98 protein-coding genes and 3 pseudogenes (1 of these 101 cut by a window edge) are annotated in these 115,045 nt (G+C 60.7%); 47 read left to right on the forward strand and 54 right to left on the reverse strand.

Annotated features, from left to right (window positions below; genetic code table 11):
* The first annotated feature begins 152 nt into the window (after positions 1-152).
* Positions 153-1,160: an SIR2 family protein gene (locus CQW31_RS16870; RefSeq protein ID WP_099814967.1), complete on the forward strand. Its 1,008-nt coding sequence runs from the start codon at positions 153-155 to the stop codon at positions 1,158-1,160.
* Between the two features lie 360 nt (positions 1,161-1,520).
* On the opposite strand, the gene rclC is transcribed toward CQW31_RS16870, so the two are convergent.
* Positions 1,521-2,120 carry a reactive chlorine resistance membrane protein RclC gene (gene rclC, locus CQW31_RS16875; RefSeq protein ID WP_099814968.1) on the reverse strand — a complete coding sequence of 200 codons (600 nt, stop codon included), beginning with the start codon at positions 2,118-2,120 and terminating at the stop codon, positions 1,521-1,523.
* A 231-nt stretch (positions 2,121-2,351) separates the two neighbouring features.
* Between rclC and CQW31_RS32175 the strand changes: the two genes are divergently transcribed.
* Positions 2,352-2,639, forward strand: coding sequence for a cupin domain-containing protein (locus tag CQW31_RS32175; protein ID WP_099814969.1), 288 nt, complete (start codon positions 2,352-2,354; stop codon positions 2,637-2,639).
* 219 nt (positions 2,640-2,858) lie between these two features.
* On the opposite strand, the gene CQW31_RS16885 is transcribed toward CQW31_RS32175, so the two are convergent.
* The 3 genes from CQW31_RS16885 to CQW31_RS30925 form a co-directional block, all read right to left on the reverse strand.
* Complete coding sequence (locus CQW31_RS16885; RefSeq protein ID WP_143524227.1) at positions 2,859-4,262, reverse strand: hypothetical protein; 1,404 nt, start codon at positions 4,260-4,262, stop codon at positions 2,859-2,861.
* A gap of 165 nt (positions 4,263-4,427) precedes the next feature.
* Positions 4,428-10,670 (reverse strand): DEAD/DEAH box helicase, encoded by a 6,243-nt coding sequence (locus tag CQW31_RS16890; RefSeq protein ID WP_099814971.1) that lies wholly within the window; start codon positions 10,668-10,670, stop codon positions 4,428-4,430.
* Between the two features lie 14 nt (positions 10,671-10,684).
* Positions 10,685-14,053 (reverse strand): STY4851/ECs_5259 family protein, encoded by a 3,369-nt coding sequence (locus CQW31_RS30925; RefSeq protein WP_143524228.1) that lies wholly within the window; start codon positions 14,051-14,053, stop codon positions 10,685-10,687.
* Between the two features lie 322 nt (positions 14,054-14,375).
* Between CQW31_RS30925 and CQW31_RS16900 the strand changes: the two are divergent.
* The 4 genes and pseudogenes from CQW31_RS16900 to CQW31_RS16920 form a co-directional block, all read left to right on the forward strand.
* Positions 14,376-14,516 (forward strand): annotated as a pseudogene (locus tag CQW31_RS16900) (IS3 family transposase); the annotation flags it as partial.
* A gap of 812 nt (positions 14,517-15,328) precedes the next feature.
* On the forward strand, positions 15,329-16,354 hold the full coding sequence (locus tag CQW31_RS16910) for a YafY family protein (protein WP_099814974.1): 1,026 nt from the start codon (positions 15,329-15,331) through the stop codon (positions 16,352-16,354).
* Positions 16,355-16,408: 54 nt separating this feature from the next.
* On the forward strand, positions 16,409-17,824 hold the full coding sequence (locus CQW31_RS16915; RefSeq protein ID WP_099814975.1) for a hypothetical protein: 1,416 nt from the start codon (positions 16,409-16,411) through the stop codon (positions 17,822-17,824).
* Between the two features lie 11 nt (positions 17,825-17,835).
* Positions 17,836-21,039, forward strand: a complete 3,204-nt coding sequence (locus CQW31_RS16920; protein ID WP_099814976.1) for a hypothetical protein — start codon at positions 17,836-17,838, stop codon at positions 21,037-21,039.
* Between the two features lie 1,092 nt (positions 21,040-22,131).
* Here CQW31_RS16920 and CQW31_RS32180 read toward each other — a convergent pair.
* Positions 22,132-22,248 (reverse strand): annotated as a pseudogene (locus CQW31_RS32180) (proline/glycine betaine ABC transporter permease); the annotation flags it as partial.
* A 185-nt stretch (positions 22,249-22,433) separates the two neighbouring features.
* Between CQW31_RS32180 and CQW31_RS16940 the strand changes: the two are divergent.
* Positions 22,434-24,014, forward strand: a complete 1,581-nt coding sequence (locus CQW31_RS16940; protein ID WP_099814977.1) for a glycosyltransferase family 39 protein — start codon at positions 22,434-22,436, stop codon at positions 24,012-24,014.
* A gap of 41 nt (positions 24,015-24,055) precedes the next feature.
* Here the strand turns inward: CQW31_RS16940 and CQW31_RS16945 are convergent, their stop codons facing one another.
* The gene (locus CQW31_RS16945; RefSeq protein ID WP_099814978.1) at positions 24,056-24,478 is read right to left on the reverse strand and encodes a DoxX family protein; all 423 of its coding nucleotides are present in this window, start codon (positions 24,476-24,478) and stop codon (positions 24,056-24,058) included.
* A gap of 328 nt (positions 24,479-24,806) precedes the next feature.
* Between CQW31_RS16945 and CQW31_RS16950 the strand changes: the two genes are divergently transcribed.
* Positions 24,807-26,105 carry an MFS transporter gene (locus CQW31_RS16950; RefSeq protein WP_099814979.1) on the forward strand — a complete coding sequence of 433 codons (1,299 nt, stop codon included), beginning with the start codon at positions 24,807-24,809 and terminating at the stop codon, positions 26,103-26,105.
* Positions 26,102-26,872 carry a substrate-binding domain-containing protein gene (locus tag CQW31_RS16955; protein ID WP_082433507.1) on the forward strand — a complete coding sequence of 257 codons (771 nt, stop codon included), beginning with the start codon at positions 26,102-26,104 and terminating at the stop codon, positions 26,870-26,872. Before CQW31_RS16950 ends, CQW31_RS16955 begins: the two co-directional genes overlap by 4 nt.
* Here CQW31_RS16955 and CQW31_RS16960 read toward each other — a convergent pair.
* Entirely contained in the window at positions 26,858-27,766 is a 909-nt protein-coding gene (locus tag CQW31_RS16960) for a LysR family transcriptional regulator (RefSeq protein ID WP_054884849.1), read from the reverse strand. The two genes, CQW31_RS16955 and CQW31_RS16960, sit on opposite strands and share 15 nt — an antisense overlap.
* 73 nt (positions 27,767-27,839) lie before the next feature.
* Positions 27,840-29,240, reverse strand: coding sequence for a dihydrolipoyl dehydrogenase (gene lpdA / locus CQW31_RS16965; RefSeq protein WP_054884794.1), 1,401 nt, complete (start codon positions 29,238-29,240; stop codon positions 27,840-27,842).
* Positions 29,241-29,447: 207 nt separating this feature from the next.
* Between lpdA and cfaB the strand changes: the two genes are divergently transcribed.
* Positions 29,448-30,632 (forward strand): C17 cyclopropane fatty acid synthase CfaB, encoded by a 1,185-nt coding sequence (gene cfaB, locus CQW31_RS16970; RefSeq protein ID WP_054884793.1) that lies wholly within the window; start codon positions 29,448-29,450, stop codon positions 30,630-30,632.
* Positions 30,633-30,681: 49 nt separating this feature from the next.
* Here cfaB and cls read toward each other — a convergent pair whose 3' ends face one another.
* Positions 30,682-32,121 (reverse strand): cardiolipin synthase, encoded by a 1,440-nt coding sequence (cls, locus tag CQW31_RS16975; RefSeq protein ID WP_054884792.1) that lies wholly within the window; start codon positions 32,119-32,121, stop codon positions 30,682-30,684.
* Positions 32,122-32,251: 130 nt separating this feature from the next.
* Here cls and CQW31_RS16980 point away from each other — a divergent pair, with 130 nt between their 5' ends.
* Positions 32,252-32,779, forward strand: coding sequence for a DUF3617 domain-containing protein (locus CQW31_RS16980; RefSeq protein ID WP_099814980.1), 528 nt, complete (start codon positions 32,252-32,254; stop codon positions 32,777-32,779).
* Positions 32,780-32,782: 3 nt separating this feature from the next.
* Here CQW31_RS16980 and folE2 read toward each other — a convergent pair whose 3' ends face one another.
* The gene (folE2, locus tag CQW31_RS16985; RefSeq protein ID WP_099814981.1) at positions 32,783-33,670 is read right to left on the reverse strand and encodes a GTP cyclohydrolase FolE2; all 888 of its coding nucleotides are present in this window, start codon (positions 33,668-33,670) and stop codon (positions 32,783-32,785) included.
* A 20-nt stretch (positions 33,671-33,690) separates the two neighbouring features.
* Positions 33,691-34,071, reverse strand: coding sequence for a hypothetical protein (locus CQW31_RS16990; RefSeq protein ID WP_054884789.1), 381 nt, complete (start codon positions 34,069-34,071; stop codon positions 33,691-33,693).
* Positions 34,072-34,184: 113 nt separating this feature from the next.
* On the opposite strand from CQW31_RS16990, the gene zigA reads away from it, so the two are divergent.
* From zigA to CQW31_RS17005, 3 genes are read left to right on the forward strand one after another with little or no spacing between them, the layout of a single operon-like run.
* The gene (zigA, locus tag CQW31_RS16995; protein WP_099814982.1) at positions 34,185-35,393 is read left to right on the forward strand and encodes a zinc metallochaperone GTPase ZigA; all 1,209 of its coding nucleotides are present in this window, start codon (positions 34,185-34,187) and stop codon (positions 35,391-35,393) included.
* A complete protein-coding gene (locus CQW31_RS17000) occupies positions 35,390-36,013 on the forward strand; it encodes a DUF1826 domain-containing protein (protein WP_099814983.1) in 624 nt (207 codons plus the stop codon). The genes zigA and CQW31_RS17000 overlap by 4 nt, the downstream gene beginning before the upstream one ends.
* 39 nt (positions 36,014-36,052) lie before the next feature.
* Positions 36,053-37,021: a GTP-binding protein gene (locus CQW31_RS17005; protein ID WP_099814984.1), complete on the forward strand. Its 969-nt coding sequence runs from the start codon at positions 36,053-36,055 to the stop codon at positions 37,019-37,021.
* A 3-nt stretch (positions 37,022-37,024) separates the two neighbouring features.
* Here CQW31_RS17005 and CQW31_RS17010 read toward each other — a convergent pair whose 3' ends face one another.
* On the reverse strand, positions 37,025-37,417 hold the full coding sequence (locus CQW31_RS17010) for a DUF3301 domain-containing protein (protein ID WP_054884785.1): 393 nt from the start codon (positions 37,415-37,417) through the stop codon (positions 37,025-37,027).
* 120 nt (positions 37,418-37,537) lie between these two features.
* On the opposite strand from CQW31_RS17010, the gene pdxY reads away from it, so the two are divergent.
* Positions 37,538-38,410: a pyridoxal kinase PdxY gene (gene pdxY / locus CQW31_RS17015; protein ID WP_099814985.1), complete on the forward strand. Its 873-nt coding sequence runs from the start codon at positions 37,538-37,540 to the stop codon at positions 38,408-38,410.
* On the opposite strand, the gene CQW31_RS17020 is transcribed toward pdxY, so the two are convergent.
* Positions 38,407-38,892 (reverse strand): acyl-CoA thioesterase, encoded by a 486-nt coding sequence (locus tag CQW31_RS17020; RefSeq protein WP_016394349.1) that lies wholly within the window; start codon positions 38,890-38,892, stop codon positions 38,407-38,409. The two genes, pdxY and CQW31_RS17020, sit on opposite strands and share 4 nt — an antisense overlap.
* Positions 38,893-39,226: 334 nt before the next feature.
* On the opposite strand from CQW31_RS17020, the gene CQW31_RS17030 reads away from it, so the two are divergent.
* A complete protein-coding gene (locus CQW31_RS17030; RefSeq protein ID WP_054884783.1) occupies positions 39,227-40,987 on the forward strand; it encodes a cation:proton antiporter in 1,761 nt (586 codons plus the stop codon).
* 117 nt (positions 40,988-41,104) lie between these two features.
* Here CQW31_RS17030 and CQW31_RS17035 read toward each other — a convergent pair whose 3' ends face one another.
* From CQW31_RS17035 to uvrD, 3 genes are all read right to left on the reverse strand, one after another.
* Positions 41,105-41,512: an SMI1/KNR4 family protein gene (locus tag CQW31_RS17035; protein WP_099814987.1), complete on the reverse strand. Its 408-nt coding sequence runs from the start codon at positions 41,510-41,512 to the stop codon at positions 41,105-41,107.
* Between the two features lie 114 nt (positions 41,513-41,626).
* Positions 41,627-42,484 carry a Tim44 domain-containing protein gene (locus tag CQW31_RS17040; protein WP_099814988.1) on the reverse strand — a complete coding sequence of 286 codons (858 nt, stop codon included), beginning with the start codon at positions 42,482-42,484 and terminating at the stop codon, positions 41,627-41,629.
* 111 nt (positions 42,485-42,595) lie between these two features.
* Positions 42,596-44,782 (reverse strand): DNA helicase II, encoded by a 2,187-nt coding sequence (uvrD, locus tag CQW31_RS17045; RefSeq protein ID WP_054884781.1) that lies wholly within the window; start codon positions 44,780-44,782, stop codon positions 42,596-42,598.
* A gap of 232 nt (positions 44,783-45,014) precedes the next feature.
* Here uvrD and CQW31_RS17050 point away from each other — a divergent pair, with 232 nt between their 5' ends.
* On the forward strand, positions 45,015-47,375 hold the full coding sequence (locus CQW31_RS17050; protein WP_099814989.1) for a bifunctional diguanylate cyclase/phosphodiesterase: 2,361 nt from the start codon (positions 45,015-45,017) through the stop codon (positions 47,373-47,375).
* Between the two features lie 50 nt (positions 47,376-47,425).
* Here CQW31_RS17050 and CQW31_RS17055 read toward each other — a convergent pair whose 3' ends face one another.
* Positions 47,426-47,737, reverse strand: coding sequence for a hypothetical protein (locus CQW31_RS17055; protein ID WP_099814990.1), 312 nt, complete (start codon positions 47,735-47,737; stop codon positions 47,426-47,428).
* A gap of 89 nt (positions 47,738-47,826) precedes the next feature.
* Positions 47,827-49,269, reverse strand: coding sequence for a glucose-6-phosphate dehydrogenase (gene zwf, locus CQW31_RS17060; RefSeq protein WP_099814991.1), 1,443 nt, complete (start codon positions 49,267-49,269; stop codon positions 47,827-47,829).
* A gap of 103 nt (positions 49,270-49,372) precedes the next feature.
* Here zwf and hexR point away from each other — a divergent pair, with 103 nt between their 5' ends.
* Entirely contained in the window at positions 49,373-50,239 is an 867-nt protein-coding gene (gene hexR, locus CQW31_RS17065; protein WP_027917078.1) for a transcriptional regulator HexR, read from the forward strand.
* A 116-nt stretch (positions 50,240-50,355) separates the two neighbouring features.
* Positions 50,356-50,574 carry a PA3496 family putative envelope integrity protein gene (locus CQW31_RS17070; protein ID WP_099814992.1) on the forward strand — a complete coding sequence of 73 codons (219 nt, stop codon included), beginning with the start codon at positions 50,356-50,358 and terminating at the stop codon, positions 50,572-50,574.
* On the opposite strand, the gene CQW31_RS17075 is transcribed toward CQW31_RS17070, so the two are convergent.
* Positions 50,516-51,463, reverse strand: a complete 948-nt coding sequence (locus tag CQW31_RS17075) for a LysR family transcriptional regulator (protein ID WP_178075575.1) — start codon at positions 51,461-51,463, stop codon at positions 50,516-50,518. The two genes, CQW31_RS17070 and CQW31_RS17075, sit on opposite strands and share 59 nt — an antisense overlap.
* A 204-nt stretch (positions 51,464-51,667) precedes the next feature.
* On the opposite strand from CQW31_RS17075, the gene CQW31_RS17080 reads away from it, so the two are divergent.
* Both CQW31_RS17080 and oadA read left to right on the forward strand, forming a co-directional pair.
* A complete protein-coding gene (locus tag CQW31_RS17080) occupies positions 51,668-53,083 on the forward strand; it encodes an acetyl-CoA carboxylase biotin carboxylase subunit (protein ID WP_054884776.1) in 1,416 nt (471 codons plus the stop codon).
* Positions 53,084-53,095: 12 nt separating this feature from the next.
* Entirely contained in the window at positions 53,096-54,904 is a 1,809-nt protein-coding gene (oadA, locus tag CQW31_RS17085) for a sodium-extruding oxaloacetate decarboxylase subunit alpha (protein WP_054884775.1), read from the forward strand.
* Positions 54,905-55,004: 100 nt separating this feature from the next.
* Here the strand turns inward: oadA and CQW31_RS17090 are convergent, their stop codons facing one another.
* The 3 genes from CQW31_RS17090 to CQW31_RS17100 are packed head-to-tail and all read right to left on the reverse strand — an operon-like array spanning position 55,005 to position 56,770.
* Positions 55,005-55,676, reverse strand: coding sequence for a GNAT family N-acetyltransferase (locus CQW31_RS17090; RefSeq protein WP_054884774.1), 672 nt, complete (start codon positions 55,674-55,676; stop codon positions 55,005-55,007).
* Positions 55,677-55,681: 5 nt separating this feature from the next.
* Positions 55,682-56,128: a GNAT family N-acetyltransferase gene (locus CQW31_RS17095; RefSeq protein WP_099814994.1), complete on the reverse strand. Its 447-nt coding sequence runs from the start codon at positions 56,126-56,128 to the stop codon at positions 55,682-55,684.
* Between the two features lie 12 nt (positions 56,129-56,140).
* A complete protein-coding gene (locus CQW31_RS17100) occupies positions 56,141-56,770 on the reverse strand; it encodes an FMN-binding negative transcriptional regulator (RefSeq protein WP_099814995.1) in 630 nt (209 codons plus the stop codon).
* 90 nt (positions 56,771-56,860) lie between these two features.
* On the opposite strand from CQW31_RS17100, the gene CQW31_RS17105 reads away from it, so the two are divergent.
* Positions 56,861-58,390, forward strand: a complete 1,530-nt coding sequence (locus CQW31_RS17105) for a PLP-dependent aminotransferase family protein (protein WP_099814996.1) — start codon at positions 56,861-56,863, stop codon at positions 58,388-58,390.
* A gap of 30 nt (positions 58,391-58,420) precedes the next feature.
* Here CQW31_RS17105 and CQW31_RS17110 read toward each other — a convergent pair whose 3' ends face one another.
* The 4 genes from CQW31_RS17110 to aspA form a co-directional block, all read right to left on the reverse strand.
* Positions 58,421-59,524 carry a polyamine ABC transporter substrate-binding protein gene (locus CQW31_RS17110; RefSeq protein ID WP_099814997.1) on the reverse strand — a complete coding sequence of 368 codons (1,104 nt, stop codon included), beginning with the start codon at positions 59,522-59,524 and terminating at the stop codon, positions 58,421-58,423.
* 2 nt (positions 59,525-59,526) lie between these two features.
* Positions 59,527-60,567 carry a histone deacetylase family protein gene (locus CQW31_RS17115; RefSeq protein ID WP_054884769.1) on the reverse strand — a complete coding sequence of 347 codons (1,041 nt, stop codon included), beginning with the start codon at positions 60,565-60,567 and terminating at the stop codon, positions 59,527-59,529.
* Between the two features lie 115 nt (positions 60,568-60,682).
* A complete protein-coding gene (locus CQW31_RS17120) occupies positions 60,683-61,675 on the reverse strand; it encodes an AraC family transcriptional regulator (protein WP_099814998.1) in 993 nt (330 codons plus the stop codon).
* A gap of 265 nt (positions 61,676-61,940) precedes the next feature.
* Positions 61,941-63,365: an aspartate ammonia-lyase gene (aspA, locus tag CQW31_RS17125; protein WP_027917067.1), complete on the reverse strand. Its 1,425-nt coding sequence runs from the start codon at positions 63,363-63,365 to the stop codon at positions 61,941-61,943.
* Between the two features lie 182 nt (positions 63,366-63,547).
* On the opposite strand from aspA, the gene CQW31_RS17130 reads away from it, so the two are divergent.
* From CQW31_RS17130 to CQW31_RS17150, 5 genes are all read left to right on the forward strand, one after another.
* The gene (locus CQW31_RS17130; protein WP_054884767.1) at positions 63,548-64,465 is read left to right on the forward strand and encodes a LysR substrate-binding domain-containing protein; all 918 of its coding nucleotides are present in this window, start codon (positions 63,548-63,550) and stop codon (positions 64,463-64,465) included.
* 229 nt (positions 64,466-64,694) lie between these two features.
* On the forward strand, positions 64,695-65,186 hold the full coding sequence (purE, locus tag CQW31_RS17135; protein WP_003253304.1) for a 5-(carboxyamino)imidazole ribonucleotide mutase: 492 nt from the start codon (positions 64,695-64,697) through the stop codon (positions 65,184-65,186).
* Positions 65,187-65,196: 10 nt separating this feature from the next.
* On the forward strand, positions 65,197-66,279 hold the full coding sequence (locus CQW31_RS17140; RefSeq protein WP_054884766.1) for a 5-(carboxyamino)imidazole ribonucleotide synthase: 1,083 nt from the start codon (positions 65,197-65,199) through the stop codon (positions 66,277-66,279).
* A gap of 97 nt (positions 66,280-66,376) precedes the next feature.
* A complete protein-coding gene (locus CQW31_RS17145) occupies positions 66,377-66,622 on the forward strand; it encodes a GlsB/YeaQ/YmgE family stress response membrane protein (protein ID WP_060507722.1) in 246 nt (81 codons plus the stop codon).
* 49 nt (positions 66,623-66,671) lie between these two features.
* Positions 66,672-67,205 (forward strand): DUF3299 domain-containing protein, encoded by a 534-nt coding sequence (locus CQW31_RS17150; protein WP_054884764.1) that lies wholly within the window; start codon positions 66,672-66,674, stop codon positions 67,203-67,205.
* 66 nt (positions 67,206-67,271) lie between these two features.
* On the opposite strand, the gene CQW31_RS17155 is transcribed toward CQW31_RS17150, so the two are convergent.
* Together CQW31_RS17155 and CQW31_RS17160 are read right to left on the reverse strand one after the other, a co-directional pair.
* Positions 67,272-68,168, reverse strand: a complete 897-nt coding sequence (locus CQW31_RS17155) for a D-hexose-6-phosphate mutarotase (RefSeq protein ID WP_099815000.1) — start codon at positions 68,166-68,168, stop codon at positions 67,272-67,274.
* A 71-nt stretch (positions 68,169-68,239) separates the two neighbouring features.
* Entirely contained in the window at positions 68,240-68,638 is a 399-nt protein-coding gene (locus CQW31_RS17160; RefSeq protein WP_027917060.1) for an acyl-CoA thioesterase, read from the reverse strand.
* Positions 68,639-68,996: 358 nt separating this feature from the next.
* Between CQW31_RS17160 and CQW31_RS17165 the strand changes: the two genes are divergently transcribed.
* From CQW31_RS17165 to CQW31_RS17200, 8 genes are all read left to right on the forward strand, one after another.
* Complete coding sequence (locus CQW31_RS17165) at positions 68,997-70,286, forward strand: MFS transporter (RefSeq protein ID WP_054884762.1); 1,290 nt, start codon at positions 68,997-68,999, stop codon at positions 70,284-70,286.
* Between the two features lie 256 nt (positions 70,287-70,542).
* The gene (locus CQW31_RS17170; protein WP_054884761.1) at positions 70,543-71,541 is read left to right on the forward strand and encodes a phosphate ABC transporter substrate-binding protein PstS; all 999 of its coding nucleotides are present in this window, start codon (positions 70,543-70,545) and stop codon (positions 71,539-71,541) included.
* Between the two features lie 140 nt (positions 71,542-71,681).
* Positions 71,682-73,970 carry an ABC transporter permease subunit gene (locus CQW31_RS17175; protein ID WP_099815001.1) on the forward strand — a complete coding sequence of 763 codons (2,289 nt, stop codon included), beginning with the start codon at positions 71,682-71,684 and terminating at the stop codon, positions 73,968-73,970.
* A gap of 17 nt (positions 73,971-73,987) precedes the next feature.
* Positions 73,988-75,658 (forward strand): phosphate ABC transporter permease PstA, encoded by a 1,671-nt coding sequence (gene pstA / locus CQW31_RS17180; RefSeq protein WP_054884759.1) that lies wholly within the window; start codon positions 73,988-73,990, stop codon positions 75,656-75,658.
* A gap of 72 nt (positions 75,659-75,730) precedes the next feature.
* The gene (pstB, locus tag CQW31_RS17185; RefSeq protein ID WP_054884758.1) at positions 75,731-76,564 is read left to right on the forward strand and encodes a phosphate ABC transporter ATP-binding protein PstB; all 834 of its coding nucleotides are present in this window, start codon (positions 75,731-75,733) and stop codon (positions 76,562-76,564) included.
* A gap of 154 nt (positions 76,565-76,718) precedes the next feature.
* A complete protein-coding gene (gene phoU / locus CQW31_RS17190; protein ID WP_054884757.1) occupies positions 76,719-77,489 on the forward strand; it encodes a phosphate signaling complex protein PhoU in 771 nt (256 codons plus the stop codon).
* Between the two features lie 164 nt (positions 77,490-77,653).
* The gene (locus CQW31_RS17195) at positions 77,654-78,559 is read left to right on the forward strand and encodes a response regulator (protein ID WP_054884756.1); all 906 of its coding nucleotides are present in this window, start codon (positions 77,654-77,656) and stop codon (positions 78,557-78,559) included.
* Positions 78,560-78,710: 151 nt separating this feature from the next.
* Positions 78,711-79,613 (forward strand): peptidoglycan DD-metalloendopeptidase family protein, encoded by a 903-nt coding sequence (locus tag CQW31_RS17200; protein WP_099815002.1) that lies wholly within the window; start codon positions 78,711-78,713, stop codon positions 79,611-79,613.
* A gap of 2 nt (positions 79,614-79,615) precedes the next feature.
* Here the strand turns inward: CQW31_RS17200 and CQW31_RS17205 are convergent, their stop codons facing one another.
* The 3 genes from CQW31_RS17205 to phoB form a co-directional block, all read right to left on the reverse strand.
* Entirely contained in the window at positions 79,616-80,956 is a 1,341-nt protein-coding gene (locus CQW31_RS17205) for a hemolysin family protein (protein ID WP_054884754.1), read from the reverse strand.
* Between the two features lie 126 nt (positions 80,957-81,082).
* The gene (gene phoR, locus CQW31_RS17210; protein WP_054884753.1) at positions 81,083-82,390 is read right to left on the reverse strand and encodes a phosphate regulon sensor histidine kinase PhoR; all 1,308 of its coding nucleotides are present in this window, start codon (positions 82,388-82,390) and stop codon (positions 81,083-81,085) included.
* Between the two features lie 48 nt (positions 82,391-82,438).
* Entirely contained in the window at positions 82,439-83,128 is a 690-nt protein-coding gene (phoB, locus tag CQW31_RS17215; protein ID WP_003253341.1) for a phosphate regulon transcriptional regulator PhoB, read from the reverse strand.
* Between the two features lie 175 nt (positions 83,129-83,303).
* Here phoB and CQW31_RS17220 point away from each other — a divergent pair, with 175 nt between their 5' ends.
* Positions 83,304-83,672, forward strand: a complete 369-nt coding sequence (locus tag CQW31_RS17220) for a hypothetical protein (protein ID WP_099815003.1) — start codon at positions 83,304-83,306, stop codon at positions 83,670-83,672.
* Between the two features lie 99 nt (positions 83,673-83,771).
* Here the strand turns inward: CQW31_RS17220 and ubiA are convergent, their stop codons facing one another.
* Positions 83,772-84,662 carry a 4-hydroxybenzoate octaprenyltransferase gene (gene ubiA, locus CQW31_RS17225; RefSeq protein WP_054884751.1) on the reverse strand — a complete coding sequence of 297 codons (891 nt, stop codon included), beginning with the start codon at positions 84,660-84,662 and terminating at the stop codon, positions 83,772-83,774.
* Positions 84,662-85,219 carry a chorismate lyase gene (locus CQW31_RS17230; protein WP_054884750.1) on the reverse strand — a complete coding sequence of 186 codons (558 nt, stop codon included), beginning with the start codon at positions 85,217-85,219 and terminating at the stop codon, positions 84,662-84,664. The genes ubiA and CQW31_RS17230 overlap by 1 nt, the downstream gene beginning before the upstream one ends.
* A 113-nt stretch (positions 85,220-85,332) precedes the next feature.
* Here CQW31_RS17230 and CQW31_RS17235 point away from each other — a divergent pair, with 113 nt between their 5' ends.
* The 4 genes from CQW31_RS17235 (at position 85,333) to CQW31_RS17250 (ending at position 87,667) form a co-directional block, all read left to right on the forward strand.
* Positions 85,333-85,500, forward strand: coding sequence for a rubredoxin (locus CQW31_RS17235; protein ID WP_099815018.1), 168 nt, complete (start codon positions 85,333-85,335; stop codon positions 85,498-85,500).
* 15 nt (positions 85,501-85,515) lie between these two features.
* Positions 85,516-86,664 (forward strand): NAD(P)/FAD-dependent oxidoreductase, encoded by a 1,149-nt coding sequence (locus tag CQW31_RS17240; protein WP_099815004.1) that lies wholly within the window; start codon positions 85,516-85,518, stop codon positions 86,662-86,664.
* Positions 86,665-86,850: 186 nt separating this feature from the next.
* The gene (locus tag CQW31_RS17245) at positions 86,851-87,147 is read left to right on the forward strand and encodes an HU family DNA-binding protein (RefSeq protein WP_054884748.1); all 297 of its coding nucleotides are present in this window, start codon (positions 86,851-86,853) and stop codon (positions 87,145-87,147) included.
* Between the two features lie 145 nt (positions 87,148-87,292).
* Positions 87,293-87,667, forward strand: coding sequence for a helicase (locus CQW31_RS17250; protein ID WP_027917039.1), 375 nt, complete (start codon positions 87,293-87,295; stop codon positions 87,665-87,667).
* A 118-nt stretch (positions 87,668-87,785) separates the two neighbouring features.
* Here the strand turns inward: CQW31_RS17250 and CQW31_RS17255 are convergent, their stop codons facing one another.
* The 6 genes from CQW31_RS17255 to exbB all read right to left on the reverse strand — a co-directional run bounded on the left by CQW31_RS17255 (position 87,786) and on the right by exbB (position 94,493).
* Positions 87,786-89,189, reverse strand: coding sequence for an aminoacyl-tRNA deacylase and HDOD domain-containing protein (locus CQW31_RS17255; RefSeq protein ID WP_054884747.1), 1,404 nt, complete (start codon positions 89,187-89,189; stop codon positions 87,786-87,788).
* A gap of 78 nt (positions 89,190-89,267) precedes the next feature.
* Complete coding sequence (gene recG, locus CQW31_RS17260; protein ID WP_054884746.1) at positions 89,268-91,346, reverse strand: ATP-dependent DNA helicase RecG; 2,079 nt, start codon at positions 91,344-91,346, stop codon at positions 89,268-89,270.
* A 3-nt stretch (positions 91,347-91,349) separates the two neighbouring features.
* A complete protein-coding gene (locus CQW31_RS17265; protein ID WP_054884745.1) occupies positions 91,350-92,276 on the reverse strand; it encodes a hydrogen peroxide-inducible genes activator in 927 nt (308 codons plus the stop codon).
* Between the two features lie 94 nt (positions 92,277-92,370).
* Complete coding sequence (locus CQW31_RS17270) at positions 92,371-93,105, reverse strand: energy transducer TonB (protein WP_054884744.1); 735 nt, start codon at positions 93,103-93,105, stop codon at positions 92,371-92,373.
* Positions 93,102-93,530 (reverse strand): TonB system transport protein ExbD, encoded by a 429-nt coding sequence (gene exbD / locus CQW31_RS17275; RefSeq protein WP_054884743.1) that lies wholly within the window; start codon positions 93,528-93,530, stop codon positions 93,102-93,104. Before exbD ends, CQW31_RS17270 begins: the two co-directional genes overlap by 4 nt.
* Positions 93,531-93,533: 3 nt before the next feature.
* Positions 93,534-94,493 carry a tonB-system energizer ExbB gene (gene exbB / locus CQW31_RS17280; RefSeq protein WP_054884742.1) on the reverse strand — a complete coding sequence of 320 codons (960 nt, stop codon included), beginning with the start codon at positions 94,491-94,493 and terminating at the stop codon, positions 93,534-93,536.
* 191 nt (positions 94,494-94,684) lie between these two features.
* On the opposite strand from exbB, the gene CQW31_RS17285 reads away from it, so the two are divergent.
* Positions 94,685-95,542, forward strand: a complete 858-nt coding sequence (locus CQW31_RS17285) for an SDR family oxidoreductase (RefSeq protein WP_099815005.1) — start codon at positions 94,685-94,687, stop codon at positions 95,540-95,542.
* A 152-nt stretch (positions 95,543-95,694) separates the two neighbouring features.
* On the opposite strand, the gene CQW31_RS17290 is transcribed toward CQW31_RS17285, so the two are convergent.
* The 5 genes from CQW31_RS17290 to CQW31_RS17310 all read right to left on the reverse strand — a co-directional run bounded on the left by CQW31_RS17290 (position 95,695) and on the right by CQW31_RS17310 (position 100,445).
* Positions 95,695-96,420, reverse strand: coding sequence for a hypothetical protein (locus CQW31_RS17290; RefSeq protein ID WP_099815019.1), 726 nt, complete (start codon positions 96,418-96,420; stop codon positions 95,695-95,697).
* A 56-nt stretch (positions 96,421-96,476) separates the two neighbouring features.
* Entirely contained in the window at positions 96,477-96,857 is a 381-nt protein-coding gene (locus CQW31_RS17295; RefSeq protein ID WP_009684531.1) for a RidA family protein, read from the reverse strand.
* Positions 96,858-96,880: 23 nt separating this feature from the next.
* On the reverse strand, positions 96,881-98,989 hold the full coding sequence (gene spoT, locus CQW31_RS17300; protein ID WP_054884740.1) for a bifunctional GTP diphosphokinase/guanosine-3',5'-bis pyrophosphate 3'-pyrophosphohydrolase: 2,109 nt from the start codon (positions 98,987-98,989) through the stop codon (positions 96,881-96,883).
* A gap of 59 nt (positions 98,990-99,048) precedes the next feature.
* Positions 99,049-99,312, reverse strand: a complete 264-nt coding sequence (gene rpoZ / locus CQW31_RS17305; protein WP_016394025.1) for a DNA-directed RNA polymerase subunit omega — start codon at positions 99,310-99,312, stop codon at positions 99,049-99,051.
* Positions 99,313-99,572: 260 nt separating this feature from the next.
* Positions 99,573-100,445, reverse strand: a complete 873-nt coding sequence (locus CQW31_RS17310) for a LysR family transcriptional regulator (protein ID WP_054884739.1) — start codon at positions 100,443-100,445, stop codon at positions 99,573-99,575.
* Positions 100,446-100,650: 205 nt separating this feature from the next.
* On the opposite strand from CQW31_RS17310, the gene CQW31_RS17315 reads away from it, so the two are divergent.
* The 3 genes from CQW31_RS17315 to CQW31_RS17325 all read left to right on the forward strand — a co-directional run bounded on the left by CQW31_RS17315 (position 100,651) and on the right by CQW31_RS17325 (position 104,450).
* Entirely contained in the window at positions 100,651-102,033 is a 1,383-nt protein-coding gene (locus CQW31_RS17315; RefSeq protein ID WP_054884738.1) for a glutamine synthetase family protein, read from the forward strand.
* 4 nt (positions 102,034-102,037) lie between these two features.
* The gene (locus CQW31_RS17320; RefSeq protein WP_054884737.1) at positions 102,038-102,793 is read left to right on the forward strand and encodes a gamma-glutamyl-gamma-aminobutyrate hydrolase family protein; all 756 of its coding nucleotides are present in this window, start codon (positions 102,038-102,040) and stop codon (positions 102,791-102,793) included.
* A 118-nt stretch (positions 102,794-102,911) separates the two neighbouring features.
* The gene (locus CQW31_RS17325) at positions 102,912-104,450 is read left to right on the forward strand and encodes an APC family permease (RefSeq protein WP_054884736.1); all 1,539 of its coding nucleotides are present in this window, start codon (positions 102,912-102,914) and stop codon (positions 104,448-104,450) included.
* Positions 104,451-104,586: 136 nt separating this feature from the next.
* Here the strand turns inward: CQW31_RS17325 and gmk are convergent, their stop codons facing one another.
* Both gmk and CQW31_RS17335 read right to left on the reverse strand, forming a co-directional pair.
* Positions 104,587-105,207, reverse strand: a complete 621-nt coding sequence (gmk, locus tag CQW31_RS17330; protein ID WP_054884735.1) for a guanylate kinase — start codon at positions 105,205-105,207, stop codon at positions 104,587-104,589.
* A gap of 14 nt (positions 105,208-105,221) precedes the next feature.
* The gene (locus CQW31_RS17335; RefSeq protein ID WP_054884734.1) at positions 105,222-106,085 is read right to left on the reverse strand and encodes a YicC/YloC family endoribonuclease; all 864 of its coding nucleotides are present in this window, start codon (positions 106,083-106,085) and stop codon (positions 105,222-105,224) included.
* Positions 106,086-106,290: 205 nt separating this feature from the next.
* Here CQW31_RS17335 and rph point away from each other — a divergent pair, with 205 nt between their 5' ends.
* Together rph and CQW31_RS17345 are read left to right on the forward strand one after the other, a co-directional pair.
* Positions 106,291-107,013 carry a ribonuclease PH gene (rph, locus tag CQW31_RS17340; RefSeq protein WP_082433665.1) on the forward strand — a complete coding sequence of 241 codons (723 nt, stop codon included), beginning with the start codon at positions 106,291-106,293 and terminating at the stop codon, positions 107,011-107,013.
* A 23-nt stretch (positions 107,014-107,036) separates the two neighbouring features.
* Positions 107,037-107,405 carry a DUF4870 domain-containing protein gene (locus tag CQW31_RS17345; protein ID WP_054886771.1) on the forward strand — a complete coding sequence of 123 codons (369 nt, stop codon included), beginning with the start codon at positions 107,037-107,039 and terminating at the stop codon, positions 107,403-107,405.
* Positions 107,406-107,432: 27 nt separating this feature from the next.
* On the opposite strand, the gene CQW31_RS17350 is transcribed toward CQW31_RS17345, so the two are convergent.
* Entirely contained in the window at positions 107,433-108,212 is a 780-nt protein-coding gene (locus CQW31_RS17350; RefSeq protein WP_008091582.1) for an exodeoxyribonuclease III, read from the reverse strand.
* An 80-nt stretch (positions 108,213-108,292) separates the two neighbouring features.
* Between CQW31_RS17350 and pyrE the strand changes: the two genes are divergently transcribed.
* Complete coding sequence (gene pyrE / locus CQW31_RS17355) at positions 108,293-108,934, forward strand: orotate phosphoribosyltransferase (RefSeq protein ID WP_054886770.1); 642 nt, start codon at positions 108,293-108,295, stop codon at positions 108,932-108,934.
* Positions 108,935-109,019: 85 nt separating this feature from the next.
* Here the strand turns inward: pyrE and CQW31_RS17360 are convergent, their stop codons facing one another.
* From CQW31_RS17360 to coaBC, 7 genes and pseudogenes are all read right to left on the reverse strand, one after another.
* On the reverse strand, positions 109,020-109,679 hold the full coding sequence (locus CQW31_RS17360) for a DUF799 domain-containing protein (protein WP_054886769.1): 660 nt from the start codon (positions 109,677-109,679) through the stop codon (positions 109,020-109,022).
* Positions 109,676-110,044, reverse strand: coding sequence for a DUF4810 domain-containing protein (locus tag CQW31_RS17365; protein WP_099815006.1), 369 nt, complete (start codon positions 110,042-110,044; stop codon positions 109,676-109,678). The genes CQW31_RS17360 and CQW31_RS17365 overlap by 4 nt, the downstream gene beginning before the upstream one ends.
* Before the next feature lie 27 nt (positions 110,045-110,071).
* Entirely contained in the window at positions 110,072-110,752 is a 681-nt protein-coding gene (locus tag CQW31_RS17370) for a CsgG/HfaB family protein (RefSeq protein WP_099815007.1), read from the reverse strand.
* Positions 110,753-110,971: 219 nt separating this feature from the next.
* Positions 110,972-111,877, reverse strand: a complete 906-nt coding sequence (argB, locus tag CQW31_RS17375) for an acetylglutamate kinase (protein WP_054886766.1) — start codon at positions 111,875-111,877, stop codon at positions 110,972-110,974.
* A 30-nt stretch (positions 111,878-111,907) separates the two neighbouring features.
* Positions 111,908-113,275 (reverse strand): annotated as a pseudogene (locus tag CQW31_RS17380) (phosphomannomutase/phosphoglucomutase); the annotation flags it as partial.
* A gap of 144 nt (positions 113,276-113,419) precedes the next feature.
* A complete protein-coding gene (dut, locus tag CQW31_RS17385) occupies positions 113,420-113,875 on the reverse strand; it encodes a dUTP diphosphatase (protein WP_054886764.1) in 456 nt (151 codons plus the stop codon).
* Between the two features lie 5 nt (positions 113,876-113,880).
* On the reverse strand, positions 113,881-115,045 hold the 3' portion of the coding sequence (gene coaBC, locus CQW31_RS17390) for a bifunctional phosphopantothenoylcysteine decarboxylase/phosphopantothenate--cysteine ligase CoaBC (RefSeq protein ID WP_054886763.1). The gene runs 47 nt beyond the window's last position; 1,165 of the gene's 1,212 nt are visible here — the last part of the coding sequence; the start codon falls outside the window, past its right edge; its stop codon occupies positions 113,881-113,883.

Genomic DNA, 115,045 nt, shown 5'->3' on the forward strand with positions numbered 1-115,045 from the left:
TCTTTGCGGGTCTGCTTGCGCTTGCCGGCGTACTCGGCATCGGCGAAGGTCATCTGCTTCATCAGAAAACTCGGTGGGTGGCGTTCGGCTATTTTGCCAAAATCAGAAAGTCTTTTTCAGACTGTCCCTAAATCACCAAGAGCGAGTACTCCATGCATAGCCTGCTGCTAGGGAATGGCGTCAACCGGGCTGCACTCCAGAAGGATTGGACGCAGCTCCTACGCGAGCTTGCCGCCCAATTTGAGGCGGACGAGTTAATCCACCACCTAGGGTCCAAGCCTCTTTCGATGTTCATCGAAGAGCTCTGTGCTCGATCGACGGGTGTCTTCCGACATACTGAACACGCGGTCAAAGTGGCCTTCGCTAAGCTGCTTGAGCAAATCAAACCCAGTGAGGCGCATCAACGGATCTGTGACCCATTCAAGGTCATCCTCACCACCAATTACGACTTTACGATCGAGGAGACCTTCGCAGGGCCGCTCTACAACCCGGCCTTCCTTTATCCAGAATCCCGTTACAGCCTATTCCGCCGCTATCAGGCAGGCACCAAGGACGTCTGGCATGTTCATGGTGACTCAGCTAGACCCAGTTCCATGGTGTTGGGGTATGACCAGTACGCAGGTAGCCTGCAGAAAATCCGCAATTACGTAACTGAAGGCGTGAAGATCAAGGCGCTTGACTATCGGCTCTCATCCGCGGTCAAAAATGGCGTTATTGAGTTCGAGCGCAATCGAAGTATTTACTCATGGGTTGACCATTTCCTCAGGGACCACCTGCATATCGTTGGGTTAGGCATGGATTTCGCTGAGATTGATCTTTGGTGGTTGCTGCTCCACAAGCGCAGACGTACCAACCAGACAGGCAGGGTTTTCTATTACCAAGCAGGGCTAACCCCCAGCGAAGATACGGCTGTTACCTCACTCATGAAATCACTCAACGTGGAAGTAATTCATGTGATCGCGGACAGCTATACCGAGTGCTATCTGCGCATCGCTGATGAAATTGAAGGCCGGATCAAGGCATACCCCGAACTATTATCCCTGCCTGAAAAATGCCTTGACCAGGATAGCTACCAAACGATCAGCCTATCGAACTCGAAGGTAAAACAGCGAGGCTTCAGGTTTCCGGTTATTTCCGACGACCCGCCCAAAAGCTTCTAACACGCGAGATTCACCTTCGTTCCAGGCCAAACCTGCCGAGGCTAAAACCCGAGAAAGCCTGATGTCCTTGCCTATAACCTGAACGAATGATGATTATCTTCTGCGTCGCAGGGCTACCTGAGGCGATCAGGACATAAACCCCGCCGCTTAGTCACCCGCAATCAGCTATATGGGCCGTTGACGCGGCCCATGTAGCATTACAAACGCTTTATTCGATGTGTTTACTGCGTTTTCACACGGCTTGGGTCGAAACCAGGCGGTTACCACTGACTGCGATCGACTCATTGATACCCTTTGTCTTCGACCGCGCGCGGCTCTGGCTCGGGGGCGGGGTTCTGAGAATTACGCTGTTGGGGCTACCTAACCGCTCACTCTCTCATTCTTCGGATTGACTAGGCTGGTGCTGTTCACTATCTGCTTAGCAGAGTCAGCAATCATTAACACGCTTCCTGCCAACATCAGTACATCCTTCAAGACCAAGCGCCCAGCTCCAGAAAGGTATGGAAAGCCAAATTCAGCATCTCCGAGATTCGCCACCCAGGCTTCAGGTGTTGTAATGAGGAATGAAAGTGTCACGACTGGCGTAAGGAAAGCGAGCACAGCTGCCGCGAGACCCAACTTCGGTGAGATGAGGTAAGCCAGTACCAACAGCCCTATGCTGATCTCAACAATGCCCAGTCCATTGGAGAAGGCATAGGTGTGGTTTGCCACTTGCCAAGCACGCTGTGCCAGATCGAGCTGGCCTTCGTGGGTGAAGTGTTCTCGATAAGCCTCTGGGTGTGCGTATAGGAACGAAAAGAACGGGCTGTTTGCTACAAATGGAGTGATGCTGTCCGCTTCGTAGGGCACGAATTTCAATGCGCCAATCCACAGGAAAACAATGGCCACGCCGAAGCGTACGAGATGGATTCCAAGCTTATCCAGGCGGCTTACAGTGACCAGCAGTTGATAGGGACTCATGGTGATCCCTTGTGGTTTCAAGATGAGTCCATCCTAAGAAAATGCCGTTTCGTGCTTTTGCCGGATACGCTCCGCCTTTTTGCCAATCGTCTCAAATCATCGCCTCTTGCGACTGCGCTTTCTCTTGGGTTGATTTAAATTGGCGCCCGGATAGCCTTCTGAAGAGATGACCATGACGACGTTAGACAAACTCATCACGCTTGCCGACGTGCGCGGCAGCATGGATCTGCGTTGCCATTTCGCGGACGTTGGGCGATCGACCATCAGCCGGATGAGCTTGGGACTGCGCGCTACCATATCGTCCTTGCAGGCCGATGCCACTTACGTTTGCCTGACACCAGCCTCATTGAGCTCAACGTTGGCGACATCCTGTTGCTCCCACACGGCACCGACCACTTGCTGCAAAGCGATCCTAGTGTCGATCAGAAAAATCGCCCTCAAGTAGTTCGGGATGGGCTTTTAAGGGTGAACACCCACCGCGGAAACCGCTCTGTCAGCTATTTTCTTGACTGCTGCTAGTCGGGTTGGTCAGGTGTTGCACTCAGTATTTGCCGCCGCCATGATATTTCATGATGATCTCCTATTCTTCAGATAACGCGGCCGAGCGAGGCGTAGGCGTCTCGCGTATGCCTCAAGACTCCTCGCGCTCGCCCCTCGACTTCAACTGGACCTGCCTTTCTCTCACTTCGGTGGTATACAACTCAGGCGGAGCTTCATCGAACGACAGCTATTAGCTTGCTACTTGAAGAAACGATACTCCTCTTGAAAACCGCGTCTTGTTTCTTCAGTTACAACCACTAGCTTCCCGCCTGCTCCTTTTATTTGAGAAAGCACTGACGGGTGCGGATGTCCATACGGGTTGAGTTTTCCGTGGGAGATTACGGCGTACAGGTCCGACTGATGGTTCAGCTTAGGATTGTAGAATCGGGGGCCGTTCCTAGGAGCTGCTCCATGATGTGGGACAACAACCGTCTGGGTTCGTGGAAGCTCGTGTTTGAAATGCAGTTCGAAGTCGTCCCAGACCGATGCTTCACCTAATGGAGCGTCACCAGTACCTATCCAGCCGGGCAGAGCTATGTCATCTTCGTAGTACCAGTCCCAGTTCTCATAAGAGGGACGTTCGTGTAACCGGTAGTATCGGATTTTCTCGTCGTCAGTCTCAAAGTTTGGGCCTGAGTACATCCCAAGCGACAGGAAGTTACTAAGGCGCTTTCCCTCAGCCTCCTTTAGCCAACCTGGACTGAATTTGTCCAAAGCGCTTCTGTAGGCCGAAACTGCTAGGTCTCGATTAGAGCTTGGCGCTGCGGATTTCCTTCCACCATGCCCTTTCTTGGAACGGCCCCTTCGCGGCTTCACATTCAGCCAGTCAACGATGTCCTTGGCACCTCTTACCTTGTCATTCAATGCTGCTACCGGAAACCCGATGCGGGCGAGTTCACTTTGAATCAGGTCTCCGAGTTTGACGTTGAGACCTCTATTCCAAAATCTAATCTTCCAGTCAAGGCTGTGAGATGTGGCGGTGTTGCCTGCGAGTAGGTCCTTGTCATCTGGGATCACACGCTCCATTGTCCCGCCAGGGCCCTCAACACGAATGGTTGCACGCCCAGAAGGGGCATTTTCGGAAGTGCGGCTGTTCGGCTCGAGAAATTCAGGTTTGAAGGGGCGTTCAGGAATGTCCGGGCGCTCTTGGCGCGACCCTTTTTCTACCATCGTAATGGGAGTGCCCCAGAGACTGTTCCCACCTACCGCGATGCTGTGCAGATCGGTAACGGTGTGATCGTCGATGGACGCTGCTTGACTGGCAAGAATAACAGCCAACTCTACAGGCCCGAGGTACGGTAAGACGATTCTATCCACTTCGAATTGATCTATGAGTTCGCTGGCTCCGTTCATATGGTCCCAATCGAAATGGGACAAGATCATAAGATCAATCACGGGCTTTGCACTTCCAGACCGAAAATCTACCCAGATGCGTTTTAGGTTGTGCTCAAGCTCGACTGTTTTTCGCCCGCTCTTCAGAGCACCGCAGTCGTAGACGTAGTCGAAACGCGAACCTTCAGTCGGAGAATTGAAAAAAACAGAGGCAGAATGAAAGGAGCCTTGACCGACTCCGTGTTGAATACGCGAGTGATATACCGTCATTGAACTAAAAATCCATTTGTCGACAAACTTCGAATGTATTTAAACAGCACAAGCTGCTTAATAATGATTTGTGCCAGACTTCAAAGCGTGAGATGTCTGAGGCAAGCGCCCAGATTCTGGACACCTGCCGCGAAAGTTACTGCTTAAGGAATCCCTCGCGCAATGTCACACCCTGACAAACACCTGGGTGTTCCAGCTCTCTGTCACCGTAACGTTGGCGTCTAGTCGGTTCAATGCTTCCCCCTGCCTTACCGTCTCCTCTGAGAATCCAAAAACATTTCGATATCGTTGGCCTTGTTGCCGATCCATTCGCCAGTAGGAGAAGCCCATATCGAGGCGGACTCTAATTTGGCGGCCAGAATTAAATGTTAAGCGCAACATACGCCCGTGGTCGATGGCCAGATCGCTTCGCACCTCAGAGGAAAAACCCACGTACTCCAACGCTGCCTGCATCGCTTCATCGCGCTGCTCATGGCTGGGCCAGTCGTGCCATAGAAGTGTGGGTGCTAGGAACGTGGACTGATACTGCTGGCCTTTAACAATTACCCGCGGGCTTGAAGTAGCCTCAGTGACAGCATGGCGCAGCGCATCGACAACCTCAACGAACAGTGCCACGGTAAATGGGTTGCGGATGTACCGATCGGAGTATTCGATGCATTCCAGTACGTCCTGTTGTGAGAAGGCCGCACGCAGGGCCGGTGAGCGGTCAGTGAGCAGCGACCAGAATTGCTTGCCAAACCCAATCAGCTTGCCGTCCAGATCTGTTGGTGCGATGTCGACTTCAGCATCGCCGGACACAGGCCGAATTTCTGTTGCCGCAAAGTTGTGTGGTTTAGTTGCTGAGTGATCTGGGTTACCTCGGACGATCAGGTAGCCATCGACGTTTCGAGCCCACGAGTCTACTGGAATGCCTAGGGATTCAGCCTTACTCGCCCAGGCAACCATTGAGTCTGGTAGCTCAAGGGATACCAAGCTGAAATGAGTGTTTCCACTCATCATATAGGACCTTGGGACTTCACCATAAGACGCGCCGCTGTCAACAAGGGCGGCCAGGCGGTAACGATTGCCTTCACCGAGCAGCTCTAACGTCCCCGCGGTTGCAATGAGGCGTACTGACAGTTTGCCGGCGCACCAGGAGGCTACCCGGTCGAGCAAGGTAGACGCCAGCGCCAAGTCCCATTGCTCCGGAGTACCCTGCAAGTAAAGATTGACCGTACCTGAGCCGTGCTTCGCGAGGTGCATTGCAACTGCTTCAAGCAGACTTGTGGTCTCCGCGACGCTGCCTGGCCCAAAGGCTTTTTCATCATCAGGAAGCGAGAGGCCATTGCGCCACGCAGCGTTTATCCATTCCAGTGCCCTGAGTCGGTCAAGTTTGTCGGCATCAAAGCGAGTATCAAACCCAACCAGGCAATTCTCACATGCGCTTTGGCAATGCGGACAATTTAGGGTTTTCTCTACGTCGTGCCAAATCTCGGATGTATTGATTTCCAAGGCTGCCTGGGTCGCATACCCACCGCTGCGCTGATCAAAGACTTGTACGAGCTGCACAGCTTGCCCCTCCCATTCCACTTGGCGGGTGCTGAACCCGAGCTCTTCAGGGAGAACTCCTGTGGCTTTGGCAATTGCCTCGCGCAGGGCGACTGAAATGGTGAAGGCCGCTACCTTGTCCCTCAGCCATGCGCCGGTCGTAGGATTGCGCAAAAGCAATTCGATTGCGTCTGTCTCGCCGTCATGGCCAAGTCTGACATTTGGCTGAATTTTCCACCTGTTAGTGTGCCCCGGGCATGGCTCGGGCTTATCGTCATACTTTCCTCCGCGGAGCCTCCGATGCGCCCTCGAGGCCGAGCGGAAAATTCCAGGCAAGGTCGACTCGCCCTCGGGCACGTCAGGATCGGGAGTCGAGAGCATCGGCTCCGCTAGGCCACACTCGAGGCACAAGGCGAAGCCAGTATCAAATGCTCCGGCCGTATGGTGGAACATGTGGGCTTTATCGCTCGCGCGGAAAAACCCGTTTGCCGGGTTTGCCAGAGGCACCCAAGGCTCATTGACGCTCAGTCGGGCAGGCTGAATTGGGACATACGTAGGATGGTCAACATCTGTGTGGGGCAGATCACCGAATACTACGGCAAAGCCATTGGGTACGAGATATCGCCAAACTTCGCTTTTTTTGAGGTCGCTGCCGCAACATTCACAATTGCTCGGCTCAAGCATGAACGTGCTTCCGGTTGCTCCACAGGCGTTGCAGCGCCAGGCCCATTTGAACATCTGAGCCTCCTTTACATCGTCCTGGGTAGCAGGCAGCTTCCAGTTCAAGGTTAAACCCTGAGAGCGATACACCAGTCCGTCCAGCACTATCTCGGCGCCGGGGGCATACTCCCGCAATCCTGTGATCCGATCCCGTGAAGGAAGGTCCCGGCTTTGACCCCATTTATCCTCTCGCTGGCTTACCCCTTTGCCCTTCGCTCTCGGTGCCTTGTAGATAGGGTTGAACGTTACGATATCCGTGGGGAAACCATAGCCTGGCAGGAATCGCCGTGTGGCGAGCTCTTTCAACAGGTAGGCGCCCGTCAACAAATCCAGCTGAGCCATCAGGGCACGCAAGGCGGCACTTTTCGCCTCATTTTCCCCCTCAAAGTACGCCTTCTCCTGCATAGCGTACTCATATTCTTTCAGCCATGACTCAGTGATATTGGCCATACCATCTGCTGTCCGGCGGCTAAGCACCTCAGGCGTAGTCAGGGCAAGCACCGTACTGTCCACGAGGGCTTTCAACTGGCGAGATACCGGTTCTAGAGTTGGCGCGTCATGCCGGCACCAGTAGCTGAACCTTTCGGCCAGCGAGGCGCTATGCCCTGACTCTTGATCGTTACAGGTGAAAAATGAGCCGACAGTCATACTGCGTAGCTCTTCGTAACCCAGCACCTCCTTGAGCCAGTAAGCCAACAGGAATGCGTTCAGGTGACGGGTGATTAGATCGGGGCTGCGCAGGGACACCTTTGGAACGACCATATCCGTCACGAACGGCCAATCAGGTTTGGCAAATATATGCTGGTCGTGAGGAGTGCGGCGGCATACGGTGAGCGCGATGGCACGACCTTCACCACGACGGCCTGCCCGCCCCGCACGCTGGAGATAGTTAGCAGGTTGGGGGGGCACGTTGTTGTTTGCGACGGCAGAGATCCCACTTATGTCGATGCCCATTTCCATGGTGGTTGAGCAGCTAAGTAAGTTGATCTGACCTTCGCTGAACTGTTTTTCGTAGTCCCGAAGTGTCAGGTCTTTCTGCTGCGCGGAGTGCTCTGCTGCACGGAAATAGGGTGCGCTCTCTATGATTCGGTCATGGAGATCTGACCATAGGCCTTCGTCTAGCAATGCTTTCACTGTGGAGTCAGTGACCAGCCACTCCCGTGCTTCGGCGATGCGCTCAACATCGGTCTTTGCTCCAGCGTTAGAGTGCGGATACTTCGGAATTTGAAACTGAGGCAGAGGCACTGCAGAGTTTTGTGAGCCGGCCGCACCATACGGGCTGAGGTTCGCGAAAACCGTGTCCAGGAATTTGCGGGTGACAGGACATTGCCACACTGTACTGCTGAGCCGGAAGTGGAGCTTGTTGAGATCAAGTTGAACACCTCGCGCCTCGCCGGTGAGCAGCTTCGTGGTGTCCGTGAGAGCTTTCCATGCCTCCTGAAGGAAGTAATCCAACTTATCCGCGCTGGTATCGGGAGAGAGCCCGAAAGCGTCGCAGAGCAGATTAATCGGGCGAGATTGACGCTTGCGTCCGACTTTGACGCTTGGCCAGATGCGATACAGCCGCTTCGAGCCCGCATCCAACGCTTCGGTCTGGGGCGAAAGGAGAGACTTGGCCATGAAGCGCGTCCCGATGAAACGTTGCCATTCGGGAAGAATGCGGACATAGGTATTTTCCCGGACGAAGAAGTCCAGCAGCACCTTAAGGTATGCACGCCAATCGGTATCAGTTCCCGGCCAGCCAGTCGGAGCGGTGACCGCGCCCAGTTGTGGGTACACAATTTCTACCAAACCCATCGACTCAAGGTTGTTTCGCGCCTTGGGTCGACGCATGAACTCCCTGGCCAGAAAGATGCCTGCCAAATCAGTCGCACCCACATCGGCAGCAAATAACTCGTCAGCCAACTTGGTGTAGTAGGTCAATATCCCTCCGCCAACGTCTTGGGACATAGCGAGCATCCGGCACAGCTGATCCCAGGAAAGCACAGCGCCTGACTGCAGCTTGGCTTTAATATCCCGCAGCTTTTGCAACTGTCGTTTGTCTCGAACACTTAAGAGGTCTCTCTCCTCGTCGGCAATCAATTCCGCCAACTCAGCTTCCTCGTCAGGCGGGAGTTGGCCACCCGTATCCTCGTTGAGCAAATGGTGATAGATCAAACTTCTTACTCGTAGCCGCTCGGAGTCCTGTTGCAGCTTGGCTGCGATACGTGCGGTACCTTGACGACTATCGGTGAATGAAATCATTTTCCGCCCGCTGAAGGGCTTAGTGAACGCACCGTTTTTGTCGGCGGGACAGAACTCGAGCAGTGCGGGTATCACAGTACTGAGTAGAAGGGGGGTACCGATGACAGCGCTTCGAAACAGGACGTTCTGGGGCGCTTCATCTTTGCAGCACGGGCATTGATCTGAGCCGGCGAGCACCAGAATTTCGAGAAGGGCTGCGTCGCCTTCTGGCTGATGATCGCAGAGACGGTGCTCTTCTCTGTCCAGCCATCGATCTTCCGTGTCGAGCTGCGCCTTCCGGTTGACGATGAGCCAGCGCTGGCCACCGCCACTGGGAATCGGTACTTGGTCTTCTTCCTCGTCGTCCGTTTCTCGATCAAGATCCAGAGCAAATTCGTCGACAGCATCGCGGGACACACTTGAAACGTTCCCGTTCTTTGTCTGTCGCCCTAGCAGAAACGCCTCATTGCATGAAGTGCAACTCACTAGGCTAACCACCGGCGCGCCGCAAGAGCACTCTGTGCGGTCACTGGTGTGCACCATTCCATATGGCCACTCAGGGTCAGCCAAGGGAGTGTTCGCCTTAGCTGGGCATGCTCTATCAACGCAGACTTTCAGTCCCTGCAGCACATCGTGGAACAAATGAAGGCGAAGAGGTAGGAAGAAAGGATCATCAATACCGTCTGGCATTTGGGTGCCCGACAATACGCTAAGCCAGGCAAGAAGGCTTTCAGACGGCACCGTCCCCGAGAATGTCGTGCTCAATGAGCTCAACTTATTCACTTGCGTACCGGACTCGGTGATGAACGCGGACCGAAGGGCACGTGCCAATGGGTGGTTAGCCAGTGCTTCGTAGCGCTTGGGACTAGCAACTTGGCCAGCGTCAATCGCGGCAATGTCATTGAAGCTCAGATCTTGCTCACTGGAAGCAAGGGGCAGGATGGGAACCTCGCGATGGCCTTGCACAACCTCGATTTGGCTGATGTCGACACCCGCCATATGAGCGAGAAACAATTTGAGTGAGTCGATTGTCTTTTGGTCGCTACCAAAGGTTGCCGAGGTAGCAACGAAGCGCACATCTTTCGGCTCGACCTTGAACGCGTACATCACTCGGCGTAACAGCAGCGCCATTTCCGCAGCTTGGGAACCAACGTACGTGTGTGCCTCGTCCAGGATGATCCAGCGAAGTTTGCCGGCCGACTGCTCCAGAATCGGAGCGTCGTCTTTGCGCACCAACATGTACTCGAGCATGGTTGCGTTGGTGACCAGCAAGGGCGGAGCACTTTCTCGCAAACTCTTGCGGTCAGGAACATGCCCTCGAGATGTCTGCGACGAACCTTTCTTAACCGTTGTATTCAATGCCCCGGTATACAGGCAGTAACGAACCTTTCCATCAAACCCGTCGGTCCATGCATCAAGCCGATTTTGCTGGCTGCTGATGAGGGCGTTGAGGGGATAAATCATCAACGCTTGGACGCCCTGTAGCGTGCCGTTGCGCGCCGCGTCCCGGGCCAGGCTATCCAGTACGGGTACCATAAAACATTCGGTTTTGCCCGACCCGGTGCCGCTTGTGACAACGAGCGACTTTGGTTTCTCGCCCCCGAGGATCTGCCAAGCTTCGAGTTGGTGGCTGTAGACCTTTCGATCACGAGGGAACGGGTCTACATTCGTCGAACTCAGCGGCGTAACCATGTTGCGAACGAGACCTGGGTGGAGCAGGCTGCCCTCTAGAGTACCGAGCGACTCTTCGCTTTTTCGCCAACTGAATGTGGGCTCAAACACCGGGTCGGCGAGGATCGCGCCTTTCTGCCCTGGTTCTCCCATCAGCTGCTGGGTGAGGTGGTCACGAAGGGCTGGGTGCTTTAGCGCCAGCAGGCTTTGAATGGCGCGGGCACTGCGATTACGCAGTTCACCAATCAGGGATTCGAAGTAGGTCATGTGGTTCCTTCCAATTAATTAAGCACTGCGCTATCAGTACTGAAAGCCAGAATTTGGCCGAGACGATACGCGGTGTCGAACCATTCGCGATCAAAGTCACGGTAGAGGCGAAGGGCGTGAAGGCGCTCCGTGTTGGCCAGCCATTGGTATGACCGATCTTGGGCAACCTCAAAGCCAAGCCAAATAGGGAAGCCGATGACTGACCACTTATAGTCTCGGCGGTCCAGTGTGAAGGGGTCAAAAAATTCCCGAACGGCAGATGTATTTAGAAAAGCGGCGATTTCATGCTTAAGCAAACTGGGCCACTCGTCATCATCACGGCGGAGCAGCGTATGGAATGAGCTGCCTTTAGGCTCGTTGAGAATGTGTTGCTGCTGGACCAGCAATGATTTAGGCGAAGTGATCAGCGTTTTAGCTGACCGATCATCTGCAACCACCACCAGATGGCGTGCAAGATCAATTGCCAGCAGAAGCCCTGGCTGTGCGATCTCCATCGAGGATCTGCACTCCAAGAGGGTACGTGCAACTCCCTTGGTTCTTCCTTCGGCAAGCCAGAATGACTGAAGTGTACGCACGCAAGCGACCCAATCGGCCGGGGAGCCCAGCAGCCATTCGTAGGGAAGCTCCTCGGAGACCCTCCCCGCGAGTTTTCCGGCGAAGCCCTCGCAGTGAAGCAACGCCATGATCATAGCCCGTGGTTTCGTAGAGAAGACGCGCCAAACGTCCAATCCGGACAGGGGCAGATGCCCCAGGTTTTCAACGATTGCCTCGAGTAGGAACCAATCGTCGTCTTCGGGGTGGGCAACTAGGTGATCGGCCGCCGCCGAGAGTGCGGCATAGCGCTCCTCGGTTGTTGCCAGTGACAATGCCAATCTAAGCCCTGAAAGCTTTGGTTGGGGCTGGCCGTAAGGCTGACTAATAGCCCAAATGAAGGGGCGAAACGCCGATCTAGAATTGTTATCAGGGAAAATCAGCCATGGCCCCGGCTCACGGCTGCCCGGATTAAACCACCAGCGGCTCAAGTACGAGTCTTCCGAGCGAGCTTGTTTGAGCCGTTCAGGAGCGACGTCTGGATGTGAGATGGGGACTGTAAAAATGCCAAGCGCTTCAATCCCGCCCTCCGGTATCCGCTCGGCGTGTGGAAAGCAAACCGCACCCGTTTCGAGATCGCGCTGAAGCTTCGCTGTGTAACGCCCCACTTGAATGGAGGCCACCGATGTATTGAGCTCCTGGCATTCAATGGTCACTGTCGCATCGAGCGCCTCAGTGCATGCGAGCATTTCCTGGATCGGCCGAATGTAGTCAAAAAGCCTGATTTCCTCGGACGCACCGTACTTTAAAGTCCGAGTCAGAAGCGGACGGCCTTTCGCGCCATCTCGAAGAAAAAGGCACACATGCCAGTGTCGACGATGCTTCCCGGGTAGTAGCCGAAGGCGGCTACCAAGTAGGTCGTTAACATCAATCCGCTGATGAGGCTGCATCCGTCGACCTTCAGGATCAAGAAAGACTGCTCCAGTCGCTGGAAAGGGAACTATCAGATGCTGCGTTTGATTGCCCGGCCAGGCGAGGGTGAGAGTCACTTCCGCTGGCACGGAGTGATCATGTGCCCGTAAATTGAGCTTCCAATCGCGTCCTTCTTGCTCAGCTACCAGATTGCAGGAATCACTTTCACAACCCACGCCCAGAGCTGGCCAAGATCGGAGCCACAGAACACCACCCTGGCTATCGCTATCCCCACTTACCTCGACCGAAGCATCGGCGGGAAGGCAAACCACTTTCAGCCGAGTCTGTATCGTGTCGGCATACTTCCATAGAAGGGTCCCCATCCCCACAGGAGGTGAGCGAAATGAAACGACGGATGGGTTACCGCTCGTCTTCCACAAAAACTCGCCTTGTGCAATGGAAGGGCCTGTCCCACTTGAAGCTACGCGGCGTAGCGACGGCATACCTCTGTACGTTGGTACCGGCTCGGATCGTTCCGCTATGAGGTGCCCACTCCAACAAAGCATCCCATCATCGTCGCGCTCCTGGGCGCATCGGATGCGGTAAACGCCATCTGCAAGTGATGCACGCGTAACCCCTGAGTGGACTCGGTAAAGGTGGCGCTCTGGCACCGGGGATGACAATTCATCAAAGTCTGAGTCTTCGTTGAAGACCGTAGCTCGCGTTGGGAGACATAAAAGTACGCTAGCGTCACGCGTGCTACAGCTTCCCATGGCCACCAGCGGAGCGCTTGGTGCTGCATCTTTGAAGACCCATGGCATGTCGGGTTCAAGCGTGTCACTGCCTGGCAGCGGGGTGTCAAACAGGGTCTTACCCAGACGAATCAGCCTGAGGCGAGCAGAAACAGTTGAGTTGGCCAGTGAAGTGAGCAGCGGGCGGGCAACAAGCCTTACGGCACCATCGCGGCAAACACCGTCAGCGAGGTGGAACTCCCGGCCGCCAACCTCAACAGTGAGTTCAAACGATGGCGGCAGCAGATCTGTTGACGAGCAATTGAACAAATCAGCAAATGCCTGGGGCGTGGTTCGAGGCACGATATCGATTGCAGCATCCAGGCGGCAACGGCCCTCGGCTCCAAATCGTAGGGAGCGCCGCATCTGTACAGGGATACGAGATCCACTCCGGCTTGCGTCAACTGCTGCCTCGATCAGCCCAGTGAGTAGGCTTCGGGCCGAGTCGTCATCGAGACGAAGCGGAAAGTGGTCCATCCATTGCGGGTAGCGTGAATCGAGAACCTCAACCGGGTTTTGAGCCTCATGTAAACAATAACTGTGGTGCAAGCCTTGGACTGCTTGAACCACTTCCGCTAGCAGACGGTAAATCGTCGGCTGGCGATAGCTTGATGGAAGAAGCTCACAATGGTGCTGGATCTCCGCCCGTACAACTTCGTCGGTAAGGCGACAAGTGATGGTTTGACGGAGAACTGCCTTTAACAAGCGAACCAGGTTGCCCTGGGACGACTCGATCAACCGCAACGGCAGGCCGCCCTGAATCGCAACCAAGCCTAAATAACGCTTACCACGCCCTAGCTCAGCCGAAAGGCACCACGCTTTTCTGCCGGTGGTTACATATTGCTGGCAGGCTGCGTACCCAGGGAATGGCAGCGACAGGTTTGCGAATAACGGATTCCAGGCCCAGACGCCTCCCTCGTAGGAGCGTTTCCACCACTCGGCAGCGTAGAGCAGCCATGCCATGGTAAACGTGGTGCTATCTAATCCACGGGGACTGCGCTCGTAATTTTTTAGCAGCTCGGAGAGAGCTGCGTACTCTTGGTCTGAGGTGCGATAGGCGTACAGCGGTCTGCCATCAGGTGCCTGGAGACTGCGATCAGACAGAAAATGCTGGGTCCAGATGCCCAAGTGCGGTTTTGCTACATCCATGACTGAAACCATCTTCACCTTCTCGTGGGCACTACCAGGCTATGAGATACAAGGGCATACGAGGTGCGCCCCAATAGTCGTGCCATCCGCTCAGTTTGGTACTGGCAACTTAGAATCATGCCATGGCAACTACAATCGGTGAATCCTCGTGGTAGATGAAGCGACTGGCGGCTGGGGCGGGTGGCCATTGTGGAAGGCTTGGCCGGTGATGTAGTGCCCGCCCCTAGAGTTAAGGTGTTTTATGCTGAAACAGTTGCCCTTGATGGATGGTGATAGTTGTGACGATGCGTGCTTTCGCGGCATCCACCGCCAAGTCGCAACTAGAGTTTGCCAAACCCTCAAGGTGCACCCCAGCGGCTACTACGCCTGGCTGGCCGAGTCTCAATCTACCCTAGCAAAAGAAGACCAACGTCTGCTTGGCTTGATCAAACACGTTTGGCTAGAAAGCGGCGGTGTATACGGCTAAACGCCGACACAGCAGTGCTATGCAGCCGTCTCCAATAGAATATGAGAAACGCTATTTCCTGAGCTTGGAGAGTGTCTAGGAAACTAGGGGCGATTCAGTGATTCACAGCGCCCTAAGAAGGTCTCAAAAATCATTAGGCCAAGTCACAACCGGCCCCTTTGATTCTCCTCCCTTTGATTGCACTCTGCGCCACCTACTTCCCTTCTAAAGAGCTCGGATTACCGGCGACATGGCCTGTCGCCCCCGCAAAGCAATCTTGCAGCACCGAAGATTGCCGGAAGTCATCATGCTCATATCGCGCCCTTTCACCCTTGTTTGTCCTGAGTGTTCGTGGAAAGCGACCATTTTGCCTGGGTGTGACTCACGGCCAACCGTTCCGCCTCCCACGCACTGTCCGACCTGCCAAGCGCTGTCGCTCGGATGCCGCGAGGCAACTCAAAAAGAGGTGTTCAAGGCGCGCCTTGAAGAGTTTCTCGCACTCGAAGACGAGAGAGGGCGCGACACATATTGTCGCGCCATTGAAGACAATGGCTGCAAATAAAGGAGCCACTCATGAAAAACCTGCTTGCAGTGATCGGACTATGTGTCGTTCTGCAAAAAGGCTACGCGTTCTATCGCGAATACAGCGATCTGAAACGCGATGCCCATAACCGTCGCGCACCCAGTTGACCAGGCGAAGGCCCTGCCGAAGCTTTAGTGGCAGGGCCAACACCAGGGATGGCACAGAGCCATCAAGTTTCGTAATATCAATGTTAATTTGGCGCCAGAATGGTGACCACTCGTTGATTCCGGCCTACAGGATAGTTGCCATGTCACAAGCGAAGGACACGCTGCTCCGGCTGTTCGCGTTGTTGCGTTTGATCCCCACCGAGCCGCAGCGTATCGCCACACCAACGCTGCTGGAAAAGCTCCGGGACAAGGGCTTTGCAGTGACGTTGCGTTCTGTTCAGCGAGACCTGAACCGGTTGTCCATTCCCTTCTCTCTGCAGTGCGACGAGAGTGAAATTCCCTTCCGCTGGAGTTTCACCCGCGACGCGCCGCTGAGGCTGGAAGACATGGACACCCCGACAGCGTTGGCGCTCTATCTCTCCGAACGGCATTTGACCACATTGCTCCCGCAAACTGTGCTGGACCAACTCGGCCCCCAGTTCAGGCGCGCCCGAAACTTTCTGGGCGATCTGGGTAACAACGGTCTAGCGGATTGGGCGAAGCGAGTCCGTACGGTACCCAACGGCAAAACCTTGATGCCTGCCAGCATTACTCCCCAAGTCTGGAGCGAGGTTTCAACCGGCTTGCTGGAGCGCCGAAAACTGGAAGTGGCGTACCAGAGCCGCAGCAAAAGCGAACTCAAGCAGTTCCGACTGCACCCCGCTGGGCTTGTGTCACGACATGCCATCAGCTACTTGGTCGCATCGGTGGACGGCTACGACGACCTTCGTCAGTTCGCTCTGCATCGCATCCGCGACGTGCGGGTATTGGATGAAGCTGCAGAACTGCACGCCACATTCGACGTCGACGCTTACATCGATACCGGGATTTTCAACCATCGACAAGCCGATGCCCAAGTCGAGCTCATAGCCGATGTTCACCCGCAGATTGCCGCTTTGCTCAGCGAGACACCTCTGAGTAATGTGCAGCGTCTCAGCGATCTCCCCGACCACACCTGGAAACGCTTGCACGCCCAAGTGGCACTGGACCGGGATACCTTGTGGTGGATCTTCGGGCTCAACGACAACATCAGGGTCCATGCGCCTCAGGTCTGGGTCGATGAAATTCACCAGAAGCTGAATAACCTGCGCACCCTTTATGCCGATGTCGGTTCAACCGGCATTTGATGACCACCAGCGGCACGATCAACCCCCACATTTTGATGAGGCCAAGGAAGCTCCATGGGCAACGAACGTACAAGGGCATTGAGCAATTCGGTCAGCCTCTGCCCGATCTGGCCTGCACAGGCATCGGAGAAGATTGGTCACATGCTGAACGAGATCAATCACGCGAACGCCATTATCGACAAGATTGCCGGAACCGCGCAAAACAGCGCGATCAAGGGCGGTTTCGCGGCCGAGACCTGGCATGCCGAATCGTTCAACCTGGACGCCATCCTCAAAGACAAGGACGTCCGGGCCTTTACCGATAACTTCAGCAACACCCCGCTTGCCAAAAACCATACGACTCACGACATCGTCGTGATGAAGGGTGATGAGCAATTGCTCGGTGCCCAACTGAAGTACTTCAAGAATGGCGATGCCACTCAAAAGGCTTTCAGGTCTACCAAAGATGGCGTTCATCGGTATCAGGACAGCGATGCGCTCATCGGCCCGGCGGACCAGATCGAGCAGATCAAGGACGCTGCCAAACGTGATATGCAGCGCAACCAACACACGCGTCCGGAAGTGGCTAATGCTGCTGAAAAAGTACGTGACAAGACCACGGCCAATCTTGACGTAGAGGGCGTCCAATCGACGCCGCTGAGCAAGCGGGAAGCCGAACAGGTGGGCAGTGGCAGCAAAACCGGTAAAGAGCTGCATGAAAATATGCAGAACGGTTACCTGAACAAAGCCACCGTACAGCAAAGCTTGCGCGCAGCAGGCTCGGCAGCGGTGATTACTACCGTCATCGCGGGCAGCATCAATACGTTCCAGTCGATTAAACGCGTGCGTGACGGCGAGATCACCGTAGAACAAGCCACTATTCAGATTTTGCAGAACACTGCAATCGCCGCGGGTGACAGCGCCCTGAAAGCGGGTATCGCCACGGCGACGGTCAGCATCACAGCCCGCAACCTGCCGACGTTGTTCGCAGGCACGGCCTTCAAGCGCGCGTTTGCCAACAACGGCGTAGCGGCGGCGGCGGTCTGCGCAGTGGATGTGGTGCAGAACGTGGTGCTGTTCGCGGCGGGCAAGATCACTGGCGAAGAACTCGAAACCCGAACCGGCCACAACTTGCTGCAAACCGGCGCCGCTGTGGTCGGCAGTTCGGTGGGCGCTGCGGTCGGTGCCCTTGGTGGGCCGATCGGTGCGTTGGTCGGCGGCATCATCGGCGGCTTGATCACCACGATGGCCATGAGCATCGCGGTCGATAACCACATTGAGAAAAGCTTCCGTCTGACACTGGAAGCCACCGAACACGTGACGAGCAACGCGATGATCATGCACGAATCGCTGGAATACCTACAGATGTCGCAATCGTTCTATGCCGAATTCCACAAAGGGCTGTATCTAGCCGAGCGCCACTTTGCCGGCCAGGTGAAGACTATGGCAGCCCAAAGCACGCAGCTGAAAAACCTGATTGATAGTCTTTAAGGCACATTTCAATGAACGAAACGGTCGAAGCAGCACCCAAGGAAATCTTCAATCAGCGGCTGGATGCTTCAGAGCAAGAAGCGGTAGAAGCGCTCGTCGCTCAGCACCGGAACAATGCCGCACTGACCCAGCAGCTGGCTGTGGATGCATCACGGCTGATCACGTGCAGCGAGGAGCGCTTGAAACAACAAGCCGACAGCGGATTCTTCAAGCGCTTTGCGGGTGCATTTAGCGGCAAGAATCGTCAGAACCAATTGCTGAATCAGCTTGATGCACTGCACATGCAGAAGTTCGCTTGGCACTACCTCAAGCAACTGCAGCAGCAGAATCTAATCAATGCCCAGAGCATCGCGGTAATCCGCAACAATCTGGGCACAATGAACGAATATATCATCGAAACCCGCGAATTCCTGTTTCAGGCGGTCGACAAGATCAACCGGCGGTTGATCCGGGTTGAGAACAACACCAGCTTTCACCAATGGTCGTTGAACATTGAAGCGAACAAGCGTCGCTTCAAATCAATGCCCAAGGCGTTGCTGGTGCTGAACCTCGCCTATGATTTCATGCGCAGTCACCCCGGTGTAATGCTGACCACACAGGACATCAACCACCTGATCGTCACCCTGGAAAAGCTGGACGTTGACTGCGATGAAGAAGTTGAACTATTGAGCTTCATCATCGACCTGATCGACCAGATCGAAGCCACCAGCATCGAGCGCTATCGCGCTATCATTGAGCTTTCGTTCGAGGGCCACACGGCCGATTCCTACTTCATTCAGAAGAACATTTCGGGACTGGCATTCAACTCACTGTATTACCTTTCCGACGAGTACGATCGCATCATCGACATGGTCTCGGACGGTGAGGTGTGTGACAGCGACGAAAAACGCGAGCGTATCATTTCCAGATTCTTCGGTAAGGCGTTTTCCGGTCTTTATACCCAATACAAGATGCGTGACTTGATCGAGGAAATCATCGGCGGCAGTCTGTTGACCCTGGATATCTACAAGGATCAGCACGGTCTGAAGGCCTTGCCCGAGGACTCCGTCGAAGACGCTCACGGGGAAGCGGTTGCACTGGTGTCGTCCTTACCGGATATCCGCGCTCACACCTTCTTCGACACCAAGGCCGATCATGAAGCCCGACACAGCTACCTGTTGCTGTTTGCGCTCTGCGTCGAGAACTCGCAGTCCTTGAACAGACAGGGCCGAGAGTTTCTCGAGTTGCTGGCGCACAAAGCCGGGTGCCCGCAAGTGCCGGTTGAGATTGCAGCCCTGGCGGACAATCCTCGCAAAGTGCAGGACTACTCGCCGGTCCTGCAAAATTTGCTCAAGGGGGATGACAACACTTATACCTGGCTTATCGATGCGTTCTACTTATTGACGCTTTGCCAGAAAGCGATCGAAGGCCCTCAGGTACTGCGGATCCTGAACGCGCTCAAGCCCACCCAGTTCAAAGAGCAATTCCCCCGCATGCTGGCGATGCTCACCGAGCAGGATGAGCAGAATGTACTCGCTGCCGCCGAGAAGCTGCAGGCACAGACGCACGGCTGGAAGAATATCGTGCGCTATCGTGAGTTGCGCTTCGACACAGCGTTTTCCGAGATGAAAAAGCAGTTGAACAGCATCAGCTACGACGCCGTTCATCTTTCGCTCGAGCTCAGCAAGGCGACCAGGAAAGCGTCGGAATATTCGTACTTCATGGACGGTTGGGATGACTCGTTCCTGAGCAAGGTCAGCACAAAAGTGGGCGGCACGGCCTATACCATTGGTCGCAGCTCTTGCCTCTCTACACTGAACGAGATGCGCAAGAAAATCAGTGAGTTCATCTCTGCACAATCGAGTACGTTGAACCAGGGAAATCGTGTGCTGTCTCGCTGGGGCTTGGCCTCGATTACGTTCAAGGACGAGTGCGGCTACGCCGATTTCGAGTTGGACAACTCCGCAACCAACGAAGACTGGTACGATCAGTTCAATCACTTCGACCAGCAATTGGGCAACACGCTTACGTCTTTCTCCGAAGCCTGTGAGGATGTTGCCAAACAGCTTGGGCTCTTTATGGAGGGGCGATTCGACGAGTCAGTGGTCGAAAGCAAAGCAAAACAGCACGCCGAATGGCTCGCACAAAAACAGCAAGAAAAACTGGCCAAACAGTCGGTCACCCTCGACAAGGACGGCTGTGATCATCTGTTCAGCATCGAATGGAGCCAAGTAGAACACCCGCCCTGCGACCCTGAGAAGATTCAGTCTATCAAGACCGATGGCGCCACCTGGCTAATCGTCGATAACGCCAACCGGGTTTATCGCAGCCTCGACCGTGAGCATTGGCACACTGTGCGCCTCAGCGCCGGCGAAGACTCGCCTTACATCAGCAAACTGGATTATGTGGGCGGCATGTGGATCGCTGTTGCGGGCTACAGCGATGGCTTCTATTACTCCCGGGATGCGCAGAACTGGAAACAGAGTCATTTCCCTGATGTGCCGGGCTACGAATTTACCCGCACCGATGAAATTGTTTACTTCAACGGTCTCTGGCTATGGCGCTTCAAGGAGCGCAAAGAGTACGCCTACGTTGAAAAAGGCCTGATCTTCGATTCAACCAAGACCAACAACTTCGACAAGATAGCCGTCTTCTACACGGCGAACCTCGACAATCAGTGGCAACGCTGGGAGGACACGCCGAGCTTCTCGGACGGTGTCGTGGTGGAGAGCCTCCAGCCATTACCAGGTGGGAATACCCTGCTAGCGTTCTGCAAGTACGACTGGTTCTATACCACGTCGAAGAAGAAGAACAATGCAGCTTCTTTCGTCAGCTACTACGTTGCCGGGAAGGGCTGGAGAAACTGCACTTGGGCCAGTGAGGACGACCATTACGATGTTCCGCTCATCACGCGTGTTGGCCAGAAGTTTATGTGCTTCTACTCGGACTGCGTCATGACGTCCGACAAAAATGGCTACGAGTGGAAGCTTCAGTCCAAGGACATTCGCATCAGTGACTGCGCGCATTTGCGGGATATGAGCATCTTCTCGACGAGGTGGGGCCGAGAAACGCTCTATGTAAGCCAATCAGGGGAAACCTTTGCTGAGCTGATTCTCGAAGAAGGCACCTGGAAACACATCGCTGCCAACCAGCAAGGCACCTTGAGCGTCTACTCGCCGAACAAGCATGAAACCTTCCTGCGAAGCGGTAATTACATTTGTCACCCGAAAGCGTAACCCAGTGCCTGAGGGGTTGAGCGTTGGTCGCTGGCTACCTGCAAAAGCAACCTCTGCAGGTAGCCACAGTTTTGCTGCTGCTTCCAATGCGGCCATAAGGAAGACAATCTCCCGCAATCCAAAACCTGAGTGCATGCGCAAGCCCCGGCTAAGCCGGGGGCGATTTTTCGTCTGGATTCGTCAACATGGAATCAACACCTGTAAATACGTAGTCAGGATAGTCATAAGTCAATCCCGGCTTTGACCCTCGCCCCTGGCCGGAGAATCGGCCCATGTTCACCATGTTGCTATTCCCAGGTGACACCCCGATTGATAGTTCAACCCACGTCTGGTTGATGACCATCGGTAACGTTGCCTACTTCATCCCTCGTCGATGACTCTACGACCGGCGGCCGACCAGCCGCCGGTCTTCTTGAGCGTGCTTGAAAGCCGCGTCGTTTCTGGCTGAGACAGTTTTAATTCTCTAACGCATCCGTCCGGATCGGCATTTTAGGTGGTCGCGACAGTTTTGCGATTTCTCTTAACGAGGCTGCAGGCTGCGAAAACTGTGATGCGTCCGCGACAGTTTTAATTCTCTAAATCCACGATTTGTTTTCAAACAATAAAGGTTGTCACAAAACAACAAAGGGTGTCACAACTTAAGAAAGATTGTCACAAGCTCCTGCCCCAACCGTACATCGGGGTAGGAGCAGGTCAGGGGAATTAGGATCATGATTCCACTGTGGACCTGTGACGCTGTCTTGGCTGAGCCCGCTCCTGACGCCTACGCTACATCCCTCTCGTGTCGTCATCGTGAGCGGGGTCGCCCTACGATGAGCGATTCAAAATGACGTCTGTTCCCACTGCGCCTGGTAGGCCTCCTCGTTCCAAGCTGATGACTCAGCAGAGGATCGATAGAAGAATCAAATCTGGTCGTGGTAGCGGCGTGAGGGAGTCCTATGAGCCTTGGCTTAAGATTTGGGATATCAAATCTTAGGGTAAGCGTCCGGCGAACTCACCTTCCGAACTCCAGCTTTAAGGGCGATGGTGTCTATCTTAGAACATGCAAAAAAGTTGTGGCGGGCCAGAACGGCCCGCCGTGTTCTCCCGGGCTTACTGAAGTTGTGGCCCAGCCCGACGGCTGAGCAGGCCTCGTGAGAGCCGGTCGAGTAATAGCGCCACGGCGACGATAGCCAAGCCCGCACGTAGGCCTAGCCCCATTTCCATGCGCGGCGGCAAGCGCTGCCGAAGGTCCTCGATAAGCAGCAGGCAGGTAATCGTGTACTACATTTTGACAGTGGTACTCAGGTTTTGACGATTTCCATGAGGAATGCCTGGCGCTGATCGATTGACCCAGTGATTGCAATACGTCGGGTAAAAAGCGCTCACAACGGCTGCGCTGGGCTGGAGGAACCATGAGGTTTCACGAACGCAACGTCAGCGCGCAAGCCTCAGTTCCCGGCACTATGATCAAGTTCGGGACACTCGCCCTATGGGCCGAGAGACTCTGGCCGGTGCCCATCCTGTTACTCGCCATGCTGGCTCGAGTATATGGCTCAACGGCCTCCGCGATATGGTGCGATGAGGGCTCTAGTTTGTTAATGAGCCAGTACTCACCCTCGCTCATCTGGACCCACAGCGCCCATGACGTACACCCACCCCTTTACTTTCTCCTTCTACATGCCTGGATAGGCGCATTCGGGGACAGTGTCTTCTCGGTCCGGTTCATCAGCGTGCTGACCGGTGTCGGTACTGTAGCCCTGAGCATGTGGCTGGTTTGCCTGGTTGCCACACGTCGCGCAGCAGTAATGGCCGGTGTCATGTTGGCCTTGCTGCCCATTGCCGTGCGTTATAGCCAGGAAGCGCGCATGTACGCCCTGATGGGTTTCTTGCTGCTGGGAGCAACCATTGCACTTGTATATTGGATAAAAAATCCTGAGCGACACCGCTACCTTTTCGTCTATGTACTGTTAATGGCGGCAAGTTTCTATACGCATTATTTCACGGGCCTTTGCGTACTGTCCCACTGGGCTTATCTATTGCTTGTACGAGGTGAAAAACACCGCCTGGTCGATCGGCCAGCATGGTGGATAGCCAACGGCATGATCGTCCTGCTATATACCCCGTGGATCCCCAGCTTGATAGACCTGCTGCAGCACCTTGACCAACTCAAGGCGGGTGGTGATATTGGCTGGATACTGCCCGTTACACTGTATTCCCTGCCATCGACAATCTGGCAGTTTATGGTTCTCTCCGATGGCCTGAACCTGGCATGGCCAGTCTACCTTGGTCTGCCACTGGCGTTGGCGCTGGTAACGGGCGCTGTCTGTCTGCATGATCGAAGCCGCCATAAATTCCTTGTGCTCATGGCGATATATACGTTTCTACCGTTGATCGTCGTGTTTTCAATCTCATGGATAACGCCTCTTCTGGTCGAGCGCTATCTGATGTTTTCGGCCCTGGGCTTACCGATCGTGCTGGCAGTCGCCATTGAGCGAATGAAGCGTCATTATCGCTACACCGCCCTCATCACACTGGCGGCCTTATTGGCCGTAGAGGTGGTTGGCCTGAGCAGTTATTACCAAAAGGATGATGATCAGTTCGACAAGCTGGTCAACTTCGTAAATGAAAATTATCGTACTGATGACCGTATCGTCGTCAGCGATCTTTTCTGGTATTTCAGCTACGTCTACTACAATAAGACCGGTTCGGTTCCACTGCTCTATACGCCACCCTTGGCCGACGGCGCGTCGGGTCGGCCAGGTAACTATGGATTTGGCACGCTGGTGAACAATGATGCCGATAAAATCTACCTCGACAGCCTTGAAAAACTACCCGTCAGCCAAAGCAGAGTCTGGTTGATAAGTAACAGCGAACCGCCTGATGATTTCGCTTCCATACCGAACAATTGGAACAAGGTCAGTATGCTGAAAGTCGGCGATACCCAAGTGCGCCTTTACACTGTTAACGCGCCCTACCATGCTAAAGCGAACTAGTTTTTGGCCTGGCTACCCCAGCTCTGAACTTCAGTTAGCCTTCAGGCCGTTTTCAACACCGTCTTGCCTGCCCGCCGCGCCAGCAGCGCATCCACGCTCAGCGCACCGCCGCCAAACGCTGCAATCTGCAACAGGCCACCTGCGATCGAGAGGTTTTTGAAGAAGTTGATGAACTGCCCTTGGTCCGCCAGGTTGTTATGGAAAGCGAAGGCTGCCATTACGGTGAACAGCGCCATGACCACCGCGACGATGCGGGTTTGAAAGCCGATGATCAGCAATGCTGCAAGACCGAGTTCAACACCCAGTGCTGCCAGGTAGCTCAGTACCGGGAAGGGCAGGCCGCTTGATTCGATATACGCAATGGTGCCTTCCGGCGAGGTCAGCTTGCTGAAGCCGCTCAGCAGGAATAGCACGGCCAGCAACACGCGACCTACGACTGCAGTTGTACCTGTGAAATTGATCATTTAATAGCTCCTGATGCTTGAGTTCGAATGGCTCACCGCGCTGTGCTCGGTGGCGTTGTCTGCGGTATGGGGCCATTCTGGAGCTAAGAGCTGATCAAGACAATTGGGTCTGAAAGTGAATTATTGTTCCACAAGACAGGACAATTAAAACGCTCAAGAAATGCTGAACCGAGTTCACTGTCTGCTTCAAACAAGCGCAGTGCTCGCCTGATTGATCGCCCCTGTGCATCAATTAATGAAAAATGAACGATTATCTCCAGCGCCGCTTTCGACGATGATTCTCGAAATAAGCACTTACAATTATTAAGAAACGCTGGAGATCCACACCATGAGTCTGCCATCACACTCGGTGCCCGAGGGCAAGTCCAAGGCCGGTATGGTCTTCCGGGTCACGTCCGGAAACTTCCTCGAACAGTTCGACTTCTTCCTGTTCGGCTTCTATGCCACGCATATCGCGGCGGCCTTCTTTCCCGCGTCCAACGAATTCGCCTCGTTGATGATGACCTTCGCCGTGTTTGGCGCAGGCTTCCTCATGCGCCCACTGGGTGCGGTGATCCTCGGGGCCTACATCGATGACGTAGGCCGGCGCAAAGGGCTGATCGTAACCCTGGCGATCATGGCCAGTGGGACCTTGCTGATCGTGCTGGTGCCCGGATATGAGAGCATCGGACTTCTGGCCCCGGCGCTGGTACTCATCGGGCGCTTGTTGCAAGGATTCTCGGCCGGCGCGGAGCTCGGCGGCGTATCTGTGTATTTGGCCGAAATGGCCACGCCTGGGCACAAGGGCTTCTACGCCAGCTGGCAGTCCGCCAGCCAGCAGGTGGCGGTCGTCGTCGCTGCGGCGCTCGGCTTTGCCCTCAACCAGTGGCTGACGCCTGACCAGCTCAGCCAGTGGGGTTGGCGGGTACCGTTTGCTGTTGGCTGCATGATCATCCCGGTGATCTTCCTGCTGCGTCGCAGCCTGCAGGAAACCGAGGAGTTCGCCGCCCGCGAACATCGCCCAACCATGAAACAGGTACTGGCGACGCTGGCTGCCAATTCCGGCATCGTGCTGTACGGCATGCTGATGGTGGCCATGACCACCACTGCCTTCTACATGATCACGGTATACGCGCCGACCTTCGGCAAGACTGTGCTGCAACTGAGTACCGGTGATGCGCTGCTGGTGACCCTGCTGACTGCGGTGTCGAACTTCATCTGGTTGCCCATCGGCGGTGCGCTCAGCGATCGCTTGGGGCGCAAGCCGCTGCTGTTGGTCATGTCGCTGATGACCCTGATCACCGCTTACCCGGCCCTGACCTATCTGGCCCAGGCGCCGACCTTCGGCCACATGCTTGAAGTGCTGCTGTGGTTCTCGTTCCTGTACGGCATGTACAACGGTGCGATGATCCCGGCGCTGACCGAAATCATGCCGGTGGAAGTCCGTGTAGCAGGTTTTTCGCTGGCTTACAGCCTGGCGACTGCCCTGTTCGGCGGGTTCACCCCGGCAATCTCGACGTGGGTGATCCATGTCACCAATGACAAGGCGGCACCCGCCTACTGGATGATGTTTGCCGCGCTCTGTGCATTCGTCGCTACCTGGATGCTGTACCGTCGCTTTGCCAACCGCACACCGGTGGCTGTATGAGGAACTCGATGAAAGCGTTACTGACCGCTGCTCTCCTGGCTGGCTGCAGCCTTGCCCAGGCTGCTGAACTGACCGTTATGACCTCGGGCGGCTTCACCGCCGCCTACAAGCAACTGGGGCCCAAGTATGCCGCGCAGAGCGGCGATACACTGGTCACCGTGCTCGGGCCCTCGATGGGCAAGGCACCCGAGGCGATCCCCAATCGCCTCGCTCGCGGCGAGCACGCTGACGTGGTGATCATGGTCGGCTATGCGCTGGACGAGCTCATCCGTCAGGGTAAGGTCGACCCGGCTTCGCGCGTCGAGCTTGCCGACTCGCGCATCGGTATGGTGGTCAAGCAGGGCCAGCCCAAGCCGCAGATCGGTACCCCCGATCAGCTGAAGCAGACGCTGCTGGCGGCAAAATCGGTGGCCTATTCGGATAGCGCCAGTGGCGTCTATATCAAGACGGAGCTGTACAAGAAGCTGGGTATCGAGGACCGCCTGGTCGGCAAGAGCACCATGGTCGAGCGCATACCGGTGGCCTCGCAGGTGGCTCAGGGCACCTATGAGCTTGGTTTCCAGCAGGTTGCCGAGTTGCTGCCGGTGCCGGGTGTGACCTTGGTTGGCAAGATTCCGGAAAGCCTGCAGTCGGTGACCCGCTACGCTGCCGCTGTTCCAAAAGGCGCCGAGCACCCCGCCGAGGCAAAAAAGCTTCTGCAGTACCTGGCCTCACCTGCCGCGCAGCCTGACGTACGTGCTACCGGCCTGGATTCAGTCGCCCGGTAATACGCCGGGCAACTCCCGGATCAGCCTTACCATCTCGAGTGCCGCAGGCGTGAGTGTGCGGCCGCGGCGCTTGAGCAGGCCCATCTTGCGGCTGACCTGCGGTTCGACCAGTGCAACGCTGGCCAGGATTGGATGGGGTGACAGCGGCAGCGCAATCGACGGCACCGCGGCAATTCCCAGGCCCGCTTCGATCAGGCCCAGCAGGGTGGTCACATGCCTGGCCTCGCAAACACTCTCTCTACTCACCTGCATGCCGGCCAGCGCCCGATCCAGGACCAGGCGGTTGCCAGACGACTTACTCAGGCTGATGTACTCATGTTCGTAGGCTTGCGCCCAGGTCACCGTGTCCTGCTTGGCCAACGGGTGGTCGTGGCGGCAGGCGATGACATAGCGTTCCTCAAGCAAGTCGCTGAACTCGATCTCCGGTGCGAGATTGCCGGTGAAGCTCAGGCCGAAGTCCGCTTCGCCGGAGGCTACGGCGGCACTCACTTCGTTGGCCGAGGCGTCGTACAGGTTGATGCGCACTTTCGGGTATTGCCCATGGAAGGCCCGAATGGCATGGGGCATGAAGTAGTAGGCGGCTGACGGCACACAGGCGATGGTCAGGGTGCCGGTACGCAGTGAGCCACCATCACCGACGCTGAGCAGCGCCAGGTCGAGGTCGTCCAGCAGGCGCTCGACCTGGGGTAGAAAGGCACGCCCGACATTGGTCAGCGACACCTTGCGAGTAGTGCGTTCGAGCAGTTTCACGCCCAATGCCGATTCGAGTTTTTCGATACGCCGGCTCAGCGCCGATTGGGTGATGCGAATGGTATCGGCGGCGCGGCGGAAGCTGCCTTGTTCGACCACTGCACGAAACGCCTGCAGGTCGTTCAGATCGAAATTGATGCTCACCCGGTGGGCCCCGCTGGTTTGATCGAAAACGTGCATCAATGGTATTTCGAAAAAACCGGCGGAGCCAGATGGATCAGATCTGCATGGCCATACCGTGCACGTTCATCGCTGCCTGGCGAAGGGCTTCGGAGCGGGTTGGGTGCGGATGGCAGATCAGGGCGATGTCTTCAGCCGAGGCGGCGAATTCCATGGCTACGCAGAACTCGCCGATCATCTCGCTGACGCTCGGGCCGACCAGGTGCACACCGAGCACCTCATCGGTATTGGCATCGGCGATGACTTTGGCGAAGCCTTCGGTCTCATGGTTGATCTTGGCACGGCTGTTGGCGGTGAAGGGGAACTTGCCGACCTTGTAGGCGCGGCCTTCGGCCTTCAGCTGCTCTTCGGTCTTGCCAACGGTAGCCAGCTCCGGACGGGTGTAGATCACGCCCGGAATCAGGTTGTAGTTCACTTCATGCGGTTTGCCGGCAATCCGCTCGATGCACGCGACCGCTTCGTCTTCGGCCTTGTGCGCCAGCATAGGGCCGGAAGTGACGTCGCCAATCACCCATACACCTGCTACCGAGGTGCGGTGATGCTCGTTGCTGAGCATGCCGCGCTTGTCGGTTTCCAGCCCGACGCTTTCAAGGTTCAGGCCCTTGGTATAAGGACGACGGCCGATGGCGACCAGGACGTAGTCGGCCTGCAACGTTTCGGCGGCCCCACCCGCAGCCGGCTCCAGGGTCAGGCTGACACCTTCGGCCTGCGTCTGCGCTTGGGTGACTTTACTACCGAGCCTGAAGGCCATGCCTTGCTTGGTCAGCGCTTTTTGCAGGGTCTTGGCTGTTTCTTCATCGGTGCCCGGGCAGATGCGGTCGAGGTACTCGATGACGGTGACCTGTGCGCCCAGGCGGCGCCATACCGAACCCAGTTCCAGGCCGATAACGCCCGCACCGATTACCACCAGGTGCCTGGGGACCTGGGGCAGGGCCAGGGCACCGGTGGAATCGATGATCCGTTGGTTATCGATGGTCACGCCGGGCAGGGGAGTGGGCTCTGAACCGGTGGCAATGACGATGTCCTTGGCCTGCAATGCGGTCTCGCTGCCATCTTCAGCCTTGACGATGACCTTGCCGACGCCATCCAGGCGGCCCCAGCCTTTGATCCAGTCGACCTTGTTCTTGCGGAACAAGTACTCGATACCTTTGGTCAGGCCGGTCACGCTCTCGTCCTTTTGCTTCATCATCTGGGCGAGGTTTAGCGTCGGCTTCACTTCGATGCCCAGGTGGGCGAACTCGTCGCCGCTGGCAGCTTCGTAAAGCTCGGAAGCGTGAAGCAACGCTTTGGACGGCATGCAACCGACGTTAAGGCAGGTGCCACCCAGCGTCGCACGGCCTTCCACGCAGGCGACACTCAGGCCAAGCTGGCCAGCGCGGATCGCTGCGTTGTAGCCGCCAGGGCCGCCGCCGATGATCACCACGTCATAGGATTTCATGGGTTTTGTACTCCAGATGAGAAAGCGCGAGAGGGGCATAAGGTTAAGCTGTGAAGTGCGGATTGTATACAATCCGTTGCCTTATCAGATCAGTTGGTTCTAGACCTTGGTCTCGTCTAGAGGAAACCTCCCACGAATGAACTACTCTGTTCCGGCGACGTTCGAAATGTCAGGCGTCGTAGCCTTTTAGGGATAGGAGGAGTGTTCATGCTTGCTCAACTTCCACCGGCATTGCAGAGCCTGCATCTGCCGCTGCGGCTGAAACTGTGGGATGGAAACCAGTTCGATCTGGGCCCAAGTCCGCAGGTCACCATCCTGGTCAAGGAGCCACAGCTGATCAGCCAGCTGACCCACCCGAGCATGGACCAGCTGGGCACTGCATTCGTGGAGGGCAAGCTGGAACTGGAAGGCGATATTGGCGAAGCCATCCGCGTCTGCGACGAACTCAGCGAAGCATTGCTGAGCGAAGAGGATGAAGCTCCGCCACAGCGGCTGGCGCATGACAAGAGCACAGACGCCGAGGCTATTTCTTATCACTACGACGTCTCCAATGAGTTCTATCAGCTCTGGCTCGATCAGGACATGGCCTATTCCTGTGCCTATTTCCGCGAGCCCGACAACACCCTGGATCAAGCGCAACAGGACAAGTTCGATCACCTGTGCCGCAAGTTGCGCTTGGAAGCCGGCGACTACTTGCTTGATGTCGGCTGTGGTTGGGGCGGGCTGTCGCGTTTCGCCGCGCGAGAATACGGCGCCAAGGTATTCGGTATCACCTTGAGCAAGGAGCAGCTCAAGCTCGGCCGCGAGCGGGTCAAGGCAGAAGGCCTGGCCGACAAGGTCGACCTGCAGATTCTCGACTATCGCGACCTGCCTCAGGATGGCCGCTTCGATAAGGTAGTCAGCGTTGGCATGTTCGAGCATGTCGGGCACGCCAATCTGGCGTTGTATTGCCGGAAACTGTTCGGCGCCGTCCGCGAAGGTGGACTGGTGATGAACCATGGGATTACTGCCAAGCATGTCGATGGACGGCCGGTCGGGCGTGGGGCAGGGGAGTTCATCGACCGCTATGTCTTCCCCCATGGCGAGCTGCCGCACCTGTCGATGATCAGCGCCAGCATCTGTGAGGCGGGGCTGGAGGTGGTGGACGTGGAGAGCTTGCGTCTTCACTACGCGAAGACGCTGCATCACTGGAGCGAGAACCTGGAGAACCAGCTGCACAAGGCTGCGGGGTTGGTGCCGGAGAAAACCCTGCGGATCTGGCGCCTGTACCTGGCCGGGTGTGCCTATGCGTTCCAGAAGGGCTGGATCAACCTGCACCAGATTCTGGCCGTGAAACCGTATGCCGATGGGCACCATGATCTGCCGTGGACGCGGGAAGACCTTTATCGCTGAGCCTTCATCAATGACCGCAGAGGGGCCGCAAAAGCGGCCCCTTCTTCGATTAGAGGATGGGTGAAATCAGGCGCGCAATGCGCATTCCCAGCTGCTGGATCCGATGGGTATCGCGGCTGTCTTCAGCAGTGATTTCACGGGCTTGTTCAAAGTCTTCCAGCAGCATTGCCTCTACCTGATCAGCGAATGGACGGTCCACCGTCAGCAAGGTGATTTCGAAGTTGAGCCGGAATGAGCGATTGTCCAGGTTGGCGCTGCCGATCGCGCTGACCTCGTCATCCACCAGCACCACTTTCTGGTGCAGGAAGCCAGGCTGATAACGGAACATCCTTACACCTGCACGTACCGCTTCGAACGCAAACAGGCTGGAGGCCGCATAGACGATCTTGTGATCGGGCCGAGACGGAATAAGCACGCGCACGTCCACGCCACGCAGTACCGCCAGGCGCAAGGCGGCGAACACGGCTTCGTCGGGAATGAAATAGGGGCTGGTGATCCAGACGCGTTTGCTCGCCGAGTGGATGGCCTCGATGAAGAACAGCGAACAGGTTTCCTGTGGGTCTGCCGGGCCACTGGCCAACGCTTGGCACAGTACACCGTTGTCCGGGTAGGTGTCGGGCAGGATCAAAGGAGGCAGCTGGCGCGTGGCCCAGTACCAGTCCTCGGCAAACGACTCCTGCAGGCAGGCCAACACCGGGCCGCCGATCTGCACATGGGTGTCGCGCCAAGGTGACAGGTGTGGATCCTTGCCAAGGTATTCGTCCCCTACGTTATGCCCACCGATGAAGCCGAGCAGGCCATCGACCACGACGATCTTGCGGTGGTTGCGGAAGTTGACCTGAAAGCGGTTGAACCATCCGCGGCGGGTGGCGAAGGCATGGATCTGCACACCACCATCACGCAGCGCTTGGCTGTAACTCGCGGGCAGCGCATGGCTGCCGACACGGTCGTACAGCACGAATACCTTCACACCCTCAGCCGCCTTGCGCAGTAGCAACTGCTGCAGCTCCTTGCCAAGACCGTCGTCGTGGATGATGAAAAATTGCACCAATACCACTTCGCGTGCCTGCTCGATGGCAGCGAAGATCGCCTCAAAAGTGGCTTTACCATTGATCAGCAGCTTCACTTCGTTATTGGCCAGGCAAGGCATCCGTCCAAGTTTCGGCATGGCACGCAAGGCCGCGTAGCTTTCTGACTCTCTGGCGGTGAGGGCTTCTTCAACCCAAGGCCGCCAGTTGAGGTTGGCCATGGCCACGTGCATTTCCTGGTTGGCCTGGCGCCGGGCCTGGATGTAGGCGTAGAAGGATCTCGCACCAAAGATCAGGTAGGGAATCAGTGTGAGGTAAGGAATGAAGAACAGTGACATGGCCCAGGCAATTGCACCTTGGGCAGTGCGCACGGTGAACACTGCGTGCAACGCGGCGATCATGCCAAGCAAATGGATCAGGCCGAGCACGTAGCCGAAGAAGTAGGGGCTGTGGTAATCCATACGCATCCTGCTTGCCGAATACCCAGCGGATAACAGAACACGTTCCACCTCCGCCTTGCAACCTGAAAGCGGATTTGGCGTCTAAGGCTGAGCCCGGCCCGTTGGCCGGCTTTACGAGGAGCGTCCTTACATGAAGATTCGTCTGCCACTGTTGGCCCTGGCCTTGGGCCTGAGCAGCCCACTGGTAAATGCGCAGATGTTGCAACCTGGTTTGTGGGAATTGACTACCAGCAACATGCAGGTCGATGGCAAGCCATTACCCGATATGCAGTTCATGCTCGGGCAATTGAAGAACCTGCCCCCTGAACAGCGGGCCATGATGGAAGGGGTATTGGCCAAGCAGGGCGTTACGATTGGCGGCAATGGCGTGCGCTCGTGTCTGACGCGTGAACAGGTGCAGACCAACGATATCCCGCTGCAGGATCCCAAGTCTGGATGCACCCAGAAGATCACCGACCGAACGGGTAATGTCTGGAAGTTCCAGTTCAGTTGCCCAAAGGCTCAGGGCACTGGCCAGGCGACTTTCCTCAGTGACAAGGAGTTCACCACCCAGGTCAACGGCACCTTCAATGCCTCGGGCGTTCAGCAACAGGGCAGCATGAATACCCGTGCCGTATGGCTCGGCAACGACTGTGGAACAGTCAAACCTCGCACCTGAGCCTCACCACTGCCACTGGCTGCTGGCTACCGCATCGTGGGCATGCAGGCTCTCTGCATGTTCCACGCGCAGCTTGAAGGCCGTCGCCCACTTCAACTGCTGCAGCGACTGGTGCAGTCGCCGAGCGGCGTCTTCACAGAACATGAGGTTCTGCCCGTTGGCCAAGGCGAACGCTTGTTCGTCTGCACGCTTTACTGCGGTCTGCACAGCCGTACCCAGGCTAGCCTCAATCCGGTCTATCAATTCAGTAATGGGCAGCAACGCCAGTCTATCTTGCAGGCGCACGCTGACCATCGCCTGGCTACGCTGGCTATGCGGTGTCGCGACGATGCCTTGGCTGGTGCCCAACCATTCCAGTACCGCGCTGCGCTCGAGGTGCTGCCCGGCGAAGTCAGCCTCGAACTGCTGTTGAATCAGTTGCCTTGCAAGGGCTGCCGAGCAGGGGCACGTTGAGGAATAAGGCACACGAACGGATAGTTCCACGTGGAACATTTCATCTGCAATCCGCGCTTCGAGGCTGACTGCATAGCGCTTCCAACCCGCCAACGGACTTATCAATGCGGGCCTCTTCAGCATGTGCTGGAAATTCAGGCTGAGATAAGCCGCGTTGGAAAGCCCCTCGTGACTGGTGAGGAAGTCTGCGAGAAGACGGCGAATGGCCAAGGGCGTCAATGGCTGCGCTTCCAGCGCTTCCAGTGCCAGGTACAGACGAGACATATGGATGCCTCGGGAATTGCCATCCACCAGGCTGACACCCGCATCGGCCATGGCCGGCACCTGACGACCGTCTAACTGGATAGGCACGGCGATACCGCGCATGCCGACCCAATCGAGCGGGATGGCGTGTGCTTGGGGCTGGGTGGCAATGTCCGGGAGCATCAGGCTAGTCATGGGGTTTACCAGAAATAGGGTCAGCGACATCCGCCGACCAGGCTGCAGTGCAAATTGAAACGCTGGCCGCTGGAACTGGACACGCGATTCAACGTGGTCCAGCCAACCCGTCGGCTGTAGCCGAACCAGGCTTCGCCATCACTGGCCAAACCGGTAAAGAACGTCAATGGGCCGTAGCGACTGTTTGTCTGGGACCAGAGACGACGCGTCGTCGTGTCGAAGCCGCGCAGGTAGAAATGGCTGCCTTCAGTGCGCACGCTGTAGTAACTGCCGTTGCCGTCCTGGCAGGCGAGCAGCGTTGCGCTCCTGGTGCACAGCACCAGCGAACTACCTGAAGCCAATGCCAGGGCGGGCACAGGCGTCAGGAGCAGCAGCGCCAGGGCCGCAGGTGGCAGATTCATTTCCATCTCCGAAATACGATTGCGACGAGTATGGCTTGGCGAAATTGTATTGTTACTTTATAACATTATGCAAATGCATCGTTTCGAGTGCGTCCGCCTGAAGAGGGTTCACCATGTCCAACCGCCTCCCTGTCACCGTGCTGTCCGGCTTCCTGGGTGCCGGCAAGAGCGCCTTGCTCAACCATATACTGCGTAACCGCGACAACCTTCGGGTCGCGGTCATCGTCAATGACATGAGTGAGATCAACATCGACGCCAGCGAAGTGCAGCGCAACGTCAGCCTCAACCGCGCGGAAGAAAAACTGGTTGAAATGAGCAACGGCTGCATCTGCTGCACCTTGCGTGAAGACCTGTTGGAGGAAGTCGCGCGACTGGCCGGGGAGGGTCGTTTTGACTATCTGCTGATCGAGTCCACCGGTATCTCGGAGCCGCTGCCGGTTGCCGAGACCTTCACCTTCCGCGATGAGCAAGGCCGTAGCCTGTCCGACATGGCGCGCCTGGACACCATGGTCACCGTGGTCGATGGCCTGAACTTCATGCGCGATTACCAGCAAGCCGACAGCCTGGCCAGCCGCGGCGAGACGCTGGGGGAAGACGATGAGCGCTCCATCAGCGACCTGTTGATCGAACAGGTCGAGTTCGCCGATGTGCTGCTGCTGAGCAAGATCGACCTGATCAGCCAGCACGAGCGCGAAGAGCTCACCGCCATTCTGCGAAGCCTCAATGCCCGCGCGCAGATCGTGCCGATGGTCATGGGCCAGGTGCCGCTGGCGCGGATTCTCGATACCGGGCTGTTCGACTTCGACCTGGCAGCGCAGGCACCAGGCTGGCTGCAAGAGCTGCGCGGCGAGCACATACCGGAAACCGAGGAGTACGGTATCGCGGCGAGTACGTGGGAAGCCCGTCGTCCCCTGCATCCACAACGCTTCTTTGACTTTATCCACAACACTTGGAGCAACGGCCGGCTGCTGCGCTCCAAAGGGTTTTTCTGGCTGGCCAGCAAGTTCCAGGAAGCCGGAAGCTGGTCGCAGGCGGGCGGCATGATGCGTCATGGCCTGGCCGGGCGCTGGTGGCGTTTTGTTCCCCGCGAGCATTGGCCGCAGGACGAGCAGAGCACAGCGGATATTCTCAAGCATTGGCACGCTGAAACCGGTGACTGCCGCCAGGAGTTGGTATTCATCGGGCAGAACATCGACTTCGTGCAGTTATCCACAGAGCTGGACGCCTGCCTGCTGACCGATGAGGAAATGGCACTCGGGCCGATGGCCTGGCTGCGCCTGCCAGATCCGTTCGGTCCCTGGCAGGCCGAGGAAGCAGCATGAACCTGGCGTGCCCGCGGGTTATCCGCCAGGCCTTTGGTGAGGCACCCAAGGTGCTCACCGAAATCTTCGAAGATGGCGTTAACCTGGCTGTCTGGCAGCGCCGTTTGCCTGCGCAGGTCGAAGATTTTGCCACCTTGGCGGTCAGCCTCGGTCGGTCCCTGGCTGACCAGCGCGTGCTCGATGTGAACGAGCACGAGCCGCCGCAATTGCCTGGCTTACTGCAGGAGGCTGCCGACCTGCATGGCTACGAGGGGTTTGTGGCCGATGTGATGTGGCTGGTATCGGCTTACACCTGCCTGGTCGGGGCGCGGCGGGTGGGGCTGCGGCTGCGGGTGCTGCAAGGTGCCATGTGCCCGCGCTTCCATGTGGATAACGTGCCTTTGCGCTTGCTCACCACTTACGTCGGCCCTGGCAGTGAATGGCTGGAAGAAGGCGCAACAGAACGAGTTGGTCTGCACTTGGCCGCGGCGCCTGTGGATAACATTCGCGTCTTGCAGGCGGGTGAGGTGGCAGTTGTCAAAGGAGAGAAATGGCTGGGCAATGAAGGTGCGGGACTTATCCACCGCTCGCCGGCCAGTGACCAGCGGCGTCTGCTGCTCAGCCTTGACTGGCTGGCCTGACGGGTCATAGTGGAGTGAATTCCGCTTAGAAGTGCTGGCATGCTGCAAAACATCCCCACCCACGTCGTCGCCGGTCCCTTGGGGGCGGGCAAGACCAGCCTCATCCGCCAGCTGATGGCCCGGCGCCCTGCAAACGAACGCTGGGCTGTGCTGGTCAACGAGTTTGGCCAGGTCGGCCTTGATGCGGCGTTGCTCAGTCGCGACGAGGACGGTATTGCCATCGGCGAGGTGGCAGGCGGCTGCCTGTGCTGCGTGAACGGTACACCGTTCCAGGTCGGCCTCGGCCGCCTGCTGCGCAAGGCTCGGCCTGACCGCTTGTTTATCGAGCCTTCCGGGCTTGGTCATCCTGTGCAGTTGATGGACCAGTTGAAGCAGGCACCTTGGGTTGGGGTGCTGGCAGTGCAGCCGTTGGTGATAGTGCTGGATGCTCAGGCACTGGCCCGAGGTGAGCCGTTGGCAAACGCTCAGCAACAGGCTTTGCAAGCGGCATCTCTTGTTGTGCTGAACAAGGCCGACGCTGTGGATGAAAATTCCAAGCTGTTGATAAACAGCAATTTTTCCCGCACCCGCACGCTTTGGACCCAGCAGGGGTTGGTCGAGCTCGAAACACTGCCTGTTTCATCCACACATCAAATGAATGTCGGTTCGGTTGATGATTTGCCCAAGACAAGTCTATCCACAACGCTTTCAGCCCTGTGGATAGATCCTTCCCTGCCGATTTGTGCGGCCCGGGAGGGAGATGGAGGGTGGAGCATCGGCTGGCGCTGGCACCCCAGTCAGCGATTCGAACCACAACGTATACAGGCGTTTCTTTCGGCCTGGCCGTGGCGGCGTGCCAAGGGTGTTATCCACAGTGCCGATGGATGGCAGTCATTCAATGGGCTCAATGGTGAATTGGCGCAGTGGCAGCCGAGCGAATGGCGCAAGGATTCGCGCATCGAGCTGATCTTCGAACAGGTGCAGCCAGAGCCGCTGCTACGAAAGGCTCTGGCGGATAGCCTGATCTGAGGGTCAGTTGCGCCAGCGATTGTGCTCCTGACGCCACTGCTGCATCTCGATCACATTGTCAGCCCTTGGTGGCGTCTTGATCTCGAATGGGTAGGGGGCCAGTTCGATCTGGGCGCTGTGGGCGCCGAACTGGGTCACGGTACCAGGGTGGCGCTGTTCACCGGTCACGGTGAACTCGAAGGCATAGACGCGGGCCAGGCGCTTCTTGCCGTTTGCATCGCGGATGAACGCGATGCGTTTGAGCGCAACGGCGTCATCCAGAAGCTCCAGGTCGAGCTTTGCACAATGCTGTTTGACCCGCTCCAGGGCCTTTTCGCGCAGCCCGTGGTTGTGCCATAACCAAGCGCCTGCCGTGGCCAGCAACATCAGGACGAAGAGATTCTCCAGGGTCAACATTTACGTATGCTCCAAACAGGTCAAACCAGCTTAACTGCGTCCCTGGCCTGTCGTACAGGTGGCAATCGAGTCCATACTGCGCGCTGCACAATCCTTGAAACAGCTTTGGAATCCTCCCGCATGAAACGTACCCCGCACCTGCTCGCCATCCAGTCCCACGTGGTATTCGGCCACGCCGGCAACAGCGCTGCGGTGTTCCCCATGCAGCGTATCGGGGTCAATGTCTGGCCCCTCAATACCGTACAGTTCTCCAATCACACTCAGTATGGCCAGTGGGCGGGCGAAGTGCTCGCTCCTGCGCAAATTCCTGCGTTGGTGCAAGGTATTGCCAACATCGGCGAATTGGGCCACTGCGACGCCGTGCTGTCTGGCTATCTGGGCAGCGCCGAGCAGGGCCGGGCGATCCTGGCCGGCGTCGATCGCATCAAGGCCGTAAATCCGAAGGCGCTGTACCTGTGTGATCCAGTCATGGGCCATGCGCAGAAGGGGTGTATCGTTCCGCAGGAGGTCAGCGAGTTCCTGCTCGATGAAGCGGCGGCCAAGGCCGATATCCTGTGCCCCAATCAGCTGGAACTGGACAGCTTCTGCGGCCGTCGGGCGCAATCGCTCGAGGACTGTGTGAGCATGGCGCGCAGCCTGCTCGAACGTGGCCCGCAAGTGCTGCTGGTCAAGCATCTGTCGTATCCGGGGCGGGCTGAAGACATGTTCGAGATGTTGCTGGTGACCCGCGAAGCAAGCTGGCACCTGCGTCGCCCCCTGCTGGCATTCCCTCGGCAACCGGTTGGCGTAGGCGACCTGACTTCAGGGTTGTTCCTGGCCCGCGTGCTGTTGGGCGACAGCTGGCAGCAGGCCCTTGAGTTCACCGCTGCGGCCGTGCACGAGGTGCTGCTGGAAACCCAGGCCTGCGCCAGCTATGAACTGCAGCTGGTGCGGGCCCAGGATCGCATCGCCCATCCGCGTGTGCGCTTCGAGGCGCAGCGCCTGGCGATCTAGATCGAGTCGGTTTTCAAGTCCTGATAGCGCTTTTCCAGTTCCTGGCGGATCTGGCGGCGCTGCTGGCCCTGCAGGAAGCGGCGCTTCTCTTCGCTGGAGTGCGGCTGGCGGGGTGGCACGGGTACCGGGCGACGGTTGTCATCGACCGCGACCATGGTGAAGAAGCAGCTGTTGGAGTGACGTACCGAGCGCTCGCGGATGTTCTCGGTGACCACCTTGATCCCCACTTCCATCGAGGTGTTGCCGGTGTAGTTGACCGAGGCGAGGAATGTCACCAGCTCGCCGACGTGTACCGGCTCGCGGAAGATCACCTGGTCGACCGACAGGGTCACCACGTAGCTGCCGGCATAGCGACTGGCGCAGGCATAGGCCACTTCGTCGAGGTACTTGAGCAATGTGCCGCCGTGTACGTTGCCAGAAAAGTTGGCCATGTCCGGGGTCATCAGGACGGTCATGCTCAGCTGGGCGTTTCCAGGTTCCATAGTGTGCTCACGGTGAGGTTGCGCTGAATCGGGGCGGGTATCTGCTGACACTTCTGGTTCCCCCTCTAGAAGGTTTGCCTTCCTGATTTACGGGACGTTGCCGGACGCTCCATGGTCACGCCAATTACGTCATCAGAGGCGGCTGATCGGCCGATCTGTTTCTACATATTGCACCGCCTTTTTGCGGCAGGGTGCGATGTTAACCTGACTACGCCCACGCAACGTGGGCGTTCTTGCATTCAATACAGTATGTACTTGCTGCTCGCTCGGCTGTGCCTTGGCAGAGGAGCGGTCTGCCCAGGCATCCAGCAAAGTCGACAAGGAGTATCGTGCCATGCATGCCATCAGCTTCATCCAGGACCTGGCAGTTATCATGCTGGTCGCCGGTGTGGTGACGATTCTCTTTCATCGGCTCAAGCAGCCCGTGGTGCTGGGCTACATCGTCGCCGGCTTCATCATCGGCCCGCACACACCGCCGTTCGGCCTGATCCACGATGAAGACACGATCAAGACCCTGGCCGAGCTGGGGGTCATTTTCCTCATGTTCTGCCTGGGCCTGGAGTTCAGCCTGCGCAAGCTCTTCAAGGTCGGCGCCACGGCCTTTATCGCGGCATTCCTGGAAATCGTCCTGATGATCTGGATCGGTTTCGAGATCGGCCGCTGGTTCGGCTGGAATACCATGGACTCGCTGTTCCTGGGCGCGATCCTGGCAATTTCCTCGACCACCATCATCGTCAAGGCCCTCAACGACCTGAAGATGAAGAACGAGCGTTTCGCCCAGCTGATATTTGGCGTGCTGATCGTCGAGGACATCCTCGGTATCGGCATCATCGCCTTGCTGTCCGGCATTGCCGTCAGTGGCACAGTCAGCTCGGGCGAGGTGTTCTCGACGGTGGGCAAGCTGTCGTTGTTCATGATCGTCGCACTGGTCATCGGCATCCTTCTGGTGCCGCGACTACTGGCCTACGTGGCGAAATTCGAAAGCAACGAGATGTTGCTGATCACAGTGCTTGGCCTGTGCTTCGGGTTCTGCCTGCTGGTGGTCAAGCTGGAATACAGCATGGTGCTGGGGGCCTTCCTGATCGGTGCGATCATGGCCGAGTCACGCCAGTTGCTCAAGATCGAACGTCTGATCGAGCCCGTGCGCGACCTGTTCAGCGCAATTTTCTTTGTCGCCATCGGCCTGATGATCGACCCCCAGGTGCTGGTCGACTATGCCTGGCCGATCGTGGTGATCACCCTTGCGGTGGTACTGGGTAAGATGCTGTCTTGCGGTATGGGCGCATTCATCGCCGGTAACGATGGCCGTACTTCGCTACGGGTGGGCATGGGCCTTTCGCAGATTGGCGAATTCTCGTTCATCATCGCGGCTCTGGGGATGACCCTGCAGGTCACCAGCGATTTCCTTTACCCGGTGGCCGTGGCGGTTTCTGCCATCACCACGTTGCTGACGCCTTACCTGATCCGCGCCGCCGACCCGCTGTCACTGAAGCTTGGCAAAGTCGTGCCAAGGCGCCTGGCGCGGGTCCTGTCACTGTATGGGGAATGGTTGCGCAACATTCAGCCGCAAGGCGAAAGCGCCATGCTGGCGGCGATGATCCGGCGCATCCTGCTGCAGGTGGGCGTCAACCTGGCGCTGGTGATAGCGATCTTCTTCAGCGGTGGTTATTTCGCCGGGCACATCGGCAATTGGTTGAACGAATGGGTCACGGATGTCAGCCAACAGAAGGCGTTGATCTGGGGTGCGGCGTTACTGCTGTCGCTGCCGTTCCTGATTGCTGCGTATCGCAAGCTCAAGGCATTGTCGATGCTGTTGGCAGAGATGGGGGTGAAACCGGAAATGGCCGGGCGGCACACCCAGCGCGTGCGTCGTGTGGTTGCCGAGGTGATTCCGCTGCTGTCGCTGCTGGTGATCTTCCTGCTGCTGTCGGCGTTGTCGGCGAGCATTCTGCCGACCAGCGAGCTGTTGCTGGTAATTGCCGTGGTAGCGGCTGTGGTGGTGTCGTTGTTGTGGCGCTGGTTCATCCGCGTGCATTCGCGGATGCAGATCGCCTTGCTGGAGACGTTGGAGAACAGCCGCGATCATTCGCATTGAGGGCATGCCTGGGCAGGAGCGCCCATGTGTCGCAAACGGGCCGCAAAGCGGCCCTGGCGTTCAGCGTCGAATCGAAGCAGCGAGGCCACTTCTGAAGGATCGTTACAGCTGGCGATGTCAGCTCTCCAGCCATACATCCCGTGCCCAGTGCCACACCGATTCCCAGCTCTCCTCGGCAACGGCTTCTTCGGCGCCATCCCACAGCACCACGGTGCCATCTTCCTCGACGCAGTAGTAATTTTCGCCATCCTGGCACAGCGGGATCAGGTCACGCGGCACACCGGCATCCCAGGCATTGGCAGCGACGTCAGGCAGGTAGGTGTGCGAATGCGGGTCGGTACAAGTTACCGGCTCCAGCGAGCCGTACACGACATCGCTGACCGTCAGCAAAAATTCCTTGAACACAAACGGAATGTTGATGAACAGCTGCTCCTCGATCTCGACCAGTTGGTCTTCGTCGGGAAGCTCCAGCGGCACCGGCACGGGTTCATTGGCTTCACGGAGTTGTTCGATCACTTCTTCCACGGTTTACATCCTCTGACCTTGATGACAACGCTGCGCGTTATACCCTAGTAGTCTGCTCTGGCAAAAGCAAAAACCCCGAGGCAGGCCCGGGGTTTTTTGTGCAACGTGCGGCGGTTAACCGTTTTGACGGATACCGGCGACCAGCCAAGGCTGGTTCTCGCCATGGGCGCGAACCATGTGCCAGCTTTCGTTGAAGGCTTCGCCCTGGTCGAAGCGCGAGGTCTTCGACACGCCACGGAAGGTCAGTGTGGCGTCGGTGCGGTCGGCGCGATCATCGACACCGTCCAACTGCACATCGAGGTCATCGATGTAGGTGGACTGGAAGCCATCGCCCAGGTCGGCGCGCTCGCGCTTGAGGAATTCAAGCATCTGCGGGGTGACGAACTCGGCGATCTTGTCCATCTCGTTGGCATCCCAGTGCTGCTGCAGCGACTGGAAGTGGCTGCGGGCTGCGGCCAGGAAGCTCTGCTCGTTGAACCAGGCCGGTGCGTTGATCACCGGAGCGGCTGCGGCGGCGGGGGCGGCCGAGCCACCGAAGATCGACGGTTGGGCTGGCTGCTGACCATGGGCTTCACGCTGGAACGGCGCATGGCCCGGAGCGGCCATGTGCGGCTGCTGCTGGCGACGGCGTGCGGCAATGAAGCGGAACACCAGGAAGGCGATCAGACCCATGATCAGGAAGTCCATGATCTGCAGGCCCTGGAAGCCGTCACCCATGAACATGGAAGCCAACAGGCCACCAGCGGCGAGGCCGGCCAGTGGGCCCAGCCAGCGCGAAGCACCGCTGGCGGCGGCCGGGGCGCGGCCTGGAGCGGTCGGCGCGGCAGCAGGCGTGGTTGGCGTAGCCTGGCGGGTCTGGTGGATAGGTGCGGCGCCCGAGCTCTTGCCGCCGCCAAAACGCTTGGCGTTGGCGTCCAGGCTCAGCGTCAGGCCGACGCAAAGCGCCAGTACGATGCTAAGAAAACGTTGCATAAATGGGATTTCCCCTGTTGTGGATTGCACGCGCGTCATGGTGCACAGGTTCCTGTGCACATGACCAGCGACAAGATGTTTCCAGCTTTTGCCTGGAGTGTTACGAGGCGTTTAGATGGCCTCGAGCTTGGCGTACCCCAGCATGAGCCATTTGCTGCCTTCGGCAAAGTTTACCTGCACTCGCGCCTGGGCACCGGACCCCTCGAAATTGAGGATCACCCCTTCGCCAAACACCGCGTGCTGCACTCGCTGGCCCAGGCTGAAGGCGGTCTGTGGAATGGCCGCATTGGCAAACAGGTTGCTGCTGGTGCTCGTCGAGCCGCCGAACGGCCTGCTGACGCTGTTGGACAAGCGTACTTCCTGAACAAGGCCGCTCGGAATCTCGCGTACGAAACGAGACACCTTGTTGTAGGTCTCGCTGCCATAAAGACGGCGAGTCTCGGCATAGGTCATGATCAGCTGGCGCATGGCGCGGGTGATGCCCACGTAGGCCAGGCGGCGTTCCTCTTCCAGGCGGCCGGGTTCTTCGAGGCTCATCTTGTGAGGGAACAGGCCTTCTTCCATGCCCACCAGGAATACGTAGGGGAACTCCAGGCCCTTGGCGCTATGCAGCGTCATCAACTGGATGCTGTCTTCGTGCTCGTCCGCCTGGGCATCGCCAGCCTCCAGTGAGGCATGGCCAAGGAAGGCCGACAGCGGCGACAGGTCGGCGTCGTCTTCGCTGGTTTCGAAGTTGCGCGCGGCGCTGACCAGTTCTTCAAGGTTTTCTACCCGTGCCTGGCCCTTTTCACCCTTTTCTTCCTGGTGATAGATGATCAGGCCAGACTGCTCGATGGCTGTCTGGGTCATGGTGTGCAGCGGCATGTCCGCGACCTTGCTGGCCAGGCCTTCGATCAACTCGATAAAGGCTCCCAGGGCAGAGGCGGCGCGGCCTTTCAACGCCTTGCCGGCCAGCAGCTGGCACATGGCTTCCCACATGGACAGCTGGCTGTGGCGGGCATGTTCGCGAATGGCTTCGACGGTTTTCTCGCCAATGCCACGGGGCGGCACGTTGATCACCCGCTCCAGTGCCGCATCGTTGCCGCGGCCTTCGATCAGGCGCAGGTATGCCATCGCATTCTTGATTTCGGCACGTTCGAAGAAGCGCTGGCCACCGTAGATGCGGTAGGGAATGCGTTCGCGCAGCAGGGCTTCTTCCAGCACCCGCGACTGGGCGTTGGAGCGATACAGGATGGCGATATCGCTGCGCGCGCTGCCTTGCTTGATCAGGCTCTCGATGGTCTCGACCACATAGCGCGCTTCATCGTGTTCGTTATAGGCGGCGTAGAGCGTCAGCGGCTCGCCTTCGCCCATGTCGGTCCACAGCTCCTTGCCCAGGCGCCCGCTGTTGTTGGCAATCAGCGCGTTGGCAGCCTTGAGGATGCCGCCGGTGGAGCGGTAGTTCTGCTCCAGACGAATCATCTCGGCGTCAGGGAAGTCGGCCGTGTACTGGTGAATGTTCTCGATCTTGGCGCCGCGCCAGCCATAGATCGACTGGTCGTCGTCGCCCACCGCCATCAGGCTGCCACCGTTCTTGCCCGCCAGCAGGCGCAGCCAGGCGTACTGCACGGCGTTGGTGTCCTGGAATTCGTCCACCAGCAGGTGGCGGAAGCGCCGTTGGTAGTGTTCCAGCAAGCCTGGGTGGTCGCGCCACAGGTCGAGGGCGCGCAGCAGCAATTCGGAGAAGTCGATGACCCCGGCGCGCTCACAGGCCTGCTCGTAGGCACTGTATACATCCCGCATGGTCTGCAGGAACAGGTCGCCGCTGGCCTGGATATGGTGTGGGCGCAGGCCCTCGTCCTTCTGCCCATTGATGAACCACTGGGCCTGGCGCGCCGGCCATTTCTGCTCGTCCAGGCCGAGTTCGCGCATGACGCGCTTGATCAGCCGCTGCTGGTCATCGCTGTCGAGGATCTGGAAGTTCTGCACCAGGCGCGCTTCCTGCCAGTGCGCCCGCAGCAAGCGGTGCGCCAGGCCGTGGAAGGTACCCACCCACATGCCGGCCGGGTTGATACCCAGCAACTGCTCGATCCGCTGGCGCATTTCGGCGGCAGCCTTGTTGGTGAAGGTCACCGACAGGATCGAGTGCGGCGAGGCCTGCTCGACCTGGATCAGCCAGGCGATGCGGTGCACCAGCACGCGGGTTTTACCGGAACCGGCGCCAGCAAGCACCAGCTGACGCCCAAGCGTGGCGGCGACGGCCTGGCGCTGGGCATCGTTGAGGGAATTCAGCAGGAGGGAGAGGTCATCTGTGTGCATCCGGCCATTCTAGGGGCAGGCCGGTAAAGGGGCAAACGTCTACTGTATAAATATTCACCTCCCGCCCTGTCGCTCATCGGGTTGTGCATCCACTACTTTCAGCCAGGCCAGTGCTTGCCCGGTACGACCTGGCGAAAGAAGCCACGGAGCAGTTTGGCCAAATCAGCGGTTTGTGTAAGATCGCAGCTCGTTCAACGCCAACCATAATAAGAACAGTACAAGAATCCGCGCTATGACTCAGGACTGCACGGCGATTGGAGTATCGCTGGAGATGACAAGGAACGTGCGCAGGCAGTTCGCCACTCAGCTGTCCGTTGAGCGAACTCGCCTGCTGTATCAAGGCTCACTACTGCCCACAGTGTTCATGCTGCTTACCGGTTTGCTGTGCGCCTGGCTGGTGTGGAGCCCTGGACGTTATCTGCTGGTGGGCGTCTGGCTGGTATGGCTGCTGGCGCTGGTGGCCCTTCGAGTGATCCAGGTTGCGGCGTTCGATGCAGCCACGGCGCAGCGCCAGGCCAACCCCGGCTGGCGCCGCATGTTCTTGCTCGGCTCGGCGTTCAGTGGCTTGACCTTGGCCTGTGCCGCGATTGCGCTGGTGCCGAACGACAACTTCGTGCAGCAGGCCTGGGTGTTCGGGCTGCTGGGGATGGCGACCTTGAGTGCGAGCATTGCCTATGCAGTGAGCTTGCCGGCCTTTCTCAGCTTTGCCTTGCCCTGCCTGGTACCGCCCATCCTGTTCCTGTTCTGTTTCGGCGCCGGACCGCAGCGTGGTTGGGGCTGGCTCGGGCTGATCCTGCTGGCGGCGTTGCTGGTGGTAGCCTGGCAGGTCAACCGCCTGCTCGACCGCAGCCTCCTGCGGCGGTTCCAGAATCAGGCGTTGAACCAGGACCTGCAACGGATCTCGGCGCAGAAGGTGCTCGAAGAGCAGCAGCGCCTTGCTGCCACGGTGTTTGAAGCTTGCAACGAGGGCGTGGCGATTCTCAGTGCCGATTTCGTCGTGTTGGCGGTGAATCAGGCTTACTGCCAGATGACCGGCTACAACCGCTCCGAGCTACTGGCGCGCGAGCTGTTCGACCTGCCATGCCACAGCGATGCGCGCCGGCACAGCCAGGCCATTGAGTCGGCGCTGGCGCAGCAAGGCGGCTGGCAGGGTGAGCTGGTAGAGGCCCGTAAGCACGGCGAGTTACACCCGCAAAGGTTGCAGTTGACGGCTGTGCGCGACCCTCAAGGCCACTTGAGCCAGGTGGTCGGCTTCTTCACCGACCTGTCGGCCCGTCGGGCATCCGAGGAGCGCCTGCGCTACCTGGCGCACTACGATGAACTGAGCGGGTTGGCCAACCGCACACTGTTCAGGCTGCGCTTGCAGGAAGCCGCGCAACGGGTGCGCAGCAACGGCCGAAGCCTGGCCCTGCTGCATGTCGATCTGGACCGTTTCAAGCTGCTCAATGAAAGCCTGGGCCATGAACTGGCCGATCAGCTGATTCACAAGATTGCCCGGCGCATTGTCAGCTCCGTTCCCGAGGCAGATACCGTGGCGCGGCTTTCCGGCGATGAGTTTGCCGTGCTGTTCGATGGTTACAGCAACCTGTCGAGCCTGGTGCGGGTCACCACCCGCTTGTTGAACAAGCTGCGCAAGCCGCAACGGCTCGATGGGCATGAGGTCGTGGTCAGCGCTTCGGTGGGCATCAGTGTGCTGTCCGACGCCACACTCGATGCCGATGCCCTGATCAGCCAGGCAGACATGGCCAAGCAGCATGCCAAGCATCTGGGGGGTGACAACTTCCAGTTCTATACCGAGAGCTTGCGCGCCAGCAGCCTCGAGCGCCTGCAGCTGGAGAACCAGCTTCGCAAGGCCATCGAAGAAGAACAACTGATGGTCTACTACCAGCCCAAGCTGTGCCTGCTCAGTGGGCGTTTGCATGCCGCCGAGGCGCTGGTGCGCTGGCAGCATCCACAGTGGGGCATGGTGCCGCCAGGGGAATTCATTGGCCTGGCGGAAGAAACCGGGCTGATCGCCCCTATCGGTGAGTTCGTGCTCCGCCATGCCTGCAGGCAGGCGCGCGAATGGCTGCATGAAGGGCTGGAGGTGCGGGTTTCGGTCAACCTGTCGGTCTACCAGCTGCGCCAAGGCAAGCTGGTCAGCCTGGTGCGTCAGGTGCTCGAAGAAACCGGGCTGGCGCCGCATCTTCTGGAGCTGGAGCTTACCGAAAGCCAGCTACTGGACAGCGTCGAACACATCATTTTGACCTTCGAGCAACTGCACGCACTGGGGGTGAAACTGGCTATCGACGATTTTGGCACCGGCTATTCATCACTCAGCTACCTCAAGCGCCTGCCGGTGGACTACGTGAAGATCGACCAGGCCTTCATCCGAGGGTTGCATGAGGGTAGCCAGGATGCGGCCATTACCCAGGCGATCATCACCCTGTCCAGGAGCCTTGGCCTGAAGGTGGTGGCAGAAGGGGTGGAAACGGCGGAACAATTGGCATTCCTGCGTGAGCAGGCATGTGATGAGGCCCAGGGCTACCTGATCAGCAGGCCAATGCCGGCGCCTGAGTTCAGGCAGATGCTTGCCCGACCGTGGTCTCATTGAGCGCGGCAACTGCTGATGCGTGACCAGCAGCGGCCGCACGGATCGCCAGATCAATGGGTAACAAGGATATCGGTGATGGATGCGATCAGTTTTCCGTCCTGGAAGATGTCCACTTGAGTGATCGTTTCGAAGGCTCGTTGCTTAACGAAGCGAACTTCCTTGTCGCAGATGACCGGGAAGCTTCCTTCCTTATCTTGCAATTCAAGATCCAGTGCCACTGTCGTGGATGTATTTTGGCTGGCGCGCAAGACCAGTACAGGTTCGATGCCGGGATGGCTCACAGTGATGGTGCCACTGACGCGCAGCTCGGCTGGAAGCATCTTGTCGTGGTGGGCTCGCCAATCTTTGCATTCGATGATCATTTTGCTGCTCCTGTGTGAAGAAGGGCGGTATGCACCTTCTGCCCGACACAGTGCAGGACGAGTCTCCTTGCATTGAAGAGCGAAGCATTTCAGTCATGCCAGTGCCTGCCATGCCTGGCCAGCAGGCTGTTGGCCTGTTCCGGGCCGTTGGTGCCAGCGGCATAGTGGCGGGGTGCCTGGAAGTGCTCTTCCCAACCCTTGATGATCGGGTCGATCCAGGCCCAGGCGGCCTCCACTTCGTCGCGGCGCATGAACAGCGTCGAATCGCCCTCCAGGATGTCCAGCAGCAGACGTTCATAGGCCTCCCAACGGCGCGTCTGGCCAAATACCTGGGCAAGGTTCAGGTCCAGGTCGACCGGTTCCAGGCGCATGCCCTTGCCGGGGCTTTTGGTCATCATCCGCAGGCTGATGCGCTCCTCCGGCTGCAGCTGGATCAGCAGCTGATTGACCTGGCCGCCAGTGAACAGCTCGTGGGGCACCGGCTTGAACTGGATGACGATTTGCGACGAGCGCCGTGCCATGCGCTTGCCGGTGCGCAGGTAGAAGGGCACGCCGGCCCAGCGCCAGTTGTCGATGTGGGCGTGTACGGCGACGAAGGTTTCGGTGTCGGTGTCGTTGTCGACGTCCTTCTCGAAGTAGTAGGCCGGCACTTCCTGGCCGCCGATGTGGCCGGCACCGTACTGGCCGCGCACGGTCTTGTCCTGCACGTCCTGGCCGGTAATGGGCTTGAGGGCACGCAGGATCTTCACTTTCTCGTCGCGTACGGCTTCGGCCTCGAACTGCGCGGGCGGCTCCATGGACACCAGGCACAGCAGCTGCAGCAGGTGATTCTGCAGCATGTCGCGGGTCGCCCCGGCGCGGTCGTAGTAACCGCCGCGGTTTTCCACACCGAGGGTTTCGCAGACACTGATCTGCACATGGTCGACCTGGCCGTTGCGCCATACCGGCTCCAGCAAGGCATTGGCGAAGCGCAGGGCCATCAGGTTCTGCACGGTTTCCTTGCCCAGGTAGTGGTCGATGCGAAACACCTGCGATTCATCGAATACCGCGCCGATTGCTTCGTTGATGGTGTTGGCCGATGCCAGTGAGTGGCCGATCGGTTTCTCCAGCACGATGCGCGCTTCGCTGTCGGCCAGCCCGGCAATCCGCAGGTGGTTGGCGATGGGTACGAACAGGTTGGGTGCAGTGGCCAGGTAGTAGATGCGGGTCAGCCCTCCAGGCTCGCCGAGGTAACGGGCCAGGCGGCCGAAATCAGCACTTTGCGCCGCATCCATGGGGAAGTAGTCGAGGCGGGCGGAGAAGCGTTGCCACACGTCCTCGTCGAAATCGTGGCGGGCGATCTGCGCCCGGCAGTGGCGTTCGGCGAGCTTGAGGTAGTCATTACGGGTTATGTGGCGGCGGGCGAGGGCGATGATGCGCACCGCGTTGTTCAGGCGTGCCTCGCGATACAGGTGATACAGCGCCGGCAGCAGTTTGTGCAGGGCCAGGTCACCGGTGCCACCGAACACCAGAATGTCGCAAGGAATAGTCAAACCACCACTCTCCACGTTCGTTTAACTGGGCGGGTTGGCCTCCATGTAGTATAACTACAAGAAAGCTACATCCCGGCCAGCCGATCATAACCGAGTCCAGCCCGTGAATCTGTTGCAACATATCGCCCAATCGCGCCACTTGCTGCGCAAATCGGAACTCAAAGTGGCCGACCACGTGCTGCTCGACCCGGCTGCCGTGATGCACAGTTCCATGGCCGACCTGGCGCACAGCGTGGGTATCAGTGAGCCGACCATTGTGCGCTTCTGCCGGGCGATCGGTTGTTCTGGCTTCCAGGATCTCAAGCTCAAGCTGGCCCAGAGCCTGGCGGCGGGCGCCAGTTTTGGCCAGTTCGCGATTCATGAAGACGACTCGGTTGCCGATTACAGCCTGAAGATCTTCGACACCACCCTGCACACGCTGATGGAAGTCCGAGAGCACCTGGACCCACAGGCCTTGCAGCAGGCGGTGAGTGCCATGGCTCAGGCGCAACGCGTGGAGTTCTATGGCTTTGGTGCGTCCGGCGCAGTAGCCGCCGACGCCCAGCACAAGTTCTTCCGCCTGCTGCTCAGCGCTGCGGCCTACTCCGACCCGCACATGCAGGCCATGTCGGCGGTGACGTTGAAACCGGGTGACGTAGCGGTGTGCATTTCCCAGTCGGGGCGTTCCAAGGACCTGCTGATCACCGCCAATCTGGTGCGTGAAAGTGGTGCCAACCTGATCACGTTGTGCCCAAGCGCTACGCCCCTGGCGGAGCTGTCGACGGTCAACCTGGCGATCGATGTTCATGAAGATACCGAAATCTACACCCCGCTGACCTCGCGTATCGCTCACCTGGTGGTGATCGACGTGCTGGCCATGGGCGTGGCGATGGCCCGGGGGCCAAGCCTGGTCAATCACCTCAAGAGCGTGAAGCGCAGCTTGCGCAGCCTGCGGTTGTCGCCCAAGTCGATCAAGGCTACCGACGACTGATCGTGTTTTTCCTGTACGGGCAAAGCAGATTTCACGGTTTTGTCACCATTCCACAGCCAAACCGTAAACCCTCAAGGTCAGTCTGAAACTCCCGCATCCTATCTGGGAGACAGGCAATGGCTCGTGACTTCGACGGTACCTACCAACCCAGCGCCAAGGCTCGCAAGCAGCAGGAAAAAGATCAGCGCCGCATGGAATACCGCCGCGCAATCGAAAGTTATTGCGACCAACGTCAACTCCTTCGCGATCTCGCCGACTACCCCGAGCTGCAAGCGCTCACGGTGTGGCAGGCATCGGCGGCAACTTTCCCGAAAAGCGCTCAACCAGTGCGCTGATCAGTGCACGTTCGCTACGGATGAACGCCAGAAACGCCAAGGCCACCGGCGACTGTCGCTTGGCCTTGGCCTGCACCACACACCAGCTGCGGTACAGCGGCAACTCCTCAACCGGCAGCTCCCTGAGTACCCCCGTGGCCAGCTCCAGGTTTACGGCATGGCGGGTCAACAGGGCAATTCCCAGGCCGGCGATCACGCATTCGCGCTGGGCATCGGCTGACGCGACTTCCAGGGTCTGGGTGAAGTGCACGCGCTTGTCCTTGAAGTACTCTTCGCAAGCCTTGCGGGTCCCCGAACCCTGTTCGCGGACCAGCAGAGTATGAGGCTCCAGGTCTTGCAAGCGCAGTTGTGCGAGCTTGCACAGCGGGTGTTCAGGCGGGGCCACGGCAATGATCGGGTTATTCAGAAACGGCAGAAACTCCAACCCCATGTCCTGCGGCACCATCGACATGATGATCAGGTCGTCGCGGTTGTCGGAAAGGCGTCGGATCGCCTGGGCACGGTTGACCACCGTAAGGGTGAGATTGACCTCCGGGTGACGCTGCTTGAAGGCGGCGAACAGGTGTGGCACGAAGTACTTGGCACTGGACTCGATCGCCAGTTTCAACTGCCCCTGCAGTGAGCCCTGCATGTCAGACAGCTGCATGTCGAGGCTTTCCAGCCTCCCGAAAATGTCGCGGCTGGCCCGTTGCAGGGCCTCGGCGGCTTCGGTCAGGTAAAGCTTCTTGCCGACGTACTCGAACAGCGGCTGGCCGATCAGCTCTTCGAGCTGGCGGATCTGTAGACTAACGGCGGGTTGCGTCAGTGCCATCTCCTCCGCCGCGCGGCTGTAGGAGCGCAAATCGCATACCTCATTGAAGATCTGCAATTGGCGCAATGTCATACGCATCAAGGACTTACGCATTTTTATAAGCTCTTCGGCAATACCTTGTTACCGAACTATAAGCTTTTGCTAATACAGCCCCTAACAAATATTGATTTTTGTTTATCGACCTTCAGCGCTAGGGTGAATGTGCGACTGGCCAGCAACCTCTGGTCACGCGCCGACCGGTACAACCGGATCGTCTGTTCCTACGGCTTTGGGAAGACTCCAGTGATAAAAAAAATCCTGATCGCCAACCGGGGTGAAATCGCAGTTCGGATCGTGCGTGCCTGCGCCGAGATGGGCATTCGCTCTGTCGCGATCTATTCCGACGCCGATCGCCACGCCTTGCACGTCAAGCGCGCCGACGAGGCCTACAGCATTGGTGCCGAGCCACTGGCCGGCTACCTGAACCCGCGCAAGCTGGTCAACCTTGCTGTGGAAACCGGCTGTGATGCCCTGCACCCGGGTTATGGTTTCCTCTCGGAAAACGCCGAACTGGCAGAGATCTGCGCCGAGCGCGGGATCAAGTTCATCGGCCCGGCCGCCGACGTCATCCGCCGCATGGGCGACAAGACCGAAGCGCGTCGCACCATGATCCAGGCCGGTGTGCCGGTTACCCCCGGCACCGAAGGCAACGTCGCCGATATTCATGAAGCCCTGAGCGAAGGTGACCGTATCGGTTACCCGGTGATGCTCAAGGCCACTTCCGGCGGTGGCGGCCGTGGTATCCGCCGCTGCAACAGCCGTGAAGAGCTGGAACAGAACTTCCCACGGGTGATTTCCGAAGCCACCAAGGCCTTCGGTTCGGCCGAAGTGTTTCTGGAGAAATGCATCGTCAACCCCAAGCACATCGAGGCGCAGATCCTCGGTGACAGCTTCGGCAACGTCGTGCACCTGTTCGAACGCGACTGCTCGATCCAGCGCCGCAACCAGAAGCTCATCGAAATCGCCCCGAGCCCACAGCTCACCCCTGAGCAGCGCGCCTACATCGGCGACCTGGCGGTGCGTGCGGCCAAGGCGGTGAACTACGAGAACGCCGGTACCGTGGAGTTCCTGCTCGCCGATGGCGAGGTGTACTTCATGGAGATGAACACCCGGGTGCAGGTGGAACACACCATCACCGAGGAAATCACCGGTATCGACATCGTCCGCGAACAGATCCGCATCGCGTCGGGCCTGCCGCTGTCGGTGAAACAGGAAGACATCCAGCACCGTGGCTACGCGTTGCAGTTCCGCATCAACGCCGAAGACCCGAAGAACAACTTCCTGCCCAGCTTCGGCAAGATCACCCGCTACTACGCCCCCGGCGGCCCGGGCGTGCGCACCGACACGGCGATCTACACCGGCTACACCATTCCGCCGTTCTACGACTCCATGTGCCTGAAGCTGGTGGTCTGGGCGTTGACCTGGGAAGAAGCCATGGACCGCGGCCTGCGGGCCCTGGATGACATGCGCGTGCAAGGGGTGAAGACCACCGCCGCGTACTACCAGGAAATCCTGCGCAATCCGGAGTTCCGTAGCGGCCAGTTCAATACCAGCTTCGTTGAAAGCCACCCGGAACTGACCAACTACTCGATCAAGCGCAAACCCGAAGAGCTGGCCCTGGCCATCGCCGCCGCCATCGCCGCCCACGCAGGCCTGTGAGGAATCCCCATAATGTCCAAGAAAATTCACGTAACCGACACGATCCTGCGCGACGCCCACCAGTCTCTGCTGGCTACCCGTATGCGTACCGAAGACATGCTGCCGATCTGTGACAAGCTCGACAAGGTCGGCTACTGGTCGCTGGAAGTCTGGGGTGGCGCCACCTTCGACGCCTGCGTGCGCTTCCTCAAAGAAGACCCGTGGGAGCGCCTGCGCAAACTGCGTGCGGCCCTGCCCAACACTCGCCTGCAAATGCTCCTGCGCGGCCAGAACCTGCTGGGCTACCGTCACTACAGCGACGATGTGGTCAAGGCCTTCGTCGCCAAGGCTGCGGTCAACGGCATCGATGTTTTCCGCATCTTCGACGCCATGAACGACGTGCGTAACCTGCGCGTGGCCATCGAAGCGGTGAAGGCTGCCGGCAAGCACGCGCAGGGCACCATCGCCTACACCGTCAGCCCCGTGCACACCATCGACGCCTTCGTCGCCCAGGCCAAGCAGATGGAAGCCATGGGTTGCGACTCGGTTGCGATCAAGGACATGGCCGGCCTGCTGACACCGTTCGCCACCGGTGAGCTGGTCAGGGCGCTGAAGGCCGAGCAGTCGCTGCCGGTGTTCATCCATTCCCACGACACTGCCGGCCTGGCCGCCATGTGCCAACTCAAGGCCGTGGAAAACGGTGCCGATCACATCGATACCGCGATCTCCAGCTTTGCCTGGGGCACCAGCCACCCCGGCACCGAGTCGATGGTCGCCGCGCTCAAGGGCAGCGAGTTCGACACCGGCCTGGACCTGGAGCTGCTGCAGGAAATCGGCCTGTACTTCTACGCGGTGCGCAAGAAATACCACCAGTTCGAGAGCGAGTTCACCGCCGTGGACACCCGCGTGCAGGTCAACCAGGTGCCGGGCGGGATGATTTCCAACCTGGCCAACCAGCTCAAGGAGCAGGGCGCGCTCAGCCGCATGAACGAAGTGCTGGCAGAGATCCCGCGGGTGCGTGAAGACCTCGGCTTCCCACCGCTGGTGACACCGACCTCGCAGATCGTCGGTACCCAGGCATTCTTCAACGTGCTGGCCGGTGAGCGCTACAAGACCATCACCAACGAGGTGAAGTTGTACCTGCAAGGCGGTTATGGCAAGGCGCCGGGCGTGATCAACGAGCAACTGCGCCGTCAGGCCATCGGTAACGAAGAAATCATCGACGTGCGCCCGGCCGACCTGCTCAAGCCAGAGATGGCCAAGCTGCGCAGCGATATCGGTGCCTTGGCCCGGTGCGAAGAAGACGTGCTGACCTACGCCATGTTCCCGGACATCGGTCGCAAGTTCCTCGAGGAACGTGAAGCCGGCACCCTGACCCCGGAAGCCCTGCTGCCGATTCCTGAGGCCGGTGCCGTGGCGTCCCATGGCGGTGAAGGGGTGCCGACCGAGTTCGTCATCGACGTCCACGGTGAAACCTACCGCGTCGACATCACTGGCGTGGGCGTCAAGGCAGAAGGCAAGCGTCACTTCTACCTGTCGATCGACGGCATGCCGGAAGAAGTGGTGTTCGAACCCCTCAACGAGTTTGTCGGCGGTGGCAGCAGCAAGCGCAAGCAGGCCAGTGCACCTGGCCACGTCAGCACCACCATGCCGGGCAACATCGTCGATGTGCTGGTCAAGGAAGGCGACGTGGTCAAGGCCGGCCAGGCCGTGCTGATCACCGAAGCGATGAAGATGGAGACCGAAGTGCAGGCGGCCATCGCCGGCAAGGTTGTGGCCATCCACGTGGCCAAGGGCGATCGCGTGACACCGGGCGAGATCCTGATCGAGATCGAGGGCTGATTCGAAAGCCCTCATCTACAAGCGGTTAACCTCTGGGGAGCGGATGCTCCCCTTTTTTTGTGCTGGACTTTCCAGCCTCTTCGCGGGGCAAGCAAATCTTTCAGCCTTTGCGGCATGCCTCGAGCGTTTCTACCTGACCTTCCGGCTGTTGGTTCACCTCACTCAGCCACCGCTCGAACCCGGCCGCCACCTGTGGCCACTCATCATCGGTAATCGAATACCACGCCGTATCGCGATTGTGGTCCTTGACCACCAGGTGCTTGCGGAACACGCCCTCAAACGTGAAGCCGAACCGCTCTGCCGCACGCTTGGAGCGGGCGTTGGCGTTGTTGCACTTCCACTCCAGCCTCCGGTTGCCCAGCTCGAAGCTCAATTTGCCCAACAGGTAGACAGCCTCGGTGCTCTTGGGCGTGCGCTGCATGGGGGCGCCGAAGGCGACGTGGCCTATCTCGATACGGCCGTGGTCGGGCACGATCGACATCAGGCTGAGAACACCTTGGGCCTGGCCGGTGCCGCGGTCGATCACGGTGTAATACAGCGGGTCGTGGCCGGCGGCATTGCCTTGCAGCCAGCGGTCGAAGGCAGCGCGCTCGGTGAAGGGGCCGTAGGGCAGGTAGTCCCACAGCACCGGGTCGGAATCGGGCCCTTGCAGGGCGAGCCAGAGGTCATCGCCGTGGCGCGCCGGGTCGAGTTTCTCCAGGCGGATGAAGCGGCCGTCGATGGGCTCGGCCTTGGGCGATGCAGCAGGTTTCCAGTTCAGTGCGTCAGTCATGTGGCCTACAACCCTTTGCGGAATTGGATGAAGCCCGGGCGCTCGGCAACCTGCTCGTACAGGCTGATGGCGGTGGCGTTGGTTTCGTGGGTCAGCCAGTGCACCTTGATGCAGCCGGCGGCCTTGGCCGTGGCGTACACGTGCTCGATCAGCTGTCGGCCGATGCCCAGGCCGCGCTGGCCGCTGTCGACGTAGAGGTCCTGCAGGTAGCAGGAGTTCTCGATGCTCCAGTTGGAACGATGGTAGATGAAGTTGACCATGCCCACTGCCTTGCCATCGACCCAGGCCAGGGTCGAATGGGTTGGCTCGTTGGGGTCGAGCAGGCGTTGCCAGGTGCTGAGGCTTACTTCCTCTGCCAGCTCGGTCTGGTAGAAGCTCAGGTAGGCTTGCCACAGGGCGAGCCAGGCGGCGTGGTCTTGGGCGCTGACAGGGCGCAGGGTAACGCTGGGCATGGGGCTTTTCCTTCAGAGTTGGCGCATATGCGCAGCAAGTTGGTTGTCCAGGTAATCCGGGCTGGCGCCCAGGCCATCACGCACGCCAGCGATATCTTCAGCCGAGCGGTTCTGGCTGAGCTTGCGCGCGCCTTGCAGGCGGGCGATGGGCAGGCGAATGCCGACGATGGCGCGGAGCATGCCGTCGAGGTAGTCGGCGGGGGCGTCGGCGACTTTCCAGGGCGCGCTGCGGCCCTGTTCGTGGCGGTCGGTCAGGCGGCTGACGATCTGCAGCAGCGGCGCGGCGTCGTGGATTACTTCGGCCGTGCCGTAGGCGTGCACGGCCAGGTAATTCCAGGTCGGCACCACCTTGGGGTTTTCGGCCTTGCTCGGGTAATAGCTGGGGCTGACGTAGGCGTCGGCACCCGGGAACACCAGCAGTGCTTCGGCACCTTGCGCCAGGTCCTGCCATTGGCGGTTAGCCCGCGCCAGGTGGGCATAGACGCAGCCGAACTCGCCCTCGTCGGTGTCGAGCAAAACCGGCAGGTGTGTGGCCAGCAGGCCCTGTTCACCGTGGCTGACCAGCACGGCCAGGCGGGTGTTGCGCATGTGCTGGTGCAAGCGCTCAAGGTCATGTTCCTGATGGGGTTTGCTGTTGTACATGCGCAGGGTCCTTGTTTAATGGCTCCATCCTAGGCAGGCTATTGGCTCTGGGTAAGAGCCATTAATGACTGTTTTGGTAGGTCCAATTCCATGAGCGAGCGTCCCTTCCTGTTGCCCTTCGATCCTGCCGGTATCGTGCTCGATCGCCGTCGCGGGCTCAGTCAACAGCTCTACGAGGCCTTGCGGGCACGGGTGCTGGATGGTCGCCTGAGCAGCGGTACCCGGTTGCCGGCTACGCGTGAGTTGGCGAGCGTCCTGGCGCTGTCGCGCAACAGTGTGGTGCGTGCCTATGACCAGCTGTATGCCGAGGGCTACATTGAAAGCCGGATAGGGGATGGCACGTATGTGAGCCGCCTGCCAAAACTATCCACACAACTGTCCACAGGCTTATCCCAAGGCTTATCAACAGACTTATCCACATTTCCTTCGGAAAATACTGAGGATTTATCCAGCAACAAGCTTTCCAGTGAGCCATTGGAACGGCTGAAAAGTAACCATCTTCCGCCGCCGAAAAGCGGTGCGCCGAAGGCATTTCGAGTCGGAATTCCGGCGTTCGATCTGTTCCCTTTCGACGTGTGGGCCAAGCTGCAGGCGGCTTTCTGGCGCAATCCGTCGCCGGCGCAGCTGGGCTATGGCGATCCAGCCGGTGAGCCAGTGCTACGCGAGCTGATAGCCGCCTATCTGCGCCGTTCGCGTGGCCTTTCCTGCACGGCTGAACAAATTGTGATCACCAGTGGTGCGCAACAGGCCATCAGCCTTTGTGCACAGTTGCTGTTGCAACCGGGCGACGGCGTGGCTGTGGAAAACCCGGGTTATCGGGCCGCCGGGCATACCTTCGCCGTGGCCGGTGGCAAGGTGACTGGCGTGCCGGTGGACGAGGAGGGCATGGATTGCCAGCACCTGGAGCAGTTGACGGACTGCCGGCTGGCCTATGTCACCCCGGCGCACCAGTACCCGACCGGCGTGACCATGAGCCTGCCGCGGCGCCTGGCCTTGCTGGCCTGGGCCGAGCGCAGCGATGGCTGGATCATCGAGGATGACTACGACGGCGAGTACCGCTACAGCGGCGCGCCCTTGACCCCGCTGGCAGCGCTCGACCGCCAGGGGCGGGTATTGTACGTCGGGACCTTCGGCAAGATCGCCTTTCCGGCATTGCGACTGGGCTATCTGGTGCTGCCTCCACGGCTGGTCCAGGCATTCAGCCAGGGGCGGGCGCTGGCGGTACGGCATTCGGAAGTGGGCACCCAGTGCGTGATGGCCGAATTCATGGCCCAAGGTCATTTCCAGCGGCACATCCGGCGCATGCGCAAGGCGGCGCTGAGCCGGCGCAATGTGCTCAAGGCCGGATGGCCTGTGGATGTGCCTGGACTGGGTGCGATGCCTGATGTGGCGGCGGGGCTGCATGTGAAGGTGGATGTGGATAACTTTGCGCGGGAGCAGGAGCTGGTGGCCAGGGCTGAGGTGGTGGGGGTGGAGGTGAATCCGCTGAGCAGTTACTGGCTGGAGGAAAGCGGGCTGCCTGTGGATAAGCGGGCAGGGCTGGTGCTGGGGTTTGCGGCGGTGCCGGAAGGGGAGATTGCCGAAGCCTTGTTGAAATTGCGCAGGGTCTGGAAAAGGTAAATGGGGCTGCGAAGCAGCCCCAGCTCTGCATCAAGTGCCTGACTTAATACGGGTCCAGGCGCGCGTCCGCGCCCGTTCGGCCTCACGCGTCAACGGTTTGAGGGTATACAGCTTGGCCATCGCCTCCGCCGTCGGGTACAGGTTCGGGTTGTTGCGAATCGCCGGGCTGACCTTGTCGGTGGCATCCTTGTTCGGGTTCGGGTAGCCGACGAAATCGCTGATCGGCGCGATCACCTCAGGCCGCAGCAGGTAGTTGATGAATGCATGGGCATCCTCCGGGTTGGCCGCGTTCTTCGGAATCGCCAGCATGTCGAACCAGATCGGTGCACCTTCCTTGGGCAGGCGCATGTCCACCACCACGCCATTCTTCGCATCCTTCGCCCGGTTGGCGGCCTGCGAGAAGCTGCCGCTGTAGCCCACCGCCACGCAGATATCGCCATTGGCGATGTCGGCCATGTACTTCGAGGAATGGAAATAGGTGATGTAAGGGCGGATCTTCAGCAAAAGCGCTTCGGCCTTCTTGTAGTCGTCCGGCTTGTCACTGTTGGGTGGCAAGCCCAGGTGCTGCAAGGCCAGCGGCAGGATCTCCGAAGGCGAGTCGAGCAGCGCGACGCCGCACTGCTTGAGCTTGGAGATGTTCTCTTCCTTGAAGATCAGGTCCCAGCTGTCGACCGGGGCCTGGTCACCGAGCGCGGCCTTGACCTTGTCCGGGTTGAAACCGATCAGGATGGTGCCGTACATGTACGGCACGGCGAACTTGTTGCCCGGGTCGTTGGCTTCGATCAGCTTCATCAGCGCCGGGTCCAGGTGTTGCCAGTTCGGCAGCTTGCTGCGGTCCAGCTGCTGGAACACCCCGGCCTCGATCTGCTTGGCGAGGAACACGTTGGACGGCACCACCACGTCGTAGCCGGAGTTGCCGGTGAGCAGCTTGGCCTCGAGCGCTTCGTTGGTGTCGAAGATGTCGTAGATCAGCTTGACGCCACTGTCCTTCTGGAAGTCGCTCAAGGTCTGCGGGGTTATGTAATCGAACCAGTTAAACACACGCAGGGTGCGCTGCTCAGCGTGAGCGTGCAGGGCACCGGTGAACAGGGTGGCAGCGATGAATGGGGCGAGCAGACGCTTGAGTCGGACCATGATCAGGCTCCTGGCTGGGCGCGCTGGAAGCCTTCCAGCACATTGACTGCGTTGATACCGATTTCTTCCACAGCGTAGCCACCTTCCATCACGAACAGGGTGGGCTTGCCGAGCTGGGCGATGCGTTTGCCCATTTCCAGGTAATCCGGGCTGTCCAGCTTGAACTGGGAGATCGGGTCGTCTTTGAAGGTGTCCACGCCCAGGGAGACCACCAGCACGTCGGCGTCATAGGCGGCGATGCGTTGGCAGGCGTCTTCCAGTGCGGCGCTCCAGGCTGCCCAGTCACTCCCAGCGGGCAGCGGGTAGTTGATGTTGCAGCCTTCGCCTGCGCCTTCACCGGTTTCGTCGGCATAGCCGAGGAAGAACGGGAATTCATCCTGGGGGTCGCCGTGGATCGAGGCGAAGAATACGTCGTTGCGCTGATAGAAGATGTCCTGGGTGCCGTTGCCGTGGTGGTAGTCGACATCGAGGATGGCCACCCTGGCGCGGCCCTGGTCAAGGAAGGCCTGGGCGGCAATCGCGGCATTGTTCAGGTAGCAGTAGCCGCCCATGACTTCAGCAGCGGCGTGGTGCCCTGGTGGGCGGCACAAAGCGAAGGCCGAGTGAGCACCTTGCTCAATGGCAGCCTGGGCGGTCAGGGCGACCTGCGCGGCGCTGTAGGCGGCTTGCCACGTACCAGCGGTGATCGGCGCGCCGGCGTCGAAGCTGTAGTAGCCCAGTTCGCCATGCAGGCCGGTTGGCTTGACCTGGCGCAGGGTGCGTGCCGGCCAGGTGAAGGGCAGCAGGTCACCGTCGTGACCGAGCGCGGCCCAGCGCGCCCAGGCGCCCTGGAAGAAGTCGAGATAGTCGGCGCTGTGAATGCGCTGCAACGGCGCACGGCCGAAATCAGTTGGCCCCTGGACATCGCCGAGGTTGCGCTTTTTCACTTGTTCGAGGACGTGGTCGGCGCGTGAGGGCATTTCGAAGCAAGGCATCAGCTTGCCGTCGATCAGCTCGCAGCGGCCATGGTGCAGGCGGTGATCATCGGAATAGATCGTCAGCATTTGTTGTTCTCCGGGGGTACTGGCGTGGCCCATTTTCACGGGCGGCCAGTTGGCAGAGAACGACGCAAACGGCCAAAAGGGGATCGATGTGGCCAAGCTCGTTGGCCACAGCAGGTCAACCGCGGAAGTGGCTGGGGGCGACCCCGCTCCAACGCTGGAATGCATGGCGGAAACTCGCGGTCTCGCTGAACCCCAGGGTCTCGGCGATCCGGTAGATCGGCATCTGCTCGTCGGCCAGCAATTGCTTGGCTCGATCGAAGCGCAGCTCATCGAGCAGTTGTTGATAACTGCAACCCAGCGCCTGCAAGTGCCGGCGCAAGGTCCGCGAGGAACAGTTCATCTGCCGCGCCAGCCCCTCCAGGCCCGGCGCCGCATCCAGTTGTTGCAGCAAGAGCTGGCGGATTCGCCCAAGCCAGGCTTGGCGCCCGGTGAATTCCAGGTTCAGGCGCCGGCAGCGCTCACTCATGGCCTTGTGGGTAATCGGGTCGGCCAGCGGCAATGGCATGTCCAGCCAGCGCCGCTCGAAGGCAAAGGCGTTGTCCTCGGCGTCGAAAGCCAGTGGGCACTGGAAGGCACCGGTGTAGAGACCATGGTAGCTGGGCCGTGGGTGCTCGAAGCGGGCGCCGAGCAGCGGCAGGGTTCGGCCGAGCAGGTCATCGCAGATCACTTTCAACGACACCAGGCAGAACTCGGCATTGAAGGCGGCGAGGGCTGGGCTGTCGTGGTATTCGCTGGCGCTGAACCAGACGCGCTGGCCATCGTCGACCAGGCGCAACTTGAAGACTGTTCCCAGCAGTGCCGGATAGTGCAGCGCCAGGCGCAGGGCGTCACCCAAAGTGGCACTGGAGAGCAGGGCGTAACCGAGCATGCCGTAGCACGACACATGCATGCGCCGGCCCAGTTCCAGGCCAATCTCCTCGCGTCGGGCCACGGCATTGGCGCACACCTGCAACTCTTGCTGGGTAGTGATGCGTGCGTCGCTATGGCCCAGGTCGGCCGGGCCTATGCCGCTGCCGGCGAGCAACGTTGTCGCCTCGCAGCCTTCTTCCTGGAACAGGTTGAGGATCAGCGAAACCGCGTTGAGGGTGGTCAGGTGGCTGTGCAGCATGCTCGGTCATCCCGTGGGCCTGGGAGGCATTATGGAGCAAATTGTGTGCCGATATCTGGGGCCGCTGTGCGGCCCTTTCGCGACACAAGGCCGCTCCTACAGGGATCGCGGTCGTCTGTAGGAGCGGCCTTGTGTCGCGAAAGGGCTGCGCAGCAGCGCCAAAATTCATCAGGCAAAAAAAAGGCCCGGAGCGTGCGCTCGGGCCTTTGAAAGGTTGAGAGGTGTCTAGTCCCTCGACCTGGTGAGACTGTTTGCAGCGGCCGGGTTACGCCTTCAGCGGAACCAGACGTGGAGCGATCATGTTTTCCGGACGCAGGATGTCGTCGAGCATCGCGTCGTCCAGCAGCTTCTCTTCACGCACCAGTTCAAGTACGCCGCGGCCGGTTTCCAGGGCAACGCGAGCGATACGGGTGGCGTTTTCGTAGCCGATGTACGGGTTCAGGGCGGTGACCAGGCCGATCGAGTGCTCGACCAGTTCACGGCAGCGCTGTTCGTTGGCTGTGATGCCGACGATGCAGTGCTCGCGCAGCATGTCCATGGCGCGCTGGAGCAGGCGGATCGAGTCGAAGATCTTGTAGGCGATCAGCGGCTCCATCACGTTCAGCTGCAGCTGGCCACCTTCGGCGGCGACGGTCAGGGCCAGGTCGTTGCCCATGATGGCGAAGGCCACCTGGTTGACGGCTTCCGGGATGACCGGGTTGACCTTGCCTGGCATGATCGAGCTGCCTGGCTGACGCGCTGGCAGGTTGATCTCGTTGATTCCGGTGCGTGGGCCGCTGGACAGCAGGCGCAGGTCGTTGCAGATCTTCGACAGTTTGACCGCGGTACGTTTGAGCATGCCGGAGAACAGCACGAAAGCACCCATGTCGGATGTGGCTTCGATCAGGTCGGCAGCCGGTACCAGCGGCTGGCCGCTGATAGTGGCCAGGCGTTGTACGGCCAGGGCTTGGTAGCCCGGGTCGGCGTTGATGCCGGTACCGATGGCAGTACCGCCCAGGTTGATTTCGGTCAGCAGTTCCGGCGCCAGCGAGCGCAGGCGCTGCAGGTCTTCGGTCATGGTGGTGGCGAAGGCGCGGAATTCCTGGCCCAGGGTCATCGGCACGGCGTCCTGCAGCTGGGTGCGGCCCATCTTCAGTACGTGGTCGAATTCCTTGCCTTTGGCAGCGAAGGCCTGGATCAGGCTGTCGAGGCTGGCCAGCAGGGCGTCGTGACCCAGCAGCAGGCCCAGGCGGATGGCAGTCGGGTAGGCGTCGTTGGTCGACTGCGCCATGTTCACGTCGTTGTTCGGGTGCAGGTACTGGTATTCACCCTTCTGGTGGCCCATGGCCTCCAGCGCGACGTTGGCGATGACTTCGTTCGCGTTCATGTTGGTGGAAGTACCGGCACCACCCTGGATCATGTCCACCACGAACTGGTCGTGGTAATCGCCTTTGATCAGGCGGGCGCAGGCTGCACTGATGGCCGCGTGCTTGGCATCGCTCAGGTGACCCAGCTCACGGTTGGCGTCGGCAGCAGCCTGCTTGACCATGGCCAGGGCCACGACCAGCTTCGGGTAGTGCGACAGCGGAACACCGGAGAGATGGAAGTTGTTGGCAGCGCGCAGGGTCTGGATGCCGTAGTAGGCATCGGCAGGGACTTCAAGGGTACCAAGCAGATCTTTTTCGACGCGGAACGATGCAGCGGAGGACATGATGGATATCATCTCGATTTTGACCCGGCACATGCCGGAATGGCGCCAATCCTAGGCCTGAAGGGGATTTTGCGGCCAATGCTGTTGCACGCTAACCTATGCACAAACGGCATAGTGTTTCATGTGACGCCAATTGACATTCGAGCGTGTTCCATTTTGGTGCGCGCCGGGAGATCTGCTTCATGAACCTCGAAAGCAAGTGGCTGGAGGACTTCAGTGCCCTGGCCTCCACTCGCAGTTTTTCCCAGGCGGCCGAGCGACGTTTCGTCACCCAGCCTGCCTTCAGCCGGCGCATACGCAGCCTGGAAGCGGCGTTGGGCCTGACCTTGGTGAATCGCTCCCGCACACCGATTGAACTGACCGAGGCTGGCCAGCTTTTTCTCGTCACTGCGCGCACCGTTGTCGACCAGTTGAGCGAAGTTCTTCGCCATTTGCATCACCTCGAAGGAGGGCAGGGCGAGGTCATCCAAGTGTCAGCCGCGCACTCCCTGGCGTCAGGCTTTTTCCCCCGCTGGGTAGCCCAGTTGCGCAATGACGGTTTGAACATCGCCACCCGCCTGGTTGCGACTAACGTCGGAGATGCGGTGCATGCATTAAGGGAGGGGGGCTGTGACCTGATGCTGGCGTTCTATGACCCTGATGCCGCCCTGCAGATGGATGCCGAGATCTTCCCGTCGCTGCACATGGGCACCACCGAAATGCTTCCGGTGTGCGCAGTGGATGCCGACGGCAAGCCGCTGTTCGATCTTGAAGCCGACAGCAGCGTGCCGCTGTTGGCTTACAGCGCCGGTGCTTTCCTGGGGCGTTCGGTGAACCTGCTGCTACGTCAACGCAATCTGCGGTACACCACTGTCTACGAAACTGCCATGGCTGACAGTCTCAAGAGCATGGCGCTGGAAGGCATGGGCGTCGCCTGGGTGCCCCGTCTGTCGATGCGTGGCGAGCTGGAGCGCGGCGAGCTGGCGATTTGTGGCGGGAGCCAATGGCATGTGCCGCTGGAAATTCGCCTGTACCGCTGCGCCCTGGTGCGCAAGGCCAATGTGCGGCTGTTGTGGCGCAAGCTGGAGTCGGCAGGTGGCCCTGGTGAGGCATCAGCCTGACTGGCACCAGAGCTTGTCGGGTTGGGGGAAAAACTTGTCCCGCGAGACAGCTTGCCCTTTGATCCGACATGTGCTTACAGGGGTGGGCGGGCCGCCCAGAAATACGCTACAATCCCGCGCCTTCGACCGACCCGGTCGATACAGAATCCGTATGACAAGCCACGCCGGCCCACCTGCGTGGCTTGTTGCTTTTAGCGCGCCTGAAGGCGCTTGCAGGAGAGGCTCGACGATGAGTGCACTGGTTGGCGTGATCATGGGCTCCAAGTCCGATTGGTCCACCCTTAGCCACACCGCCGATATGCTGGAAAAACTCGGCATTCCCTACGAAGTGAAGGTGGTTTCCGCCCACCGCACCCCGGACTTGCTGTTCCAGTACGCCGAAGAGGCCGAAGGGCGTGGTATCGAGGTGATCATTGCCGGTGCCGGTGGCGCCGCCCACCTGCCAGGCATGTGTGCTGCCAAGACCCATCTGCCGGTGCTGGGCGTGCCCGTCCAGTCGTCGATGCTGTCGGGCGTCGACTCGCTGTTGTCGATCGTGCAGATGCCTGCCGGCGTGCCGGTGGCCACCCTGGCCATTGGCCGAGCTGGCGCCGTCAACGCTGCGCTGCTGTCGGCGAGCATCCTCGGCGCCAAGTACCCGCAGTACCACGCGGCGCTCAAGCAGTTCCGCACCGAGCAGACCGACACCGTGCTGGACAATCCAGACCCGCGCCAGGCTTGAGGCTGAACCCATGAAGATCGGTGTAATCGGTGGCGGCCAACTGGGCCGCATGCTGGCCCTGGCGGGCACTCCGCTGGGTATGAACTTCGCCTTCCTCGACCCGGCGCCAGACGCCTGCGCCGCCGCGCTGGGCGAGCACCTGCGTGGCGACTATGGCGACCAGGCTCACCTGCGCCAACTGGCCGACGAGGTCGACCTGGTCACCTTCGAATTTGAAAGCGTCCCGGCCGAGACCGTGGCTTTCCTGTCGCAGTTCGTGCCGGTTTACCCAAGTGCCGAAGCCCTGCGCATCGCCCGTGATCGCCTGTTCGAGAAAAGCATGTTCCGCGACCTGGGTATCCCGACCCCGGCCTTCGCCGACATCCTCTCGCAGGCAGACCTCGACGCGGCGGTCGCCAGCATCGGCCTGCCGGCAGTACTGAAGACCCGCACCCTGGGCTACGACGGCAAGGGCCAGAAGGTGCTGCGCACGCCTGAAGACGTGGTTGGCACCTTCGCCGAACTGGGCAGCGTGCCTTGCCTGCTGGAAGGCTTCGTGCCGTTCACCGGCGAAGTATCGCTGGTAGCCGTGCGGGCCCGCGATGGTGAAACCCGCTTCTACCCGTTGGTGCACAACACCCACGAGAGCGGCATCCTCAAACTGTCGGTGGCCAGCGACGCGCACCCGCTGCAGGGCCTGGCCGAAGACTATGTCGGTCGAGTGCTCAAGCAACTGGATTATGTCGGGGTGATGGCCTTCGAGTTCTTCGAGGTCGACGGTGGCCTGAAGGCCAACGAAATTGCCCCGCGTGTGCACAACTCCGGGCACTGGACCATCGAAGGTGCCGAGTGCAGCCAGTTCGAGAACCATCTGCGCGCCGTGGCCGGCCTGCCGCTGGGTTCGACTGCCAAGGTCGGTGAGAGCGCCATGCTCAACTTCATCGGTGAAGTGCCGGCGGTGGACAAGGTCGTGGCCATCGATGGCTGCCACCTGCACCACTACGGCAAGGCTTTCAAGGTCGGGCGCAAGGTCGGCCACGCTACCCTGCGCTGCCAGGACATGGTCAGTCTGAAGGCCAGGATTGCCGAAGTAGAAGCGCTGATCAGCAACTGATCGAACTTCTGCGCAAGGTCTGCCCTCTGAAAATGGCAACAAGCCAAAGCGCTGTCTAGGCTTTGGCTTGTTCCATCTTCACTTCAGAGGGATTGCCATGGGCATCATTGGAACCATCTTCATCGGCCTTATCGTTGGTCTGCTGGCCCGCTTCCTCAAGCCGGGCGACGACAGCATGGGCTGGATCATGACCATTCTGCTGGGTATCGCCGGCTCACTGCTCGCCACCTATGGCGGCCAGGCACTGGGGATCTACCAGGCGGGCCAGGCCGCAGGATTCATCGGCGCGCTGGTCGGTGCGATCATCCTTCTGGTGATCTACGGATTCATCAAGAAACGTTGAATACTGGTTAGAATGCCCGGCAATTCATCCCGAGTTGCCGAGCATTTTCATGCGTGCCTTTTTCCTCATCCCGTTGCTTCTGGCCAGCACCCTGGCCCATGCCGAACTGCCCGAGACCGACTGGCTGGAGCTGATGCCCAAGTCAGACCAGAAGGCCCTCGAAGCGATGCCCGAGATCGATCACAACTCGCCGGAAGCCAATGGCACCTTCACCGCCAAGGGCGGCCTCAAGCAGAGCAAGGGCCTGCCGGCGGTGATGTATTCGACCAAGACCGTGGCGGCCATGGATGGCAAGGACATCCGCCTGGGTGGCTACCCGGTGCCGCTGGAAAGCGACGCCAAGGGCAACAGCACCTTGTTCTTCCTCGTACCTTACCCGGGCGCGTGCATCCACGTACCGCCACCGCCGCCCAACCAGCTGGTGCTGGTGCGGTATCCGAAAGGCTTGAAGATCGATGATATCTACACGCCGCTCTGGGTTAGCGGCAAGCTGAAGGTGGAGAAGGTCAGCAATGACCTGGCCGATGCGGCCTATGCGCTGGATGCTGGGAAGGTGAGGGTGGTGGAAGACGCCGACCTCTGATTGCCTGTACTGGCCTCTTCGCGGCGCCGAACCGCCGCGAAGAGGCCAGACCTGCCGAAGTAGAATTCAGATCGCTCCGCTGCCGATCCTGACCTGCAACGACCGGCTGGCCCCGGGCTTGAGCTCCACTACATCATCCCAGACATTCGCTGTCTCGATGCACAGCATCCGCTGCCAGCCGTCATCGGCCATGTCTGCCAGCTCCTTGGCCCGCTCGGTCCACGGATTCCAGATCACCGCCGAGCGAGACCCGCTGCAGGTCAAGGTAATCCGCCGCTCCCAGTGCGGGTCGACGATGCTCAGCTTCTGCGGCGTATCCAGGTAGATCCGGTCGGTTTCCCCGGCAAACGCCAACGCACCCTGCTGCTGGCGCTGTTCCCAGCCGGCCAGGGTCTCGATGTACTGCAGCCCCTCGACCCCTTCGACCTGCGCCTGGCGCACGTCGCTGACGGCGAAGTAGCTGTGCAAGGCCTGGCTGATGGTCACGGGGCTGTTGCCCATGTTGCGGCTGTTCAGGGACACGGTGAGATCGTCACCGAGCACGATGTGCAGTTTCAGCTCGACATCATGCGGCCAGTCCGGCAGATCGCCCTGGGCCTCTGGCAGCTCGAAATCGATGTGCAGGTCATCGCCTTTTTCTTCGACGCCCAGCAATTGCCAGTCACGCGTGCGTGCCAAGCCATGGGCGGGAGCCTGCTCGCCACGGTACATGGCCTGCACGGATGCGGGGTTGCGCTGCAAGTTGCCAAACCACGGCCAGCATACCGGTACACCGGCGCGCACCGATTTGCCCTGGCGGAAGATGGCCTGGTCGCTCAGCCATAGCAGCGGTGGCTCGCCAACACGCTGGTAGCTGAGGATCTGCGCGCCCTGCTGGGCGATCAGTAGTTCGGCGTGGTCGCTGCTGATGCGCCAGCAGTTGAGTTCGCCGTGTTGCTCGGATTCGACCTTGAAGGTAGCCATTGCGCTTGTCTCATTGATTGCCTGTGGGCCTTGGACCCGGTGACGTGCAATGAGTTTACCGCTCGCGAGGCTCAGCGACGAGGCACCGAGCGGGTGCGGCCACTGCCATCGATGGCGACGAATACGAACGTCGCTTCAGTGACCTTGCGCCATTCGCTGGACAGCGGGTCGTCACTCCACACTTCGACCATCATGCGGATCGAGCTGCGGCCGATTTCCAGGGTCTGGGTGTAGAACGACAGTTGTGCACCGACGGCCACCGGCACCAGGAATGCCATGCGGTCGATGGACACAGTGGCTACCCGGCCGCCCGCGACGCGGCTGGCCATGGCGGTACCGGCGAGGTCCATCTGCGCGACCAGCCAGCCGCCGAAGATGTCGCCGAAGCCATTGGTTTCGCGCGGCAGTGCAGTGATCTGCAAGGCCAGGTCACCTTGCGGGATAGGATCTTCTTGTTCGAGCTCAATCATGCGATGGGGCCTCTGACCCGTGACGCTTCGTTGGTGTGGCGCAAGGCCGGGAAAACGATTCAGCTGACAACATACTACGCTGATTCCGCTTCGCGGGGCGCCCATAGGGAAACTCTGCGAAACAGTCTGACCTCAAGCCCGGCGTTTTCGCACAACTTCCCACGGTTAAAGCAACCTTTTCCTACGAGCGGCCAGTATATATAGCCAATCGCCAGGCGACGACCGCGCATTCACGAATATCTGTATGGTTTTTGTATCGCTTTCAGCGCAGCTCGGCAATTTGCTATCTTCGCTGCTCGCCCCAACCCAGAAGCCGCGTGCCAAGCGGCCTGCGTCACCTACAAGAGAACAACGAGCGATGACCTCCGTGCCGAGCAGTATCGAGCAGCCCTCGCGGCCGCTGACCCGCAGTGACTACAAGACCCTCTCACTGTCCGCCCTGGGCGGAGCCCTGGAGTTCTACGACTTCATCATCTTCGTGTTCTTCGCCACGGTGGTCGGCAAGCTGTTCTTCCCGCCTGACATGCCCGAATGGCTGCGCCTGATGCAGACTTTCGGCATTTTTGCCGCCGGTTACCTGGCACGGCCACTGGGTGGCATCGTCATGGCCCACTTCGGCGACCTGCTCGGGCGCAAGAAGATGTTCACCCTGAGCATTTTCATGATGGCCTTGCCGACGCTGATCATGGGCCTGCTGCCGACTTATGCACAGATTGGCCTGTGGGCGCCGGTCCTGCTGTTGCTGATGCGCGTGATCCAGGGCGCAGCCATCGGTGGTGAAGTACCGGGCGCCTGGGTGTTCGTCTCTGAGCACGTGCCGGCACGCAACACCGGCTACGCCTGTGGCACCCTGACCGCCGGCCTGACGGCAGGGATCCTGCTCGGTTCGCTGGTGGCGACCTTGATCAACACCCTCTACAGCGGCGAAGAAGTGGCCGACTATGCCTGGCGTATCCCGTTCCTGCTCGGCGGTGTGTTCGGCCTGTTCTCGGTGTACCTGCGCCGCTGGCTGCACGAAACCCCGGTGTTCGCCGAGATGCAGCAGCGCAAGGCATTGGCCGAAGAGTTGCCACTGCGCGCGGTGCTGCGTGATCACCGTGGGCCGATCATCCTGTCGATGCTGCTGACCTGGATGCTGTCTGCCGGCATCGTGGTAGTGATCCTGATGACCCCGGCGTTGCTGCAGACCATCTATCACGTCAGCCCCACCGATTCGCTCAAGGCCAACAGCCTGGCGATCGTGCTTCTCAGCTTCGGCTGCATCGGTGCCGGCAGCCTGGCCGACCGCTTCGGTGCGGGACGGGTGTTCGTGATCGGCAGCCTGCTACTGCTGGCCAGCTCCTGGACCTTCTACCACAGCCTGCCGACCCATCCTGAGCTGCTGTTCCCGCTGTATGCGCTGACCGGCCTGTGCGTGGGGGTGATCGGCGCGGTGCCGTACGTGATGGTCAAGGCGTTCCCGGCGGTGGTGCGCTTCAGTGGGCTGTCGTTCTCCTACAACGTCGCCTATGCCATCTTCGGTGGCCTGACGCCGATGGTGGTTACCGCGCTGCTCAAGGTCAGCCCGATGGCACCTGCCTACTACGTAGCAGGGCTGTGCGCCGTCGGTCTGGCGGTGGGCCTGTACCTGCTCGCCAACAAGCGCTGATCTGACGGCTGGCACGATCCCTGTGGGAGCGGGCGAGCCCGCGAACACGGGCGCAGCCCGTGCCATACACCGCGATGCCTGCTTCGCGGGCTGGCCCGCTCCCACAGGGATAGGTGCTGGCTGCTGAACGGATGCGACCCATCTCATGATGGCCTTTCATCCATTTGTCACAATTGAGTCATATCGTATTCATGCGGCCTGCAGATACTTGGCCCCGTTCCATCCAACACCCCAATATTCCTGCTAGGAGCAAGGCATGAAACTGAAGCGTTTGATGGCGGCCCTCACCTTTGCCGCCGCTGGCGTTGCGACCGCCAACGCGGTAGCCGCTGTCGACCCTGCGATCCCGACCTACACCAAGACCACCGGTGTTTCGGGAAACCTCTCCAGCGTCGGTTCCGATACCCTCGCGAACCTGATGACTTTGTGGGCCGAGGCCTACAAGAAGGAATATCCGAACGTAAACATCCAGATTCAGGCTGCCGGTTCCTCGACTGCGCCACCCGCGCTGACCGAAGGCACCTCCAACCTCGGCCCGATGAGCCGCAAGATGAAGGACGTCGAGCTGCAAGCCTTCGAGCAGAAGTACGGCTACAAGCCGACCGCCATCCCGGTCGCCGTCGACGCTCTGGCCGTGTTCGTGCACAAGGACAACCCGATCAAGGGCCTGACCATGGAGCAGGTCGATGCGATCTTCTCGTCCACCCGCCTGTGTGGGGCCAAAGCCGAGGTGAAGACCTGGGGCGACCTGGGCGTGACCGGCGACCTGGCCAACAAGCCGGTGCAGCTGTTCGGCCGCAACTCGGTATCGGGTACCTATGGCTACTTCAAGGAAGAGGCCCTGTGCAAAGGCGACTTCAAGCCTAACGTCAACGAACAGCCTGGCTCGGCTTCGGTCGTACAGGCGATCAGCTCCTCGCTGAACGGCATCGGTTACTCGGGCATCGGCTACAAGACTGCCAGCGTCAAGACCGTGCCACTGGCCAAGAAAGGCAGCACCGAGTTCATTGAAGACAACGAAACCAACGCCCTGAACGGCAAATACCCGCTGTCGCGTTTCCTCTACGTCTACGTCAACAAGGCGCCGAACAAGCCTCTCGCCCCGCTGGAAGCCGAGTTCGTCAAGCTGGTCCTGTCGCAAGCTGGCCAGCAGGTCGTAGTGAAGGATGGTTACATCCCGCTGCCGGCCAAAGTGGTCGACAAGACCCTCGCTGACCTGGGGCTGTCCCAAGCCGGTAACGTTGCAAAAAAGTAAGTAACTGAGGATGAGGCCGGTGCTGAAGCCCGGCCTCTTCCACGACTTCCCCAGTCCGTTGCCAGGGTTCCTGAGCGGCGGGCTTTTTTGCGTCAACTCACTGTCATGTTTTTGTCATACGGGACCGCTAGGGTGTGCGCATGAATGATCTGGCCAATTCCATAATGACCCCAAACTCCCCGCCCGTGCGGATTGACTTCAATACGCCCGAGTTGCAACGCAAGCGCCGCATGCGCGCCCTCAAGGATCGCCTGACCCGCTGGTATGTACTGGTGGGCGGGCTTGCCGTGCTGGCAGCCATCACGCTGATCTTCTTCTATCTGGCTTATGTGGTATTGCCGCTGTTCCAGGGCGCCGAGCTGACGAGCAGGAAGGCGCTGGAGCCGACTTGGCTGCAGCAGGATGCCGGCAAGCCACTGATGATTGCCCTTGAAGAACAGAACCTGGTCGGCATGCGCGTTTCGGACAAGGGCCAGGCCATTTTCTTCGACACCAAGAGCGGTAACCAGTTAAGCCGCGTCGACCTGCCATTGCCGCCAGGTACGCAGGTCGCTTCTATCAGTGCGGACCAGCCGGGCAGCCCGCTGGTGGCAGTCGGTTTGTCCAATGGTCAGGCGCTGGTGTTCCACCACACCTACAAAGTCACCTATCCGGATAACAAGAAGACCATCACCCCAGGCATCGATTACCCATATGGCCAGGCGCCGTTCGTTCTCGACGAGCAGGGCCGCGCGCTGGAGCATATGAGTGTCAATGTCAATGGCGACACCCTGCTGCTGGCTGGCTCTACGGGTGCGCACCTGCAGGTGGTCGAGCTGTCGCGCAGCGAAAACATGCTGACCGGCGAGACCAGCACCGAACAGAGCCGTATCGAATTGCCGCAGATGACCGAAGTGGTGAAGAACATCTTCATCGACCCTCGTCAGCAGTGGTTGTATGTGATCAACGGTCGCGCCACCGCCGATGTCTTCAGCCTGCGCGACAAGAGTCTCAATGGCCGCTACAAACTGGCCGAAAGCGCGGACAGCGAAATCACCGCCACCGCTCAGCTGGTGGGGGGTATCTCGCTGATCATCGGCGATTCCAAGGGCGGCCTGGCCCAGTGGTTCATGGCCCGCGACCCGGATGGCGAGCAGCGCTTCAAGCAGATCCGTACCTTCAGGATGGGTAAGGCGCCGATCGTACAGATCGATGCCGAAGAGCGTCGCAAGGGCTTCATCGCCCTGGACAGCGACGGCAAGCTCGGCGTGTTCCACAGCACCGCGCACCGCACTTTGCTGGTCGAGCAGGCCGCCGAAGGGCCTGGCATCCTGGCCCTGTCGCCGCGTGCCAACCGCATCATCATTGAAGAAGGTGGCAAGCTGCTGCCGCTGAGCCTGCGCAACCCGCACCCGGAAATCTCCTTCAGCGCCTTGTGGGGCAAGGTCTGGTACGAGAACTACGACGAGCCCAAGTACGTCTGGCAGTCGACCGCCTCGAACACCGACTTCGAACCCAAGCTGAGCCTCTCGCCGCTGACCTTCGGTACCCTCAAGGCCGCGTTCTACGCGATGATCCTGGCGGCCCCGCTGGCCATTGCTGCCGCCATCTACACCGCCTACTTCATGGCCCCGGGCATGCGCCGCAAGGTCAAGCCGGTGATCGAGCTGATGGAAGCGATGCCGACAGTGATCCTCGGCTTCTTCGCCGGGCTGTTCCTCGCACCTTACCTGGAGGGCCACCTGCCCGGCGTATTCAGCCTGTTCCTGATCATGCCGCTCGGCATTCTGCTGACCGGCTTCACCTGGAGCCGCCTGCCGGAGTCTATCCGCCTGCGCGTCCCGGATGGTTGGGAGGCGGCAATCCTGATTCCGGTGATCCTGGCGATCGGCTGGTTTGCCCTGGCGGTCAGTCCGTATCTCGAAAGCTGGTTCTTCGGCGGTGACATGCGCCTGTGGATCGAGCACTCGCTTGGCCTGCGCTACGACCAGCGCAACGCCTTGGTAGTCGGTATCGCCATGGGCTTCGCGGTCATCCCGAACATCTATTCGATCGCCGAAGACGCCGTGTTCAGCGTGCCGCGCAGCCTGACCCTGGGGTCTCTGGCCCTGGGTGCGACGCCGTGGCAGACCCTGACCCGCGTGGTCATCCTCACCGCCAGCCCGGGCATCTTCTCGGCGTTGATGATCGGCATGGGGCGTGCGGTAGGTGAGACCATGATCGTGCTGATGGCCACCGGCAACACGCCGGTGATGGAACTGAACCTGTTCGAAGGCATGCGCACTCTGGCCGCCAACGTGGCAGTGGAAATGCCTGAATCGGAAGTCGGCGGCAGCCACTATCGCGTGCTGTTCCTCGCCGCCCTCGTGCTGCTGATGTTCACCTTCATCATGAACACCTTGGCCGAGCTGATTCGCCAGCGTCTGCGCAAGAAATACTCGTCGCTTTGATAGAAAGGTAGCGATCCGTGAAAAAGGATTCCCTCAAAGGCTGGTTCAAGAGCGGCGCCCCGGGCGTCTGGATCAGCGGTGGCGCGGTGGCCATGGCGGTGATCATGACCGTCGGCCTGCTGGCGGTAATCGCCGTGCGCGGCCTGGGCCACTTCTGGCCGGCCGACCTGATCCAGGCCACCTACAAGGTGCCGGGCCAGGCCGACCACATCGTCATCGGCGAGGTGGTGCAGAAGGAAGAAGTACCGCGTGCCCGCCTCAAGGGCGCCGGCTTGCCGGTGCCGGACGATGGCCCGGAGTTCATGACCCGCGAGCTGGTCAAGGTGGGTAACCGCGACCTCAACGGCAGCGACTTCACCTGGGTGGTCGGCGAGTGGCTGGTCGACGAGCAGCGCCCGGCCGACCTGATCGCCCTGGAGCGCCGCGAGTGGGGCAACTTCTACGGCTACCTGGTCAGCGTCAAGGAAGAGGGCCGCGTGGTTGCCCAAGGCCCGGCGGCCTGGAACGAGCTGCAAGCCCGCCTGAAGCGTGCCAACCAGCTCAACAGCGAACTGCAAACCCTCGAGAAGAAAGACATCGGGGCCATCAACCATGGCCTCGAGCGCCTGCGCCTGCACGGCCGCAAACTGGAGCTGGACGGCAAGCTCGACGCCACCGCCCAGGCCGACATCGACGCCGAACGCGCCGAGCTGAACAGCCGCTACAAGGCCGTCGAGGAGCGCCTGCTGGGCCTGCACCAGGCCTTCGCCCGTGACAGCCTGGTGGCCCGCGACGGCAACGGCCGCGAAGTGGAAATCAACCTGAGCAAGGTGGTGCACGCCATCCAGCCGAATGCCATGTCCGGCTTCAGCAAGATGGGTACCTATTTCGCCAAGGTCTGGGAATTCCTCAGCGACGACCCGCGTGAAGCCAATACCGAGGGCGGCATCTTCCCAGCCATCTTCGGCACCGTGATGATGACCCTGATCATGGCGGTAATCGTCACGCCGTTCGGCGTGCTGGCTGCGGTCTACCTGCGCGAATACGCCAGGCAAGGCCCGGTGACCCGCCTGATCCGCATCGCAGTGAACAACCTGGCTGGCGTGCCGGCGATCGTCTACGGCGTGTTTGGCCTGGGCTTCTTCGTCTATGTACTGGGCGGCTCGATCGACCGCCTGTTCTTCCCTGAAGCGCTGCCCGCGCCGACCCTGGGTACCCCGGGCTTGCTGTGGGCTTCGCTGACCCTGGCGCTGCTGGCCGTGCCGGTGGTGATCGTGGCCACCGAGGAAGGCCTGGCGCGGATTCCACGGACCGTGCGCGAAGGGTCCCTGGCCCTGGGTGCGACCAAGGCCGAAACCCTGTGGAAGATCGTCCTGCCGATGGCCAGCCCGGCGATGATGACCGGCATGATCCTCGCCGTGGCCCGTGCCGCCGGTGAAGTGGCGCCGCTGATGCTGGTGGGTGTAGTGAAGCTGGCGCCATCGCTGCCGCTGGACGGCAACTACCCGTACCTGCACCTGGACCAGAAGATCATGCACCTGGGCTTCCACATCTACGACGTCGGTTTCCAGAGCCCTAACGTCGAAGCTGCGCGGCCGCTGGTATACGCCACCGCGCTGCTGCTGGTGCTGGTGATCGCCACCCTCAACTTGTCGGCGGTGTGGATCCGTAACCACCTGCGCGAGAAGTACAAGGCGCTAGACAGCTGAGCCTGGATTGCAAGCGTGCCGCCTGCCAATCGGCGGCCCTTTGAAACGTATTGATAGCGTATGGAGTTGACCATGCAGCATGATTCCCATACCCACGGCATCGACATGTCTGCCCTGGGTCGCGACAAGCAGGGCCTGCGCCTGGCTGAAGAAACCGTGGCCATCGAAGTGCCGGGCCTGAGCCTGTTCTACGGCGACAAACAAGCCCTGTTCGACGTGCAGATGAACATTCCCAAGCAACGCGTGACCGCCTTCATTGGCCCGTCCGGCTGCGGCAAGTCGACCCTGCTGCGCACCTTCAACCGCATGAACGACCTGGTCGACGGCTGCCGTGTGGAAGGTGCCATCAACCTGTACGGCAACAACATCTACCGCAAGGGCGAAGACGTGGCCGAGCTGCGTCGCCGGGTCGGCATGGTGTTCCAGAAGCCCAACCCGTTCCCCAAGACCATTTACGAGAACGTGGTCTACGGCCTGCGTATCCAGGGCATCAACAAGAAACGCGTGCTGGATGAAGCCGTGGAATGGGCACTGAAGGGCGCCGCCTTGTGGGACGAGGTCAAGGACCGCCTGCACGAGTCCGCCCTGGGCCTGTCCGGCGGCCAGCAGCAGCGTCTGGTGATTGCGCGTACCATCGCCGTGGAGCCTGAGGTGCTGCTGCTCGACGAACCGTGCTCGGCGCTGGACCCGATCTCGACGCTGAAGGTCGAAGAGCTGATCTACGAACTGAAGTCCAAATACACCATCGTCATCGTGACCCACAACATGCAACAGGCGGCCCGTGTTTCGGATTACACCGCGTTCATGTACATGGGCAAACTGGTCGAATTCGGTGATACCGACACCCTGTTCACCAACCCGGCGAAGAAGCAGACCGAAGACTACATCACCGGTCGTTACGGCTAGCAGCCCTGCGGCTCCTGTGGAACGGGCGTGCCCGCGAAGCAGGCGCCGCGGTGTGTGGCACCGGCTTCGCCGGTGTTCGCGGGCAAGCCCGCTCCCACAGGGAATGAGACGAACCACTTGATGCTTGCAGCTTGCTGCTTCGCGGAGCGAAACGATGATCAACAAAGAAAGCCTTACCCACCATATTTCCCAGCAGTTCAACGCCGAACTCGAAGAGGTGCGCAGCCACTTGCTGGCCATGGGCGGCCTGGTCGAGAAGCAGGTGAACGATGCCGTCACCGCGCTGATCGAGGCCGATTCGGGTCTGGCTCAGCAGGTGCGTGAAGTCGATGAACAGATCAACCAGATGGAGCGCAACATCGACGAGGAATGCCTGCGCATCCTCGCCCGTCGCCAGCCGGCGGCCTCCGACCTGCGCCTGATCATCAGCATCTCCAAGTCGGTGATCGATCTGGAGCGCATTGGTGACGAATCGACCAAGATCGCTCGCCGCGCCATCCAGCTCTGCGAAGAAGGCGAGTCGCCGCGCGGCTACGTCGAGGTGCGCCACATCGGCGACCAGGTGCGCAACATGGTGCGCGATGCCCTCGATGCCTTCGCCCGCTTCGATGCCGACCTGGCACTGTCGGTGGCCCAGTACGACAAGACCATCGACCGCGAGTACAAGACGGCCCTGCGTGAACTGGTCACCTACATGATGGAAGACCCGCGCTCGATCTCGCGGGTGCTCAGCGTGATCTGGGTGTTGCGTTCGCTGGAGCGGATCGGCGACCACGCGCGAAACATTTCGGAGCTGGTGATCTACCTGGTGCGCGGCACCGATGTCCGTCACATGGGCCTCAAGCGCATGAAGGCTGAAGTCGAAGGCTCTGTGGGGGATGCGGCCGAAAGCGCTAATGTTCCGGGCAAACCTGACGATAAATAAGATTGCTCCCGAGCATCGACGCCCGGCCCGTGCCGGGCGTTTGCGTGTGTGGCAGAGCAATCAGCAGGCACCCGCGAACGATGCGAAGAAGTCCCGGCGTGACCCTAGAGTTGGCAAGTGGCCACCATTGCGCGGTAGGCTAGTCGGGTTCAAGAGGAGTATCGATGAGTAAAGTCAATGTGCTGGTCGTGGATGACGCGCCGTTCATTCGTGACCTGGTCAGGAAGTGCCTGCGCAATGCTTTCCCGGGCATGGTCATCGAAGACGCGGTCAATGGTCGCAAAGCCATGGCCATGCTGGCCAAGGAGCCGTTCGACCTGGTGCTGTGCGACTGGGAGATGCCGGAGATGTCTGGCCTTGAGTTGCTGACCTGGTGCCGTCAGCAGCCCGAGATGAAGGACCTGCAGTTCATCATGGTGACCAGCCGTGGTGACAAGGAGAACGTGATCCAGGCCATCCAGGCCGGCGTCTCCGACTTCGTCGGCAAGCCGTTCACCAACGAGCAGCTGCTGACCAAGGTGAAGAAAGCCCTGAGCAAGATCGGCAAGCTGGAGAGCCTGATGGCTGGTGCACCGGCACGGGTGAATTCGGCCTTCGCCAACGACTCGTTGAGCGCACTGACCGGTGGCAAGCCTGAAGCGGCCAAGGTGGCGGCACCTGCTGCTGCCGCGGCGGCCAAGCCTTTGCTCAATGCGCCGAAGCCACAGACGGCCGCGGCTGCGGCGGCCCAGGTCGGGCGGGGGCAGGGTCAGCTGCGCCTGGCCAGCGGCACCCAGCCCTGCGTGATCAAGGCGCTGAGCCTCAAGGAAGCGTTACTGGTGGTGCGCCGCAGTACAACGCTGCCACAGGTGCTGGAAGGCGCAGTGCTCGACCTGGAGCAGGGTGAGAACGCGGAAGTGGCGCGCCTGAACGGCTACCTGCACGCCATCGCGGCGCTGGAGCCCAAGCCAGAAAGTGACTGGCTGCAGCTGACCTTCAAGTTCGTCGACCAGGATGCGCAGAAACTCGACTACCTGTCGCGCCTGATTGCCCGTGGTACACAGCAGAAGCATTTCACGCCCGGCGCCTGATCAAGGCCATACACAAAACCCTGTGGGAGCGGGCTTGCCCGTTCCCACAAGGTCTGCATCAACCTGCCGGGTTCTTCCGACCGGCTGCAATACCGCTCTCAAATCCCGCTGCTAGTCTTCGACAGACCATATCTGTCAAAAAGCCACCATCATGCCAGCCGCCGCCCGCTTGCTGCTTTTCTGTGCCTTGCTTTCGGCCTCGGCGTCGAGCGTGGGCATGACGATCTACAAGACTGTCGACAACACCGGCGTGGTCTCGTACTCCGATCGCTACAGCCCGGGGGCGAAGACCTTCGAGCTGAGCGAGCCGATCCTCGATCACATCGATGGCAAGGTGCGCCTGCAGGCCGAAACCTTCCCCGGCGGTGTGCGCTTCATGGTGCGCAACGACCTGTACGTGCCGATGCAGGTAGAACTGCGGATCGACAAGCTGAGCAACGCTTTCGGTGGCAACCAGCCGCGCAACATACGCGCCGTGGTGGGGCCACGTTCGAGCAAAGTGCTGAGTTCAGTGCTGGCGGCACCCGGCGGCAAATTGCAGTACGCCACAAGCTTTCAGTACGCCATGGGCGACCCTGGCCAGCGCTCTCTCGCCTACCGCTACCCGTTCCCCTGGAAGGGCGGGCCATTTCGCCTGACCCAGGGGCCCAATGGCCGTTTCAGTCACTTCGGCCCCAGGAGCCGCTATGCGATGGACATCGCCATGCCGGAGGGCACGCCGATCATTGCGGCCCGCGGCGGTATGGTGGTGAAGGTCGAGAATGGCCAGAGCGGCCGAGGCAGCAACCCGGCAGGCAATTTCGTGCGGATTCTGCACCCCGACGGCACCATGGGCGTTTACCTGCACCTGATGCAGGGTTCGGTGGTGGTTCGCGAAGGGCAGCAGGTGGTCGTAGGGCAGGCCCTGGCGAAGTCGGGCAATACCGGTAACAGCACCGGGCCACACCTGCATTTCGTGGTACAGCGCAATGTGGGGCTGGCGCTGGAGTCGATACCGTTCCAGTTCGACCGGCCGCTGGGCGGGTTGCCGGACTTCACTGCCGGCAACCCCTAGGGTCAGTCGAGCTTGAGCACCTTGGCCAGGACGATCTTCGGCCCTTTCATCTTCTTGATGATGATGCGCAGGCCTTCGACTTCCAGCACTTCCTCTTCTTCAGGCACGCGCTTGAGGGTCTCGTAGACCAGGCCGGCGAGGGTTTCTGCCTCGATGTGGTCGAGGTCGACACCGAGCAGGCGCTCGACCTTGAACAGCGGCGTATCGCCACGTACCAGCAGCTTGCCGGGCTGGTAGGCGAGGATGCCGCGTTCGGTCTTGCGGTGTTCGTCCTGGATGTCACCTACCAGCACTTCCAGCACGTCTTCCATGGTCAGGTAGCCGATCACCTTGCCGTCGGCTTCCTCTACCAGCACGAAGTGCGCGCCGCCTTTGCGGAACTGCTCGAGCAACTGCGCCAGTGGCATGTGCCGCGATACCCGCTCCAGCGGGCGAGCCAGATCGTCCAGGTCGATGGTTTCGGGCAGGTGCTCGAGTTCGGCCAGTTCCAGCAGCAAGTCCTTGATGTGCAGCAGCCCGGTGAATTCTTCGCGCTCGGCGTCATACACCGGGTAGCGGCTGAACTTGTGCCGGCGGACCAGGGCGAGGATCTCCTTGAGCGGGGCATGGGCGTCGATGCTGACCATGTCCTCACGCGAGTTGGCCCAGTCCACGACTTCCAGCTCGCCCATTTCCACGGCCGAGGCGAGTACGCGCATGCCTTGGTCGCTCGGGTCCTGACCGCGGCTGGAGTGCAGGATCAGCTTGAGTTCTTCGCGGCTGTAGTGGTGTTCGTGGTGCGGGCCTGGCTCACCCTGGCCGGCGATGCGCAGGATAGTGTTGGCGCTGGCGTTGAGCAGGTAGATGGCCGGGTACATGGTCCAGTAGAACAGGTACAGCGGCACGGCGGTCCACAGCGACAGTAGCTCGGGCTTGCGGATCGCCCACGACTTGGGCGCCAGTTCGCCGACCACGATGTGCAGGTACGAAATGACGAAGAAGGCGACAAAGAACGACACCGCCTTGACCACTTCAGCGCTGTCCACGCCCAGGTAAGCCAGCAGCGGTTCGAGCAGGTGGGCGAACGCTGGTTCACCGACCCAGCCCAGGCCCAGCGAGGCGAGGGTGATGCCCAGCTGGCAGGCAGAAAGGTAGGCGTCGAGCTGGTTGTGTACCTTGCGCAGGATGCTGCCGCGCCAGCCATGCAGTTCGGCAATGGACTCGACGCGGGTGGCGCGCAGCTTGACCATGGCGAACTCGGCGGCAACGAAGAAACCGTTGAGCAGCACCAGCAGGAAGGCAAAGATGATCATGCCGAAATCGGCGAATAACGAGGCGAGGCTGATACCAGGGGAAGGGTCCATGATGGGGTTTTTACGGGGTCCGTCTTCGAGGGAGAGAAAAAAAGTGCCAGCTCTTGCTGGCACAGGGGATCCAATGTAGCGGCTGGGGCAGCAAAAGCAAAGGGCTGCAAAGCTGCCCCTGGTACCTCAGGCTTTGCCGTTGGCCAATTGTGCTGGCCCGAAATGACAGGTGAAGGTACTGCCATGCCCCGGCACGCTGCTGATTTCCAGCTTGCCGCGATGGCGCATCAGCACGTGCTTGACGATCGCCAGCCCCAGGCCAGTGCCGCCAGTATTCGACGCACGGCTGGAGTCGACCCGGTAGAAGCGTTCGGTCAGCCGCGGCAGGTGCTTGGCTTCGATACCCACCCCGGAATCCTGCACCGACAGGTGCGCGCCGTGCTCGTCAGCCCACCAGCGGATGCGGATGGTGCCTTCATCCTGGGTGTACTTCACGGCGTTGAACACCAGGTTGGAGAAGGCGCTGCGCAGTTCCGACTCGCTGCCCTTCAGGCGCAGCCCTGGCGCTGCTTCCAGGGTGATTTTCTGGTTACGTGGCCCGGACAGTGCCTGGGCATCCTGCTTGATCGCAGTGAGCAGGGCATCGACCGCCACCGGCTGGTTATCCGACGGGTAATCGGTGGCTTCCAGCTTGGCCAACAGCAGCAGGTCGTTGAGCAGGGTCTGCATGCGTGATCCCTGCTGGGTCATCTGCTGCAGCGCCCGGGCCCAGCGCGGGTTGACGTCCTCGACGTTGTCCAGCAGGGTTTCCAGGTAGCCGGTGATCACCGTCAGCGGTGTGCGTAGCTCGTGGGAGACGTTGGCAACGAAATCCTTGCGCATCTGCTCCAGTTGATGAATGCGGGTGACATCGCGCACCAACATCAGGTGCTCATTGTTGCCGTAGCGGGTGATGTGCAGCTGTACGCGCAGGCGGTCGTTGATCGGCGAGGGGATCTCCAGCGGTTCGACGTAGTTCTGCGCCTCGAAGTATTCCTTGAAGCGCGGGTGGCGTACCAGGTTGGTGACCGGCTGGCCGCCGTCCTGTGGGGTCTTGAAGCCCAGCAACGTCTCGGCGGCACGGTTCCACCACTCCAGGTTGCCATCGCTGTCGAGCATGATCACCGCATCGCGCAGTGCCGCAGTGGACTCCTGCACCCGGTCGATCACCGCCTGCAGGCGCCCGCGCACGCGCTGGTCGCGGCGTTGCAGGTGGTAGATGCTGTCGAACACCTCACCCCACAGGCCGTAGCCATCGGGCGGTGCTTCGTCGGGCTGATGGTTGCGCAGCCAGTCATGCAGGCGCAACAGCTGCTTGAGTGTCCAGCCCAGATAGAGCGCCAGACCGATGGCCAGGCTCCAGCCGTAATAGCCGCTGACCAGGCCGCCGATCAGGCAGACAGTGATCAGCAGCAACAGGTGGCGAATCAGGGTCGCGTGCCAGTTCTGGTTCAATTGACGGTCCTTGTACAACGACGTGCAGCTTGGCGCTTGTCGGCTCGATCAGCTCTTGGTCGAGAAGCGGTAGCCAGTGCCCCGGACGGTTTGTACCAGATTTTCGTAGGCCTCACCCAGTGCCTTGCGCAGGCGACGGATGTGTACGTCGACGGTGCGCTCCTCGACATACACATTGCCGCCCCACACTTGGTCGAGCAGCTGGCCACGGGTATAGGCGCGTTCCTGGTGAGTCATGAAGAACTGCAGCAGGCGGTATTCGGTAGGGCCCATCTCGGCCGGCTTGCCGTCGATGGTCACGCGGTGGCTGATCGGATCGAGCAGCAGGCCACCGACTTCGATCGGCGCTTCACTGTCGCTTGGGCCCGTGCGACGCAGCACGGCCTTCAGCCGGGCTACCAGTTCACGCGGCGAGAACGGCTTGGTGATGTAGTCGTCGGCGCCGACTTCCAGGCCCTGGATCTTGTTGTCCTCTTCGCCCTTGGCGGTGAGCATGATGATCGGGATGTCGCCGGTCAGCTCGTCGCGCTTGAGGCGGCGTGCCAGCTCGATGCCGGAGGTGCCGGGCAGCATCCAGTCAAGCAGGATCAGGTCCGGCTTGCGGTCGACGATGATCGCGTGGGCTTGCTGGGAGTTCTCGGCTTCCAGGCAGTCATAGCCGGCCATTTCCAAGGCGACGGCGATCATCTCGCGAATCGGTGCTTCGTCGTCGACGATCAGAATGTTTCTGCCAACCATGCTCAAAACCTCTCCCGGGAATCGTGTCTTGGCCCGCATTAGATAACGGAATTATTGCAGCTGTGTGACAGGGGTGTTGGCCGTTCTGGCGACATTCCATGACTGGGCTAGGCTTCACTGGGCCGCCGTGGCGGCAAACAACACGCATTTCACCCCCGAATCTATGGTGAATCCAATGACACGACATACGCTGAGCTGGATGGCCTTGTTCGCTGCATTTGCGCTACCTGGAGTGGCTTCAGCCGACCATGGCATGACAGAAAATGGCATGTTGGTCGACCACAACAAAATGACGCTGTACACCTTCGACAAGGACGCCGGTGGCACGTCGATGTGCAACGGTGATTGTGCGAAGAACTGGCCACCCTTGATGGTCAAAGAGGGCGAGAAGGCCGAAGGCAAGTGGACGCAGATCAAGCGTGACGACGGCAAGATGCAGTGGGCCTATGACGGCAAGCCGCTGTACACCTTCAAAAATGACATGAAGGCCGGTGAGACGAAAGGTGATGGCATGAAAGAAGTCTGGCACGTCGCCAAGCCCTGAAGCCCGCCTCTTGACGCTGTGGGAGCGGGTTTACCCGCGAATGCTGTGCAGCCACCCTTGCATTCGCGGGTAAAACCGCTCCCACAGTGACGCTGAACCTCAGCGCAATGCGTAATCCAGCACCACCCCGATGAACACCAGCAACCCCGCCCAGTGATTGTGCAGAAACGCCTTGAAGCACGATTCGCGGTCCAGCCTGCGTGTCGACCAGTATTCCCAGGCAAAGCACGCCGCCGCCCCCAGCAACCCCAAGTGGAACCAGCCACCCAGCTCGAAGCGGCTGCCCGCCAGCAGCAGGCAGCCCAGCGACAGCAGCTGCAGGGTCAGGATAATCGCCCGGTCCGCCTCGCCGAACAGGATCGCGGTCGATTTCACCCCGATCTTCAGGTCGTCGTCGCGATCCACCATGGCGTAGTAGGTGTCGTAACCCACTGTCCACAACAGGTTGGCGATGTACAGCAGCCAGGCACTGGCGGGCAACTCGCCACCGGCCGCGGTAAAGGCCATGGGAATGCCCCAGGAATACGCCGCACCCAGCACCACCTGCGGGTAATAGGTGTAGCGCTTCATGAATGGGTAGCAGAACGCCAGCGCCACCGCGCCGAACGATAGCCAAACGGTCCGGCTGTTGGTGCACAGCACCAGCAGGAAGCTCACACCGACGAGGATGGCGAACAATGCCAGCGCCTCGCGCGACGTGACCCGGCCGCTGGCCAGCGGCCGGTCGGCGGTGCGTTTGACATGGCCATCGACCTTGCGGTCGGCGAAGTCGTTGATGCAGCAACCTGCGGCGCGCATCAGCACCACGCCCAGGCCGAAGATCAGCACGTTGGCCAGGGTCGGCGAGCCGTGCCCGGCGATCCATACCGCTGACAGGGTCGGCCACAGCAGCAGATAGATGCCGATCGGCCGATCCATGCGGCTGAGCTGGACAAAGTCCCAGGCCCGGGGGTGCAGGCGGTTGAGCGACTTGAGCAGGTGCAGGTACATCAGCGGTTCTCCTCCTTGGCCGCTTGCCACAGTGTAGGCAGGAAAACCTCGGCCACCAGCAGGTCGAGGCCGTTACGGGCGAAGCGTGAGCGGCGCCCCCAGAGCCCAGCTTGCGCGGCATCGGCTGGCAGCCAGCCTTGTGGATAACGGCACACCTCGATCGGGTGGCGGATGAATGCCTGGTCACAGAACAGCAATTCGCCCAGCGAACGGCTACCCAGGGTTTCCAGGTCCAGCCCGCCGCGTTCCAGGGCGCTGCGGCTGGCCACGCTGCGGGCAAACACCCAAGGTTGGCCATGCCCGCGCAGGAACACCTCGCGCACCCAGCCTTCGGCACCTGGCGCAAGGTTCAGGGCCACGCATTCGTCATCGCGCAGCGGTTGCCAACCTTCGAACAGGGGGGTGACGCTGAAGTGTCCCTGGGACAGCTGGGTGAGGCGGCGAGTCAGGGAGCCTTCGTCGAACAGCCAGTCCAGGGTTGGCTGGTCGATTTCAGGGGCCAGCTGTGAATACGGCAGCCACGCGACAGCGGCTGCTTGCGGGGATTCGTACGACACGTCGGTATGCTTGATTACAGCCAGAGAGGCGGCGAGCTTAGCATGATTGCCCTGAGTGCTTGCATAATGCCTGGCTAGAACAAAGCCTGATCGACACCGAGGAAAATGACCTGATGAAAAAGTGGCAGTGTATTGTCTGTGGCCTGATCTATGACGAAGCCAAAGGCTGGCCGGATGATGGCATCCCGCCTGGTACCCGTTGGGAAGACGTACCGGCAGACTGGCTGTGCCCTGACTGCGGTGTGGGCAAGAGCGACTTCGAAATGATCGCCATCGGCTAAAAAGGAAGGCAGCGCATGACGTCCCCCGTGGTGATTATCGGTACCGGCCTGGCCGGCTATAACCTGGCACGTGAATTTCGCAAGCTCGATGGTGACACGCCGCTGCTGCTGATTACCGCCGATGATGGCCGGTCCTACTCCAAGCCCATGCTCTCCACGGGCTTTGCCAAGCAGAAGGACGCCGATGGCCTGTGCATGGCTGAACCTGGCACGATGGCCGAGCAGCTCAAGGCCGAGATCCGCACCCATACTCGCATCAGCGGTATCGACCCGGGTCACAAGCGGCTGTGGGTCGGGGAAGAAGCGATCGAGTATCGCGACCTGGTGCTGGCATGGGGGGCGCAGACCGTTCAGGTGCCAGTCGAAGGTAATGGTGCCGGGCGGATTTTCCCGATCAACGACCTTGAAGATTATGCGCGCTTCCGTGCCGCGGCGGCGGGCAAGCAGCGAGTGCTCATTCTCGGCGCCGGCCTGATCGGGTGCGAGTTTGCCAACGACATGCGCTTGGGCGGTTTCGAGGTCGATGTGGTGGCACCTTGCGAGCAGGTGATGCCGACCTTGTTGCATCCGGCTGCCGCCGCTGCCGTGCAAGCCGGCCTGCAAGGGCTGGGCGTACGGTTCCACCTCGGCCCGGTGCTGACCCGTCTGCAGCAGGCAGGAGAGGGGCTTGAGGCGCACCTGTCCGATGGACAAGTGATCGTCTGCGACCTGGTGGTCTCGGCCATCGGCCTGCGCCCGCGTACCGACCTTGCCGCTGCTGCCGGCTTGCAGACCAACCGCGGCGTGGTAGTGGACCGTCAGCTGCGCACTTCGCACAGCAACATCTTCGCCCTTGGCGACTGTGCCGAAGTCGACGGTATCAACCTGCTGTATGTGATGCCGTTGATGGCCTGCGCTCGTGCCTTGGCGCAGACCCTGGTCGGTAACCCTACCCAGGTCAGCTACGGGCCAATGCCGATTACCGTGAAGACTCCGGCTTGCCCGCTGGTGGTCTCACCGCCGCCGGCCGGCCGTGAAGGCAATTGGCAGGTCGAAGGGCAGGGTAGCGATCTGAAATTGCTCTGCCATGCCGCCGACGGCCAGTTGCTCGGCTATGCCCTGACCGGGAGCGCCGTCACGGAAAAACTTGCGCTGAATCGGCAGCTGCCCGCTGTCATGGCGTAAATAGCTGACGTTCTGTCGGATTTATCCTGTTGTTGCCAGCACAATGGCCGCCCAGATACTGGCGCGGCCTCGGTGGGCGTGCCATTCTCAGTTCCGTCTGCCGCAGATTAGAGCCTGCGGTGCCTTGAACGCTGCTTCATGGCAGCACGGCATAACAACAAGAAATCCCGTCAAAGAGGCTTCACTATGCGTAAACCAGAACTCGCCGCTGTCATTGCCGAAAAGGCTGACCTGACCAAGGAAAAAGCCAACCAGGTGCTGAACGCCATTCTCGACAGCATCACCGGTGCCCTGGACAAGGACACGGTTACCCTGGTCGGTTTCGGTACCTTCGAAAAACGTCATCGTGGTGCCCGCACTGGCAAGAACCCGCAAACCGGCCAACCGGTGAAGATCAAGGCCAGCAACACCGTTGCCTTCAAGCCTGGCAAGAACCTGCGCGACAGCGTCAACACCCCGGCCAAGCCAGCCAAGAAAAAGTGATCGACTGCTGACATCCAGAGTCATCAAGCGGGCGCCTCAGGGCGCCCGTTATGCATTCTGGAGGCTAAGTGTCGCGAACTTGCGTACTCAGTCGAGGAAAAGGATAAACTGCGCTCCTCAGTCATTTTTTATTCGAGGCGCGTTGATGAAGTTTCGCTTTCTTCTCTGGGCCATGGGGCTGCTGATGGCCAGGGCCAGCCGCAACAACCCGGCGTTTCAGCAGCAACTCAAGGACAAAGACCTGGTTTTCCAGATGCAGACGCTGGACGGCAAGGTAGCGCGGCACTTCATCGTCAGCGGTGAGCGCATCAGCAGCAAGGGCGGCAGCCATCCGCAGCCGGCCTTCGCCATCGCCTTCAAGGATGCCGCCTACGGCTTTGCCACGATGCAGGCGGGCAACAAGCAGCTTGCGTTCATGCAGGGCATCCAGGACAAGAACATCCAGATCAAGGGCAATCCGGCGCTGGTGATGTGGTTCCAAGGGCTGATGAAGTACCTGAAACCGAAGAAGAAAGGTTGAAATCGTCGGGGGCTGCTCTGCAGCCCTTTCGCGACACAAGGCCGCTCCTACAGGCATACGCGATTCCTGTAGGAGCGGCCTTGTGTCGCGAAAGGGCCGCAGAGCGGCCCCAATGTTCTCAATGCGGGGCGTTGAGCTGCGACGCCAGATCCCGCAACAAGGCCTCGGCCTCGAGCACCTTGTTCACCACTTCTTCCGCCTTGTCCCGGGTGATCCCCAGGCGCTCCAGCAGTTCCTCGGGAATCTGCTCCTGAGGCCCCGAGCCGATGCCCCGCGAGCGCAGCAGTCGGGTCGCCAGGCACACCAGGTTCGGGTAGGCCGAAAACTCGCCGTCATACGTCGGATCATGCTGGAAACGCAGCGCGGTCGACAGCTCTTCGGGCATGTCCCAGAGCTTCATCAGCCAAGCGCCGATCTGCTCGCGGCTGATGCCCAGCAGGTGTTGTTCCACGTAGGTGTGGCACAGGTGCGGGTTGACCTCGAGGTGGCGGCAGATCAGCGAGAAATGCGGCGGGAACACGTGCGCCAGCAGCAGGTAGCCGAAATTGTGCAGCAGCCCCGCCAGGTAGGTCAGGCCAGCCTCCGGACGCTCGGCACGTGGCATGGCGCGGGTCAGGCCTTCGATGATGGCCGCGGTGTAGATCGACTGCTGCCAGTACGGCGTGGCCTGCTGCGGATGGTCCTTGGGCAGGCTCAGGGTTTTGCCCAGCGCCAGGCCGAGTGCCAGGTTGATTACCAGGTCGAAGCCCAGGACGCGGACGATGGCGTCTTCCACCGAACGGATCTTGCCGGGTGAGGCGTAGTAGGGCGAAGCGGCCCAGCTGACCACCTGGGCGGCCAGCGCCGGGTCGGTTTCGACCACGCCGGTGATGTCATCGATGCTGGCATTGGGGTCGACCCGCAGCTTGATGATCTTTTGCGCCGTATCGGCCAGTGGCGGGATCTCGATGGTTTCTTCCAGGCGCTTCTGGATACGCCGGGCCGTGAAGGCCTGGACCGCCAGGGTGATTTCCCTGGAATCGTCATCCGGGCGATCGAGGTTGGGGCGGATGTCGCGCACGGGCTGGCCGAAACTGCCGGCGCTGGCCTTGGCGAGCATGCGCTTGAAGTCATTACGGTGAATCTTGAGCAGCAGGCCGGCTTCGCCGGACTGGATGAACAGGTGTTCGGGGTCAAGCAGTTTGCCTTCGTACAGGCAAGGCGAGCTGGTCAGGGCCGGAATGGCCGGCAGGGCCTTGAGCTTGTGCTTGTCGAGCATCTGCCTCAGGCGTGGCAACGGCACGGCCTTGAGCTTGCGACCGGTCAGCTCTTCAAGGCGGTTGAGGTCCAGGAGCTTGCTCTGCGGGAACAGCACCAGCAGGGCGCCAATCTCGTCATCGAGCAGGATCGCCTGCACCCGAGACGCGGCGGGCAGCGCTGGATGTTCCGCCACCTCTTCAAAGGCAACGTGCAGCTTTTCGAGCAACAGCCGGATTACAGACGGTGCGTGCGGGGTTGCAGTGTCCAGGGCAACTTCAGTCATGGTCTGTATCCATTCGTTCTCTTAAACGCGAAGTATAACCAGCCTGTTGGCAAAGCTGGATCCATTCTGGGACGGGCGTCACACCTGCCCATATTGTTGACCGTGGCGCAGCCAGCGGTCTAGCAGCGGGCTGACATGGTCGGGCCAGCGCGCCAGCAACGCCTGGGCCGCATCACGCACCGCCGGCAGCAAGTCGGCGTCGCGCATAAGGTCGGCGACCTTGAACTGCAGCAGGCCGGTTTGCCGTGTGCCGAGCATTTCGCCCGGCCCGCGCAATTCCAGGTCTTTCTCGGCGATGATGAAGCCATCATTGGTTTCCCGCATGATCCCCAGGCGTTCGCGGCCAATCTGCGACAGCGGCGGGTGATACAGCAGCACGCAGTGGCTCACCGCGCTGCCACGGCCAACCCGGCCACGCAGCTGGTGCAACTGGGCCAGGCCCAGGCGCTCGGGGTTTTCGATGATCATCAGGCTGGCGTTGGGCACGTCTACGCCGACCTCGATCACCGTGGTGGCGACCAGCAGTTGCAGGTTGCCTTGCTTGAACTCGGCCATGACCTCGGCCTTTTCTGCCGGTTTCATGCGGCCATGGATCAGGCCTACGCGCAATTCGCCGAGTGCACTGCCAAGCTCTTCAAAAGTGCTTTCGGCCGCCTGGCAGGTCAGCTCTTCGGATTCCTCGATCAGCGTGCACACCCAGTAGGCCTGGCGCCCCTCGGCGCAGGCGGCGCGGACCCGCTCGACCACTTCGAAGCGACGGCTGTCGGCGACCAGTACGGTATTTACCGGCGTGCGCCCTGGTGGCAGTTCGTCGAGTACCGAGGTATCGAGGTCGGCATAGGCGCTCATGGCCAGGGTGCGCGGGATCGGCGTGGCAGTCATGATCAGCTGGTGCGGGCACAGCTCGCCGGCCACACCTTTCTTGCGCAGGGCCAGACGTTGCTGCACGCCGAAGCGGTGCTGTTCGTCGATGATTGCCAAGGCCAGGTGCTTGAAACGAACCTCTTCCTGGAACAGCGCGTGGGTGCCGACCACCATTGGCGCGCCGCCGGCGATCTGTTCAAGGGCGCTGGCGCGGGCCTTGCCCTTGAGCTTGCCGGCCAGCCAGGCGACTTCGATACCCAGAGGCTCGAGCCAGCGCTTGAAGGTGATGTAGTGCTGCTCGGCAAGGATCTCGGTAGGCGCCATCAGCGCCACCTGGTAACCAGCTTCCAGGGCCTGCAGTGCGGCAAGGGCGGCGACCACCGTCTTGCCGGCGCCGACGTCGCCCTGCACCAGGCGCATCATGGGTTCGTGCTGGCTGAGGTCATAGGCGATTTCGTTGGCCACCCGTTGCTGTGCCCCGGTCGGCTGGAAACCGAGATTGGCCAGGTACTGCGCTTGCAGGCGCCTGGCCTTGGGCAGTACCGGCGCACGCAAGCTGCGCAGGCTCTCGCGCAGGCGCTGTTGTGACAGCTGGTGGGTCAGCAGCTCTTCGAAGGCCAGGCGGTGCTGGGCCCAGTGCTGGCCTTCGGCGAGCTCGTCGAGGTCGGCGTCGGCTGGCGGGTTGTGCAGGTAGCGGATGGCATCGTCCAGCGGTGCCAGGTGGTAGTCGCGGGCCAGCTCGTCGGGCAGCCAGTCGGGCAGGCTGCGCGGCCCGAGCATGCCCAGGCTCTGTTGGCAGAGCGCGCGCAGGCGCTGTTGGGTAAGGCCTTCGGTGGACGGGTAGATCGGCGTCAGGGTCTGTTCGACCGGTGGTGGCGGCTCGTCGCCATTCAGTGCACGGTACTCGGGGTGGTAGATCTCCAGGCCCGAGGCGCCGGGGCGGGCTTCGCCGTAGCAGCGCAGGTGGGTGCCGCGCTTGAGGCCTTCCTTCTGCGCATTGCTGAAGTGGTAGAAGCGCAGGCTCAACACGCCTGTGCCGTCACCCAGGCGCACCACCAGGCTGCGACGCTTGCCCATGGTCACGTCGGCACCGCTGACCACACCCTCGATCACCGCATCCTGGCCCGGGCGCAACTGGCCGATCGGCACCACACGGGTACGGTCCTGATAGCGCAGGGGCAGGTGAAACAGCACATCCTGCAGGTTCTCCAGGCCGACCTTGGCGAGCTTCTCCGCCATGGCATCGCCTACGCCCTTGAGCGCGGTGACCGAAACCTTCGACAGCTCAGTCATGGATCAGGCCGGTTGTTCCACAGGCGGCTTGGCCACCGAGCAGAGGCGGATCGAGTCGGCAAGGATCTCGATCGCCTTCGGCCGCGGGAAGCTGGCGCGCCAGGCGATGGCGACGGTACGGAATGGCGCAGGCGGGGTGAGCGGACGCACTTCGATGACGCCGGGCGCATAATGATGGCTATGTACGGCCGACAGCGGCAGGATGGACACCCCCAGGCCGGAAGCGACCATGTGGCGGATGGTTTCCAGCGAGCTGGACTCGACCGTGGTGTGCTTGGAGCCTTCGCCACCTTTGTTCAGTGTCGGGCAGGCTTCCAGCACCTGGTCGCGGAAGCAGTGGCCCTCGCCGAGCAGCAGCAGGCTCTTGTCGTTGAGCATTGCAGTGTCGATGGTCTTTTTCGCCGTCCAGGGGTGGTCGGCTGGCATCAAGGCACAGAACGGCTCGTCGTACAGTGGCAGGGTCAACACGTCCGCTTCGTTGAACGGCAGGGCAATGATCACCGCGTCCAGTTCGCCGTTGCGCAGCTTCTCGCGCAGCACGTGGGTGAAGTTTTCTTCGATGTACAGCGGCATCTGCGGTGCAACCCGGTGCAGCTGTGGAATCAGGTGCGGGAACAGGTACGGGCCAACGGTATAGATGGCGCCGACCTTGAGCGGGGCGGTCAGCTGGTTCTTGCCGGCCTGGGCCAGCTCGCGAATGCCCTGGGCCTGCTCCAGTACCTTCTGCGCCTGGGCCACGATGCTTTCGCCGACCGGGGTCAGGCGCACTGCACTTTTGCTGCGCTCGAAGATCAGCACGCCAAGCTCGTCCTCAAGTTTTTTCACGCCGACCGACAGGGTCGGCTGGCTGACGTGGCAGCGCTCGGCAGCATGGCCGAAGTGCTGCTCCTGGGCGAGCGTGACGATGTAGCGTAATTCTGTGAGGGTCATAACGTGCGTCCATGAAGTTGCGGCCCCAGCATAGCGGCTGCAATCGATAGACGCACGTTATCAGACTTGCCGATTTGTGACAGAAACAAAACTATCAGCGACGGTCCAGCGAGTAGACGAACGGTGCCACGACTTCGATCGTGCCATTGGTCAGCAGCTCGGCTGGCGGCTTCGGTACCGTACCGGCGCGGCGGATCATTTCCAGGGTTGCCCGGTCCAGGGCCGCGCTGCCGGAGCCGCCTGCCATGGAGTAGGACACCACCTTACCTTCGGCGTCGACCACGAAGCGCAGGCGGTTGATGCCTTGCAGGCCTCGGCGGCGAGCGTCTTCCGGGTAGCGCTTGTACTTCGCCAGGTGGCGCAGCAGGTCGCTCTGCCAGGTTGGCAGCGCCTGGCTGTTGGCGGCGATGCTTGGCGCCGGTGCCGCCGACTTCTGCGGCGGCGTGTTGCTTGGCGGTGTGTCAGCTACCTGTTCTTTGGCCGGTGGCTCATCTTTTGGCGGCTCAGGCTTCTTCTCAGGCTTCGGTGGCTGAGGCTTGGGCTTCGGCTTGGGCGGCTTGGCGATGGCGATCTTCGGTTTCGGTGCCTCTACCAACTTTGGCAGCGGCGGTTCTTCGACCGGCGCCGGCGGCTGTGGGGCGGCTTTCGGTGGTGGCGGCGGCGCGGGTTCGGGCAGTGGTGCCAGCTCGACCATCATGGCTGCCGGCGGCAGCTCGATGGCCTGGGGTACTGACCAGTTGAGCGTCAGCAGCACGGCGACCGCATGCACACCCAGCACGATTGCCAGGCTGCCACCGTAGCGCGCCACGTTTGAGCGCGTTTTCGTCATTTCTTGGCTGCCGTCTCGAGACCTACCAGACCGACCTTGAGGTAGCCGGCCGCGCGCATGTTGTTCATCACTTCCATCAGGTCACCGTAATCCACGCCTTTGTCGGCCTGGAAGAAGATGGTGGTTTCCTTGTCGCCCTTGGTCTTGGCGTCGAGCATCGGGCCAAGCTGTTCCGGGGCAGGGACCTGATCGTCGCCGACATACAGCTTCTGGTCGGCCTTGACGCTGACGAACACGGGCTTTTCAGGCCTCGGTGCCGGCTTGGCGGTCGAGGCCGGCAGGTCGACCTTGATGTCGACCGTGGCCAATGGGGCCGCGACCATGAAGATGATCAGCAGCACCAGCATCACGTCGATGAACGGCGTAACGTTGATTTCGTGGTTTTCGGCGAGGTCGTCGCCACCTTCGTTGAGATGCAGGCCCATGGTTTACCCCACTTTCACCATGTGCGGGGCGGCGCGGTCGCTGCCCTGATGGTCCAGATCACGGCTGACCAGCAACAGCACCTGGGCGGAGGCGTCAGACACCTGCGCCTTGTAGCCGGCGATGGAGCGGGCGAAGACGTTGTAGATGACCACGGCCGGGATCGCTGCAACCAGGCCCAGTGCGGTGGCCAGCAGAGCCTCGGCGATGCCTGGGGCGACGACGGCCAGGTTGGTGGTCTGGGTCTTGGCGATGCCGATGAAGCTGTTCATGATGCCCCACACGGTACCGAACAGCCCAACGAACGGCGCGGTGGAGCCGATGGTGGCGAGTACGCCGGTGCCGCTGCTCATGGTGCGGCCGCTGGCAGCTACCAGGCGCTCCAGGCGGAAGCTGACGCGCTCCTTGATGCCTTCTTTCTCGCGGGCATTGGCCGACAGGCGCATCTCTTCGAGGGCATCGTGGACCAGGGTATGGGCCAGGGTACCTTCAGTGTTGGCGACGGTGCTGGCTTCTTTCAGGCTCACCGACTTCTTCAGGGCGGCGATCTCGCCACGCAGGCGGCGCTTGGCGCCCATCAACTCGAAGCCCTTGGCGATCCAGATGGTCCAGGTGATGATCGAAGCGATGGCCAAGCCGATCATGACGGCTTTGACGACGATATCTGCGTTCTTGTACATGCCCCATGGGGACAAGTCATGGGCCATGCCCAGCGAGGTGTCTTCAACCAGTTCCTGCACGGCCGGGTCGGCGGAAGCAGGTGCTGCGACCGGGGTGGTGGCCTGGCCTTCTGCAGCAGCGGGTGCCGGGGTGGCTGGCGCGGTGGCAGCGGCCGGGGCGGCGGCGTTGGCGGCAGGCTCATCGGCCATGGCTACCGGGGCCAGCACCAGGCTGAACAGCAGCGCGGCGATGGCGCGCCAGGCGCGCGACGGGGTTGGCGAAGCGGAAAGTTGAATACGTGTCATGCTGGCCGGACCTGATGAAGAAGAAAGTGAGCGTTCTCCAGGGCCTCGATATAGGCCGAGAACAGATAGGGCTGCCATTATTGCAAGTAATTCTTGTTAACAAAAGTAATCTTGTTGCTTTTTTCACCCGCGGTCTAGCCGCCTATCGTGTAATACGGCTAGCCTGATCCTTTGGTCTAGGGAGTTTTATGATGTCAGGCCTTTCCGCAATTATCGTGGGATGTGGTGATGTAGGTGGCCGTTTGGCCCGCCAGCTGCTGGCCAAAGGCTGGCAAGTCAGTGGTTTGCGCCGCTCGGTCGCGCAGCTGCCCGAGTGCGTTGCGGCCATTGCTGCTGACCTGTCCGACCCTGCGATCCCACAGGCATGGCCACAGCGCTCACCGGATTACCTGGTGTACTGCGTCGCCGCCAGCCAGCATGACGAGGCGGGTTACCAAAGCGCCTACGTCGATGGTTTGCGCCATGTGCTGGCGTGGTTGGCCGAGCGCGGCCAGCGCCCGCGGCGTTTGCTGTTCGTCTCCAGCAGCAGCGTGTTTGCGCAAAAGGACGGTGGATGGATCGACGAAACCGCGCCCACCGAACCTGAAGGTTATTCCGGGAAGGTAATGCTGGAGGCCGAAGGGCTGGCGCTGGCAAGCGGCATTCCTGCCAGTGTTATTCGCCTGACCGGCATCTATGGCCCGGGTCGCGAGTGGCTGCTGAGCCAGGTGCGCCAGGGCTATCGGGTGGCGGAGGAGCCGCCGCTGTATGGCAACCGGATTCATGCCGAGGATGCGGCGAGCCTGATGGCGTTCCTGCTGCAGGCCGATGCCGATGGCGTGGTGCTGGAGGAGTGCTACATCGGTGTCGACGACGACCCGGCTCCGCTGGCTGATGTGGTGGCCTGGCTGCGGGGGTACATGGGGGTTACCGAGTGGTCTGATGAGCAGCGGGTGCGCCGTACCGGCAGCAAGCGTTGCAGCAATGCCCGGGTGCGGGCGCTGGGCTGGGCGCCGGAGTATCCGAGCTACAAGGAGGGCTATGCCGCCATACTGGCAGGCAAACGCTGAAATCTAGAGGCCTGGCGCGGTTCGTGTAGGAGCGGCCTTGTGTCGCGAAAGGGCCGCGCAGCGGCCCCGGCATTCTATGCGGCGAAGCTGAGATCCTGGGGCCGCTTCGCAGCCCTTTCGCGACACAAGGCCGCTCCTACAGGAGTGGCGCTTCAGTCGCGTTCCAGCACCCACTGCTGAGCACCGGCCGCCAACTGCGGAATCTCGTCGGCCTGGGCAGTGTTCACCGCCTGGTAAATTGCCAGCTTGTTGCCGTCACGCTTGAAGATGAAAGGTGCGCCGCGCTGGTTGCGCTCCAGCCACAGGCTGTCGTTGTTGCCACCCATGCTGGCGCAGTCGCCGGCCAGGCACAGGGCGAAACGGTCCGGGCCTGGCAGGCCGGTGACGTTGCCAGTATCGCTGAAGCGGACAGTGGCGCCCTTGCCCTGGCCTTCGATGATCTTCCAGTCGCCACCGAGGTAAGCCTGGTACAGCGCCTTCTCGAAGCTGCCGCCCAGAGGCGCATTGCCGGGCTGCTCGGCGCGCACGAAGGTCTGCTCTGCACCGCTCTGGGTGGTGGCTTTCAGCTCATCGCCATCCAGTTCGAGCTGTTCGGTCTGGCCGCCCTGGAAGCTGGCCTGCCATTGCTTCTGGTTGGCGATCAGCTGGCCATCGGCCGCCTCGAAACCATTGCTGTAGCTGGCCTGCTGGTGGGCGACATCGAGTTTCCATTCGAACACCGGGCCGTGCTCGTTCAGGGCCTGGCGCAGGCTGCCGCCTTTGCTGGCGGCCTTGATGGCGGCCTGGTTGATCCAGGTGCCGTTGAAATCTTCGGGTTTGTGGCTGGCGCAGCCGCCCAGAAGCAGGGCTGCCAGCGCGAGAGGCAGTGCGTGACGCATGACGGGATAACCTTGCAGAGGAGGGGTGACGGGCAGGGCGCCCGTCACCAGGGGCATCATTCGATGACCAGGATGGCGTCCATTTCGACCTGGGCGCCTTTTGGCAGTGCCGCAACGCCGATGGCAGCGCGGGCTGGGTATGGCTGTTCGAAGTAGCGGCCCATCACCTCGTTGACCTTGGCAAAGTGGCTCAGGTCGGTCAGGAAGATGTTCAGCTTGACGATGTCCTTGAACGAGCCGCCTGCCGCTTCAGCCACGGCCTTGAGGTTCTCGAACACCTGTACTGTCTGGGCTTCGAAGCCTTCGACCAGTTCCATGGTCTTAGGGTCCAGCGGGATCTGGCCCGACATGTAGACGGTGTTGCCGGCCTTGATCGCCTGGGAGTAGGTGCCGATAGCGGCAGGGGCCTTGTCGCTGTTGATTACGGTCTTGCTCATGATGACTCCTTGCGGTTGGCGGACTACGTACGCATGCGGGTGATGCGGACCACGCCGGTCAAGGTACGCAGCTTCTTGATCACACGTGCCAGGTGCACACGGTCGTGCACGCTGACCACCAGTTGGACCACGCTGATACGGCCGTCGCGTTCGTCCATGCTGATCTTCTCGATGTTGCCGTCGGCAGCGTTGACGCTGCTGGCCAGCAGGGCGATCAGGCCGCGCTGGTGTTCAAGCTCGACACGCAGCTCGACGTTGAACTCGCCTGCGATGTCCTTGGCCCACGAAAGCTGTACACACTTCTCGGGGTTGTGGCGAATTTCGCTGATGTTGCGGCAGTTTTCCAGGTGCACGACCATGCCCTTGCCCGCTGACAGGTGGCCGACGATCGGGTCACCCGGGATCGGCGTGCAACACTTGGCGTAGCTCAGTACCAGGCCTTCGGTGCCGCGGATCGCCAGCGGGCCTTCCGGCGCCGGCAGCTGTTCGCCTTCGGCCGACAGCAGGCGGCGGGCGACCACGTAGGCCATGCGGTTGCCCAGGCCGATGTCTTCGAGCAGGTCTTCGATCAGCTCCAGGCGATATTCGGCAAGGATTGCCTGGATACGCTCCTGGGGGATCTGCTCGAGGCTGCTGTCGAAGCCGGTCAGCACCTTGTTCAGCAGGCGCTCACCGAGGCTGATCGACTCGGAGCGACGCTGTTGCTTGAGCGCGTGGCGAATGTGCGTGCGCGCCTTGCCGGTGACCACGAAATTGAGCCAGGCCGGGTTTGGCCGTGCGCCCGGGGCGCTGACGATCTCGACCGTCGAGCCGCTCTGCAGCGGTTCGGACAGCGGTGCCAGGCGTCGGTTGATGCGGCAGGCGATGCAGCTGTTGCCGACGTCGGTGTGCACCGCGTAGGCGAAATCGACGGCGGTGGAGCCTTTGGGCAGCTCCATGATCCGCCCTTTGGGCGTGAACACGTAGACCTCGTCCGGGAACAGGTCAATCTTCACGCTCTCGATGAATTCCAGCGAGTTGCCAGCACGCTGCTGCAGCTCGAGGATGCCCTTGACCCACTGGCGGGCCCGGGCATGGCTGCCCTTGGGCTGCTCGTCTTCGTTGGACTTGTACAGCCAGTGCGCGGCGATACCGTTGTTGGCCATCTCTTCCATCTCGCGGGTGCGGATCTGGATTTCGATGGGCACGCCGTGCATGCCGAACAGCGTGGTGTGCAACGACTGGTAGCCGTTGGCCTTGGGAATTGCGATGTAATCCTTGAAGCGACCGGGCAGCGGCTTGTACAGGTTGTGCACGGCGCCGAGCACGCGGTAGCAGGTGTCGACCTTGTCGACGATGATGCGGAAGGCGTACACGTCCATGATCTCGTTGAAGGCGCGGCGCTTGCCACGCATCTTCTTGTAGATGCCATAGAGGTGTTTCTGCCGTCCGCTGACCTCGCCCTCGATCCCGTCGGCGGCCAGGCAATTGGCCAACGAATGCTCGATCTTGGCGACGATCTCTTTACGGTTGCCGCGTGCGCTCTTCACCGCCCGGTGGATCAGCGACGAACGCATCGGGTGCATGGCTTTGAAGCCGAGGTCCTCGAACTCCACGCGCACGGTGTGCATGCCCAGGCGGTTGGCGATGGGGGCGTAGATCTCGAGGGTTTCCTTGGCGATGCGCCGGCGTTTTTCGCCAGACAGCACTTCCAGGGTGCGCATGTTGTGCAGGCGGTCAGCCAGCTTGACCAGGATCACGCGGATATCGCGGGCCATGGCCATGGCCATCTTCTGGAAGTTCTCGGCCTGCGCCTCGGCCTTGGTTTCGAAGTTCATCTGGGTCAGCTTGCTGACCCCGTCGACCAGCTCGGCCACGGTCTCGCCAAACTGCTGGCAGAGAGCTTCCTTGGCGATGCCGGTGTCTTCGATCACGTCGTGCAGCATGGCCGCCATCAGGCTCTGATGGTCCATGTGCATGTCGGCGAGGATGCTGGCCACGGCCAGCGGATGGGTCACGTAGGGCTCGCCGCTGCGGCGGCGCTGCCCGTCGTGTGCCTGTTCGGCGTAGAAATAGGCGCGCCGAACCAGGTTGACCTGTTCGGGCCCCAGGTAAGTCGACAGCCGTTCGGCTAAGGCTTCTATGCCCGGCATGGTTTCACCTCTTGCCGAGGAAGAGGGCCTTGTGCCGCGCGACGTCGACAGGGCATCGATCAGACAGCCTCGTTGGACTCGTCCTCGAACGCGGCGAAGACCGGATCCTCGGTAACGATCTCTTCGGCGGCGATGAACTCAGGGGTCACGATACCTTCGGCGATTTCGCGCAGGGCGACCACGGTCGGCTTGTCGTTTTCCCACGCTACGCGGGGCTCTTTGCCGCCGGTAGCCAGCTGACGGGCGCGCTTGGTCGAGAGCATGACCAGCTCAAAACGGTTATCCACGTGTTCCAGGCAGTCTTCAACAGTTACGCGGGCCATGGTCTTCCTCAGTAGCAAATGCGGTAGGCGTGCAGCCCAATATGGGCAGGCGGACTCGATAGTTTAAAAAATCACCAGCCAATAGGGAAGCGCTGTTTTGTCGGGTGGGCACCTTCGAGCCCGGCGTCTGCTTCTTCGCGGGCAAGCCCGCTCCCACAGGAATGATGCGTTGCTCACCAGCGTCGCGCACCCCGTGGGAGCGGGCTTACCCGCGAAAGGGCCGGAACAGACAGCCTGAACATATGATCCTGACGATAACCTCAGAGCATCGCATCCCGCAACCGCGGCGTCAGCTCCTCGAACAAGGTCTGCACCGAGCGCAACGCCCGGCAATCCGGCCGGGTCAGCAGCCACAGCTGGGTATCGCAGCCTGGCAGAGGCCCGCTCAACGCGTCGACCCCGGGCAAGGCATCGACCATATAGTCCGGCAGGGCCGCCACGCCCAGTCCGGTGCTCACCAGCTGGGCGATGGTCGACATGCCGCTGCACTGGTAGCGTGGGCTCAGCCCCGGGTACTGCTGGTTGCGCCAGACCACGGTAGGGTGATCCTGCATCGAGTCGTCCGGGGCGATCCACGGCACGCTGCCGGCCGACTCGTTCAGGCGCTCGCGCCACTGCGGCTGACCGCAGATCACATAAGATGTGGAGCCCAGGCAACGACCGACCAGGTGCTCCGGCGGCGTGTTGGTCAGGCGCAGGGCGATGTCGGCATCGCGGCGGCTGAGGTTGGCGAAGGTATTCGAGGTGCCCATCTCCAGCGACAACGCCGGGTAGTTCGGCATGAACGCTGCCAGCGCCGGCAGCAGCAGGCTGTGCATCACCGCCTCGGTGCAGGTCAGGCGCACGGTGCCGCTGACCACTTGCTCGCCGCTGGTCATGGCGATGCGTGCGGCATCCAGCGCCTGCTCGGCGCGCTCTGCCTGCTCTGCCAGGGCCTGGGCCGTGTCGGTCGGCAGGTAGCCTTTGCGGCTTTTCACGAACAGCGCGGTGCCCAGCGCCGACTCCAGCCGGCGAATCGAGCGGAACACGGTCGACACGTCGACCTTGAGCAGTTCGGCGGCCTTGGCCAGTGAGCGCCCGCGTTCCAGTGCCAGGACCAGAGAAAGGTCGGCGTGGGTAATCTGATATTGCATTGGTGCACGCTCTGCTTGCCGAATTGCCAATGTCTGTTGCATGAGGGCCATTTTATAGTGAAACGGCCCCCGGGAATCAATGCGCCCGGTCGGGTAACCAATCCCCACGATGGGAAAGTGAAAAGAACAACAGCTGCAACCATCGTCGCCCTTGAGGCGCCAGCCGTATCCCCACATCGCCGCAGCAAATCATAGGATGTAAGCCATGACGTCGGTCACCCCGTGCGCCAGTACTTCCAGCGAGATGAATGACTTCCTCCAGGCCCATCCGGATACGCAGTACGTCGATCTGCTGATTTCCGACATGAACGGCGTGGTACGCGGCAAGCGCATCGAGCGCGCCAGCCTGCACAAAGTGTACGAGAAAGGTATCAACCTGCCGGCCTCGTTGTTCGCCCTCGATATCAATGGCTCGACCGTGGAAAGCACCGGCCTGGGCCTCGATATCGGCGACGCCGACCGCATCTGTTACCCGATTGCCGGCACGCTCTGTAATGAGCCATGGCAAAAGCGCCCGACCGCGCAGCTGCTGATGACCATGCACGAACTGGAAGGCGAGCCGTTCTTTGCCGACCCGCGCGAGGTGCTGCGCCAGGTGGTGAGCAAGTTCGACGCCATGGGCCTGGATATCTGCGCCGCGTTCGAGCTGGAGTTCTACCTGATCGATCAGGACAACCTCAACGGTCGCCCGCAACCGCCACGCTCGCCGATTTCCGGCAAACGCCCACAGTCGACCCAGGTGTACCTGATCGACGACCTCGACGAATACGCCGATTGCCTGCAGGACATGCTCGAAGCGGCCAAGGAGCAAGGCCTGCCAGCCGATGCCATCGTCAAGGAAAGCGCGCCGGCGCAGTTCGAAGTCAACCTGCACCACGTTGCCGACCCGATGAAGGCCTGCGACTACGCGATCCTGCTCAAGCGCCTGATCAAGAACGTCGCCTACGACCATGAAATGGACACCACGTTCATGGCCAAGCCCTACCCGGGCCAGGCGGGCAACGGCCTGCACGTGCACATCTCGCTGCTGGACAAGAAAACCGGCAAGAATATCTTTGCCCATGACGACCCGCTGCAAAGCGACGCCCTGCGCCACGCCATCGGTGGTGTGCTGGAGACCATGCCGGCGTCGATGGCCTTCCTGTGCCCGAACATCAACTCCTACCGCCGCTTCGGTGCGCAGTTCTATGTACCGAACGCGCCGAGCTGGGGCCTGGACAACCGCACCGTGGCCGTGCGCGTACCGACCGACAGCAGCGAGAACGTTCGTATCGAGCACCGCGTGGCCGGCGCCGATGCCAACCCATACCTGATGCTGGCGGCCATCCTGGCCGGTATCCACCATGGTTTGACCAGCAAGATCGAGCCGGGTGCACCAATCGAAGGCAACTCCTACGAACAGCTGGAGCAGAGCCTGCCGAACAACCTGCGTGACGCCCTGCGTGCGCTGGATGACAGCGAAGTCCTCAACCAATACATCAGCCCGGACTACATCGATATCTTCGTGGCCTGCAAGGAAAGTGAGCTGGCCGAATTCGAAGTTTCGATTTCCGACCTCGAGTACAACTGGTACCTGCACACGGTGTAAGCCCATGAGCGCAATTGCGGTCCCCTTGATCGGTATCAGTGCCTGCCGCCAGCAGGTCGGGAAGAACTCGTCGCATACGGTGGGCGACAAGTATGTGGAGGCCGCCGGCTTCGCCGGGTTGCCACTGATCCTGCCGGCGCGCGACGGCGGCAGCGACACGCAGGCGCTGCTGGCCCGGCTCGACGGCATTGTTTTTACGGGCTCGCCTTCAAATATCGAGCCGCATCATTACAATGGCGCCGCCAGCGTCGAAGGGACCCGGCACGACCTTGCCCGTGACCGGCTGACCCTGCCGTTGCTGCAGGCGGCGATTGCCGCTGGTGTGCCGGTGTTCTGCATCTGCCGTGGCTTTCAGGAACTGAACGTGGCCCTGGGCGGCAGCCTGCATCAGCGAGTGCAGGCGTTGCCTGGCTACATGGATCATCGTGAACCCGAGGATGCACCTCTTGAAGTCCAATATGGCCCTGGTCATCCCGTCAGCATTGCGCCTGGCGGGTTGTTCGAGCGCCTGGGCCTGGCTGCGCAGTTCGAGGTCAACTCGTTGCACAGCCAAGGTATCGACCGCCTGGCCCCGGGCCTGCGGGTCGAGGCACGGGCCCCCGATGGCCTGATCGAAGCGGTGTCGATGCCTGACGCGCCGGGCTTTGTGCTTGGTGTGCAGTGGCACCCGGAATGGCGTTTCGCCGACAACCCGGTCTCCCGGAGCCTGTTCCAGGCGTTCCGCGAGGCCTGCATTGCCCATGCTGCACGGGAGGCCTGACAGCCAGTCAGCCAAAAGTCCGGGATGACTGACCCCCGCCAGCGCGCTTTCAATGAGTGGAAGCAGGCCCTGGGAACAGGGCTTGTGAAAACAATTCCAATAGTTACGGCAAAAACTCATGAGCAATTACACAGAAGCCGGCCGCCCACCCGATGTGGCCGACTCGGGCAGCACACAGCGCAGCAAAGGCCTGGCCAAGGGCCGTCTTGGCCTGCTGGCCAGCGTGGTGCTGGGCATTTCCACCATTGCCCCGGTCTACACGCTGACTGGCGCCCTTGGCCCGACCGTACGTGAGGTCGGCGCTCATCTTCCCGCCGTGTTCATCGTTGGCTTCTTGCCGATGCTGCTGGTTGCCCTGGGCTACCGCGAGCTGAACTCGGCCGAGCCGGACAGTGGCACTTCGTTCACCTGGTCGGCCCGTGCCTTTGGCCCGATGATCGGCTGGATCGGTGGCTGGGGGTTGGTGGTTGCCACAACCATCGTGCTGTCCAACCTGGCGGGCGTTGCTGTCGACTTCTTCTATCTGTTCCTCAGCCAGATCACCGGCCAGCATGAGCTGGCGGCGTTGGCCGACAACCTGTTGATCAATGTGACCACCTGTTGCGTGTTCATCGCCATGGCGGTATGGATCTGTTGTCGCGGCATGGCCACCACCATGACCGTGCAGTACGGGTTGGTGGCACTGCAGCTGATGGTACTGCTCGGCTTTGCCTTCGCGGCCTTTGGCGGCACCACCGCACCGCCGCCGCTGGAGTTCGATTTCGCCTGGTTCAACCCGTTCGGTGTCGAGTCGTTCTCGGCCTTTGCGGCGGGGCTTTCGCTTTCGATCTTCATTTTCTGGGGCTGGGACGTCTGTCTGACCGTCAGCGAAGAGTCGATCGGCAGTGACGAGGTTCCGGGCAAGGCTGCCACCTGGACCGTGTTGTTGATCCTTGGCCTGTACTTGGTCACCGCCATTGCCACCTTGCAGTTTGCCGGCATCAGCGAGCATGGCCTGGGCCTGAACAACCCGCGCATCCAGGAAAATGTGTTTGCCCACCTCGCCGGCCCGGTGATGGGGCCGCTGGCGATCCTGATGTCGATCGCCGTGCTGGCGAGCACCGCAGCGTCGCTGCAATCGACCTTTGTGTCACCGGCGCGCACGCTGTTGGCCATGGGCTACTACGGCGCGGTGCCGCAGAAATTCGCCAGCGTCTGCCCGCGTTCGCAAACCCCGCGTTACGCGACCATCTGCGCAGGCGTGGCGGCAGGGCTGTTCTACGTGACCATGCGTACCCTGAGCGAGAACGTGCTGGCTGACACCATCACGGCGCTGGGGATGATGATCTGCTTCTACTATTCGCTGACCGCGTTCGCCTGCGTCTGGTACTTCCGCGACAGCTTGTTCGGCAGCCTGCGCCACTTCTTCATGCGCGGCCTGTGCCCGCTGGTGGGTGGGGTGATCCTGTCGGTGATCTTCGTGCGCACGGCCATCGACAGCGCCTCGCCGGACTTCGGCAGCGGCTCGCATGTGGCGGGGCTGGGGTTGGTGTTCGTGATTGCGGCGATCATTTCGGCACTGGGGATCGTGCTGATGATGATTTCGCGGATGCGTGCGCCGGCCTACTTCCTGGGGGCGACCCTGCGCCAGCAGGCCACCTTGCCACTGCAGGACTAATGCTGGGGGCGCTTTGCGCCCCTTTCGCGACACAAGGCCGCTCCTACAGGAGATCGCATCAGTCCATATTGACGCGATCCCTTGTAGGAGCGGCCTTGTGTCGCGAAAGGGCTGCAAAGCAGCCCCCTTCGGTCTATCAGGCGAGCAGTTCTTTCAGCAGTTCGCTGTTGCCCTGCTGCTGTTTCTTCAGCAGCAGCCGGTTGGCCACGAACACCGCCTTCAACTCCTCCAATGCCACATCGAAGTCGTCATTGATGATGACGTACTCGTACTCGTCGTAGTGCACCATCTCGCTGACCGCTTCCTTCATGCGCCCGGCGATGATCGCTTCGCTGTCCTGGCCACGGCCATCCAGGCGCTCGCGCAGGGCCTGCTGGCTCGGCGGCAGGATGAACACCGAACGTGCCTCGGGCATCAACTTGCGCACCTGCTGGGCACCTTGCCAGTCGATTTCCAGGATCAGGTCATTGCCCCGGTCCAGCACCTCCTGAAGCGCGCTGCGGGAAGTCCCGTAGAAGTTGCCGAACACTTCGGCGTGCTCAAGGAAGTCTCCCTTGGCGATCAGCGCCTTGAACTCGTCATGGCTGACGAAGTGGTAGTTCACGCCGTGCTCTTCGCCCGGGCGCATGGCGCGGGTAGTGTGCGATACCGAGACGCTGACGCGCGGGTCGGCCTTGATCAGGGCGGTGACCAGACTGGTCTTGCCGGCGCCGGACGGTGCCGAAACGATATAGAGGGTGCCGCTGCTTTGATTCATGGTCGGGGGAGGCCTTACTCGATGTTCTGTACTTGTTCACGCATCTGTTCGATCAGCACCTTCAGGTTGACCGCCGCTTGCGTGCTGCGTGGGTCGAAGGCCTTGGAGCCCAAGGTGTTGGCTTCACGGTTGAGTTCCTGCATCAGGAAGTCCAGGCGCCGGCCAGCAGCACCGCCGGACTTGAGCACCCGGCGCACTTCGTTGACGTGGGTGCTGAGGCGGTCGAGTTCCTCGGCGACGTCGCTCTTCTGCGCCAGCAATACCATCTCCTGCTCCAGGCGCTGCGGGTCAAGCTCGGCCCTGAGGTCACTGAAACGGTCGATGATCTTTTGCCGCTGGGCGGCGAGCATCTGCGGCACCAGGGCACGCAGGGTGGTGACCTCGGTGGCCATGTTGTCCAGGCGCTCGTTGATCAGCCGGGCCAGCTCCTGGCCTTCGCGCAAGCGCCCGGCCTTGAGTTCGGCCAGGGCCTCGTCGAACAGCGCCACGGCCTCGGCGTTCAGGGCCTGCGGGTCAGTGGCGTCGGCCACCAGCACGCCCGGCCAGGACAGCACTTCCAGCGGGTTGAGCGCGGCCGGTTGCTGGATCAGGCTGGCCACTTCTTCAGCGGCGGCAACCAACTGCGCAGCGCGCTCGCGGTCGACCTTGAGCGGCTTGCCGTCGCTGTCTTCGTGCAGGCGCAGGGTACATTCCACCTTGCCGCGCGACAGGCCCTGGCGCAGGCCTTCACGTACCGCGCCTTCCAGGTCGCGCAGGGCGTCCGGCAGGCGCAGGTGAGGTTCAAGGTAACGGTGGTTGACCGAGCGCAGTTCCCAGACCAGGGTGCCTTGGCTGCCTGCACGCTCGACACGAGCAAAAGCGGTCATGCTGTGCACCATGGAAAGTACCTCGCGTAAATGAATTGAAGGCGCGCGATTGTAGCGCAGTGCGCACGTGACGCCCAATCCACCCATGTTACAGAGCGCGTGCCGGCGAGTGGGAAAAGTCGACAGGCTGCCCGGGGCGCGACAATAGGCATGTCCTCTGTGGGCGACGGGCTCTATAATGGCGGGCAGATTCAAAGTCCCAGTACAGGTATCCCAGATGAAACGTCCAAGTGGTCGCGCCGCCGATCAGCTCCGCTCGATCCGCATCACCCGCAACTACACCAAGCACGCCGAAGGGTCGGTACTGGTCGAGTTCGGTGACACCAAGGTCATCTGCACGGTCAGCGTCGAAAACGGCGTACCGCGCTTCCTCAAAGGCCAGGGCCAAGGCTGGCTGACCGCCGAGTACGGCATGCTGCCGCGTTCCACCGGCGAGCGTAACCAGCGCGAAGCCAGCCGTGGCAAGCAAGGTGGCCGCACCCTGGAAATCCAGCGTCTGATCGGCCGTTCGCTGCGTGCCGCACTGGACATGAGCAAACTCGGTGACATCACCCTGTACATCGACTGCGACGTGATCCAGGCCGATGGCGGCACCCGCACCGCATCGATCACTGGCGCCATGGTCGCCCTCTGCGACGCCCTGGCCGTGATCAAGAAACGCGGCGGCCTGAAGGCCGGCAACCCGCTCAAGCACATGATCGCCGCCGTATCGGTGGGTATGTACCAGGGCGAAGCGGTACTTGACCTGGACTACCTGGAAGATTCCGCTGCAGAAACCGACCTCAACGTGGTCATGACCAGCGCCGGTGGTTTCATCGAAGTACAGGGCACCGCCGAAGGTGCACCGTTCCAGCCTGCAGACTTCAACGCCATGCTGGCGCTGGCGCAAAAGGGCATGAACGAAATCTTCGAACTGCAGCAGGCCGCGCTGGCCGACTGATCCTCGCCAAGGAGGTGCGGAGCATGAGCGATTCCGAACTGTCGGTCACCCCGCCCAATGCCGAAGTCCGGCAATGGGCGATGTTCTGCCACCTTTCCGCGCTGCTGGGCCTGGTCATACCGCTTGGGCACCTGCTTGGCCCGCTGGTGCTGTGGCACCTCAAGCGCGAGCAGGACCCTTTCATCGATGCACAGGGCAAGGAAGCGCTGAACTTTCAGATCAACGTGACCATTGCCGGGTTCGTGTGTACCGCGCTGATGTTCGTGGCCATCGGCATCGTGCTGTTCCCGGTGCTGATGCTGGCAGTGCTCATCCTGATCATCCTGGCGGCGGTCAGGGCCAATGAAGGCAAGGCGTATCGCTACCCCTTCATCTGGCGACCGATCCAATAAAAAAGGGCCGCGTTTGCGGCCCTTTTCTCAGATGGTCAACGTCCAGTCGTAGTCGACGATCAGCGGCGCATGTTGCGAGAAGCGCGGCTGACGCGGCAGTCGGGCGTTGCGCACGAAGCGGCGCAGGCCCGGGGTGAGGATCTGGTAGTCGAACCGGTAGCCCAGGTTGAGCATCTCGGCCTGCTCGTTGTCCGGCCACCAGCTGTACTGGTCGCCTTCACGGCTGACTTCACGCAAGGCATCGACATAGCCCATGTCGCCGGTGATCGCATCCATCCACGCCCGCTCTGGTGGCAGGAAGCCCGGCGACTGCTGGCTGTCACGCCAGTTCTTGATGTCGAGCTTCTGCTGCGCCACGTAGAACGAGCCGCAATAGATGTATTCGCGACGCTTGCGACGCTGCTTGTCCAGGTACTTGGCGAAGTCGTCCATCAACTTGAACTTCTGGTTCAAGTCTTCGTCGCCGTTCATGCCCGAAGGCAACAGCAGGCTGGCAATACTGACTTTGTCGAAATCTGCTTGCAGATAACGCCCGTAGCGGTCGGCTGTCTCGAAACCCAGGCCGGTGATGACTGCCTTGGGCTGCATGCGCGAGTAGAGTGCCACGCCACCTTGGGCGGGTACCTCCGCGTCGCAGGCATAAAGGAAATAGCCATCGAGCTGGAAAGCTGGGTCGTCGAGTTCAAAGGCCGAGGCGCGGGTATCCTGAAGGCAGATGACGTCGGCATTCTGGGCTTGCAGCCAGCTGAGCAATCCACGCTCGGCCGCAGCCTGAATGCCATTCACGTTCACACTGATGATCCGCATAAATGGCCCCAAAAATCTCGTGCGTGTATGATACCCGAGCTCAACCCATTTAGCTAAATCCGTGGTGTCCGGGACTTTACATGCAGCCGTATCAGCGCGACTTCATCCGTTTTGCCATCGATCGCGGCGTACTGCGCTTCGGTGAATTCACCCTGAAATCGGGGCGTACCAGCCCGTATTTCTTCAATGCCGGCCTGTTCAACAGCGGTTCCGCCCTTGCGCAACTGGGCCGTTGCTATGCGGCAGCCATCGTCGACAGCAAGATCCCGTTCGACGTGTTGTTCGGCCCAGCCTACAAGGGTATCCCCCTGGCGGCGGCCACCGCCGTGGCGCTGGCCGAGCAGCATCAGCTCGACGTGCCTTGGTGCTTCAACCGCAAGGAAGCCAAGGACCACGGTGAAGGCGGCAGCCTGGTCGGCGCGCCGCTGGCCGGTGACGTGCTGATCATCGACGATGTGATCACTGCGGGTACCGCGATTCGCGAAGTGATGCAGATCATCAACGCCCAACAGGCCAAGGCCGCTGGTGTGCTGATCGCACTGAACCGCGAAGAACGCGGCAATGGTGAGCTGTCGGCGATCCAGGAAGTGGAGCGCGACTTTGGTATCCCGGTGGTCAGCATCGTTTCGCTGACCCAGGTACTGGAGTTCCTGGCAGACGATCCGCAACTGAAGCAGCACCTGCCGGCTGTCGAGGCCTACCGGGCGCAGTACGGGATTTGATCCTGGCCTGGAAGTGAAAAAGGCGACCTTCTTGTGAAGGTCGCCTTTTTTGTGCCGCCTGTCCCGGCTTTTTCGCCGGGTTTACTCAGTCGGTGCCGTATTTAGGCGACCGCGGCCCGTATAGAATGCCGCCGTTGGCATACGGCGTCAGCAGCCTGGCGCTGGTCATGCCAGCAATCGGGTAGCCGGCGTCGTCCTGCACGCTGCTGATGATCTGGTTGACCGCCGCACTGATCAACATGCCAATGATGCCGCCTTGGTTCTGCTGGTTCTCCTGGCTGGAGGCCGTGGCACTGCCTGTCCACAGGGTGGTGCCGGTCTTCAGGTCGACCAGCTTGGCGCTGGCGGTGACAATGGTCGCGCTGCTCAGCACCATGTAGCGGGTGCCGTAGTCCGACACGGTCACGTACAGGCCGGCATCGGCGCCGAAGATTTCGTGCAGCTTGGTGGTCGGCAACTGATGGATGTCGGCCGGGGTGGTCAGACCGTTCTGGCGGAAGGTTTCGTCCACCAGCGCCACCGGCATGACGTAGTAGCCTGCTTCGGCCAGCGGATAGGTGACCTGCGACAGCATGCTATAGGTCGCCTTTACGTCCGGCGAATTGTTCAGCGGCGGCAGGATCAGGATCGACTTCGGCCGGCTCTGCTTGTACGCCGAATAGTCGATGGTCTTGCGCTCGGCGCAGCCGCTGAACAGGGCCAGCACGCAGGCACCGATGAGTAGTTGGGTCAGGCGCTTGATCATTTCACGGCTCCCTTGCTGGCGTTGCTCATCAGGAAGTCCATGTAGGCGGCCGATTCCGGGAACAGCGCCTTCTCGGTGCGCAACTGCTGGATCATCTGGTCATCCTTGCCCAGGCTGGAGTACAGCAGGCCGAGCTGAGCGTGGTAGCCCGGCGGCACGGCGCCGTTCTTGGCCTTGATCTTCTCCAGGTCGCGCTCCAGGGCGATGACCTGTTCTTCTTTCGCGTCGCCTTTGAGGTAGCCGTAAACCTGGGGCTGGTAGCTTTCCCACTGGTACAGGGTCTTCGGGCCGCTGCAGCCGGCCAGCAGCAGGCCGCCCAGCACGAGGCCCGCGCAGCTGCGCAAGGCCGGGAGGGTGATAGTCATTGATACGTCCTTCCTGGAATGGGTCGGTTACTGAGCCTTGGGGTTCCACTGACCGCTTTCGACGGCGTTGACCAGCTTGTTCACGGCTTCGCGCATGGCCAGGTCGAGAACCTTGCCGTTGAGCGTCGAGTCGTAGCTGGCGGTGCCGCCGAAACCGATGACCTCGCGATTGGACAAGGCGTATTCACCGGCGCCCTGGCTCGAATAAACCACCTCCGATGTGCTGATGTTGACGATGTTCAGCGCCACCTTGGCGTAGGCGATCTGGGTCTTGCCGCGGCCGAGAATGCCGAACAGCTGGTGGTCGCCGACTTCCTTGCGGCCGAATTCGGTGACGTCGCCGGTCACCACGAAATCGGCGCCCTTCAGGCGCTGGGCCTGGCCCTTGATTGCCGCTTCCTGCTGGATCTCGCTCATGTTGTCGCGGTCGAGTACGTTGAAGCGGTTAGTCTGCTGCAGGTGGGTGATCAGGATGGTCTTGGCCTGGCCACCGAGGCGGTCGACCCCATCGGAGAAGATGCCGCGCATGTAGCTGGAACGGTTGTCGAACTTGCCCACGGCAATCGGTGCACGCACACCGCTGTAGGGGCGGCTGACGCTTTCGACCTGCTGCACGGCAACAGCAGTGGACGTTTCGGTGGCACAGCCGGCAATGGACCCGACAGCCAGGGCGGCTGCCAGCACGAGTCCTTGTGATGCGTATCTCACGCGTGTACTCCAGATGAATAGTGGCAATTTGCAATGATCTTGTATTCTGCCACGTTGTCTCGGCTGCCAGTCGGAAATCTTGAGGGTGAACGTGAAGATGACAGGCCGTCAGCCATTCATCTGCGTGTGCCGCGATGAATGCAGAGCGGGGCAAGCCTACCCCCACGCGCCATCTGGCAGCATGGGGGCCAGCTTGCCCCGCCCGGTATTACAGAAGCTTCAGTGACGCTTGCGGTTGGTGATCAGGGTGCCCACGCCGCTGTCGGTGAAGATCTCCAGCAGCACCGCGTTTGGTACGCGGCCGTCGATGATGTGCGAGCTGTTCACGCCGCCTTGCACTGCATCCAGCGCACACTTGATCTTCGGCAGCATGCCGCCGTAGATAGTGCCGTCGGCGATCAGTTCGTTGACCTGCTCGGTGGTCAGGCCGGTCAGGACCTGGCCCTGCTTGTCCATCAAGCCGGCGATGTTGGTCAGCAGCATCAGCTTTTCAGCCTTCAGTGCTTCGGCAACCTTGCCTGCCACGAGGTCGGCGTTGATATTGTACGACTCACCGTTGGCACCCACGCCGATTGGCGCGATCACCGGGATGAAGTCACCTTTGACCAGCATGTTGAGCAGGTCGGTGTTGACGCTCACCACTTCGCCGACGTGACCGATGTCGATGATTTCCGGCTGGGTCATCTCAGGGGTCTGGCGGCTGACGGTGAGCTTCTTCGCACGAATCAGCTCGGCGTCCTTGCCGGTCAGGCCGATGGCGCTGCCGCCATGGCGGTTGATCAGATTGACGATGTCCTTGTTGACCTGGCCGCCGAGGACCATTTCCACCACGTCCATGGTCGCGGCGTCGGTGACGCGCATGCCATCGATGAAGTGGCTCTCGATCGACAGGCGCTTGAGCAGGTCGCCGATCTGCGGGCCGCCACCGTGCACGACCACAGGGTTGATGCCCACGGCCTTCATCAGCACGATGTCACGGGCGAAGCCGGTCTTGAGCTCTTCGCTCTCCATCGCGTTGCCGCCGTACTTGATCACCAGGGTCTTGCCGACAAAGCGGCGGATGTAAGGCAGTGCTTCGGACAAAACCTCGGCTACATGGGAAGCGGCATCGCGATCGAGGGTCATGCAGGGCTCCTGTAAGGAACAGATAGTCGGTCAGAACGGCAGTTGCAGCTCAGGGGCAACCCGCAGCAACTGGGCACGGAAAACATCCTTGATACGTTGCAACTCGGCGGCGCTTTCAGCCTCGAAACGCAGCACCAGCACTGGCGTAGTGTTGGACGCGCGGACCAGGCCCCAGCCGCTGGCGTAGTCGACCCGCACACCGTCGATGGTGGTCAGGCTGGCTTCGCCCCAGTCGGCGTCGCGTTGCAGTGCATCAATGATGCTGAATTTACCCTCGTCGGTCACATCAATATTGATTTCCGGGGTGGAAATATCGTTCGGGAAGGCAGCGAACAGCTCTTCGGCGCTCTGCGAGGCCTTGCTGAGGATCTCCAGCAGGCGCGCGGCGCTGTAGATGCCGTCGTCGAAACCGTACCAACGCTCCTTGATGAAGATGTGCCCGCTCATCTCGCCAGCCAGCAGCGATCCGGTCTGCTTCATCTTCTTCTTGATCAGCGAGTGGCCGGTCTTCCACATCAGGGCGCGGCCACCGTGCTGTTCGATCAGCGGGGTCAGGCGGCGGGTGCATTTGACGTCGAAAATGATCTCGGCACCCGGATTGCGTTCAAGCACGTCCAGGGCGAACAGCATCAGCAGGCGATCGGGGTAGACGATATTGCCGGTATTGGTCACCACGCCCACGCGGTCGCCGTCGCCGTCGAAGGCCAGGCCGATGTCGGCGCCGGTTTCCCTGACCTTGGCAATCAGGTCTTCGAGGTTCTCCGGCTTGCCCGGGTCCGGGTGGTGGTTGGGGAAGTTGCCGTCGACGTCGCAGAACAGCGGGATGACTTCGCAGCCCAGGGCTTCGATCAGCTGCGGCGCGACCACGCCGGCGGCGCCGTTGCCGCAGTCCACCACGACCTTGAGCTTCTTCGCCAGCTTCACGTCCGCGGTGATCTGCTGGAAGTAGCGATCAAGGATTTCGACCTTCTGCACGCTGCCTTCGCCGCGTGGCACGTCGTTGGTCTTCAGACGGGTCAGCAGGGCCTGGATCTGCTCGTTGGCCAGCGTGTCGCCAGCGATGACGATCTTGAAGCCGTTGTAGTCCGACGGGTTGTGGCTACCGGTGAGCATCACGCCCGATTTGCCGGCCAGCACGTTGGCGGCGTAGTACAGGGCTGGGGTCGGCACCAGGCCGACGTCGCTGACCTGGCAACCGGCATCGACCAGGCCTTTGATCAGCTGCTCGACGAGCATCGGGCCGGACAGGCGGCCATCGCGACCAACGGAAATCTGCGGTTCGCCCTGGGCAATGGTCTGGGCGCCGATGGCGCGGCCGATCCAGTAGGCGGTTTCGCCGTGCAGGGTCTTGCCGACCACGCCACGGATGTCATAAGCGCGGAAAATGCTGTCTGGCAGTGCGGCGGGTGCCAGGTGGGCCATGTCGTTCATCTCGGGAAACTCCATTAGTCAGAGGCTTTCTGGGCAGGCGCAAACTGAACGCTTGGACGGTGGATTCGCCAGAGAGTTCGCCATCCTTGGCCTGAACGGTCGTTGCTTGGCTCAGTGGCTACCGGAATGGCCGAAGCCGCCTGCGCCACGCTGGCTCTCGTCGAAGCGCTCGACGATGTCGAAATGCGCTTGTACCACAGGAACCAGGACAAGTTGTGCAATGCGCTCGCCGACAGCGATGGTGAACGGCGTGTTGCCACGGTTCCAGCACGACACCATCAGCTCGCCCTGGTAGTCCGAGTCGATCAGGCCGACCAGGTTGCCGAGCACGATGCCGTGTTTGTGGCCCAGGCCCGAACGCGGCAGGATCATGGCCGCCAGGCCTGGGTCGCCGATGTAGATCGACAGGCCGGTCGGGATCAGCAGGGTCTGGCCCGGCTCAAGGACGGTGTCCTCTTTCAGCAGGGCGCGCAGGTCGAGGCCGGCGGAACCCGGGGTGGCGTATTGCGGCAGCGGGAATTCGCTGCCCAGGCGTGGGTCGAGGATCTTGGCTTGAAGAGCGTGCATGTAACTTATTGAACCTGGTTGAGCCGTTCGGCGATGAAGGCGACCAGTTGCCGGGCGATCTTGCCCTTGCTGGTCTGCGCGAAGAGGGTCTGGTGCTGCTGGCGGTCGATCACGGTCAGGGCGTTCTCCTCGCTGTTGAAGCCGATGCTGGGGTTGGCCACATCATTGGCGACGATCAGGTCGAGGTTCTTGTCCTTGAGCTTGCGCGTGGCGTAATCGAGCAAGTGTTCGGTCTCGGCGGCGAAGCCGACGCTGAACGGGCGGTCGGCGCGGCCAGCGAGGGTGGCAAGGATATCCGGATTGCGCACCATCTGCAGTAGCATGCCGTCGCCGGTCGTAGGATCTTTCTTGAGCTTTTGCGGGGCGACTACTTCTGGACGGTAGTCCGCGACTGCAGCGGAAGCGATGAACAGGTCGCACGGCATGGCCGCTTCACAGGCCGCAAGCATGTCCCGTGCGCTGACCACGTCGATACGCTGCACGCGGTCGGGGGTCTGCAGGTGCACGGGGCCCGTAACGAGGGTCACCCGAGCACCGGCTTCGGCGGCCGCCTCGGCCAGGGCGAAGCCCATCTTGCCAGAGCTATGATTGGTGATGTAGCGCACCGGGTCGATGTTTTCCTGGGTCGGGCCGGCAGTAATCAGCACGTGTTTGCCGGTCAGCGCCTGGCGCTTGAAGCTTTCCGCGGCGCACCAGGCCAGGTCGGTGGCTTCGAGCATGCGGCCCAGGCCCACGTCGCCGCAGGCCTGGCTGCCCGAGGCCGGGCCGAACACCTGGATACCGCGGCTCTTGAGCAGGTCGAGGTTGGCCTGGGTGGCCGGGTCGCGCCACATCGCCTGGTTCATTGCTGGGGCCACGGCCACGGTGGCGTCGGTCGCCAGCACCAGGGTGGTCAGCAGGTCGTCGGCCATGCCTTGGGCCAGGCGCGCCATGAGGTCGGCAGTGGCCGGGGCAATCAGTACCAGGTCGGCCCATTTGGCCAGTTCGATGTGGCCCATGGCCGCTTCGGCGGCAGGGTCGAGCAGATCCATGTGCACCGGGTGGCCGGACAGCGCCTGCAGGGTCAGCGGGGTGATGAATTCGGCACCACCACGGGTCATGACGACGCGCACCTGCGCGCCGTGCTCCAGGAGTCGGCGAATCAGTTCGGCACTTTTGTAGGCGGCAATG

Origin of the sequence: Pseudomonas sp. 382 (assembly GCF_002759075.1) — a bacterium.
Lineage (GTDB): Bacteria > Pseudomonadota > Gammaproteobacteria > Pseudomonadales > Pseudomonadaceae > Aquipseudomonas > Aquipseudomonas vlassakiae.

Bases quoted from the DNA above. Each gene is read 5' to 3' on its own strand.
- CQW31_RS17105 (WP_099814996.1), top strand. From the start codon at position 56,861: ATGAGCGAGCGTCCCTTCCTGTTGCCCTTCGATCCTGCCGGTATCGTG.
- CQW31_RS17145 (WP_060507722.1), top strand. From the start codon at position 66,377: ATGGGCATCATTGGAACCATCTTCATCGGCCTTATCGTTGGTCTGCTG.
- CQW31_RS17115 (WP_054884769.1), bottom strand. From the start codon at position 60,567: ATGCTGACGATCTATTCCGATGATCACCGCCTGCACCATGGCCGCTGC.
- CQW31_RS17130 (WP_054884767.1), top strand. From the start codon at position 63,548: ATGAACCTCGAAAGCAAGTGGCTGGAGGACTTCAGTGCCCTGGCCTCC.
- CQW31_RS17000 (WP_099814983.1), top strand. From the start codon at position 35,390: ATGAACCTGGCGTGCCCGCGGGTTATCCGCCAGGCCTTTGGTGAGGCA.
- CQW31_RS17350 (WP_008091582.1), bottom strand. From the start codon at position 108,212: ATGCGGATCATCAGTGTGAACGTGAATGGCATTCAGGCTGCGGCCGAG.
- CQW31_RS17120 (WP_099814998.1), bottom strand. From the start codon at position 61,675: ATGCTGCACAGCCACCTGACCACCCTCAACGCGGTTTCGCTGATCCTC.
- aspA (WP_027917067.1), bottom strand. From the start codon at position 63,365: ATGTCCTCCGCTGCATCGTTCCGCGTCGAAAAAGATCTGCTTGGTACC.
- CQW31_RS17070 (WP_099814992.1), top strand. From the start codon at position 50,356: ATGGCTCGTGACTTCGACGGTACCTACCAACCCAGCGCCAAGGCTCGC.
- phoU (WP_054884757.1), top strand. From the start codon at position 76,719: ATGATCAACAAAGAAAGCCTTACCCACCATATTTCCCAGCAGTTCAAC.
- CQW31_RS17285 (WP_099815005.1), top strand. From the start codon at position 94,685: ATGTCAGGCCTTTCCGCAATTATCGTGGGATGTGGTGATGTAGGTGGC.
- CQW31_RS17345 (WP_054886771.1), top strand. From the start codon at position 107,037: ATGAGCGATTCCGAACTGTCGGTCACCCCGCCCAATGCCGAAGTCCGG.
- lpdA (WP_054884794.1), bottom strand. From the start codon at position 29,240: ATGAAATCCTATGACGTGGTGATCATCGGCGGCGGCCCTGGCGGCTAC.
- CQW31_RS17030 (WP_054884783.1), top strand. From the start codon at position 39,227: ATGCATGCCATCAGCTTCATCCAGGACCTGGCAGTTATCATGCTGGTC.
- CQW31_RS17055 (WP_099814990.1), bottom strand. From the start codon at position 47,737: ATGATCATCGAATGCAAAGATTGGCGAGCCCACCACGACAAGATGCTT.
- CQW31_RS17255 (WP_054884747.1), bottom strand. From the start codon at position 89,189: ATGACTGAAGTTGCCCTGGACACTGCAACCCCGCACGCACCGTCTGTA.
- CQW31_RS17320 (WP_054884737.1), top strand. From the start codon at position 102,038: ATGAGCGCAATTGCGGTCCCCTTGATCGGTATCAGTGCCTGCCGCCAG.
- CQW31_RS17245 (WP_054884748.1), top strand. From the start codon at position 86,851: ATGCGTAAACCAGAACTCGCCGCTGTCATTGCCGAAAAGGCTGACCTG.
- cfaB (WP_054884793.1), top strand. From the start codon at position 29,448: ATGCTTGCTCAACTTCCACCGGCATTGCAGAGCCTGCATCTGCCGCTG.
- CQW31_RS16950 (WP_099814979.1), top strand. From the start codon at position 24,807: ATGAGTCTGCCATCACACTCGGTGCCCGAGGGCAAGTCCAAGGCCGGT.
- CQW31_RS17250 (WP_027917039.1), top strand. From the start codon at position 87,293: ATGAAGTTTCGCTTTCTTCTCTGGGCCATGGGGCTGCTGATGGCCAGG.
- pstB (WP_054884758.1), top strand. From the start codon at position 75,731: ATGCAGCATGATTCCCATACCCACGGCATCGACATGTCTGCCCTGGGT.
- CQW31_RS16885 (WP_143524227.1), bottom strand. From the start codon at position 4,262: ATGACGGTATATCACTCGCGTATTCAACACGGAGTCGGTCAAGGCTCC.
- CQW31_RS17235 (WP_099815018.1), top strand. From the start codon at position 85,333: ATGAAAAAGTGGCAGTGTATTGTCTGTGGCCTGATCTATGACGAAGCC.
- CQW31_RS16940 (WP_099814977.1), top strand. From the start codon at position 22,434: ATGAGGTTTCACGAACGCAACGTCAGCGCGCAAGCCTCAGTTCCCGGC.
- CQW31_RS17165 (WP_054884762.1), top strand. From the start codon at position 68,997: ATGACCTCCGTGCCGAGCAGTATCGAGCAGCCCTCGCGGCCGCTGACC.
- CQW31_RS17290 (WP_099815019.1), bottom strand. From the start codon at position 96,420: ATGCGTCACGCACTGCCTCTCGCGCTGGCAGCCCTGCTTCTGGGCGGC.
- CQW31_RS16980 (WP_099814980.1), top strand. From the start codon at position 32,252: ATGAAGATTCGTCTGCCACTGTTGGCCCTGGCCTTGGGCCTGAGCAGC.
- oadA (WP_054884775.1), top strand. From the start codon at position 53,096: ATGTCCAAGAAAATTCACGTAACCGACACGATCCTGCGCGACGCCCAC.
- pdxY (WP_099814985.1), top strand. From the start codon at position 37,538: ATGAAACGTACCCCGCACCTGCTCGCCATCCAGTCCCACGTGGTATTC.
- rclC (WP_099814968.1), bottom strand. From the start codon at position 2,120: ATGAGTCCCTATCAACTGCTGGTCACTGTAAGCCGCCTGGATAAGCTT.
- CQW31_RS17200 (WP_099815002.1), top strand. From the start codon at position 78,711: ATGCCAGCCGCCGCCCGCTTGCTGCTTTTCTGTGCCTTGCTTTCGGCC.
- exbD (WP_054884743.1), bottom strand. From the start codon at position 93,530: ATGGGCCTGCATCTCAACGAAGGTGGCGACGACCTCGCCGAAAACCAC.
- CQW31_RS17170 (WP_054884761.1), top strand. From the start codon at position 70,543: ATGAAACTGAAGCGTTTGATGGCGGCCCTCACCTTTGCCGCCGCTGGC.
- CQW31_RS17220 (WP_099815003.1), top strand. From the start codon at position 83,304: ATGACACGACATACGCTGAGCTGGATGGCCTTGTTCGCTGCATTTGCG.
- CQW31_RS17325 (WP_054884736.1), top strand. From the start codon at position 102,912: ATGAGCAATTACACAGAAGCCGGCCGCCCACCCGATGTGGCCGACTCG.
- CQW31_RS17175 (WP_099815001.1), top strand. From the start codon at position 71,682: ATGAATGATCTGGCCAATTCCATAATGACCCCAAACTCCCCGCCCGTG.
- recG (WP_054884746.1), bottom strand. From the start codon at position 91,346: ATGACTGAGCTGTCGAAGGTTTCGGTCACCGCGCTCAAGGGCGTAGGC.
- zigA (WP_099814982.1), top strand. From the start codon at position 34,185: ATGTCCAACCGCCTCCCTGTCACCGTGCTGTCCGGCTTCCTGGGTGCC.
- CQW31_RS17160 (WP_027917060.1), bottom strand. From the start codon at position 68,638: ATGATTGAGCTCGAACAAGAAGATCCTATCCCGCAAGGTGACCTGGCC.
- CQW31_RS30925 (WP_143524228.1), bottom strand. From the start codon at position 14,053: ATGGATGTAGCAAAACCGCACTTGGGCATCTGGACCCAGCATTTTCTG.
- rph (WP_082433665.1), top strand. From the start codon at position 106,291: ATGAAACGTCCAAGTGGTCGCGCCGCCGATCAGCTCCGCTCGATCCGC.
- CQW31_RS17090 (WP_054884774.1), bottom strand. From the start codon at position 55,676: ATGACTGACGCACTGAACTGGAAACCTGCTGCATCGCCCAAGGCCGAG.
- CQW31_RS17140 (WP_054884766.1), top strand. From the start codon at position 65,197: ATGAAGATCGGTGTAATCGGTGGCGGCCAACTGGGCCGCATGCTGGCC.
- CQW31_RS16870 (WP_099814967.1), top strand. From the start codon at position 153: ATGCATAGCCTGCTGCTAGGGAATGGCGTCAACCGGGCTGCACTCCAG.
- CQW31_RS17050 (WP_099814989.1), top strand. From the start codon at position 45,015: ATGACTCAGGACTGCACGGCGATTGGAGTATCGCTGGAGATGACAAGG.
- CQW31_RS17195 (WP_054884756.1), top strand. From the start codon at position 77,654: ATGAGTAAAGTCAATGTGCTGGTCGTGGATGACGCGCCGTTCATTCGT.
- CQW31_RS17150 (WP_054884764.1), top strand. From the start codon at position 66,672: ATGCGTGCCTTTTTCCTCATCCCGTTGCTTCTGGCCAGCACCCTGGCC.
- CQW31_RS16920 (WP_099814976.1), top strand. From the start codon at position 17,836: ATGAACGAAACGGTCGAAGCAGCACCCAAGGAAATCTTCAATCAGCGG.
- spoT (WP_054884740.1), bottom strand. From the start codon at position 98,989: ATGCCGGGCATAGAAGCCTTAGCCGAACGGCTGTCGACTTACCTGGGG.
- CQW31_RS17040 (WP_099814988.1), bottom strand. From the start codon at position 42,484: ATGCAACGTTTTCTTAGCATCGTACTGGCGCTTTGCGTCGGCCTGACG.
- uvrD (WP_054884781.1), bottom strand. From the start codon at position 44,782: ATGCACACAGATGACCTCTCCCTCCTGCTGAATTCCCTCAACGATGCC.
- CQW31_RS16945 (WP_099814978.1), bottom strand. From the start codon at position 24,478: ATGATCAATTTCACAGGTACAACTGCAGTCGTAGGTCGCGTGTTGCTG.
- CQW31_RS17295 (WP_009684531.1), bottom strand. From the start codon at position 96,857: ATGAGCAAGACCGTAATCAACAGCGACAAGGCCCCTGCCGCTATCGGC.
- CQW31_RS17020 (WP_016394349.1), bottom strand. From the start codon at position 38,892: ATGGAACCTGGAAACGCCCAGCTGAGCATGACCGTCCTGATGACCCCG.
- CQW31_RS16915 (WP_099814975.1), top strand. From the start codon at position 16,409: ATGGGCAACGAACGTACAAGGGCATTGAGCAATTCGGTCAGCCTCTGC.
- CQW31_RS17270 (WP_054884744.1), bottom strand. From the start codon at position 93,105: ATGACGAAAACGCGCTCAAACGTGGCGCGCTACGGTGGCAGCCTGGCA.
- CQW31_RS17110 (WP_099814997.1), bottom strand. From the start codon at position 59,524: ATGGTCCGACTCAAGCGTCTGCTCGCCCCATTCATCGCTGCCACCCTG.
- CQW31_RS16910 (WP_099814974.1), top strand. From the start codon at position 15,329: ATGTCACAAGCGAAGGACACGCTGCTCCGGCTGTTCGCGTTGTTGCGT.
- cls (WP_054884792.1), bottom strand. From the start codon at position 32,121: ATGGATTACCACAGCCCCTACTTCTTCGGCTACGTGCTCGGCCTGATC.
- CQW31_RS17010 (WP_054884785.1), bottom strand. From the start codon at position 37,417: ATGTTGACCCTGGAGAATCTCTTCGTCCTGATGTTGCTGGCCACGGCA.
- ubiA (WP_054884751.1), bottom strand. From the start codon at position 84,662: ATGTACCTGCACCTGCTCAAGTCGCTCAACCGCCTGCACCCCCGGGCC.
- exbB (WP_054884742.1), bottom strand. From the start codon at position 94,493: ATGACACGTATTCAACTTTCCGCTTCGCCAACCCCGTCGCGCGCCTGG.
- argB (WP_054886766.1), bottom strand. From the start codon at position 111,877: ATGACCCTCGATCGCGATGCCGCTTCCCATGTAGCCGAGGTTTTGTCC.
- CQW31_RS16890 (WP_099814971.1), bottom strand. From the start codon at position 10,670: ATGACCTACTTCGAATCCCTGATTGGTGAACTGCGTAATCGCAGTGCC.
- CQW31_RS17315 (WP_054884738.1), top strand. From the start codon at position 100,651: ATGACGTCGGTCACCCCGTGCGCCAGTACTTCCAGCGAGATGAATGAC.
- CQW31_RS17265 (WP_054884745.1), bottom strand. From the start codon at position 92,276: ATGACCCTCACAGAATTACGCTACATCGTCACGCTCGCCCAGGAGCAG.
- dut (WP_054886764.1), bottom strand. From the start codon at position 113,875: ATGCACGCTCTTCAAGCCAAGATCCTCGACCCACGCCTGGGCAGCGAA.
- CQW31_RS17005 (WP_099814984.1), top strand. From the start codon at position 36,053: ATGCTGCAAAACATCCCCACCCACGTCGTCGCCGGTCCCTTGGGGGCG.
- CQW31_RS17335 (WP_054884734.1), bottom strand. From the start codon at position 106,085: ATGGTGCACAGCATGACCGCTTTTGCTCGTGTCGAGCGTGCAGGCAGC.
- rpoZ (WP_016394025.1), bottom strand. From the start codon at position 99,312: ATGGCCCGCGTAACTGTTGAAGACTGCCTGGAACACGTGGATAACCGT.
- CQW31_RS17075 (WP_178075575.1), bottom strand. From the start codon at position 51,463: ATGCGTATGACATTGCGCCAATTGCAGATCTTCAATGAGGTATGCGAT.
- CQW31_RS16955 (WP_082433507.1), top strand. From the start codon at position 26,102: ATGAGGAACTCGATGAAAGCGTTACTGACCGCTGCTCTCCTGGCTGGC.
- CQW31_RS17360 (WP_054886769.1), bottom strand. From the start codon at position 109,679: ATGATCAAGCGCCTGACCCAACTACTCATCGGTGCCTGCGTGCTGGCC.
- CQW31_RS17240 (WP_099815004.1), top strand. From the start codon at position 85,516: ATGACGTCCCCCGTGGTGATTATCGGTACCGGCCTGGCCGGCTATAAC.
- CQW31_RS17155 (WP_099815000.1), bottom strand. From the start codon at position 68,168: ATGGCTACCTTCAAGGTCGAATCCGAGCAACACGGCGAACTCAACTGC.
- gmk (WP_054884735.1), bottom strand. From the start codon at position 105,207: ATGAATCAAAGCAGCGGCACCCTCTATATCGTTTCGGCACCGTCCGGC.
- CQW31_RS17100 (WP_099814995.1), bottom strand. From the start codon at position 56,770: ATGTACAACAGCAAACCCCATCAGGAACATGACCTTGAGCGCTTGCAC.
- CQW31_RS17310 (WP_054884739.1), bottom strand. From the start codon at position 100,445: ATGCAATATCAGATTACCCACGCCGACCTTTCTCTGGTCCTGGCACTG.
- phoB (WP_003253341.1), bottom strand. From the start codon at position 83,128: ATGGTTGGCAGAAACATTCTGATCGTCGACGACGAAGCACCGATTCGC.
- CQW31_RS17095 (WP_099814994.1), bottom strand. From the start codon at position 56,128: ATGCCCAGCGTTACCCTGCGCCCTGTCAGCGCCCAAGACCACGCCGCC.
- CQW31_RS17365 (WP_099815006.1), bottom strand. From the start codon at position 110,044: ATGACTATCACCCTCCCGGCCTTGCGCAGCTGCGCGGGCCTCGTGCTG.
- CQW31_RS17205 (WP_054884754.1), bottom strand. From the start codon at position 80,956: ATGGACCCTTCCCCTGGTATCAGCCTCGCCTCGTTATTCGCCGATTTC.
- CQW31_RS16990 (WP_054884789.1), bottom strand. From the start codon at position 34,071: ATGAATCTGCCACCTGCGGCCCTGGCGCTGCTGCTCCTGACGCCTGTG.
- pyrE (WP_054886770.1), top strand. From the start codon at position 108,293: ATGCAGCCGTATCAGCGCGACTTCATCCGTTTTGCCATCGATCGCGGC.
- purE (WP_003253304.1), top strand. From the start codon at position 64,695: ATGAGTGCACTGGTTGGCGTGATCATGGGCTCCAAGTCCGATTGGTCC.
- folE2 (WP_099814981.1), bottom strand. From the start codon at position 33,670: ATGACTAGCCTGATGCTCCCGGACATTGCCACCCAGCCCCAAGCACAC.